The organism is Anaerospora sp. (assembly GCF_032013335.1).
Taxonomy (GTDB): Bacteria; Bacillota; Negativicutes; order Sporomusales; family DSM-15969; genus Anaerospora.
The window spans coordinates 1-85,542 of record NZ_DALZUO010000016.1 but is presented as its reverse complement, the minus strand read 5'-3'; the positions used below and the strand labels follow the sequence as shown (position 1 = coordinate 85,542).

75 protein-coding genes, 1 tRNA gene and 4 riboswitches are annotated in these 85,542 nt (G+C 46.0%); of the genes, 7 read left to right on the top strand and 69 right to left on the bottom strand.

What is annotated here, in order from left to right; translation table 11 throughout:
* Positions 1–66: 66 nt before the first annotated feature.
* Positions 67–142, bottom strand: a tRNA-Asn gene (locus tag RTR76_RS13610).
* Between the two features lie 145 nt (positions 143–287).
* Between RTR76_RS13610 and RTR76_RS13605 the strand changes: the two genes are divergently transcribed.
* A complete protein-coding gene (locus RTR76_RS13605; protein WP_312521554.1) occupies positions 288–1,400 on the top strand; it encodes an aminopeptidase in 1,113 nt (370 codons plus the stop codon).
* A 58-nt stretch (positions 1,401–1,458) separates the two neighbouring features.
* Here RTR76_RS13605 and speE read toward each other — a convergent pair whose 3' ends face one another.
* From speE to RTR76_RS13495, 22 genes are all read right to left on the bottom strand, one after another.
* Positions 1,459–2,292, bottom strand: a complete 834-nt coding sequence (gene speE / locus RTR76_RS13600) for a polyamine aminopropyltransferase (RefSeq protein ID WP_312521552.1) — start codon at positions 2,290–2,292, stop codon at positions 1,459–1,461.
* 172 nt (positions 2,293–2,464) lie between these two features.
* Positions 2,465–3,250: a short-chain-enoyl-CoA hydratase gene (locus RTR76_RS13595; protein ID WP_312521550.1), complete on the bottom strand. Its 786-nt coding sequence runs from the start codon at positions 3,248–3,250 to the stop codon at positions 2,465–2,467.
* Between the two features lie 22 nt (positions 3,251–3,272).
* On the bottom strand, positions 3,273–4,130 hold the full coding sequence (locus RTR76_RS13590) for a 3-hydroxybutyryl-CoA dehydrogenase (RefSeq protein ID WP_312521548.1): 858 nt from the start codon (positions 4,128–4,130) through the stop codon (positions 3,273–3,275).
* Between the two features lie 85 nt (positions 4,131–4,215).
* Entirely contained in the window at positions 4,216–4,911 is a 696-nt protein-coding gene (locus RTR76_RS13585) for a 3-oxoacid CoA-transferase subunit B (RefSeq protein WP_312521560.1), read from the bottom strand.
* Positions 4,912–4,939: 28 nt separating this feature from the next.
* Positions 4,940–5,656: a CoA transferase subunit A gene (locus RTR76_RS13580; RefSeq protein WP_312521546.1), complete on the bottom strand. Its 717-nt coding sequence runs from the start codon at positions 5,654–5,656 to the stop codon at positions 4,940–4,942.
* A 223-nt stretch (positions 5,657–5,879) separates the two neighbouring features.
* The gene (gene hydE / locus RTR76_RS13575) at positions 5,880–6,914 is read right to left on the bottom strand and encodes a [FeFe] hydrogenase H-cluster radical SAM maturase HydE (RefSeq protein ID WP_312521544.1); all 1,035 of its coding nucleotides are present in this window, start codon (positions 6,912–6,914) and stop codon (positions 5,880–5,882) included.
* A gap of 16 nt (positions 6,915–6,930) precedes the next feature.
* A complete protein-coding gene (gene larE / locus RTR76_RS13570; protein ID WP_312521542.1) occupies positions 6,931–7,776 on the bottom strand; it encodes an ATP-dependent sacrificial sulfur transferase LarE in 846 nt (281 codons plus the stop codon).
* Positions 7,777–7,924: 148 nt separating this feature from the next.
* Positions 7,925–9,211, bottom strand: a complete 1,287-nt coding sequence (locus tag RTR76_RS13565; RefSeq protein WP_312521541.1) for a homocysteine synthase — start codon at positions 9,209–9,211, stop codon at positions 7,925–7,927.
* Positions 9,212–9,471: 260 nt separating this feature from the next.
* Complete coding sequence (locus RTR76_RS13560; RefSeq protein WP_312521539.1) at positions 9,472–9,678, bottom strand: YezD family protein; 207 nt, start codon at positions 9,676–9,678, stop codon at positions 9,472–9,474.
* A gap of 14 nt (positions 9,679–9,692) precedes the next feature.
* On the bottom strand, positions 9,693–9,866 hold the full coding sequence (locus RTR76_RS13555; RefSeq protein ID WP_312521537.1) for a YezD family protein: 174 nt from the start codon (positions 9,864–9,866) through the stop codon (positions 9,693–9,695).
* Positions 9,867–9,948: 82 nt separating this feature from the next.
* A riboswitch (SAM riboswitch) is annotated at positions 9,949–10,049 on the bottom strand.
* A 75-nt stretch (positions 10,050–10,124) separates the two neighbouring features.
* A complete protein-coding gene (locus tag RTR76_RS13550) occupies positions 10,125–10,286 on the bottom strand; it encodes a hypothetical protein (protein WP_312521536.1) in 162 nt (53 codons plus the stop codon).
* Positions 10,287–10,340: 54 nt separating this feature from the next.
* Positions 10,341–10,808, bottom strand: coding sequence for a hypothetical protein (locus RTR76_RS13545; RefSeq protein WP_312521534.1), 468 nt, complete (start codon positions 10,806–10,808; stop codon positions 10,341–10,343).
* 104 nt (positions 10,809–10,912) lie between these two features.
* Positions 10,913–11,013: riboswitch (SAM riboswitch) on the bottom strand.
* 70 nt (positions 11,014–11,083) lie between these two features.
* On the bottom strand, positions 11,084–11,761 hold the full coding sequence (locus RTR76_RS13540) for a DUF1847 domain-containing protein (protein ID WP_312521532.1): 678 nt from the start codon (positions 11,759–11,761) through the stop codon (positions 11,084–11,086).
* Entirely contained in the window at positions 11,758–12,636 is an 879-nt protein-coding gene (locus RTR76_RS13535; protein WP_312521530.1) for an alpha/beta fold hydrolase, read from the bottom strand. Before RTR76_RS13535 ends, RTR76_RS13540 begins: the two co-directional genes overlap by 4 nt.
* Before the next feature lie 78 nt (positions 12,637–12,714).
* Positions 12,715–14,151, bottom strand: coding sequence for a 4-hydroxyphenylacetate 3-hydroxylase N-terminal domain-containing protein (locus RTR76_RS13530; RefSeq protein WP_312521529.1), 1,437 nt, complete (start codon positions 14,149–14,151; stop codon positions 12,715–12,717).
* Between the two features lie 27 nt (positions 14,152–14,178).
* Positions 14,179–15,522 carry a phenylacetate--CoA ligase gene (locus tag RTR76_RS13525; protein ID WP_312521528.1) on the bottom strand — a complete coding sequence of 448 codons (1,344 nt, stop codon included), beginning with the start codon at positions 15,520–15,522 and terminating at the stop codon, positions 14,179–14,181.
* A gap of 22 nt (positions 15,523–15,544) precedes the next feature.
* Positions 15,545–16,450: a creatininase family protein gene (locus RTR76_RS13520; RefSeq protein ID WP_312521526.1), complete on the bottom strand. Its 906-nt coding sequence runs from the start codon at positions 16,448–16,450 to the stop codon at positions 15,545–15,547.
* Positions 16,451–16,470: 20 nt separating this feature from the next.
* Positions 16,471–17,124 (bottom strand): methionine ABC transporter permease, encoded by a 654-nt coding sequence (locus RTR76_RS13515; protein WP_312521524.1) that lies wholly within the window; start codon positions 17,122–17,124, stop codon positions 16,471–16,473.
* Entirely contained in the window at positions 17,117–18,124 is a 1,008-nt protein-coding gene (locus tag RTR76_RS13510) for an ATP-binding cassette domain-containing protein (RefSeq protein WP_312521522.1), read from the bottom strand. The genes RTR76_RS13515 and RTR76_RS13510 overlap by 8 nt, the downstream gene beginning before the upstream one ends.
* Before the next feature lie 26 nt (positions 18,125–18,150).
* Positions 18,151–19,029, bottom strand: a complete 879-nt coding sequence (locus RTR76_RS13505) for a MetQ/NlpA family ABC transporter substrate-binding protein (RefSeq protein WP_312521520.1) — start codon at positions 19,027–19,029, stop codon at positions 18,151–18,153.
* Between the two features lie 150 nt (positions 19,030–19,179).
* A complete protein-coding gene (locus tag RTR76_RS13500) occupies positions 19,180–20,784 on the bottom strand; it encodes a nitrite/sulfite reductase (RefSeq protein WP_312521518.1) in 1,605 nt (534 codons plus the stop codon).
* Between the two features lie 123 nt (positions 20,785–20,907).
* Positions 20,908–22,269: an aminotransferase class V-fold PLP-dependent enzyme gene (locus tag RTR76_RS13495; RefSeq protein ID WP_312521516.1), complete on the bottom strand. Its 1,362-nt coding sequence runs from the start codon at positions 22,267–22,269 to the stop codon at positions 20,908–20,910.
* A 185-nt stretch (positions 22,270–22,454) separates the two neighbouring features.
* Here RTR76_RS13495 and RTR76_RS13490 point away from each other — a divergent pair, with 185 nt between their 5' ends.
* Positions 22,455–23,219, top strand: coding sequence for a sulfite exporter TauE/SafE family protein (locus RTR76_RS13490; RefSeq protein WP_312521514.1), 765 nt, complete (start codon positions 22,455–22,457; stop codon positions 23,217–23,219).
* A 17-nt stretch (positions 23,220–23,236) separates the two neighbouring features.
* On the opposite strand, the gene RTR76_RS13485 is transcribed toward RTR76_RS13490, so the two are convergent.
* The 5 genes from RTR76_RS13485 to RTR76_RS13465 all read right to left on the bottom strand — a co-directional run bounded on the left by RTR76_RS13485 (position 23,237) and on the right by RTR76_RS13465 (position 28,742).
* On the bottom strand, positions 23,237–23,521 hold the full coding sequence (locus RTR76_RS13485) for a DUF2325 domain-containing protein (protein ID WP_312521512.1): 285 nt from the start codon (positions 23,519–23,521) through the stop codon (positions 23,237–23,239).
* A 221-nt stretch (positions 23,522–23,742) separates the two neighbouring features.
* Positions 23,743–24,924, bottom strand: a complete 1,182-nt coding sequence (locus RTR76_RS13480) for an aminotransferase class I/II-fold pyridoxal phosphate-dependent enzyme (RefSeq protein ID WP_312521509.1) — start codon at positions 24,922–24,924, stop codon at positions 23,743–23,745.
* A 35-nt stretch (positions 24,925–24,959) separates the two neighbouring features.
* Positions 24,960–26,126, bottom strand: coding sequence for a homoserine O-acetyltransferase (locus RTR76_RS13475; RefSeq protein ID WP_312521507.1), 1,167 nt, complete (start codon positions 26,124–26,126; stop codon positions 24,960–24,962).
* Positions 26,127–26,210: 84 nt separating this feature from the next.
* Positions 26,211–26,315, bottom strand: a riboswitch (SAM riboswitch).
* Between the two features lie 178 nt (positions 26,316–26,493).
* The gene (gene cysK, locus RTR76_RS13470; RefSeq protein WP_312521505.1) at positions 26,494–27,429 is read right to left on the bottom strand and encodes a cysteine synthase A; all 936 of its coding nucleotides are present in this window, start codon (positions 27,427–27,429) and stop codon (positions 26,494–26,496) included.
* Between the two features lie 179 nt (positions 27,430–27,608).
* Entirely contained in the window at positions 27,609–28,742 is a 1,134-nt protein-coding gene (locus RTR76_RS13465) for a PLP-dependent aspartate aminotransferase family protein (RefSeq protein WP_312521503.1), read from the bottom strand.
* Positions 28,743–28,833: 91 nt separating this feature from the next.
* Positions 28,834–28,939: riboswitch (SAM riboswitch) on the bottom strand.
* A 198-nt stretch (positions 28,940–29,137) separates the two neighbouring features.
* Between RTR76_RS13465 and RTR76_RS13460 the strand changes: the two genes are divergently transcribed.
* Positions 29,138–29,260: a hypothetical protein gene (locus RTR76_RS13460; protein WP_279388485.1), complete on the top strand. Its 123-nt coding sequence runs from the start codon at positions 29,138–29,140 to the stop codon at positions 29,258–29,260.
* 373 nt (positions 29,261–29,633) lie between these two features.
* Here the strand turns inward: RTR76_RS13460 and RTR76_RS13455 are convergent, their stop codons facing one another.
* The 3 genes from RTR76_RS13455 to RTR76_RS13445 all read right to left on the bottom strand — a co-directional run bounded on the left by RTR76_RS13455 (position 29,634) and on the right by RTR76_RS13445 (position 34,427).
* Entirely contained in the window at positions 29,634–32,675 is a 3,042-nt protein-coding gene (locus RTR76_RS13455) for an efflux RND transporter permease subunit (protein WP_312521501.1), read from the bottom strand.
* A complete protein-coding gene (locus RTR76_RS13450; RefSeq protein ID WP_396145076.1) occupies positions 32,672–33,742 on the bottom strand; it encodes an efflux RND transporter periplasmic adaptor subunit in 1,071 nt (356 codons plus the stop codon). The genes RTR76_RS13455 and RTR76_RS13450 overlap by 4 nt, the downstream gene beginning before the upstream one ends.
* 103 nt (positions 33,743–33,845) lie before the next feature.
* Positions 33,846–34,427 carry a TetR/AcrR family transcriptional regulator gene (locus tag RTR76_RS13445; RefSeq protein ID WP_312521499.1) on the bottom strand — a complete coding sequence of 194 codons (582 nt, stop codon included), beginning with the start codon at positions 34,425–34,427 and terminating at the stop codon, positions 33,846–33,848.
* 265 nt (positions 34,428–34,692) lie between these two features.
* Between RTR76_RS13445 and bioB (RTR76_RS13440) the strand changes: the two genes are divergently transcribed.
* A complete protein-coding gene (bioB, locus tag RTR76_RS13440) occupies positions 34,693–35,673 on the top strand; it encodes a biotin synthase BioB (RefSeq protein WP_312521498.1) in 981 nt (326 codons plus the stop codon).
* A gap of 18 nt (positions 35,674–35,691) precedes the next feature.
* Positions 35,692–36,693, top strand: a complete 1,002-nt coding sequence (bioB, locus tag RTR76_RS13435; protein WP_312521497.1) for a biotin synthase BioB — start codon at positions 35,692–35,694, stop codon at positions 36,691–36,693.
* A gap of 111 nt (positions 36,694–36,804) precedes the next feature.
* Here the strand turns inward: bioB (RTR76_RS13435) and ilvD are convergent, their stop codons facing one another.
* The 37 genes from ilvD to RTR76_RS13250 all read right to left on the bottom strand — a co-directional run bounded on the left by ilvD (position 36,805) and on the right by RTR76_RS13250 (position 78,321).
* On the bottom strand, positions 36,805–38,457 hold the full coding sequence (gene ilvD, locus RTR76_RS13430; RefSeq protein ID WP_312521495.1) for a dihydroxy-acid dehydratase: 1,653 nt from the start codon (positions 38,455–38,457) through the stop codon (positions 36,805–36,807).
* Between the two features lie 39 nt (positions 38,458–38,496).
* Positions 38,497–39,516 carry an alcohol dehydrogenase catalytic domain-containing protein gene (locus tag RTR76_RS13425; RefSeq protein WP_312521493.1) on the bottom strand — a complete coding sequence of 340 codons (1,020 nt, stop codon included), beginning with the start codon at positions 39,514–39,516 and terminating at the stop codon, positions 38,497–38,499.
* A gap of 38 nt (positions 39,517–39,554) precedes the next feature.
* A complete protein-coding gene (locus RTR76_RS13420; protein WP_312521491.1) occupies positions 39,555–40,907 on the bottom strand; it encodes a hypothetical protein in 1,353 nt (450 codons plus the stop codon).
* Positions 40,908–40,958: 51 nt separating this feature from the next.
* The gene (locus RTR76_RS13415) at positions 40,959–42,047 is read right to left on the bottom strand and encodes a zinc-binding dehydrogenase (protein WP_312521489.1); all 1,089 of its coding nucleotides are present in this window, start codon (positions 42,045–42,047) and stop codon (positions 40,959–40,961) included.
* Between the two features lie 27 nt (positions 42,048–42,074).
* Entirely contained in the window at positions 42,075–43,067 is a 993-nt protein-coding gene (locus RTR76_RS13410; protein WP_312521487.1) for a LacI family DNA-binding transcriptional regulator, read from the bottom strand.
* Positions 43,068–43,195: 128 nt separating this feature from the next.
* Complete coding sequence (locus RTR76_RS13405; protein ID WP_312521486.1) at positions 43,196–43,747, bottom strand: UbiX family flavin prenyltransferase; 552 nt, start codon at positions 43,745–43,747, stop codon at positions 43,196–43,198.
* Between the two features lie 62 nt (positions 43,748–43,809).
* On the bottom strand, positions 43,810–45,156 hold the full coding sequence (locus RTR76_RS13400; RefSeq protein ID WP_312521484.1) for a UbiD family decarboxylase: 1,347 nt from the start codon (positions 45,154–45,156) through the stop codon (positions 43,810–43,812).
* Between the two features lie 37 nt (positions 45,157–45,193).
* Positions 45,194–46,591, bottom strand: a complete 1,398-nt coding sequence (locus tag RTR76_RS13395) for a hypothetical protein (RefSeq protein ID WP_312521482.1) — start codon at positions 46,589–46,591, stop codon at positions 45,194–45,196.
* 47 nt (positions 46,592–46,638) lie between these two features.
* Entirely contained in the window at positions 46,639–47,679 is a 1,041-nt protein-coding gene (locus tag RTR76_RS13390; protein ID WP_312521480.1) for a LacI family DNA-binding transcriptional regulator, read from the bottom strand.
* A gap of 223 nt (positions 47,680–47,902) precedes the next feature.
* Entirely contained in the window at positions 47,903–48,385 is a 483-nt protein-coding gene (locus tag RTR76_RS13385) for an L-2-amino-thiazoline-4-carboxylic acid hydrolase (RefSeq protein ID WP_312521478.1), read from the bottom strand.
* Positions 48,386–48,412: 27 nt separating this feature from the next.
* Complete coding sequence (locus tag RTR76_RS13380; protein ID WP_312521476.1) at positions 48,413–49,117, bottom strand: ABC transporter ATP-binding protein; 705 nt, start codon at positions 49,115–49,117, stop codon at positions 48,413–48,415.
* Positions 49,111–49,878, bottom strand: a complete 768-nt coding sequence (locus tag RTR76_RS13375; protein WP_312521556.1) for an ABC transporter ATP-binding protein — start codon at positions 49,876–49,878, stop codon at positions 49,111–49,113. Before RTR76_RS13375 ends, RTR76_RS13380 begins: the two co-directional genes overlap by 7 nt.
* Positions 49,865–50,851: a branched-chain amino acid ABC transporter permease gene (locus RTR76_RS13370; RefSeq protein WP_312521474.1), complete on the bottom strand. Its 987-nt coding sequence runs from the start codon at positions 50,849–50,851 to the stop codon at positions 49,865–49,867. Before RTR76_RS13370 ends, RTR76_RS13375 begins: the two co-directional genes overlap by 14 nt.
* Positions 50,852–50,858: 7 nt before the next feature.
* The gene (locus RTR76_RS13365) at positions 50,859–51,734 is read right to left on the bottom strand and encodes a branched-chain amino acid ABC transporter permease (protein ID WP_312521472.1); all 876 of its coding nucleotides are present in this window, start codon (positions 51,732–51,734) and stop codon (positions 50,859–50,861) included.
* 33 nt (positions 51,735–51,767) lie between these two features.
* Entirely contained in the window at positions 51,768–52,919 is a 1,152-nt protein-coding gene (locus RTR76_RS13360; RefSeq protein WP_312521470.1) for an ABC transporter substrate-binding protein, read from the bottom strand.
* Positions 52,920–53,073: 154 nt separating this feature from the next.
* Positions 53,074–53,505, bottom strand: coding sequence for a peptidylprolyl isomerase (locus tag RTR76_RS13355; RefSeq protein ID WP_312521468.1), 432 nt, complete (start codon positions 53,503–53,505; stop codon positions 53,074–53,076).
* A 57-nt stretch (positions 53,506–53,562) separates the two neighbouring features.
* Positions 53,563–54,324 carry a tRNA threonylcarbamoyladenosine dehydratase gene (locus RTR76_RS13350; RefSeq protein WP_312521466.1) on the bottom strand — a complete coding sequence of 254 codons (762 nt, stop codon included), beginning with the start codon at positions 54,322–54,324 and terminating at the stop codon, positions 53,563–53,565.
* 72 nt (positions 54,325–54,396) lie between these two features.
* Positions 54,397–55,029 (bottom strand): hypothetical protein, encoded by a 633-nt coding sequence (locus RTR76_RS13345; protein ID WP_312521464.1) that lies wholly within the window; start codon positions 55,027–55,029, stop codon positions 54,397–54,399.
* A 61-nt stretch (positions 55,030–55,090) separates the two neighbouring features.
* Entirely contained in the window at positions 55,091–55,462 is a 372-nt protein-coding gene (locus tag RTR76_RS13340; protein ID WP_312521462.1) for a VOC family protein, read from the bottom strand.
* A gap of 26 nt (positions 55,463–55,488) precedes the next feature.
* Entirely contained in the window at positions 55,489–56,700 is a 1,212-nt protein-coding gene (locus RTR76_RS13335; protein WP_312521460.1) for a DUF1343 domain-containing protein, read from the bottom strand.
* 1 nt (position 56,701) lies between these two features.
* Positions 56,702–57,694: a diguanylate cyclase gene (locus tag RTR76_RS13330; protein WP_312521458.1), complete on the bottom strand. Its 993-nt coding sequence runs from the start codon at positions 57,692–57,694 to the stop codon at positions 56,702–56,704.
* Positions 57,695–57,712: 18 nt separating this feature from the next.
* Positions 57,713–58,033: a hypothetical protein gene (locus tag RTR76_RS13325; protein ID WP_312521455.1), complete on the bottom strand. Its 321-nt coding sequence runs from the start codon at positions 58,031–58,033 to the stop codon at positions 57,713–57,715.
* Positions 58,011–60,695 (bottom strand): response regulator, encoded by a 2,685-nt coding sequence (locus tag RTR76_RS13320; RefSeq protein ID WP_312521453.1) that lies wholly within the window; start codon positions 60,693–60,695, stop codon positions 58,011–58,013. Before RTR76_RS13320 ends, RTR76_RS13325 begins: the two co-directional genes overlap by 23 nt.
* 82 nt (positions 60,696–60,777) lie before the next feature.
* The gene (locus RTR76_RS13315; protein WP_312521451.1) at positions 60,778–61,197 is read right to left on the bottom strand and encodes a bacteriohemerythrin; all 420 of its coding nucleotides are present in this window, start codon (positions 61,195–61,197) and stop codon (positions 60,778–60,780) included.
* Between the two features lie 145 nt (positions 61,198–61,342).
* Positions 61,343–62,932: a DHA2 family efflux MFS transporter permease subunit gene (locus RTR76_RS13310; RefSeq protein WP_312521448.1), complete on the bottom strand. Its 1,590-nt coding sequence runs from the start codon at positions 62,930–62,932 to the stop codon at positions 61,343–61,345.
* Positions 62,933–62,943: 11 nt separating this feature from the next.
* Positions 62,944–63,963, bottom strand: coding sequence for an HlyD family secretion protein (locus RTR76_RS13305; RefSeq protein ID WP_312521446.1), 1,020 nt, complete (start codon positions 63,961–63,963; stop codon positions 62,944–62,946).
* Positions 63,960–64,337: a PadR family transcriptional regulator gene (locus RTR76_RS13300; RefSeq protein WP_312521444.1), complete on the bottom strand. Its 378-nt coding sequence runs from the start codon at positions 64,335–64,337 to the stop codon at positions 63,960–63,962. Before RTR76_RS13300 ends, RTR76_RS13305 begins: the two co-directional genes overlap by 4 nt.
* A 258-nt stretch (positions 64,338–64,595) precedes the next feature.
* Entirely contained in the window at positions 64,596–66,281 is a 1,686-nt protein-coding gene (locus tag RTR76_RS13295) for an MDR family MFS transporter (RefSeq protein WP_312521442.1), read from the bottom strand.
* Between the two features lie 153 nt (positions 66,282–66,434).
* Positions 66,435–67,328, bottom strand: a complete 894-nt coding sequence (locus tag RTR76_RS13290; protein ID WP_312521440.1) for a glycine betaine ABC transporter substrate-binding protein — start codon at positions 67,326–67,328, stop codon at positions 66,435–66,437.
* 19 nt (positions 67,329–67,347) lie between these two features.
* Positions 67,348–67,986: an ABC transporter permease gene (locus tag RTR76_RS13285; protein ID WP_312521438.1), complete on the bottom strand. Its 639-nt coding sequence runs from the start codon at positions 67,984–67,986 to the stop codon at positions 67,348–67,350.
* Positions 67,980–69,128 carry an ABC transporter ATP-binding protein gene (locus tag RTR76_RS13280; RefSeq protein ID WP_312521437.1) on the bottom strand — a complete coding sequence of 383 codons (1,149 nt, stop codon included), beginning with the start codon at positions 69,126–69,128 and terminating at the stop codon, positions 67,980–67,982. The genes RTR76_RS13285 and RTR76_RS13280 overlap by 7 nt, the downstream gene beginning before the upstream one ends.
* Before the next feature lie 127 nt (positions 69,129–69,255).
* On the bottom strand, positions 69,256–70,641 hold the full coding sequence (locus tag RTR76_RS13275) for a PhoH family protein (protein WP_312521435.1): 1,386 nt from the start codon (positions 70,639–70,641) through the stop codon (positions 69,256–69,258).
* A 338-nt stretch (positions 70,642–70,979) separates the two neighbouring features.
* Complete coding sequence (locus RTR76_RS13270; RefSeq protein WP_312521433.1) at positions 70,980–71,765, bottom strand: NRDE family protein; 786 nt, start codon at positions 71,763–71,765, stop codon at positions 70,980–70,982.
* Between the two features lie 2 nt (positions 71,766–71,767).
* Positions 71,768–74,803, bottom strand: coding sequence for an SMC family ATPase (locus tag RTR76_RS13265; protein WP_312521431.1), 3,036 nt, complete (start codon positions 74,801–74,803; stop codon positions 71,768–71,770).
* Between the two features lie 13 nt (positions 74,804–74,816).
* On the bottom strand, positions 74,817–75,965 hold the full coding sequence (locus RTR76_RS13260) for an exonuclease SbcCD subunit D (RefSeq protein ID WP_312521429.1): 1,149 nt from the start codon (positions 75,963–75,965) through the stop codon (positions 74,817–74,819).
* Positions 75,966–76,474: 509 nt separating this feature from the next.
* The gene (locus RTR76_RS13255) at positions 76,475–77,914 is read right to left on the bottom strand and encodes a glucosyl-3-phosphoglycerate synthase (protein WP_312521427.1); all 1,440 of its coding nucleotides are present in this window, start codon (positions 77,912–77,914) and stop codon (positions 76,475–76,477) included.
* 167 nt (positions 77,915–78,081) lie between these two features.
* A complete protein-coding gene (locus RTR76_RS13250; protein ID WP_132076641.1) occupies positions 78,082–78,321 on the bottom strand; it encodes a hypothetical protein in 240 nt (79 codons plus the stop codon).
* 333 nt (positions 78,322–78,654) lie between these two features.
* On the opposite strand from RTR76_RS13250, the gene RTR76_RS13245 reads away from it, so the two are divergent.
* On the top strand, positions 78,655–80,859 hold the full coding sequence (locus RTR76_RS13245) for a UvrD-helicase domain-containing protein (RefSeq protein WP_312521425.1): 2,205 nt from the start codon (positions 78,655–78,657) through the stop codon (positions 80,857–80,859).
* Between the two features lie 52 nt (positions 80,860–80,911).
* Here RTR76_RS13245 and RTR76_RS13240 read toward each other — a convergent pair whose 3' ends face one another.
* Positions 80,912–81,520: a LysE family transporter gene (locus RTR76_RS13240; RefSeq protein WP_312521423.1), complete on the bottom strand. Its 609-nt coding sequence runs from the start codon at positions 81,518–81,520 to the stop codon at positions 80,912–80,914.
* Between the two features lie 322 nt (positions 81,521–81,842).
* Between RTR76_RS13240 and pyc the strand changes: the two genes are divergently transcribed.
* Positions 81,843–85,280 (top strand): pyruvate carboxylase, encoded by a 3,438-nt coding sequence (gene pyc / locus RTR76_RS13235; RefSeq protein WP_312521421.1) that lies wholly within the window; start codon positions 81,843–81,845, stop codon positions 85,278–85,280.
* Positions 85,281–85,542: the final 262 nt, after the last annotated feature.

Genomic DNA, 85,542 nt, shown 5'->3' with positions numbered 1-85,542 from the left:
TCGAACCCTTGATACCGCCGTGAAAGGGCGGTGTCTTAACCGCTTGACCAACGGGCCAGAAATGAATGGCTCCTCGAGTAGGACTCGAACCTACGACCGATCGGTTAACAGCCGATTGCTCTACCAACTGAGCTATCGAGGAACGACGACAAAATAAATTATAAAACATCTTGAGACAAAATGCAAGAGGTTTACGATAATTTTTTTATTGAGATTAAAAGGATATTTTATAGCAATGGATAATTGTAAATACTACTACGAGATAACTACCACTAGGAGGCGTTCCCATGGATCCCAGAATCAAAACACTTGCCAAGAATCTAATTACCTACTCTGTTGATCTTAAACCAGGTGAAAAAGTACTTATTGAAGTATTCGATAACGGCCACCCGCTAGCTAAAGCATTGGTGGATGAAGCCTACCGGGCAGGCGGACTCCCCTTTCTTACCATTAAAAACAACCAATTGCACCGCTCCCTGCTGCGTCAGGCTTCTGTCGAACAATTAACCTTAATCGGCCAGTGGGAAGCCGAGCGCATGAAAAATATGGATGCGTATATCGGCATTCGGGCAAGCGAGAATATCAGTGAATTATCTGATGTTCCTGCTGAAAAAATGCAAGCCTATCAGCAGTATTGGAGCAAGCCTGTTCACCTGGATATCCGTGTTCCTCATACTAAATGGTGCGTCATGCGTTATCCCAATGGAAGCATGGCTCAATTGGCAAACAGCAGCACGGATGCTTTCGAGGACTTCTTCTTTAATGTCTGCAACCTGGATTATGCCAAAATGGCAAAGGCAATGGATTCGGCTATTTCCCTATTTGAGCGTACTGATAAAGTTCGCATTATCAGCCCCGGCACAGATCTGACATTTTCCATTAAGGGCATTCCTGCCGTAAAATGCTCCGGTCTGCGCAATATTCCCGATGGCGAGGTGTATACCGCTCCTGTACGCGATTCTGTGAATGGTATGATTACCTACAATACCCCGGCAGTATATCAAGGCGTCACCTATGAAAATATTTGTTTTCAATTTGAAAACGGCAAGATAGTAAAAGCAACTGCCAATGAAACAGAAAAGCTGAACAACGTACTGGACAACGATGAAGGGGCCCGCTATATTGGCGAATTTGCGCTTGGCGTCAACCCTTACATCGATACTCCAATGAAAGACACCCTCTTTGATGAAAAAATCCGGGGCAGCCTGCATTTTACTCCCGGCAATGCCTACGATACAGCCTTTAATGGTAATAACTCGGTCATTCACTGGGATTTAGTACTCATTCAAAATCCTGAGTACGGCGGCGGCGAGATCTGGTTTGATGATCAATTAATCCGCAAAGACGGTCTTTTCGTAGTTCCCGAGCTGGAACCGCTGAATCCGGAGAACTTAAAGTAGTTTCCTTACTGTGAGCTAAAAAATACACCTTCCTGGCCTGTTGCCGGAAGGTGTATTTTTATTTCAGCATTTGTTTAATGAAGTTTGGTAAAGCAAAGCAGCTTTTTTGAATATCCCTGTTATGATAGCGGGTATTCAATTCTTCTATTGTACTTGTGTCCATCGTAAGCGGATCATGAACTTTCGATCCCATAGTGAAGCAGTGCGTACCGCTTGGATAAATAGGTATCGGTGCAAGATACAAACGGGTAATCGGGAAAAGAGATGCAATATCCTTCCAGGCCCGCTGAATTAACTCGGTATGAAGGAAGGGAGATTCCGTCTGCTGCACAAAAAGACCATCAGGCTTTAGCGCTTTTTTTACGTTTTGATAGAATTCATAGGTGAATAGACCTTCACCAGGTCCGATCGGGTCAGAACAGTCTACAATAATTACGTCATAATAACTTTCCAGTTCTGCAATATGCTTTAGTCCGTCATCAATGCGCAAATCCAGCTTGGGATGCTGATTCAGCATGGCTTCAGCAATCTCGGGCAGATACTGTTTGCTTACTTCCACAACCAAACCGTCAATCTCAACCATTACCGCTTTTTCTACTTTTGGATGCTTCACTACTTCGCGAACACTGCCGCCGTCCCCGCCGCCGATAACCAGGACCTTTTGCGGATTAGGATGAGTAAAGAGTGGTATATGGGCAATCATTTCATGATAGACAAATTCATCAAAAATAGACGTCTGGTACACACCATCCAAAACAAGCATGCGGCCAAACTGCTCTGACTCAACAACAGCAATATCTTGAAAGTTAGATTTACCTGAATAGAGCGTTTCCTTAATCCTAGTAGTCAAACCCAGATTTTTGGTTTGAAATTCTGTCATCCATAATTCCATGTCATCCCTCCTAGAATTGTTAACACTAGTATAACCAGCATCATCCACCTTGCTATGTTAAATCTTATCATATATTTTACCAGATGAGGAAAAGAAATGCTATTATATAAAAGTTCCCGCCCTAAATTAGGGCGAGAACTTAAGTTGACTATATTAAAAACGCTTTTAAGTGCTACTTTCCTTGAAAACTGGCTTTGCGCTTTTCGACAAAGGCACTCATACCTTCTTTTTGGTCAGCAGTGGCAAAGCACAAGCCGAAAACTTCAGCCTCGTATGCTACACCTGTTTCCAAATCAGTATCAAGCCCTTCATTGACAGCAGCTTTGCAAAGCTGAACAGCGATCGGCGCACGGGACATAATTTTTTCAGCCATAGTTCTGGCTGCATCCATTAATTGATCCGCAGCTGTTACCTTATTGACCAAACCAATGCGATAGGCTTCATTGGCATCAATAACATCACCGGTAAAGAGCAATTCTTTTGAACGTCCCTTGCCTACCAGGCGAGCTAAACGTTGAGTGCCGGCAAAGCCGGGAGTAATGCCAAGTGTAACTTCAGGCTGACCGAATTTGGCCTTTTCTGAAGCGATGCGGATATCGCAGGCCATAGCCAGCTCGCAGCCGCCGCCAAGAGCAAAACCATTAACTGCCGCAATTACCGGCTGAGGAAGGTTTTCAATCTTGTTGAAAACAGCCTGACCAAGTTTCCCAAAATTACGGCCTTCAATAGCAGACTTATGCTGCATTTCCGTAATATCCGCACCGGCTACAAAAGCTTTCTCACCGCTGCCGGTAAGGACTACCACTTTGATGCTGGTATCCTTGGCAATTTCATCAGCCAGCTTATCCAGTTCTTCGAGAGTAGCTTGATTTAACGCATTCAGCGCTTTCGGCCGGTTTAGTGTTACCAGGCCAATTCCTCCCTGATTCTCAAATAACAGATTAGCAAACTCACTCATACATTCCACCGCCTATTCGTTTTTATTTATTATAGTCGTAGAACCCTTTACCTGTTTTGCGTCCCAGATAACCGGCCTGAACCATTTTCTTGAGCAGCGGGCAAGGACGGTATTTGGGGTCACCATAACCATCATAAAGTACTTCCATAATATACAGCACAGTGTCGTTGCCGATCAGGTCAGACAACGCCAGTGGTCCCATCGGATGATTAAAGCCCAGCTTAGCTACGGTATCAATATCTTCGGCGCTTGCTACACCTTCCATCAAAGTGAAAACAGCTTCATTGATCATAGGAATCATGATCCGGTTGCCCACAAAGCCGGGGAAATCAGATACTTTAACAGGTGATTTGCCGAGTCCTTCTGCCAGGGCTTTTACAGCAGCAAAAGTTTCCTCACTTGTAGCAAGTCCATTGATGACTTCCACCAATTTCATAACGGGAGCAGGATTAAAGAAATGCATGCCAATGACCTTGTCAGCCCGTTTGGTTAATGCACCAATGGCGGTTACAGGCAGCGACGAGGTATTCGTAGCAAAGATAGTATGAGCCGGGCACTGCTGATCAAGCTGTTGGAAAATCGTTTTCTTAATTTCCATGTTTTCGATTGCCGCTTCAACAACCAGATCAACATCGCAGGCTGCTGCATCCAACTCAACAACGCCTTGGATACGACCCATAATAGCAGTTTTTTCTTCAGCAGCCAGCTTACCTTTTTCCACTGATTTAGTCAGGTTTTTTTCTATACCGGCAATGCCTTTTTTAACGAACTCTTCTTTAATATCACGAAGAATTACCTGAAGCCCTCCCTGAGCCATTACCTGGGCAATGCCACTGCCCATTTGTCCTGCACCAATAATAAGTGCTTTTTTAAATTCCATGTGTTTTATTCCCCTTTCTTTTCTTTTAGTATATAAAGCATGCCAGCAGGTCACAAGCAAAAGCACTTGTCCTGTCACATGTTTATTACTCTTTCGCAGCAGCTGCCTCTTGCGAAAACCCCAGCCTGTACTCTGCAAGATCATCGGCAACGGTAAAATCCGCTTCGGTCAGGATGCGGATATCCTCTACGGTAAAGCCTGCAGCGATCTCCCGGAGAACTAAGCCTGCCGGGCTGGCAGAAAAAACAGCTTTATCCGTAATAATGACATCAACTACGCCTTTGCCAGTCAGCGGCAGCAGACACTCTTTCAGTACCTTGGAGGCTCCTTTTTTATCATTATGCTGCAAGGTAGCGACTACCTTGCGGGCTCCGCCCACCAAATCCATTGCGCCGCCCATACCAGGCGAATATTTTCCGGGAGCCACCGGCATAGCCCAGTTGGCAATATTGCCTTGCTGATCCACTTCAAGAGCCCCTAAGATAGTAGTATCTACGTGACCTCCCCGAATAATGCCGAAGGACGTTGATAAATCAAAAATTGCGGCTCCCGGCTGCAGCGTAATCGGCTGACCACCGGCATTGCCATTATCAGCATCCTGCTGTCCCCGCTTTGGCGTCGGCCCAAAAAGCAGGCAGCCATTCTCAGACTGAAGAATAACATCTATCCCTGCAGGAATATAGTTGGCAACAGCCGTCGGCATGCCAAATCCTAAGTTAACCACTTCACCGTCTTTTAATTCCAAAGCAGCTCTACGAGCTATCATTTCTCTATAATCCATCATATACCCTCCTTTTTTTGGCACAAATTTACGCTAAACGGCCAGTACGCATCCACAGATCTTCATAAATCCGCTGATGCTCTTCGAAGGCATATCCCTGAATTACAGCTTTGACAAATATCCCCGGTGTTCCCACTCGGATAGGCTCAATAGCGCCAACTTCCACGATCTCATTTACTTCTGCCACGGTATAATCAGCTGCCATGGCGACAATAGGATTGCTGTTTAGTGAAACTCCGCGATATTCAACATTACCCAGCCTATCGGCACGATACCCTTTGATAAAGGCGAAATCTGCCTTAAGCGGTAATTCTAACAAATATTCTTTTCCATCAATGGTTAATTTCTGCTTGCCCTTTTCAACTAAAGTGCCCACACCGATTGGCGTCACTACCGCGCCCAGGCCAGAACCGGCAGCACGAATTTTTTCAATCCATGATCCCATCGGATAAAACTCGATTTCCAAGTCACCGCTCTTATACACTTCAAGAGCTTCCGGACAAGTTCCCGTATGAGCTGTAATCAATTTTTTCACCTGCCGGTTTTTAAACAAGGGGGCCAAATCGAAGCCTCCACCGGGATACGCATTGGTAACGGCGATAAGCGTAAGCTCTTTTGACCCTTTTTCTACCAGTTTTTCAATGCACTTGAGCGGAGATCCGATGCCGAGAAAACCACCAATCATAATGGTTGCTCCATCGTTCACCTTGGCAATCACCTTGTCCAGTTCGGTAATCTTGTTCATATTCCCCTCTCCCTTTACCTGTGATGGTGTTATCTATCTCCAAGCAGCCGCTTATTAGGCAGCTGTAAGGGGCTTTGGGTGCAAGTTCCTCACTATTCCGGGTACAATGTGGAAATTATTACCTCTTTATTGTAGCATATTATTCTATTTGTGAAAATATTAACTTTCTATATTTGCCAGATCATATAAAAAAAAGCCCTGCATTCCAGCAGGGTTACAAACACTATAAAGGACAGCATTTACCTCTAAATCCGTAGTCTTCGGAAATAGATCGCCCAATAGCCGTAATCTTGCCGGTAATACAGCCGCGGCAATGAGCAGGAGTATCATTAATACAGATTTTCCCCGGATAAAGAGCATAAAATTTGCGGTAATCCCCTTCCGTAACATTCGGCATCACAACATTAGCACCGCTTTGCAGCGCGATTACACGGCCCTGACGGTTAAGCGTCTCCATCGCTGTAGTAGCGGGGATATTAATGTCAGGCAGCAGCAGGCGGGTTATTGCCATGACCTTCAAACTCATTTCAAAGGAACCACCAGACGCCGCCGCTAAGGGAGTGTCAGGATTAGGAATAAACGGTCCAATCCCGATCATATCCGCATTTAACTGTTTAAAAAAGAGAATATCATCAGCAAGTGATTCTACCGTCTGCCCCGGTAATCCTACGAGAGAGCCTGTTCCCACCTCATAGCCAAGCGCCTTTAAATCCTGCAAACAGCGCATCCGGTTGACAAAACTCATGCCAGGATCAAGCCGCTCATAGAGGGCTCTATCTGTTGTTTCAATTCTGAGCAAATACCGGTCTGCCCCGGCTTCCTTGTACGCCGAATACTCAGAAGTGGATTTTTCACCTACACTCAAGGTGATTGCCAAATCAAGTTCTTTTATCTTACGAATAATATACTGCATTTTATCGACTGTAAAATAATCATCTTCACCCGATTGCAGAACTACTGTCCGGTAGCCGTAAGAGCGGGCTTTGCCGGCAAAATCGAGAATTTCTTCTGTTGTAAGGCGATATCTTTGCACATTGTGGTTCTCTCGCCGCAAACCACAGTAGAGACAATTCTGTTTGCAAATATTCGAGAATTCAATAAGTCCCCGCAAGTGAACAAAATTGCCCACGTATTTTTCCCGCAGCGAATCAGCCGTTTCAAAGAGCAGACTATCGCAATCCGTCGTCTGAAGCAATTGAACAATCTCTTCTTTTTCCAGACTGTGAGTAGCTGCCGCTTTATGAATAGCCTTTAGCATAAAACACCTCCGCACATCATAAGTTGCTGTTTGCCTGAGGAAGAATTTCATTCATGCTGCCCGTACGGTAACCAGTCAAATCAAGCGTAACAAACGTAAAGCCCAGTTCCTTAAAGTAAGTACTGATGGCCTGCGCCGTTTCCGGCAGTGCCAATACAGCTATATCCTGGGGAGCCACTTCAATACGGGCGATATCTCCATGATGGCGTACCCGTACCTGTCCGGTGGTAAGAGGCTTTAAGAATTCCTCCGCCTGCTCAATTTGCGCTAATTTTTCCGAGGTTATGGCTAACCCATAGGCAACCCGGGAAGAAAGACAGGCTGCGCTCAGCTTATTCCAGGTCGGCAAATTCCAGGCGGCCGACAATTCTCTGATTTCTGCTTTTGTAAGACCAACTTCCAGCAGCGGGCTGCGCACTTGACCTAGCTCACCGATTGCTTTTAAGCCCGGGCGGTAATCAGAAACATCATCGGCATTGGAGCCGTCTAAGACCCACTTAATCCCCTGGTTTTTAGCCCACTCTGCTAAAGCTCCAAAACGTGTTTTTTTACAAAAATAACAGCGTTGGTTGGTATTCTCTACAAAGTCAGGACTGTCCAGCTCACTGATAGTCAGCACAAGATGACGGATTCCAATGTGGCAGGCAGTCGCCTCGGCCTCTTTCAGCTCACTTTCCGGCAGGGTATCGGAGCAGGCCGTTATTGCTACCGCCTTATCTCCCTGTGCCCGGTAAGCTGCAGCCGCCAGAAAAGTGCTGTCCACACCTCCGGAAAAACCAATAACCGAGCTCTCTAATTCCTGTAAAAGCTGCAGCAATGCAGCAAGTTTCTTATCTAATTGTAACATGGTTGATTCCCCCATTATATGTCCGTAAAACCAATGTAGTACATTGTATTTACCATTATATTTTCGTGGTTGCCGGAGCAAATTCCTGTTACCGTCTCTTAATTTAACCAGAAAAAAGCCGGGCTGCCTCTGTCAGCAGCCCGGCTATCTGTATTTCCTATTATTACCTGGTAGCTGCGAGCGCCTGCTCCAGATCCTCAATCAAATCAGCGGCATCTTCGAGACCAAGCGACAGTCTTACCATATCGTCAGGTGCCCCTGCAGCACTGCGCTGTTCTGAAGTTAATTGAGAGTGAGTCGTACTTGCCGGATGAATGACAAGCGATTTGGCATCGCCAACATTGGCAAGCAGTGAGAAGAGCCGCAAGGAATCAATAAATTTCTTCCCGGCTGCTAAGCCGCCTTTAATGCCGAAGGTAAGGATAGCCCCTGCTCCCTCGGGTAGATATTTCTGGGCCAGCGCATAGTCCGTATGTCCAGGCAAACCAGGATAGCTAACCCACGATACCTGTTCATGTGCTTCCAGGTATTTGGCTACCGCTAACGCCGTTTCGCTATGACGCTTTAACCTGAGGTGCAGCGTCTCCAGACCCTGCAGGAACTGGAAGCTGTTGAACGGGCTTAAGCAAGCTCCTAAGTCGCGCAGTACCTGTACCCGCAGGCGGATGATATAAGCCAATGCCCCCAGTGCTTCCGTATAACGGATGCCATGATAGCTCGGATCAGGTTCGCTTAGCAGTGGGAATTTGCCGTTATTCCAGTCAAACTTACCACCATCGATGACCAAGCCGCCCATGGAGGTACCATGGCCACCAATAAATTTAGTAGCCGAGTGGACGACAATATCTGCTCCAAATTCAATCGGTCTGCACAGATAAGGTGTAGCAAACGTGCTGTCAATAATCAGCGGTATGCCATTCTCATGGGCAACTGCCGCAACTTTTTCAATATCCAGCACGTCAATCTTAGGATTGCCGATTGTTTCGGCATAAATAGCTTTTGTATTCGGAGTAATCGCTTTGCGGAAATTTTCCGGATCACTTGAGTCTACAAAATGTACCTTAATACCCAGCCGCGGCAATGTATAGGCAAACATGTTGTAAGTACCGCCATATAGACTGGCTGAACTGACGATCTCATCACCGGCCTGGGCAATATTGAATATTGCCGCGCTAATGGCTGCATGACCGGAGGCAAAGGCTAAAGCTCCCACTCCGCCCTCTAGAGCAGCAATGCGTTTCTCCAGGACATCAGTTGTCGGATTCATGATCCGCGTATATATGTTGCCAAATTCCTTTAAGCCAAACAAGTTTGCCGCATGCTCGCTGTCTCTGAAATTATAAGAGGTTGTCTGATAAATAGGTACTGCTCTCGAACCGGTTGTCGGATCAGGCTCTTGTCCTCCATGGACTGCTAAAGACGCTAAACGTAAGTTTTCTGGTAATGTCATCGTTCATTCTCCTCCCAATATTGTAACTGATAACTTTTATTTAGAGCCTTCAGTTTACTGATCGGCCTAGGGCGTGTTTTCAAACTATCAAGACGTCCACTGACGGTGCTTTTTGCACCATACTGCGTTAATTTTTTTTGAAATAAGGCCCATTATTCCTGCAAAAAATTGCCTTGCCTGGCACAAAAATCACTCGCCATTGACCATTCCGCTAGTTTGAAGACACACCCTAGGGCGTACCTTCCAACCAGGAATAAGACCTAAATTCCATCGCCAAATATACCTTCAAGACCGGTAACCCGGCTTTTATCCGTTCGTTCCACCTGAACGACTTTTCCATTTTTAACAACAAATACGACCTGACCATATTTTAATCCGCCGATTGCCTCAAGTATCATTTTCTGAAGCTCAGCGGAATTTTTGGAGTTCTTGCTAGGCGCTGCCAGCTCGGCTTTACTCTTCTCCATTCCCTGTGCCTCCTTTAAACAAGTCTTATTTTTTCGTGTTTTTCCAGTTGAATGACCCGCGAATCCTGGATAATAAGAGTAATGGTTCCATGCAGCATCCCTTTGAAGGATTTCTCTATTTTTTCCAGCACTTCATCGGAAATAACTTCCTCGCTCTTAGGGGCTGGCTTATTCGTATTCTTTGTCAAATTGCTCACTCCATTTCTAACCGGTTATCGCTTCACCACAACGAAAAACCCCTTTCCGAAGAAAGGAGTTACATACGCCTTTCTCTCATCTCTCAGGGTTATCCTGCTGGAATTAGCACCTTAAGCATTGCCGCCGGTTGCCGGGTGTCATCGGGCCAGTCCCTCGACCACTCTTGATAAGAGTTTATGCAATTTAATGAATAAATTCTACCATCCTCTTACACCTCTGTCAACACTGGATTTACATTTGCTTTCCCACTACACACTATTGCCTTCTGCTCTATCTGCAGCACCGTCATAAACGCTTTGTTCAAAGGAAATTACCTTGCCGTCCCTGATAGTAATAACTATTTGATTGTAGCCTTTTTTAGAAGCCGCTGCTCCAGTTTCTTTACCGGTTTTATCTATTTTCTGTTCCATATATACCCTCTCTTTTCCTAACAATACCGTACAAATGTCTTTCAGCTCCAAAACTTATATAAATGCAATGCCAAATTTACTCTCCAGAATACTTACCATTGATGGCAGATGAGTCGTTGGTAATAGCATTGTTATTTGATGGACCGAGCCAAACATTCGTAAAAGTGGTATCTGCTGCGAAAGGAGTTCTCCGGTAATACGGGCAGTCAATTCCGGTACTTGTGTAACCTTGCCACCACTGATGGACACAATTGAACATTGCTTTTCAATATCAAAGCAACAGCCTAGCTGCTTTAAACCAGTATAAACAACATCTATTGCTTCCTCCGGCACCGTAAACATCACTTGCTCGGAGCGAATGCTGATTAATTCTAAATTCACATTGTTACGGGCAAGCTCTTGCAGTATGTGTGAAACAGCACAAGAGCTGTTCAGCAAATTTACTTTTACATGGGCAACGCAAGAAAAACTATCAACCGTAGTTAGTAATTCGTCTGCTATTGACACGCTTTCCAATGTCAAATCCTTCACCTCCAACATGTATCGCTAAAGCACTCCAGGGTTGGAGGCATCCATAATAAAAAGCCCCCTTCCACGAGGAAAGGGGCTTTTTAATTCCGACCTTTCTCTCATCTCTCAGGATAAATCCTGCTGGAATTAGCACCACTGCATTGCTGCCGGTTGCTGGGTGTCATCGGGCCAGTCCCTCGACCACTCTAGATAAGAGTCATATTCAATTGTGACGATTTTAACATTTTTTTCGGTCACTTGTCAATGCCCTATTATTGTTCATTTCGCTATTCTTTTGTCTGCAGCAGCCGCTTATAATACGAATGTGCAGTGTATAAAGCAACTGCCGGATTGTGCCCTGTCAGCCGGTCTTTTGTAATAAGAGTGGTAACTAAAGCATCCGAGTATTTAATAAACAGCGAATCATGTCCTACACACAGTCCTACAACCACATTAAGGTCTGTTTTGTGGTAGTTTAATATGCGGGCCTGAAGAATGGGATTACACATTGCTTCATGACCGCCCGGTTTAATTTTGTGCTCTTCCAGTATGCCGATCTCCGCTTTATCCACCGAGCCTACCTTACAAATTACGCTGTAATAGGTGAGTCCTTTGGCAGTGAGAATATCCGCAAAGATTTTTGCCTCTTCAATCAACCCGGCACAGGTGGCAATACCGATCTTTTTCGCACCGATGCGATTGGCAAACTCAATAATTTCTTCTACTCGGGTTAGCTTACCATAAAAAAGTCCCTCTACCTGGGCCGAAGCTCTGGCTACTATCGCATCCTCTTCGTCCCCTTGGAGGTAGTTTTTTATTTCTTCAATATCCTCAGCAATAGGATGGCCATCATTATCCTTGGTTGTCAGGCAAAAGCCTGGGAACGCTTTGCTTCTAGTCCGGCAATTGTAAATACTGCAGTCAGTGCAGGATAAGCTCTCTACATTTTTTTCTCTCACCATCATAATCCCTCCGTTTGTTTTTCTAACCAGCCTACCAGCAGCGAAGTGAGTTCCGCATGCCTTCCGGCAAACACATGATCGGCAGGAATAATCTCCAACTGTTTTTCGCGTTTGTACCGGGAGTACAATTCCTGTGAGCCCGCTAGCGGCACAACGGCATCCTCATCACCATGCACAATGAATAGCGGCGTTTGATAAGACTGTGCTTTAACTAAAGGTTCATAGCGCTTCTCCAGCAGCTCCCTTGCAAAACGGGGACTGAGGCTAAAGCCTTTATTTAAGAAGTTGGCAATAGTTTCGCCCTGTACGGACCGCTGCCACAACTCGGGACCAAGAATGATATCGCAAAAGTTGTCAATCGGCTTCACAACCGGCGCCAGCACCAGCCGTCCGGCTATTGCCGCATCATCATAGCTAAGAGCAATAAGCCCGCCTAAACTATGTCCCAGCAGATAGACCGGCAATCCACTAAAACGTGGCTCGCCTTTTATCCAATGGAAGACATTGCCTACATCCTCCAGCCAGCCGCTAACAATCGTATCATCTGCAAACTCCCCTTCACTTTCGCCAGAACCGGAAAAATCAAAGCGAACCGTGATAATTCCCGCTGCGGCAATCGCTTTGGCAACATTGAGCATCAGTTGATTCGTACCGATTTTATCACTGGTAAAACCATGGCAGCAAACTACAATGGCCTTCTGCTTCTCCTGTTCCTCATTGATGTGAACGACTACGGACAATTTGCGATTTTGGCTGTCAACCCAGACGTGCTGTTTCATATTATCTCTTCTCTCTACCAGCCTGCACAGTGCAGGCTCATTTGTTTTATACAAAAAGGCAAAGGTTTCCGGTGGAATCCCTTTGCCTTCAGTTGTCACTGATCAGCCCTAATATCTCCAATTTCTGTTATCCTAGCATATTAGAAATTGGCAGTCAATACCTCCAGGTACAGGCGCCTAATATTCTTTGCCTGCATCCGCAATTTTTTGGGCACATTCGGCAAATTTAGTCCATGGCTCGCTTTTACGGACAACCAGTTTTGCACCTTCCGGTGAACCCCCGCCATGCATACAGCCGGGAATGCCGCCGCCAACCGTCAGCCACTCTACCAGCCGGGCTGCTTTAGCCCGTTCTTTCCCATCTATGCCTGCCGTCAGCGCCCGTACCAGCTTATCACCGTATTCTGGCGACTGAAAATCCTGATAGGCGGGAAAGCAGCCCGTTTCGGCTATTCCGCCGCTGATTTCCTGAGCAAGTACTTTTGTCTGATAAGGCAGCGTAGCCACCTGTGTTTTATTGACATGAGCCAGCAGCGGATCGGGAATCCAGACTCCGGAAGCATGCTGCTCCCCTTTAAACATGGCGCCCAGTCCGATACCATAGGTAATTTCATTATTAATTGCCATCTGGTTGAGTTTTTCCTGGAATGTTTTCTGGTTTAGCCCGTTTGCCTTAATCATGTTGATGGCGGCACCGATCATTATATCTCCCTGACCAGCCACACAGGCACCGATTGCTGCCCGGTAGATCGCCGTAAAGTAATGCAAAAATAGACCTGTGTATAAATACTCTCCACACAAGAAAATTCGTTCATTCGGAACAAAGACATTATCAAACAACAGGAATGCTTGTGTGATCCCGCCTGCCTTAGGCGAGTCCCAGCCCTCTTCCTCATCACGGCTGTCACTGGGACGGCGTGTTTCCACAATGGTAAGCCCTTGTACATCCCTGGGTATAGCAAAGGCCAGCGCTGCCGCCTTATCGGCTTCACCGTGAGCACTGCCCGGTACGCAGATAATTTCATGAGCAGCTGCAACGCCGCAAATCTGGGCTTTGCAGCCCCGGACAACAATTCCGTCGGGCTTAACTTCCACAACATGCAGATAACTATCGGCATCAGGCTGCTGGGCAACACTCAGTGCCCGGTTGCCTTTAGCATCTGTCAGCGCCCCAGCCAGTGCAAACGAATGATCTTCCACCAAGGCAAAATAATCCTTGATGCGCTGGTGATAGGGTGTGCCATATTCTTTATCAGCCTCATAGGTAACTGCCCAAAGAGCATTGAGCGCTGTCCATCCTGCGCAGGTAGCGCCTTGGCAGGTCCCTGTCCGGTGGAATTGAGCCCGTTTCATCTGACTATTGGCCAGCACGTCTTCGGCACTGGCCATCAGCGTATTCCAGCGATGGGCTTTTTGTCCCGTCAAATGGGAGGTCCTGGTAAAAATACCGGTTTCCTCCGTAAAAGCTGCGTCATACGAATGAGAAACCGATTCTACATGCAGCCTTGTTGCCGGATGCGTGGTCACATCCTCAATCAGCTTGCCCCATTTATAAATATTAGGACGCAGTTTAGCGAGACTCGCTTTATACTGGTCACCGTTTTTTAATGCCATTTTAATTCCTCATTTCTTTTGACAGTTTTAGCTCCATACCTGGGAACGATTATCCACAACCCGTTTGGCTTTATGAGTTGCTCTGGGCAGAGTGCCGGGAGCCAGAATCTCCACAGCTGCCGAAATGCCTGTCGTGGCTTTTAAATTTTTCTTTAGCCGTTCCGCCAACTCCTGAAGGTTAACACGACCTTCAGCATGCTCTGCCTGTACCGTTAATTCATCCAGATGATTGCGGCGGTTCACTACCAGCAGGTATTCGCCAGTATAATCGGCATCTTTCCTAACGATCGCTTCCACATCGCTGGGGAAGACGTTAACGCCTTTTATGATCAGCATATCATCAAGCCTGCCGTGTATGCCGTGAAGCCGTAAGGCAGTCCGGCCGCAGCTGCAGGGCTCGGTCGTGTAAGACACGATGTCTCCCGTCCTAAAACGGACCATCGGCCGGGCAGACTTTTTCAAAGTAGTGAGCACCATTTCGCCCCGTTCTCCTTCTGCCACCGGTTCTCCCGTTTTAAGGTCCAGCACCTCCAGCAGAATATGATCCTCGGCCCAATGCAAGCCATCCTTGGCCTCGCACATGCCGGCGCAAGAGCCGAAAATATCGGACAAGCCGTAGTAATCATATACATCGGCGCCCCACAGCGCTTCAATCTGTCCCCGCGTCTCCGGAATAGAGCCGCCCGGCTCACCGGCGACAAAAATCTTCCTGATAGCAAAATCAGTTGCCGGGTTAAAGCCCTGCTGTTTAGCCGTTTCTCCTAAATACCAGGCATAGGAAGGTGTCGTCCAGATGGCGGTAGCCTGAAACTGCCGGGCGATCATCAGCAGCCGGTCGGAAGGTATGGTTCCGGCATGAATCGTCAGCGCTCCTACCTTCTGAGCACCTAATACGCAGGGTCCGCCGACAAAGAGGGAAAAATTCAGCGCATGGCAGTACCGGTCTTCCGGGCGAAGCCCGCTGGAGTAAAATTGCCGGGCCTCATAATCTATCCAGTCCTCAAAGTCCTGAGCAGTAAAGGGCGAGGCGGTAGGTATCCCGGTAGAGCCGCTGGAAGTGGAAATATAAACAACGTCCCGTTCGGGTACGGCGAGCAAATCGCCAAAAGGCAGCACAGCCTCCTGCCTCTCCCTGATCAGCTTCTTTTCAATAGTAGGGAAATACTGAATATCGGTTAATGTTTTTATTTTGTCGGGATGCACCTTAGCCTGGTCAAAGCTGTGCCGGTAATAAGGTGATCCCTCATAAGCATGGCGTAAATGTTTTTTCAGCAGCACCAGCTTAAGCTCATCCCATTCCTGCCTGCTTTGTGTTTCCAATTTGGCATCCCAAAATTTTTCTGTCGAAGCGCCTGATGTTAGCTTAGCCATTAACGAATCCTCCTGTGACAACCTAGTAATTAACTGCAAACCGTTTGACTGCAGGCCGCTGTTTTACGTCCGATCCAGGAACTTCCTGCGGTGCATAGTTTTCCTCCAGATCCCGTATCAGGTCCAGGTACCGCTCCACCGCTCTGTTCAAAACCTTTTCCCCTTTTTCAGCGGTTGCACTTCTAATCTGCTCTGTTGTCCCAATACCGGCAGCACTCCGGTGCCCCGGCTCCGGTATCGGAATCATCTGGGCAATATCAAAAACCTGGAAAGTTTCCGTCTCATCCTGAGTGATAGATTTTTTCAGCAGCGATTTATCAATCAGCGGCACCAATTCCTTGCCGATACTTTTTTCCAGCTTTACAAGGTCGGGACGGACGAATAGGACATTACTGGTTTCTTCCTCACCGGAATGGTAAAAAGGAGTTGTCACTTCCCGGCGCAGCGTCTCAGCAGCCAGTTCCCAGTATGTGGCGGCGGCAATAAAGATGGATTTGTCTTCTCTGCGAAGTTCAGTAGCAACCTCCTGCGTAATTACCTGCAGATTCGGTTCCTGGCCATGACCTTGGATAATAATGATCTTGCGAAAGCCTGAAGTCCACAAACCGCGGATAATATCCTTTAAAAACGCGTGCAGCGTGCTGTGACTTACAGCAAGCGTACCCGGCACAGGATCTCCTTTGCGGTCATAATGAAAAGTTGGTGATGACCCTGCCCGTACCGGCGTCGGTACAAGCGCAGGCAGGCCGGTTTTTCTGCTTAATTCGAGCGCTATCCATTCTGCCGTATAGGTATCAGTACCCAGCGGCAGATGATTACCATGCGCCTCGGTTGTGGCAACAGGTACAATAATAATCCCCCGTTTTTCCGCCAGCTCCAGCGCATCATCCAAGGTCAGTTCTTCCCACAATACTGCATTCTCGCTCATTTTGTGATCCTCCCTTATATTTACAGACGTTCGTATTTTTTAGCTGAATAATCGCCAATGCTTTGCACCAACTGCACTAACAACACCAAAATGACAACCGTCAGCAGCATCACATCGGTCTGGTAGCGATAGTAGCCGAAACGAATGGCTAAATCCCCCACGCCGCCGCCGCCGACAATACCGGCCATTGCCGAATAGCCGATCAGGCTGACGGCAGTGATGGTCAAGCCTCTCAGCAAACCCGGCAGGCTTTCCGAAAGCAATACGTCTTTAATAATCATCCAGGGAGACGCTCCCATGGACACAGCCGCTTCAATAACCCCTTTATCCACTTCCCACAAGGAGCCTTGCACCAGCCGCGCATAAAAGGCTACCGATGCAATAGACAGCGGTACCGCTGCTGCAATCGGTCCAATTGTTGTTCCGATCAGCTTCTGCGTGAGCGGAAGAACAAGAACAAGCAGAATAACAAATGGAGTTGAGCGAACTACATTAATCGCCAGGCCGCCAATAACATTCACCAGACGATTTTCGGCAAACAGGCCTTTGTCGGTTACATATAACAGCAGTCCCAACGGTACGCCGATGATGATTGACAGTACCAGTGCTATCCCTACCATATAAAAAGTTTCACCAAAGGCTTTGATTAGATCGCTAAAAAACACATTATCCATACGCCACCTCAACATGATCCACGCGGGCTTCAATATAGCGGATTGCCTCCTCCACAACCTGATCCGCCCCGTCAATGTTTACAAGCAGAACTCCCAGCGGCAAGTCTGTGATATATTCGATCTTGCCGTGCAGGATATTGATTGCTACAGGAAACTTTTGCGCCGTATCGGAAATTACCGGCGCTTCTGCTCCTTCACCGCGGTAAACAATTTTTAGTACTTTGCCGGTAAGGTTAGCAAGCAGCCTCTCCGGTATGGCAAAATCGCTGGAATGGCGGATGAGCTGCCTGGTAAATTCGGCTTGAGGATTAGCAAATATATTGAGAACCGTATCGTTCTCTACGACATGACCCTGGCTCATTACCGCTACCCGGTCGCAGATTTTCTTGACAACCGGCATTTCATGTGTAATCAGAACCATCGTAATGCCCGTCTTTTTGTTAATATCCTTCAGCAATTCCAAAATGGAATTGGTTGTCTCTGAATCGAGGGCCGATGTCGGTTCATCACACAATAAAATTTTCGGGTCATTAGCAAGCGCCCGGGCAATACCGACACGCTGCTTTTGTCCGCCGCTCAGTTGACCGGGATATGCTGACGATTTGTCGGCAAGACCAACCAACTCAAGCAGTTTGGGAACTCTTTGCTGAATCTCCTGGTTGCTCTTGCCGGCCGCTTTTAACGTAAAAGCTACATTGTCAAAAACCGATTTGGTATGTATGAGATTGAAGTGTTGAAAAATCATTCCCATCTGGAGACGCACTGTGCGCAGCTTATCGCCGCTGTAGTCTGTTATATCCGTGCCATCGATCACCACTCGCCCAGAGGTGGGACGCTGCAGCAGGTTGATGGTGCGAAGCAGGGTACTTTTCCCTGCTCCGCTTGTGCCTACAATACCGAATATCTCGCCCTGCTCAATTTTCAGTGTTACCTGTTTCACGGCAGAGACAGTTCTGATATGCTCGCCAAAGGTAACCGAGATTGCTTGTAAGTGTATCATCGCTGCCTCCTGTTAAGCTGGTGCAATTATTTTAAGCTCCATTTTGTTTTGTACCATTCAGGTTTTTGAAAGTCTTTGAAGGGATATTTCGCATCTTCAATGGCTTTCTTAAAGTCTTCCGACTCAATTACTTCCTTAATATCTTTGACGAATTGTTTATCCAGGTCTTCGGTGCGTACAGCCACTAGATTCTTTATTGGTTCTGCAAGCTCTTCCTTGATAATGGCCGAAGACAGGGGAATGCCTGCAGCAATTGCAAAGTTACCATTCACGACCGAGAGCGTTACACTATCCAGCGAGCGGGGCAGTTGAGCAGCTTCCAAAGGAGAAACTTTCAATCCATACGGATTTTCGACGATATCTTTTTCAGAAGCTTTAGTTTGATCAATATCAGGCTTAATTGTGATTAAGCCATGCTTGGCTAACAGCTGCAATGCCCGGGCAAGGTTTGTCGGATCATTGGCAAGTGTAATTTCATCACCCGGTTTGATCAGTTTTTTTAGTTCTTCCGTATTAGCGGCCTGGATTTTACGGGAGTACACGCCAAGACCTGCGGTGGGAACATTGATGACAGGCGACAGTTTCAGCCCTTTATCTGCCGAAAATTTTTCCAAATAGGGGCGATGTTGAAACAGATTGGCATCAAGCTCCTTATTATTCAATGCCAGATTAGGCTGCACATAATCACTGAACTCTTTCAGTTCTACTGTATATCCCTTTTTCTCCAAGCCTGGTTTAATTGCGTAACGAATCATATCTCCGTAAGGACCAGGTGCAACGCCAAAAGTCAGTTTAGTCGGTGTTGTCTGCGCCTTTTGCGTTTTTTCCGAGGACCCGCAACCAGCTAAGGCGACACTAAATACGAGCAAGATTAATAAAGACATTACTTTTGCATATTGTTTCAATTCTTACACTCTCCTCAATAATTCTAAATGTAGATCTTCTTATTGCCAGTTGCTGCTTGCCCTCAACACCTCCAAGCAGATGTTCTATATAGAAAAAGGCCGGAAAACAAGTCCGCTTTAGCAGCGCTTGTTTTCCGGCCTTTAGTCTCTCTAATCAGCCATTTCATTTATATGATTCAGAACCTGCTGCAGCTGCACGATTCCCAGCCTGCGTACAAAATCCCGGAATGTTTCTGCCGGCTGCTTAGCCGTTTGAAAATGGTCCAGCAGCCCGCCAAGGACTTGCGGAACCCGTTCAGAGGGAACAGCACCTTTTAATTTGGTACCAAGTTCGCCCTCTCCTGTCAGTGAGCCGCCAAGCCAGAATTCAAACGCTTCGTTTACGTTATCGCCTTGTCTGCTGAGCACTCCCTGCAAACCGATATCTGCTATTTGCTGCTGCCCGCAGGAATTAATACAACCACTAATATGGATACTGACAGGCAATCCAGCAAGTCCCTTTTGTTTTATATAAGCCTCTATAGGGCTTACTAAATGCTTGGTACGCACTAAGCCAAGCGGACAAAACTCGGTTCCCGTACAAGAAACGATCGCAGGTAATGGTGTATTTTCAGGACCGGCAAGACGCGCAATCAGCTTTTCTGCCGTTAACTGCTGCAGCTTATCATTCGGAACATTGGCAATAACAAGATTTTGGGAGTTTACTGTGCGTAAAGTGCCGTCACCATACTTCTCAGCAAGTCCTGCCAACTCCGTTAATTCTTCAGCTGTGAGCTGTCCCGCTTCAATGGCAAGACCTACATAACTGAGGCCAGGCTGTTTCTGCTCATGGATTCCGTAATAAATTCCCTCAGCTGATCTGGCGGCCGGTTCTTCACCTTTGCCAAGCAAAGGTCCCGTAAGCGCAAGCAGTTCTGCTGTGAATTTCTCTTTTCCCCAGTCCTGAATGAGATACTTCAACCGGGCGTGGTGCCTGCTTTCCCGGTAACCAAAGTCCCGGAAAAGACTTGCCGTAGCAATGGCAACCGGCAGTACTTGCTCTTGCCTGACGAATAGATCCAGTTTGACTGCTAAAGCAGGTTTTGCCGATAAGCCTCCGCCTACCAGAACATGAAAACCGGTCTCAGCTTGCCCGTTTATTTCTTTGACGGCCGGAACAAAAGCTAAATCATTAATTTGGGCATGAATGGCATTGTCGGTGCTGCCTGTGATGGCAATTTTAAATTTGCGCGGCAGATTAGAAAATTCCCGGTTGCCTTCGAAATATTGATTCATCTTTGCAATTAAGGGGCGGGTATCTAATACTTCATTTTTATCAATTCCCGCCAGCGGACTTCCCACGATATTACGGGGACAGTCACCAGCAGCTTCTACTACGCTCAGCCCAACCGCTTTCAGACGGCTGAAGATATCTGGCAGATATTCGACCTTCAAGCCATGGAATTGCAGTGACTGCCTGGTTGTAATGGCCAGCCTGTCGCTTGTGTATTCTTGGGCGATTGCCGCCACTGTCCTGGCCTGCTCAGCTGTCAGTTCACCGCCGGGCAGCTTGACTCTAAGCATGAAAAGCCCGTCACTTTTGGGACGCTGCACATATAGGCCGTACCATTTTAGCCGATCAAAATCAGCTGCTTCAATTGCTGCGAATCCCAGCTCAGCGTATCTTTGAATATCGTGAATCACGTCCAGCCCATCTTTTTCTAATTTAATTATTTCAACGTTATTTAGTTTACTTGCATCCTGCTTCCAGTTCATTCAGACACCTCCAAAAAATAAAAAGGCCAAAGTGTCGAAACACTTTGGCCTTTGGTTTTTCCAATCAGCACAATACGTTGTATTTATTTAATCATAAAAGCTGTCTGCCGTCAAGCTAAAAGCCTAACAAAACCATAAGAAATGTGTTTGATCTGCTCCCGCGTTACGTGCTTCATTCTTATACTTATTCTTATAGTAATTTTTATTCCGCGCTACTCTTGTAAGCAAAGCAAGCATTACATCTATTTCTTCGCAGGTATTATACAAGCCAAAACTGATTCTTACTAAGCCCGGGACAAGAACATCTATGTTTTCGTGATAATAGGTTAATTCCTTGTCCGTCATTTTCAATAATTTTTCCACATACGGATGAGCACAAAACAATCCGCTTCTGGCGGCAATTCCTGCCTCCTGGGCTAGTATAGCGGCAACCACGCTATGATATAAGCCTTCGACAGTAAAGGAAATCAGACTAACCCGTTCACTGCCTTCAGCGCAGCTATACAGCTGTATTCCCGGAATGCGGCGTAGTCCTTTGATCGCATAATCTATCAGTTTCTTTTCATATTCATGGATGGCTGCACAGTTAACGGAATTTATTGTTTGAATAGCGGCAGTCATTGCCACTACCCCCATCATATTAGGCGTACCCGCTTCATACCGGTTAGGCGGATTATCCCATTCAACAAAATCATGTGATACCAGACCGACTGCTCCGCCGCCTTTATAAATCGGGCTGCCTTTATCCAAATCTTCCAACGGACCAACCAGCACGCCTGCTCCGAAGGGTGCGTACATCTTATGGCCTGAGAAAACAAGATAATCAATATGCTCTGCCGTCCTGGACGGTTTCATATCAAAGGGGGCATGGGGAACTAATTGAGCGCCGTCAACGAGAATTTTTGCCCCATACTTATGGGCCAGCTCAGCAATCTTATAAACAGGATTGATATAGCCTGTCACATTTGAAGCCCCTGTTACTGTTACCAGCTTTACCCTGCCCTGATAGTTAATCAGCTTTTCCTTTAAGTCTGCCAGTGACAATTGACCATCTTCCTTGATCCTGATATAGTCGAGTGTAAAATGTTCCCGCCAGGGTAAGTCATTGGCAAGATGCTCCATATCAGTAGATAAAACAACCTGTTTTTTTGACTCATCCCGCAATAAATAGGCAAGTATATTAATTGACTCTGTCGTGTTTTTCGTAAAAATAACTTCTTTCGTTTGGTCAGCACCGACAAACCGCTTAATTGTTGTCCTGCTTTCCTCATACAGCTCAGAGGAAAATACCGATTTATGTCCTTTTCCCCGGTGAACGGAAGCGTACCAGGGAGCGTATTCCATGATTGCCTGCATCACTGAGCAAAAAGGCGGCGTTGTAGCAGCGTTATCAAAGTTAATTGCCGTTACATATTCGCCGCTCTCTAAAGGTACCTTCGTATTTACGCCGACAACCATATCGCGAAACTGAGAATATTTTTTCATTTTTTCACCTCGGCTAGCTAAGACTACTTACCACCAGTATATTCATCTGCAGCTAAATCCGACCTCATCCAGTAAACAATTATGCAATAAAAAAGCAGATATGTGCTTCTTTCTATTGATAGCGCTAAAGTAAAAGTAGTATGATTAACATACTGTACTTATAAAATTACCTCAAGGAGGTCAACATGATAACATCCAGTCTGCTCTTTCTTGCTATGGGTTTCTCGGTCGGAGCTTTCGGTACATTAATCGGTGTCGGCGGCGGCGTCATCTTTGTTCCCATCTTCCTGCTTGCTCTGCATTGGACTCCCCAGTATGCAATCGGTACATCGCTGACAATCGTCTTTCTCAATGCGCTCTCCGGTTCCATTGCCTATATCCGGCAGAAAAAAGTGTATTATGATGCGGTCGTTCGCTTCAGCCTGGCCACCATACCAGGCGCCTTGGCAGGCGGCTATCTTGCCGAATACTTTACCGGCACCAGCTTCCGTATTGCCTTTGGACTGCTTTTAGTCTTTCTTGCACTCATCATGTTTTTTCGTTCTTCGCCTAAACAGGATACAGCAGAGTTTGACAAGGATACCTTTACCTACAACCGAACTGCCGGAGTGCTGCTCAGTGTTGCTATCGGCTTTATCTCGAGTATCTTCGGTATAGGCGGCGGCGTTATCCATGTACCGGCAATGGTTTATTTTTTAGGTTTTCCCACACATATTGCAACTGCCACGTCCCACTGCGTGCTGGCTATTTCCAGTTTTTTCGGCGTGATTTCCCATTACCTGGCTCATAATATACTGGCAGAGCCTGCCCTGCTGATCGGCTTTGGAGCTATCGTCGGTGCCCAGTTCGGCGCCCGCCTGTCGGTAAAGGTAAAATCCCGGTCTATTCTGATGCTATTAGCTTTAGCCTTATTGGGTCTGGGACTTAGGCTGATACTGGTCGAAATTTAAGCTAAATACGGTAGTCGTTAAATAGCTCCACAGCGGGATAATTCCTTGGCAAGAAAACACCAGGACCGCTTGGCGAAAACCATTGGCACACCTTGCGCCTTAGCCTGATCCTTAATGTATTTAGCGGTCATATGATTGATATAATCGGTCAACACCACAATCAGTGCTGTATTGGACGGAATATTGATCTTTTTCCGGTCGGCTACATTTCTTCCCCGGATATGTGCGATATCCGTAAAGCCATGATCATATAGATTCTTTTCAATGCCACCCAAATGATCTGCGCCGATAATCATCAACATGACTTTTTCCTCCTCTACATACTAAAGGCCGGATGCTCGCCACCAATAGCGATCATCCGGCCTCTGTTTGCTCCAGTCAGCCCTTATAAACTTCAAAAACAAAGGCTAAGACCGCCCTGATGGGCACTCTTAGCCTTTAGATATCTAATCAGCTAGCAACTCTATTTTCAAGTTTGATTTATACTATCACGAGACCTCCCAAAGGTCAAGGAGAAAACCAATTATTTTACAGTTCTTGTCAGTTTGGCGAGGCGTTCGGCAGCTGCTTCCAGTGTCTTGAATTGTTTGCAGAAGCAAAAACGAATATACCGGGTTGCTTCCGGTGTTGATTCCCGGTAAAAGCTGGAGCCCGGTACAACAGCAACACCAATATCACTGGTCAGATAACGGGCAAATTCAACATCATTATCCCAGCCGAAGTTCGAAAAGTCAGCCATAATGTAGTAAGCGCCCTGAGGCTTTATGCAGTTAAAGCCGGCCTTTTCCAGGACATCAAACAGGAAATCACGGCGAACGCGATAAAACTCAGCCAGTTCGTCATAATACTCGGGCCCAAAGCGCATTGCCTCACCTGCGGCAACCTGCAGCGGTGCAGCAGCTCCGACTGTAAGAAAATCATGTACTTTGCGTATTGCCTGGGAAATATCCGGTGGAGCTAAAACATAGCCAATCCGCCAGCCGGTAACGCTATAGGTCTTGGAAATACCGTTTACGATAATTGTTCTATCCGACATTCCCGGCAGGGTCCACATCGAAATATGCTCTGCTCCATCATACAGTATATGTTCGTAAATTTCATCCGTTATCGCTAAAACATCATGCTTTACACAAAGTCCGGCAATAAAACTCAATTCATCCCGTGAAAACACTTTTCCGGTCGGATTATTGGGTGTATTAATGATAATTGCCCGTGTTTTTTCGGAAAATAAAGCAGCAAGCTCATCATAATCAAAACTGAAGTCCGGTGCTTTTAGTTGGATGTATTTAGGCTGCGCACCGCAGAGGATAACATCGGCTCCATAATTCTCATAGAATGGTTCAAAAATAATCACCTCTTCGCCGGGATTAACGGTTGCCAGCAAGGTGGCAATCATTCCTTCTGTTGAGCCGCAGCAGACCGTCAGCTGCGTTTCAGGGTCAACAGCAAAGCCGTAGTCTTTCTCCGTTTTCCAGGCAATAGAGTCTCTGAGCCCCTTTGTTCCCCAGGTGATGGCATATTGATTTTCATCGTTATAAATCGCCTTCACAGCAGCTTCTTTAATTGCATCAGGAGCAGGAAAATCGGGGAACCCTTGCGCCAAATTAATTGCGCCGTGCTGTGCGGCAATACGTGACATTTCACGAATAACCGATTCAGTAAACTGGCTGGCCTTGTGGGAAGCAAAATTCTTTAGTCTTTGCATAATAAGTAGCACCTCAATTTCATAAGTTCAATACTTTATATCTCAGTCACCAGTCTGGCTCCTAAATAAGCCAAATCAGAGGGACGAAACAGCGAATGGTGATTAAGTAAGGCCGGTGTCGGCAGAATCGAACGTATAAAACGGTCAATCATGGGTCGTAATATAGGAAAATCAATTAAAAAACCATCATGACCATGACCGCTGTCAATCTCGTTATAGCTGGCCCGCGCTCCCGCAGCTTTTAGTTCTCTGACAAGCTGCTGCTGCTGATAAGGCGGGTAAAGGATATCAGAGCTGACACCGACCACCAGCACTTTGGCTTTGACTCTTGCCAGAGCAGCTTGATAAGAGGAGTACCCCCTGCCCAAATCATGCAAATCCAGTGCCTTTAAAAGATATAAATAGGCATTGGCATCAAAGCGCTTGACAAGGCTGTTCCCCTGGTATTCCAGATAGTTTTCAACCTCAAACTTGTCGTTGCGAAGATTACGACCAAATTTCTCTGTCATGGAATAGTCACTTTGGTAAGTTATCATCCCTAAGGCCCTGGCAATAGCAAGGCCCTCAGCCGGTCCGGCCGTACCATAATAGTTGCCTTCCTGCCAGTCTGGGTCAAGCATGACTGCTCTGCGGCCCACAATATTATAAGCAATAGCTTGAGGCGTTGTATAACCGGGAGCTGCAATTACTGCGACACCATCCATCATATCCGGGTAGGTCACAGCCCACTCCAGAGCCTGCATGCCCCCCATTGAGCCGCCGATAACCAGCACCAATTGTTCAATTCCCAGCTTATCAAGTAATCTTTTTTGGACATGCACCATATCGCGAATCGTTATTTGCGGAAAGTGTGCTCCATAAGGCTGCCCGGTTTCAGGGTTAATGGATGCCGGTCCCGTTGTTCCCTGGCAGCCGCCAAGAACATTGGAACAAACCACATAAAATACATTTGTATCAATAGGACAGCCCGGCCCTACAAGCGGTTCCCACCAGCCGATATCATCAGCCTGGTCATGCGCTGCCGGATGGCTGTCTCCTGTTAAGGCATGAACAACTAATATAACATTATCACCGGTTTGGGATAAGTGACCGTAGGTTTCGTAGGCAACCTGAATTTCAGGCAGCACGCCCCCACAGTCCAGCTGTAGAGGCTGCGCTTTATCCGCTACCGTGATGACCTTTACATGCTTACGCCTTCTCATATCTGCTCCTCTCACAGCACGAATCTCAATAAATACAACAAAACCCCTTTCCGAGGAAAGGGGTTTAAAAAACCGTGTTCTTTCCTCTCATCTGCCAGAACAACTACGTTCTGCTGGATTTAGCACCACTGCATTGCTGCCGGTTGCCGGGTGTCATCGGGCCATTCCCTCGACCACTCTCGATAAGAGTTTGCTATGTAATTATTGATTTTGATATTAGCATGTGACCGCAGTCATGTCAATAAAAATTTGGCAGCAAGCGGCGTAAGCTCAATCAACAAGAAAACCTAGATTTTTTTCAAGGACGGAAGGCTAAGCACCCTTATCGGGTGACTTAGCCTTCCGTCCTTGAAAACATTTCCTATCCTTAGTTTGTTTCGAAAAGTACAGTGGAAAGATATCTTTCACCGGTATCAGGCAGCAGCACTACAATTGTTTTCCCTTTGTTTTCCGGGCGTTTGGCAATCTCTGTTGCAGCAAAAGCAGCACCGCCGCTGGAAATTCCCACAAGAAGACCTTCCCGTTTAGCCAGATTACGCGCAGCAGTAAAAGCTTCATCATTCTTCACTTTAAAAATTTCATCAATCACGGCTGTATTGATAACCTGGGGAACAAAACCTGCTCCAATACCCTGAATTTTATGAGGGCCAGGGTTGCCGCCTGAAAGCACCGGCGAGTCGAAAGGCTCTACCGCTACAATTTTAACATTCGGGTTATAACGCTTGAGGACTTCGCCTACACCGGTAATTGTTCCGCCTGTGCCAACACCGGCAACAAAGATGTCCACCTTACCATCGGTGTCGCGCCAAATTTCTTCGGCAGTCGTTTTTCTGTGAATTTCCGGATTAGCAGGATTGTTGAACTGCTGAGGCAAATAAGAATTCGGCGTTGAAGCAGCCAATTCTTCTGCTTTGCGAATAGCGCCCTTCATCCCTTCCGCACCGGGAGTTAATACCAGCTCGGCACCAAGTGCTTTAAGCAGGTTGCGACGTTCCACGCTCATAGTATCAGGCATAGTCAGGATCAATTTGTAGCCTCTCGCAGCTGCTACAAACGCAAGAGCAATACCAGTATTACCGCTGGTCGGCTCGATAATAACAGTGTCTTTATTCACTAGTCCCTTATCTTCACCATCTTTAATCATTGCATAGCCAATCCGGTCTTTTACGCTGCTGAGAGGATTAAAATACTCCAGTTTAGCGACAAGTTTGGCTTCAAGTTTTTCCTCTTGGTTATAATTACGAACTTCCAGCAAAGGGGTGTTACCGATAAGATCCGTTAAATTTTGAGCAATGCGTGACATATAAAACCCTCCTTATTTATGACCCATTATAGTCGCCAACATATAACAAAAAGGCTAAAGGCAGCTTTATAAAGCACCCTTAGCCTTCAGTTGTCTGATCGGCCGAACGATATTGTTATTATGATCAAATATTACCACAAATACAATATAACGTCAATCCATTAAAATACATTTTTTACTTAACCGAGAGCCTGTTCCAAATCCTTAATAATATCGGCAGAATGCTCAATCCCCACTGAAAGCCGCAGTAAACAGTCCGATATTCCAAGCCGTGCACGGATATCTGCCGGTATATCGGCATGCGTCTGAGCAGCAGGGAAGGTAATCAGCGATTCTACGCCGCCCAAGCTCTCCGCAAACTGCAGCAGCTTAACCTTTGCCAATATCTGCGGCACCAGCGCCGGATCGGTTACTGTAAAAGACAACATACCGCCATAGCCGGAGGCCTGAGCCTCCTGAATTTCCCTGCCGGGATGGTTAGTTAGTCCAGGATAGTATACATGCTCGACTTTGGGATGATTGGTAAGCCACTGGGCAACCAGTCCGGCATTCTCATTATGCCGGTCCATTCTAAGCGCCAGCGTTTTCATTCCTCTGAGCAGCAGCCAGCAATCCTGAGGGCCGAGCACAGCACCGGTGGCGTTTTGAATAAACCGTATTTTTTCGGCTAATTCCGCTTCGCGTGCAACAACGATACCACATAATACATCATTGTGTCCTGATAAGTACTTTGTCCCGCTGTGAATAACGATATCAGCTCCTAATTCCAGCGGACGCTGGAAATAAGGAGTCAAAAAGGTATTATCCACAATGCAATGCAGCTTATGCTGATGGGCCAATGCCGCGATCTGCCGGATATCGGCAATCTTCATTAAAGGATTGGTAGGTGTTTCTACAAGAATAGCCTTCGTATCTTGCGTGATTGCCTGCGCGATTTCCGTCATATCACTGGAATCAACAAAGGTTGTGGTAATGCCAAAACGGGCAAATACCTTGTCCAATATACGGTATGTTCCGCCATAGCAGTCTTCAACAACGACTAAATGATCGCCGCTGCTATATATCATCAATACGCCTGACACTGCCGCCATACCGGAAGAAAATGCAAACCCGGCAATGCCGTTTTCCAGGTCGGCTACTGCTTCCTCCAGCACTTTGCGTGTCGGATTCTGGGTCCGCGAATAATCGAAGCCGGTACTTTGCCCTAACCCGGGATGACGAAAGGTTGCTGATTGATAAATAGGTGTACTGATTGCACCGGTTTTGGCATCGGTACAGAGACCAACGTGAGCTACTTTAGAACAAAATTCCATATTTTCCTCCCAAGTTTAAGGTTTAATTCTCTCCAGTCCGGCAAATAAAAAAACCCCTTCAAGGAAGGGGTTTGCAACAGCTACCACATTCCTCTCATCTTCACAGGAAAATTTTATCCTGCTGGATTTAGCACCACTGCATTGCTGCCGGTTGCCGGGTGTCATCGGGCCAGTCCCTCGACCTCTCTGGATAAGAGATTAAACGTATTTAATTTTTATAAAGCATACCATAGCTAGAAATAGCTGTCAATCATCTGTATAGAATTTTAAATACTTATTTGTAACATATTTCAATCAAACCAATAAATTCCGCTTTATTCTATCAAATTATTACAGTCATAATAATTTTGTTAGAGGGAAAAATAAATTCATCACACAAAGGAGGTGCTTACTAAATGGCAAAGAAAAATGAAAAGAATTGCAAAGACAACAACAAATGCAACGATGCCAACGTCAATTTTGCCTGCGAAATAGCTCCACAGAAAAAAGCTTGTAAATCAAACGAAAAATGTAAATAATGCAATATGTGAAGAGAGAGGCTGCCTCACCAACGATTGAGGTAGCCTCTCTCTTTGCTACTCTACTTTTGTATCAAGACAAAATAAACAGTTATGTCCTTTTGTCTTGTTCTTGTTTTCGTTCTTATCGGCCCTTCTGGAAATAGCCGTTCCGCAGGATGGCCAACCGGCAGATTACGTTAAGAAATTCGTACTGTTTGAGCGAAGCGAGTTTACGAATTTTAGTAAGCTGACGGTTGGCCAAGGTTATTGGAAGACAGGCCTAGAATTTTTGCTACTTTTGTTTCGATGACAAAAGTAGGAACTCGGGATTTCCCCATGCTACGAGGGGTCTGTCTCAAATAGGTTTTATATCTATTGGAGACAGACCTGCTTATTTCTTCACTTTAAACGCAACTGCATACATGGTAGGCAGCACAAGCAATGTCAAAATCGTTGCTCCTAATAAGCCGCCTGCAATAGCAACAGCCATAGGTCCCCAGAACGTGCTGGGAATCAACGGAATCATTCCAAGTATTGCTGCTGCTGCAGTCAGCATGATGGGACGAAAACGCAGTACGGCAGAATTGATGATTGCTTCCCAGGGAGCTTCACCTGCCTTAATATGCTGCTCAATCTGATCAATCAGAATAACCGAATTGCGGATAATCATGCCGCTCAGTGCAAGAATACCAAGTTCCGCTACAAATCCCATCGGGCGCAGAGTCAACAGCATGGAAATACTGACACCAATAATCCCCAAAGGTGCCGTAAGCAAGGTCAGCACCATAAGCGACATTTTTTGCAATTGAAACATGAGCAGGATAACAATCAATACAATCATCGCCGGAACAGGCTGCAAAAGAAACTCCATCGAGCTTTTGCTTTTTTCTAAAGAACCGCCGATATCAACGCTATAACCGGCCGGAAGACTCGCCCGCAAAGTCTTGAGTTCTTCATATACTTGCTTGGTGGCATCATTGCCGGTTACACCCGGCAGCACCTCAGCCTGCACCGTAATAGTCGGCTTTAAGTCTCGCCGCCAGATTAATCCTTCCTCTGCTTCATAGCTTATCACAGCAATTTGCTCTAGCGGCACAAATTTTCCGCTGCCGATATGAACAGGCAGGTTCTTAACAGCCGATAAATCCTTCCGGTTGTGGCTATCGAGCTGGTAAACGATATTAACCGTTTTATCCCCTTCATAAAATTCAGCAACCTTAGATCCGGAAATCTGCATCTGCAGGCTGAGAGCCAAGTTCTGACTGTCAACGCCAAGTGCTCGTGCCTTATCCTGATCTATATTCAAATGCATGACTTTATTCTTTTCATTCCAATCCCAGTTGACATGAGCCAGTTTCGGATTGTTCACCAATACATCGCTTACTTGCTGAGCTATTGATCGTACCATCTCATGATCATAGCCGGAAATGCGCAGCATAACAGGATAAGGCGACGGCGGTCCGGTCTGAATCAGCTTGACATGACCACGTACATTTTCAAATTGCTCGGCAAAAAGCTTATTAATTTTAATTTCCAAAGCTTCACGGGCTTTTAAATCTTTGGCAACAATAACAAATTGAGCATAGTTGCTTGCCGGCAGCTTCGGATCACTTGTCAGTACAAAGCGCGGCGCTCCCTGCCCGACATAATAACTATAGCTGGCAATATCACCGTCTCCGGTAATACTTTGAGCAAATTTCTGGGCCTCCTGCTCAGCAGCAATCATAGAAGACCCTTCAGGCAAGGTAAGCTCAACGATAAGCTCAGTACGGACAGAAGGCGGAAAAAACTCCTGTTTAACAAAGGACAAGAGACCGATTGATCCAATAAAACAACCTGCCGTAATGCTCAAAACCAGTTTGCGATGTTCCAGGCACCAGGTCAGTGTCCGCCTGAATAAGCGATAAAACTTGGAATCATACATATCCTGGTTTTCTGCTGCCACATGCTTCGGTCTGATCAGCTTATAACCTAACAAGGGCGTCACGAGAACAGATACAAACCACGACAGCAGCAGGGCTATCGTAACAACGGTAAAAATACTGCTGGTAAACTCGGAGGCCGACCCTTTGGAAAATCCAATAGGAATAAACCCTGCGCAAGTGATCAGCGTTCCTGTCAGCATGGGAAATGCCGTTGCCGTGTAGGCATAGCAAGCCGCATCAAATCTGCTCCAGCCCTGTTCCAGCTTTACCGTCATCATTTCAACGGCAATAATGGCATCATCGACCAGCAGTCCAAGTGCGATAATTAAAGCGCCTAAGGAAACTTTATGCAAATCGATTCCCATGATTTGCATACCGACAAAAATACCGGCGATAACCAGCGGAATACATAAGGCAACTACAATACCCGACCGGACTCCGAGACTCAGGAAACTGACAATCAGAACAATGGCAATTGCCTCCCACAGAGATTTAACAAATTCTCCAATCGAGGCTTTTACGATTTCCGGCTGATACAGCACCTGATGCAGCTCCAGACCGAGAGGCAATTCTTTTTGCAAGCCTTGCATCGTTTTATCCAGATTGTCTCCCAGGGTAAGAATATTGCCGCCTTTTTCCATAGAAATTGCAAGGCCGATTGATTGCTGCCCGTTGAAAACCATTTTGGGCTCCATCGGTTCTACGTAACTGCGGTCTACCTTGGCAATATCGCCTAAACGGAATGTGCGCTCATTTACCCTAAGCGGTAAATTTCGCAAGGTGGCAACATCGTCTACAATACCGCTAACTCTCAGGTATACATTATCTGAAGAGGTTTCAACCATACCGGAAGCGTTCATCGTATTTTGGGTTTTAACGGCATTGATGATAACATTTGGGTCAATTCCCAACTGAGCTAGTTTACTGCTCTCCATCTCAATGTAGATTCGTTCCGGCTGCACACCGATTAGATCTACTTTTTTAACATTTTTAACTCCTAATAAGGTTCTGCGGATTTGTTCCGCTCTTTCACGCATTTCTTCATAGCTGTAACCATCGGAAGTAAGGGCATAAATACAGCCAAACACGTCATCAAACCGGTCATTAAAGCTGGGACCAACAACACCCTGCGGCAGGGTGCTTTTAATATCGTTCACCATATTGCGCACTTCCAGCCAGGTAGGGCGGACGTCCTTTTCATTCACGGAATCTTTCAGCGTAACATAAATGACCGCTTTACCAGGCTGGGAATAACTTTTCAAATAATCGATTCCCGGTGTATCCTGTAATTTTTTTTCGATTTTGTCAGTTACCTGTTCCTCCACCTGCCGTGCAGTGGCGCCCGGCCAGGCAACAGAAATAAGCATCTGACGAATAACAAAGTCAGGGTCTTCCATTCGTCCTAACTGCCGGTACGAAAAAATGCCCATTACAAAGGTGAGGATGACAAAGAAATACACTATTTCTTTATGCTTTAATGCCCATTCAGTCAGATTTAGTCTGCTCATAAGCGTACCTTCTGTCCTTCCCGCAGCTTCTGCACGCCTGCAGTAACAATCACATCTCCATCCTGCAGGCCTTCGAGGACCTGAATTTGACCGTCACCAAACGCGCCTACCTTGACTGGCCGGAGTGAAACGGTTTCATTAGCAACAACCCATACTCCCGGTGTATCGCCTGTTTGATAAATAGCTGCAAGTGGAATATACACAGCCTGGCGGCTGCCGGCAGAAGCAATCGCCACATTGGCTGTCATTCCCAAGTTTACGCCTGCCGGTGGATTTTGCAAGCTGATGCGGGCCTTATAGGTTCGGGTGATTTTATCTGCCACCGGTGATATTTCCCGAACCTTACCTTCAACGATTACATCCGGTAACGCCCAAAATGTTACGCGGATCTGCTGGGCATTACGCAAGTCTTCTATACGGTTTTCTGGTATACTGATTTCAATTTCGCGCTCACCGTCTTTTACAAGCGTAAGCACGACCTGTCCAGCACTCACTACCTGTCCGGCTTCGGCATTAACAGCCGCAATTACGCCGGTGCTGTCGGCAACAAGTGCACTATATCCCAGCTGATTCGCTCCCTGCGTATATTGGGCTGCTGTTTGGCGGACGGCAGCTGCGGCAACCTCATAGGCATTCTCATATTGATCAAGCTGAGCCCGGCTGACAGCACCCTGCTCAAATAGCTTGCGGTACCGTTCCAGGTTGCTTTGGGCCAAATTCAGCTGAGACTCTGCCGAGGCCATTTGCGCTGATGTAATATTGACCGTCTGCTGAATATCCTTGGCATCAATCTCCATCAACACGTCCCCGGCATTGACCACACTGCCTAATTCAACATTACGCTTGCTGATTTTACCGCTAACCTGGAAAGCCAGCTGGGTCTCATATCTCCCGCGCACCTCTCCGGGATATCCCGAACTCTGTCCGTTCCCGTTAAGCTGCATTTTTTGTGTACGCACAAGCGGCGCCTCTTCTTTTACCGGCTCTGTTCTTGCGCAGCCTGCCAGTAATATTGCCAGTATTAACATCGAAACACCGGCATATCGCGTTAACGCTTTGCTCATCATGTTCTCCCCCTTTTCCCTTATCCTCTATTCATAAACTACTTTGTGATTTTAGTTTCCTATGCTTATGCGCTGCCGCTCTACATATCAGCAAAACGGCCGCGTCTTACTTCTTAACAATGGCATTGATGACAAAATCAATTAATACATTCGTATAATACTCTTGCCTGTCTTTTTCTTCATCAAACTCTCCGGTCCGCATGTAACTAAATGCCTGAAATAATTTAAAACCGGCATAAGCAACCACTCGTTCATCGACATCCCGGAATTTGCCCTGCTCTTTTCCTTCCCTAATGATTGCTGCAATAATAGAAATAATCTCCTGATCAATTAAAGCATGATACTTTCTGCTTAAGAAGGCAGAATACAGTGCCTCATCATTTTTCAGCAGTCTTGTGATAAAAATATCTTCCCTGAAATACCATACAGAAGTGCGGATTAATTGAATTAATTTTTCAAGAGGATCCTCTATCTCCCCCATATGGGAAAATATAATTTCCATTGCTTTATGGCATTCCCGCACAAACAAGCAGGTAACCATATCTTCTTTATCTTTAAAGTGTTCATAAATTGTCTTTTTAGAAATTTTACAATCTTTACTGATTTCATCCATGGTTGTCTTTTTAAAGCCAAATCGGTCCAATCGCTCTTTCACATTGTCGAGAATCCGATTTCTTACATCATCCACTCATTACACCTACTTACTCTTTATTCAGACCCTTGTAAACTATTATAGTGTTTTAGTTCCCTAAATTCAAGATTTAATATTATTTTGACAATCTGTCTCTAGGAAGATATTTACAAGCAAGTCAGTCTATAGTAGAATTAGTTCGTTAACCTTTATTTTTATATTAGTTAACCAAACTTATCTGCAAAAACGGATAAGTCTGTTTTTTAACATCATGGTAAACCAAATTTCTAAAATCAGTTAACCAACAAAGAGGTGCTTGGCAATGCAATTATCTGAACTCGTTTTTTTAGGCGAACGCATTCTGGCAGGACATGTTATTACATATACGGAGGCGGAGCAGCTGACCAAAGTTGCAGATGCCGATATTGTACTGTTAATGGCTTATGCTAATAAAATACGTCAGCACTATTGCGGCAGCAAAGTTGATTTGTGCGGTATTCTTAATGCCCGTTCCGGCATGTGCTCGGAGGATTGCAAATTCTGCTCTCAATCTGTTTATCATCAAACCGCATCTCCCGTTTATCCACTTCAATCAGCCGCTGCTTTAGTCAGCATGGCCAAACAGGCACAAGCTGGCGGTGCAAGGCGAATCAGCATCGTAACCAGCGGCAAAGGGATGGAAAATGATCCTGACTTTGCCGATATCCTTGTCATCCTGAAGGCAATTATCATCGAAACCGGTCTGCAGGTCTGTGCCAACCTGGGTACGCTTTCCTTCAGCCAGGCAAAGCAGCTGGCTGCTATCGGCATTAAGCGGTATGCTCATAATATTGAAACAAGTGAACGTTTTTATCCCGAGGTTTGCTCGACTCACCCTTATTCGGAGCGGATGAATACCATTGCAGCAGCCCGTGCTGCCGGGCTTGAACTGTGTACGGGAGGCATCATTGGTTTGGGTGAAGGCTGGCAGGACAGACTTGCTATGGCTTTTACCTTAAGAGAGCTAGGTGCAGAATCTGTACCGGTCAATATCTTAAACCCACTGCCCGGCACAGCCTTAGAGCATCTTTGTCCGCCACCGCCTCTGGAAATCTTAAAAACTTTTGCTTTATTCCGCTTTATTCTGCCTTCTGCAGTAATCCGGCCAGCCGGTGGACGGGAGCTGAATCTGCGCGATTTTCAGGGATCAGTAATGCTGTCAGGTGCCAATGGTCTGATTGTGGGCAATTATCTTACTTTTTCCGGCAGAGATACTGCTGCCGATCTTAGAATGGTCACTGATGCCGGGTTAATACCGGGGTAAATAAGGGAGGAATTATTCATGACAAGTTATGACTTATTATTTTCTTTAGGGAAAAAAGTGCTAGACGGTGGACAGCTTACTTTTGATGAAGCACTTTCGTTAACCACCATTGATACCTGTGATATTCCTATTCTGTTAGGTATCGCCAATAAAGTCCGTGAGAAGTTTACGGGCAATAGGGTAGACACCTGCCAAATCGTCAATGCCCGTTCCGGGAATTGCTCGGAAAACTGTAAATTCTGTGCTCAGTCTGCTCACCATGAAACGCAGATTGAAACGTATCCGCTCTTAAGTGAAGAAGCAATTCTAGGTGCTGCCCGCAAAGCCGAATCTGATCACGCTTATCGGTTTTGTGTTGTAACCGCCGGCTGTGGCATGCATGGCGATGCAGATTTCGAGCAAATTTTATCGTTCATCCGGCGGATTGGCGATGAAACCGAGTTGGAGAGATGCTGCTCTCTCGGAACATTGAATGAAGACCATGTTAATTCGTTGAAAGCCGCCGGAATTACCCGGTATCATCACAACCTGGAAACAAGTGAAAGCTATTTTCCTAATATCTGCACCACCCACACGTTCCAGGAGCGCGTTGACACCATCAGGCGGATAAAATCGGCCGGAATGGAAGTTTGCTCAGGCGGCATCATCGGCATGGGAGAAGAATGGCGCCACCGTATTGAAATGGCTTTTACCCTGCGTGAATTAAATGTTGATTCTATTCCCATTAACGTGTTAAATCCGGTTAAAGGTACTGCCCTGGAAAATCAGGAACGTCTGGACCCTATGGAAGTCTTACAGGCCTTTGCTGTTTTCCGTATGATTCTTCCCAAAAAAATTATTCGCTATGCCGGCGGGCGGGAGCAAGCCCTGGGCGAATTAGTTCCACTTGGCTTTTTGTCAGGTGTTAACGGCATGCTGATTGGCAACTACTTAACAACTTCCGGACGGGGAGCGGCAAATGATCTGGCCACCGTTACTGCGCTTGGACTCCAACCCATTCACAATGTAGAAAACGCCTAAGTAAAAAGGCTGTCGCATTAAAAAAGGAGACTGCCACGCTGCGATCAGAGTGACAGATAAGAGGGTATCGCATCCGCTTGCAAAAGCGTTTTGCGATACCCTCTTTATCATTTAAAAAATAGTTGCTCCTTCATCAGAGGAACTGGTAAGGCGTTTATAAAGGTTCAACCAGCCGCTGGATGGTTTTTCTACCGGTTTCCAATTCGCTTTGCGTTTGGCCAGTTCTTCTTCAGAAACTTTTACATCCATTTTCCGGGCAGGAATATCAATTTCAATAATGTCGCCATTTTCAATCAGTGCCAGCGCTCCGCCCTCATAGGCTTCGGGAGACACATAACCGATACCGAGTCCCCGGTTGGCTCCCGAGAATCTCCCATCTGTAATTAAGGCAACATCTTCATCAAGGTTTTTGCCGCAAACTGCTGCCAGAAAAGTTTCAAGATGAGGCATCCCCGGCGATCCTTTCGGTCCTTCATAACGGATAACAACAACATCTCCGGCCTTTATTTCATCGTTCAGCAGTGCCTGCCAGCCTTCATCCTCCGAATTATAGACCTTGGCTGGACCGACAAATTTATGAGCCTTTTCCTTTACTGCCGAGTATTTTACAACTGCTCCCCGGGAAGCCATATTACCTTTAAGTACGGCAATACCACCTTCAGGACTGATGGGGTTTGTCACGGGACGGATAACGTCGGTATCCCGATTTTCGCCGCTGTCAACGCGCTCCTTCAGCGGACCAGTTATTGTATTGGCAGTAAGGTCAAGCTTACCAGCCTTGGCCAATTCTTGTAAGACTGCCCGGACGCCTCCGGCACGATCAAAGTCTGCCATCGTATAGGTATCGTGACTCGGATAGATTGTACTGAGCACCGGAATTTCCTTGCTTATTTTATCAAAATCCTCATAGCCGATCGTGAATCCGGCCTGTTTGGCAACTGCCGGTAAGTGAAGAACAGTATTAGTAGACCCGCCAGTAGCCATCACATAGCGAATTACATTCATATAAGCCTCAAAGGGAATATTATCTTTTGGCCGCCAGTCTTTTTCAATCAATTCAACAATTACTTTTCCCGATTCTCTGGCAAGCTGCTTCCATTCTTCGCTGTTGGCTGCAACGCTGGCGTTGCCCGGTAAGGACAGCCCCAGTACTTCAGCCATGGCACACATGGTATTGGCTGTTCCCATAAAGGGACAGGCACCAGTCGTCGGACAGGCGTTGCGGACGATCCCCTTATAATCTTCGCGGGAGAGTAAGCCTGCCCGGTAGCCGGCATACCCTTGCTTGGTATGAGTTAATGTGATCATTTTTCCTTTATAACTGCCTGGCTGCATATAGCCGCCGGTAAACACAACACTGGGAAGGTTAAGCCTGTTGATTGCCATAACCATGCCGGGAACAACCTTATCACAGCTGGCAAGCAAAATCATACCGTCAAGCTGATTGCCTTCTACCATGGATTCTACTTCTGCTGAAACAAGATCACGGCTGGGCAGTGTATAGCGGTCACCGGGCGTATTGGAGCATATGCCGTCACAAATCCCGGTTACCGGGATTTCCAGCGGAAGACCCCCGGCCTGACGTATGGCTTCTTTAATATCTTCCACAACGGTTTTAAAGTGATAGTGTCCGGGATTGAGTTCATTCCAGGCATTAATAATACCTACATAGGGCTTCTTGGTATCCTCTTCTTTGACTCCCATTGCGAACAACAGGGCATTGCGATGATCAATTGCCTCTTCAGAAAATTTTTGCGTTCTCATAATCCATCCACCTCTTTATTTGTTGTAGCTTTACGATACTTAAGGCTTAAGTATAACCTTGATTGCTTTCTCATTCGGCGACAGGGCTACTTTCATTGCCTGATCTATTTCTGCAAGCGGGAAAACATGAGAAACCATTTTGGCCAAATCTATCGTATTTGTTAACCCTATTGCTGTTTCAAAATCCCAGCAATACCCCTGGGAACCTTGAACCGTAATTTCCTTCGCTACAAATAGGGACGCAGGAATTTGAATCGTGCTCTGCTCAAAAATCCCCAGCATCGTAGCCACACCGCCTTTGCACAGGCTGGACATAGCTTGCACGAACGTCTCTTCCCGGCCTACGCACTCAAAGGATTTGGCAATTCCCCGTCCGCCGGTGACCCGGTTGACAACCTCAAGTACGGACTCCTGCTGAGAATTGACAACCATTGTCGCGCCCATTGCTGCTGCAAGGTCAAGGCGGGCATCGGAAATATCGGCAACAATAATTTCCTGGGCTCCTGCCGCTTTGCAGACTGCTGCAACTAAAATACCAATAGGCCCGGCCCCAATAATCAGAACCTTGTCTCCTAGAGCAATTTTAGCCCGTTTTACAGCATGGACAGCTACTGCCAGCGGTTCAATAAGCGCTCCGGCTTCATATGGCATATCATCAGGCAGCTTATACACATAGCGCTCGTCAGCAACGAAGTAATCGGCCAAAGCCCCCTGTCCTTTGCGATAATGGTAGCTTAGATGATCGCAATAGCCATACGATCCAGTCTGACAGGGCAGACATTTTCCACAGGCGACAACCGGTTCTGCCGTCACACGCTGACCAACTTGGACCGAAGTAACCTCAGAACCGACACTGATCACTTCTCCAGCCAGTTCATGTCCAATGGTGACGGGAAGAGCTGCCGAAGGATGCTTTCCCTTATAAATGTGCAGGTCACTGCCGCAGATACAGCTCGCTTTAATTGCAATAACCACCTGGGTTTCTCCGTGGCTTGGCACATCGGTTTCTACCAATTCAGCCAATCCGGGAACTTTAACCATCGCCATTCTTGTTTTCATTGCTATCCTCCTCCTTTTAGTGAACCCGTAACTCTATCTTAAACGTGTTCATCCACATGATCACTTTCGTAGGGTGGCTTACCCTCACGCCCCTGGCGATAAATCGGCGCATACACCTGTGCATCTCGAGGTACGCAGCCCGAGCGTCCGCCATCACGCATAATAGCAGTACATTTGCTGCAGGCAAGGCAAAGCTTACTCGTATCCAAATTGCCTGTTTTCAAAATATCCTGGGCAAAATCAGGATAGGCAAAAGCTTGACGTCCAAAGCCAGCCAGCTTCATCCATTTTGCCTCAATACAGCCTGCTGCAACATAGGGCGCATATTGACGCAGCCAAGTTAAACCACTGCCCATAACAATGGCATCAGGAACTGCTGCCTGCAGTTCTCTTGCTGCATTCAATAATAGACTCACCTGTTCCAGAGGATGGGTGGGAGGCAAATAACTGCCTGCGTCATAAGGCCTGGTCACATGGGGATTATAATAGGGATTTCCGGCGCTGATATTGAATAATGCAACGCCCTTACGATTAAGAATTTTAATTAATTTAACCGGTTCTGTAAGATCCGGCTTGCGATAGTCGTTCTCATCTGTACCCCAGCCGCCCGGAACAGAATCATATGCACCTAAGCGAACAGCCAATACCAGCTTATCGCCTACTTTGCTTTTTATTTTTTCTACTATATTGCACAGCAGACGGGTACGGTTTTCAAAGCTGCCGCCATATATTCCTTCCCGGGTATGAGCCATCAGCAGCTCAGCCAGTAAATAGCCATGAGAGCTTTTAATATCTACCGCATCAAAACCAGCCTCTGCAGCCATTTCCGCAGCATGAACATAGGTATCTTCCAGTTCTTTTAGTTCCTGGTCGGTTATCATATGGTAGCCTTCTACCAGTTTGTCTTCCAAATGAGCGGCACGAGCAGCAATAACCTGCCGGGGTGAGCCATCAGGCCGGCTGTTGCGCCCTGAGTGGGTAAGCTGCAGGATAGTAAACGGCCGCTCATGTCCGGCAGTTCTTGCAGCCTGTAAAGACTCTTCAAGCATTGCCTTCAGCGAGTCCTTGGTCAATTCATTAATTTGCAGCTGCCGTGGATTGGCCCTGCCTTCATGAACAACTGCCGTGGCCTCAAACCATAACAGACCAGCTCCGCCTTGAGCAAAACGGTTGTAGCGACGTACGGTTAATTCATCAGGCTTTCCGTCGGCGGTACCGTCACAGCCTTCCATCGGCAAAATGGACAGCCGGTTAGGAATCGTTTTGCTGCCAATCGTGATGGGCTGCCTTACTATATCAACTGTAGCAGCTATGGGAATGGCCAGCCCCCTCTTTTCAATATCCTGCTGCAATTCCGCTAAGCTCTGATAATTAAACTTGGCATGCGACATGATAATCCTCTCCTTGTTTGAAAACGTTTTCATTTACATCAAAAAAATAATTTATGGTTCTAGTACAACCTTCAAACCATCCCTGCCTGCCATTGCATGAATAGCCTCTGATGCTTCTTCCAGCTTAAAGCGGTGTGTCACTATTTTTTGAAAAAGTTCGAGATTATTCAGAGTCAGCTCCAGAGCACGGGCAGTATGCTGCGCTCCGCTTACCCAAACTCCCTGGATCTTCAAATTGCGATTCACAACCTGCCGGTAAAAGTCTACTTCACATACACCTGCTGGCTGTGAAAATCCTACTGAAAGATAGGTACCTTCAACCCTCGCCAAATCAAGTCCTTCATGAACTGCCGAGCAATCACCGACTGCTTCAATAATCATATCGGCACCGCGGCCGTCTGTAACTCCAAAGACTTGTTCACGCCGCTCTTCTATTGTTGTTAAGCGCCGGTTTAGCAGCATTGTAGCACCAAACTGTCTGCACAACTCCAGCCGGTTCTCGGAACCGCCAATGACAATAATGTTTGTTACTCCTACGGCTTTGGCAAAAGCGACTGCATAAAGACCAATCGGTCCGGGACCCTGAATGAGAACAGTATCTCCATACTCCGGTGGATTGAGGCTGAAAGCATGTGCTGCCATCGAGCCTGAGCAGCTTGCTGCTACCAAGGCAGCCGGATCTACTTCTTTTGCAACTTTGATTACGTGCGTACCCGCCACCAGTATCATGTGTTGGGCATAACAGCCATTTAAAAACGGCGGTTGACTTGCCGATATGTTTATGCCAAATACCTTCCGCTGCCGGCAAAGCCACGGTTTGTTACGGGTAGTACAGAAATAACAGGTACCGCAGCTTAGTCCCCGGTGAATGACGATACGGTCACCAGGTTTTAGACTTTTGCCATTTATATCGGTTTTTGCCCCTTTCATTTCCTCAATTGTCCCAACACCCTCATGCCCTAAAATCATAGGCAGTCTGGTCCGGGCATCTTCGCCCTTCCACATGTGCACATCCGAACCGCAGACACCGGCTGCATCAATCCGGACAAGCACCTGCCCTTCTTCCAGAACGGGAATATCAAGTTCTCGTAAGACTAAGGGCTCATTAAATTGTTCAAGGCGCATGGCCTGTGTTTTCATAGGCATTCATCTCAACTTTCTATTTTGTTATTTGACGGAATTACGTATGACCACTTCTGCAGGAAAACGCTGTATTTGTGGAGTTACCGGCTGCTTAGCTTCAATCATTTCAATTAGCTGCTGGCAAGCGGCAGCGCCCATTTCATAGAGGGGCTGCGCCACAGTTGTTAAAGGTGGGTCCAAAAGCAGTGCAATATCGGCATTATCAAAGCCAATTACCGAGATATCCCCGGGAATGGAGAGCCCCAGGTCCTTTATCGCCCGCATTACGCCCAGTGCTTTATCATCGCTTGTTGCAAAAAAAGCATCAATGTCGACCCGGTTTAGCAGGATACGGGTTGCAGCCCGGTATGCCTCTATCCCGCCGTCTATTCCGTGGACAACTGCCTCATCAGGCACTTTCAAACCGGCTTCTTTTAATGCACTTCTGTAACCGGCATATCGCTCATCATATAACTTTATATCAAGTGAACCGTTTACCAGTCCAATCTTCTTCAAGCCCCTTGATAAGAGATAATTGGTAGCCTGATAAGCACCGTTATAATGATCAAGCACGACGGCATGCGATTGCTCATCCAGCTCCCGGAGCAGTAGCATCACAGGAAAACCCTCGGCCTGGAGGTCCTTAATATTATGTGAATTGATTTTGGCTGTTGTAAAAAGGAAGCCATCTATCAGCCTGCTTTTTAGTGTTTTTATATAGAATTGTTCTTTTTCGCTATCTTCATCGGTATTACATAGTACGACTGCGTAACCATGATTTCTCGCAACATCCTCTACACCTCTGATAGCTGCAGGCAAGACCAGGTTGCGCACATTAGGGATTACCAGTCCAATCGTTCGGGTTCGAATCCCCTTTAAGCTCTGGGCACTAACATTGGGACGATAGTCCAGCTCATCAATAGCTGCTAAAACTCTGGCCCGTTTTTCCTCGACAACCCGCGTTGTTCCCCCGAGAACGCGGGAAACGGTACTGGGGGAAACATTTGCTCTTTTTGCAACTTCTCTAATATCTGCCATAGTGCAGCCTCCATCGGCAAAACCTTTTGAAAACGTTTTCAATTATTTTCTATATTCGAACAGGATATTAAATCTCCTGCAAGCTTGCTTACTATTTTTTGAATTTTGCTAAAATAGCAGCATGGCTTTTATTGCCAGCGACGAAATGCATGTAGATCAATATCAATTTGATCACAGATTCGCCCTACCATCATATCCACCAGTTCTTCAAGATCTTTAGGCTGATGATAAAAACCGGGGCTTGCCGGTACTATTTTAACTCCCATTTGCGCTAAATTCAGCATCTTGGCAAGATGAATAGCATTTAGCGGTGTTTCTCTTGGCACAATTACTAATTTTCGTCCTTCTTTGAGCATGACGTCAGCTGCCCGGAGCAGCAAATTATGACTAATGCCGTTTGCAATAGCGCCAATTGAATGCATCGTGCAAGGGACGATAATCATAGCATCTGTTTTAAAGGAACCGCTCGCAATTGCAGCAGCAAGGTTGTCGTTGTCATATAAGGTATGGCAAGCATTGCGGATATCTTCAACCGTTACATCGCACTCATGCTTAAGGACCTTCCATCCCGAATCAGATACTACACAATGAATTTCCACGCTGTGTTTCCCCAACAGCTGCAGCATTCTCCATGCATAGACCGCACCACTGGCACCGGTAATTCCAACTGTCACTCGCAAGTAAAATCCTCCCTTCATAAGACAGTCTTCAGCAGCACTTATTAGTGCTGCTGAAAAGACGGCTAGTTGCCAAATATCTTATTCAGATCTATTTCGTCTAACCCCTGAGAATAGTCAATTTTTCTTGTTTTACTATTTAATGGCCTTGTTGCATCAATTGCAATCTTAGATACAATGCCATCCCGGTTCGTGGGATCAATCGGGCTGCCTTTGGCATTTTTAATGATAAAGCAATTATCCGGGCGCATATACAAATTGATGGCCCTCAACACTTCACTCTCATTAAATATATTAACATCACTGTCAACAATAACAACATGCCGGACGAAAGGATCAGTGCCAAATACGGCTGCTGCCACGTTGGCCCCCTCACCCTCTACTGTTTTTTTGATAGAGAGATAGCAGGAGTTGCGCCCAAAGCCCGATGGAGGCATATATACATCTTTAACTCCCGGCGCAGCCAGCTTGGCCTGGCTGTAGATTTGTCCCAAACGCGGCAAGGCACCGAGCTCCTGGTGTTCTGTTGTGCCCGAGCATATGTCCATATAAATCGGATTCCTGCGCATTGTCATTGCCGTCAGTTTCACAACAGGATTTAAGACCGGTCCGCCATAAAGAGATGCAAATTCACCGAAAGGTCCCTCCTGATTCCGTTCCGCTTTGTCAACATACCCTTCAAGACATATTTCCCCAAATGCAGGAACTTCCAAATCAACAGTCTGACATTTAACCAGTTCCAGTGGTTTGCCCATCAGCCCGCCCATTACATCGTACTCATCTATATCAATCCCCTGGAAGCAAAGACTGCCAATATATGCCGCCGGATGCATGCCGATCGTAATTGCCACCGGCATATGCTCATTGCGTTCACAGTATTTCCGGTATATATAGTAGGCATGACTGGTTTCAGAAAGATGAATTCCCATTTGACTTTTACCATCTAGCATTAACCGGTAAATACCGGCATTACGAATACCCGTTTCAGGATCGCGAACAGTCATTATGCCTGCTGTAATATACGGACCACTGTCAGCTGTATTATGAGTAACTACGGGGAGAGCTTGCAAATCAACCTCTTCACCTTTATATATCACCTCCTGTACAGGACCGGATGCAATCAATTCCGGTTTTATATGCTTTTTTTCTTTGGTGCGGTAGACTTCATTGAGGTCATTTTCAGTACAGTTCAGGGCAAGGGCCATTCTTTTACGAGTAGCAAGCAGATTCGTGAGTACAGGCATCTGTTGTTCGTCTACTTTCGTAAATAAAACGGCAGGCTTGCGGTTTTCTTGTTCTAATTTGTAAATCACCCGTGTTACTTCTAAATTTGCACTCACTTCACTGGTTGCTGTAAGAAGTTCACCAGGGAATTCAGATAGTTTTTGAATATAGCCGCGCAAATCTTTCATAATTAGCCTCCAATTTATACATCAGCCTAAGCGGAGCTTAGGCAAGCAAAGCAGTTACAATCACACCGGCAAACAGGCCGAGAATAACAGGCAAGAAATTTTTTCGTGAAAGATCCTGAGGATCTACATTGCATACCGATGCGGTTACCGCAAGAAATCCCCAGGGAACCAGTGTCGCTCCAACCCAGATAGCAGACATCTGAGCCATAGAAGCTAAGTAAGCAACATTGGCTCCGATCGGTTTCCCCAGAGCCATTGCAATACTGGCTCCAAGCGGAATTGCGGCAAAGCCGGCTCCATCAAAGGCCGCAAAAGCACTGCCAAGTGTAGCGAGCAAAGCCACAGTAAACTTATTGATCGGCATATGCTCCGCAATAAAGTAACCCCAGTCATAAGCCAGTCCTTGCGTTTTGTGATCTCCCAGAATTTCTTTAAGCGAATCTCCACCGAGCCAAAAAAAGCCGCCGATTACCACTACCGGACCAAAGACCTTTACGGCAAAAATCCAGCCGGTTCTTACATTATCGAGCAGTTTATCAAATGCTTTTTCTCTATAATGTCCCAAAGAACAGATTAATGCTAATACGTAGAAAGTCCCGCCCATAAGCGCCATTGCATCATTGCCTGACAGCTTCCAGGTAATCATGGCATACACATCTACAATAAATGTCAATGGTATCATAACTGCCATTGCTTTGGCAAAAGGTGATGCCTCGACACTATACGTTGCTACTGCTTCCCGGTAAGCCTGAACGTGCCCGTCATTGCCGGACTGCCTTTTTTCCAACTCAACCTTTTGCATCTTACGGGTCATAAAAAAAACACACAGCATTGTTACTCCAGAAACAGTAAGCCATATCGGCAGACTTGCTGCAAAGAGTTCGGCTGCCGGAATCTTGGTAACTTTTGCGGTAAACGATACCGTTCCCTGGCTTAGGTAGTCACTTGATAAACCCATGCCTTTGCCGACAATAGATAGGATCATGGCAGCAACCATCGGTGACATGCCTGCCACCACTGCTGCCGGTACCAGTAAGGCTCCCAGCAGGGCCGCTGTAGGCGTCGCCCGGATTACCCAGCTAAGCAGTAGCGTCACAACAGCCAGTGTCCAAAACGCCATTGTGGGATTGCGAAGAAAGCGCCGCGCAGGAGCCACAATAATGCGGTCTGTCCCCATGTCGGCCATGGTTTTTGTTAATGCCGTGATCGATGCAACAATGACAATAATATTCAGCAAATCTATCCCGGCAGCCAATATTGCTTTATAAACAACTAAAACTCCTCCCAGAAGATTCCCCTTAAGGGCGATCCCTGTCAACAACAGCCCAACAAGCGTAGGAAGCAATGCATCCCGTCTGGTTGCCAGACAGGCAAAAGTAATGATAATAAAGGCAAGATAAACCCAGTCGGCCACTGATAGTACAACATGCTGCATCTTTATTCTCTCCTTATCATTGTTACTTACTATTGCTAAGCCGCCTACTAACCTTGCCCTAATCCGGAAATATACGGAGCTGTGGAGAGGCGCTTCACAATGGGTGTTTTAAAAATCAAGCTGGCATTGTGATCGGGCTTGGAACCATCCATAATTACATCAACAGCTCTTAGTGCCATATCATAAAGAGGAACCTGAGCAGTCGTTAAAGGAGGATCGATATGCGTAGACAACGGTAAATCGCCTATACTGATAACGGAAACCTGCCCGGGAACCTGAATATTTTGTTCCTTAAGTGCTTGCAACACCCCATAGGCAATATCATCGTTAGCGCAGCAAATTCCACTGAACTCCCTATTTTCCAGTAATAAGCGCCTTGCTGCTTCATATCCGCTCTCCCAGGAAAATTGCCCATGATGCAGCAGTGACGGATCAAAAGTCAGACCATGCTTTGTAAGCGATAGTTTATAGCCCTTTACCCGTTCTGAAGCCGTATAAATCTGCTCCGGACCTCCCAGAAAAGCAATTTTGCGATGTCCCAAGTCAACCAGATAGTCGGTTATCATTTCACCTGTTGCTCGGTTGTCTATCGTAACATATGGCATTTCCAGTCCCTGTGGAGCCAAAGATACGATTCTATTACCGTGGTCATTATAGCGCTTGATTTGTTCCTGCAGCTTATCGCGATAGTCATCGGCATCCAGCCCTCCGCCGCTCAAAATGATTCCGCGCACTTTATGCTGCCACAATAAATCATGATATTGTAATTCATTAACAGGATTTCTGCCTGTATTGCAGACTATTGATAAAACACCGTAATAACTTGCTCTTTCTGTTACAGCCCTGGCAATGATTCCAAAATAGGGGTCTGAAATCTCCCGTGTTATTAAGCCAATCGTATTGCTAAAATTATTACGAAGATTTTGAGCTGTAAAATCGGGAAAATAATTCAATTCCTTTACCGCCTTCAAAACCTTCTTTTTTGTTTTCTCGGCTACAGGATAGTCTTTATTATTGATTACTCTGGAAACGGTCGTTATGGATACACCTGCTAAATTTGCAACATCTTCAATCGATACTCGTGCCATGGGACCTCACTTTCAGAAAACGATACCTATTGCCAGTATGTATATAGATGAATTTTTAATAAAGATAATACAGAAAACGTTTTCTGTTTTTCATTATAAAATCTCTCTCTGTTTGCGTCAAGACCATTTTTTGATTATTTCTCAAATTCGCAAAATACAATCTAAAAAGACTGCTAGCTTCTTTTGGCAATGAAGCTAAGCAGTCTTTTCTAAAAGCGATTTTTTATTTTTTTAGTGTTACCTGTAATTCACAATACGGTTTATTCTCTGCGATTGTTCCATTAAAGGCAAGTTCCAGTTCAGGGAAGCAGCTCACAACACCATAATCGCCACAGGAGGCCAAATTGCACAGGTGTGTGATCTGCTCCTGACTACAGCCAAGCTTCTTCCAGGCTTCGCACAGGGCACAGTGATGAAACCGATAAATTCCTTTTTCTGCCTGCACATCAATTTCTTCCATGGCAAAAGCTAGCCTCGCATTGGGAGTGGCAATTCCATCAAAAAATTCACGGGGATTGGCTGCAGTGCCAATCTTTTGGCCTTTCATCTGACCAAACTTGAAAATCGCTTTTTCCGCTATTTCATCGGGATTGCCGCCACTTGCTTTGATCTCTTCCAACAGTAGGTAAAACCAGGTAGCCCTGTCCTGAATCGCCAGTCGTATTGCATCTGTTAATTCGTCTTGATTAGAATGGATATTACACATTGTTTTTACCCCTCTCACTCATTTGATTTATTCTCCCAGATACGCTTTTCTAACAGCATCTGATTGGAGCAATTCATTGGCCTTGTCAGCATGCACAATTTTGCCGGTCTCCATAATATAGCCTCGTGCGGCAATCAGCAGCGCCATCCTGGCATTTTGTTCAATTAACAACACCGGTATTCCCTGGCGATTAATTTCAACAATTAAGCCAAAGATGGTATCTACCAATATGGGGGACAGCCCTAAAGAAGGTTCGTCAAGCAGCAGCAGCTTTGGCTTTGCCATCAGTGCCCGGCCAATCGCCAGCATCTGCTGCTCACCGCCGCTAAGCGTTCCCGCTTGTTGACCGCGCCGCTCCCAGAGCTTGGGAAACAACGTTAAAACCTGTTCCAGGGACTGCTTAATTTCCAGCTTATCGTTCCGGGTATAAGCTCCCATGTCCAGATTCTCCAGCACCGTCATATAAGGAAAGACCTGGCGGCCTTCGGGCACAAGGGAAATGCCTGACCGGACAATCTTATCAGGCGCCAGTTCGGTTATATCCTGATTATCAAATACCACCGTACCCTCAGCAGCGGGCAAAAGACCGGCTATTGTTTTTACAGCAGTAGTTTTTCCGGCACCATTGCTGCCAATAAGTGTTACGATTTCTCCTGCTTTTACTTCAAAGCTGATGCCTTTTAAAGCGTGAATATTGCCATAGTATGTATGGAGGTTGTTCACTTTTAACAAGCTGATGATGCCCCCTTACCTAAATAGGCCTCAATTACCTGCTGATTTTGCTGAATGTCACGCGGCAGGCCCTCAGCAATTTTCACGCCATGATCAAGTACGACTATTTTGTCTGATATATTCATGACCAGCTTCATATCGTGTTCTATCAACAGGATCGTCAGACCCTTGCTGTTAAGCCGATCTATGAGTTCCATCAGTTGCTTTGTTTCCTGGGGATTCATGCCTGCTGCAGGTTCATCCAGCAGCAGCAGCTTAGGCTCAGTCGCCAGTGCCCTGGCAATTTCCAGCCGACGCTGCTCACCATACGATAAATTGCCTGCCAGTTCACTGCATTTTGCGCTAAGTCCCACTAATTCCAGCAGCTCAGCCGCTTTTTCACGAATGGCCTGCTCTTCCGCACCAGCCCGATTAAACAATGCCGCCAGAAGCCCTGCTTTTGTCCGGCAATGTCTGCCGATACGGACATTATCCAGCACACTGATTTGCGTAAACAGACGAATATTTTGAAAGGTACGGGTTATTCCCATATCAGTTACCTGATGTGTCTGGCAGTTGCTTACTGTCTTGCCATCAAGCAAAATGCCGCCTGCCGTAAGCGGATAAATGCCGGTAATAACATTAAACACGGTTGTCTTACCGGCGCCATTAGGGCCAATAAGCCCTACAATCTGGCCAGCCTCAACGGTAATCTGCAAATTGTCTATAGCAGTTAAACCGCCAAAACGCTTCGTTACATTCGCTAACTCAAGCAGAGCCAACACGAACACCTCCCCGTCCTTTGGCTCGCCCTCTCCCAGAGCCGTTTTCTCTTGCTTTACCGAATAATCCCTGCGGACGAAGCAGCATAACGGCCATCATTATGAGTCCGAAAACAATGAGCCGGTACTCTGCTATATCGCGTAACAATTCGGGAATGACAGTAAGGATAACCGCCCCCAAAATCGATCCGTTAATACTCCCTAACCCGCCTAATACCGCCATGGCCAGTATGGCTATTGATTCTGTAAACGAGAAGGTATGAGGATCAATGAAGGACGTGTAATGAGCGTAAAAGCTGCCCGCTAATCCGGCAAAAAAAGCCCCCACTGCAAAGGCCAGCATTTTATAGGCGGTAACATCAATTCCCATACTTTTCGCTGCCAGCTCATCTTCCCTTATCGCGATAAGAGCTCTTCCTGTACGTGAATCAATCAGCCTTCTTATTGCGATTATCGTCACTAGCACCAAAGCCAAGATGAGATAATAATAAGCTTGATTGCTGCTTATTTCATAGGACAGTATAGTCGGTGCAGGAATACCGGGCAGTCCCATAGAGCCACGGGTGAGATCCGTCCAGTTGAGCATAATCAGGCGAATAATTTCGCCGAAGCCTAAGGTGGTAATTGCCAGATAAATCTCTTTCAGCCGCATTGTGGGAAGCCCCAGCAATAGGCCGAACAGAGCTGCCACAAAACCGCCTAACGGCATTGCCAGCCAAAAAGATACCCCCGCCTTCATCGTCAGCAAGGCAGAAGTATAAGCTCCAATCCCGTAAAAAGCTGCCCAGCCAAGGCAAAACTGGCCGGTAAAGCCGGTAACAAGATTTAAGCTTAAGGTTAATATGACAAATATGCCCGACATAATAAGAATCCGCAACACGTAATCATCTGTGATAACCAGTGGCAATAGTGCAGTCACCAGTAGTAAACCGGCAGTAATAACTTTAGGGGTTTTACTCTTTTGCATATCCATACGCTACCTACACTTTTCCCTGTGTGTCCCGGCCAAACAGCCCTGACGGCTTGATCAGCAGAACCAGAATTAAGATAATAAAGGCAATCATATCCCGGTAGCCTGATGAAATATAAGCAGCGCCCAAATTCTCCACGACTCCCAGAATAAGTCCGCCAAGGACAGCTCCGGGAACACTGGTCAGTCCGCCAAGCACAGTTGCTGTGAATGCTTTCATTCCGGCCATAAAGCCCATCATCGGATAGAATGCATTGTAGTACACGCCGATTAAAACACCGGCTGCACCACCCAGAGCCGACCCCAAGGCAAATGTTGCCGCAATAACCCGGTTGATGTTGATCCCCATTAGGCTGGCAGCATCCTTATTCTGTGCAGTAGCCCGTATTGCCTTGCCAATACGGGATTTATACAGTACAAGCTGCAAACCCGCCATCAGGGCTACCGCTACTCCAAATATCAGCAATTGAATATTAGAAACCTGGGCATTAAAAATTGGGAAAAACGCAAAAGTAAAGCTATCTTCCGGCATACTCTGCGTTCCCGCGCCCCAGCCAAGCATCGCTGCATTTTGCAGAACTACGGACAACCCCAGTGTACAGACCATCGGCGCAACGTCCGGCGCTCGCCGCAAGGTCCGAAAAGCAATTACTTCGATGATGACGCCGAGGAGCGCTGCCCCCAGCATGGCCAGGAGCAGCGAAACTACGATAGGGAAATGATAAACAGTAACAAAGACAAAGCCCAGAAAGGCTCCGACCATATATACTTCTCCATGCGCAAAATTGACCAGGCCAAGTACCCCGAAGATGAGGGCAAAACCGATAGCAATAAGGGCATAAATGCTGCCCTGCGTCAGCCCGTTAATAATTTGTTGTAATAGCATAATTACACTCCTACCTATCAGGGTACCAATTGGCTATTGTTGATAGGGAACAAACTTGCCGTCTTTAACCACTAGTTTTGTTAATGCTTTATCAACGTCACGGTTTTCATCAAAAGATGTTTTTCCTGTTACACCGGGGAAGTTTTTAATAGCCGCCAATTTATCACGCAAGGTTTTGCGGTCAGTTGCCCCACTTTTAATTGCTTCAACAATCAAGTTAGCTGCATCATAGGCCTGAGCGGCAAACATGGTTGGCGGTTTGCCATATTTGTCCTGGTAACTTTTCACGAATTCCTGTACTTCCGGACGAGGATCTGCCGGGAAGAACGAGCAGGTAAGCGCCAGTCCTTCTACGGCACTACCGCCGAGTTTCAACAATTCATCGGAAAAGAGTGAGCCTGTTCCAATCAAGGATACCTGGAAATTCGCTTTTTTCACTTGCTGTGCGATCAGCGCCGCATCGGTATACATTGTACCAAGATAAAGTATATCGGGATTCTTATCTTTAATTTTTGTAATAATAGCGCTGAAATCTTTTCCCTGCTCCGGCAGATAAGGTTCAACAGCAACAATATCGCCGCCAAGCTCCTGCGCTTTTTTCATATAATTTTCGTACGCAACTATGCCCCAGTCATTTTTAATATAAACAATTGCAATCTTTTTCTTCTTCAATCCATTAATCGTATAGTCTGCCAGCAAAGGTCCTTCTGCTGCCTGAGTAGCGATGTTGCGAAACATATATGTACCCTGCTTCGTGAAGTCCGGATGAGAGGAAGTGGGCGAAAGCTGCACCAGTCCGCCTTTTTGATAAATAGGTGCCCCCGCTAATGCGGCAGTACTGGTAAAATCTCCGATAACCGCAAGAATATTAGCGTCGGAGACAAATTTTTGGGCAATATTGGCAGCCTCTTTCGGATCAGCTTTACTGTCACCTGCTACCAGCTTAATTTTGGCCCCGTTTATTCCGCCCTGGGAATTTACTTTGTCTAAAGCCAATTCGATTGCATTTTTAAATACGTTGCCATATTCGGCATTATCACCGGTAAGCGGAGCTGTTAAGCCAATAGTCAATTCCTTGGATGCACTTTTTGAGCTGCTGTTTGTGCTGCCACAGCCAGCTGCCACCACCAACAGCAGCAATGCAAGAATAACTGCGAAACTCTTTTTTACTACCAATTTTCTCAAGATACTCTTCCCCCTTAAAAATATTAGCAAACAGAAAAAAGGCCAAAGAACGTCCTTGTTCGGACATCTTTGGCCTTCAGTGTTTCTGATCAGCTCTACCCGGTTATTTTTTATAGAGTAACATACTGCTCATTTGCTGTCAATGAACTATTTTTTACTCTTCCACAACCGTAACCTTATTCATTTTGTCGCCTTGTTTGATCTTATCGACAACATCAAGTCCTTCAATGACCTTACCAAAAACGGTATGTACGCCATCAAGGTGAGGCTGCGGCTCATACACAATAAAGAATTGGCTGCCACCTGTGTTCGGACCACGGTGAGCCATCGATAAAGAACCCCGTTCATGTTTGTGAGGATTGCCTTTTGTTTCGCAGGGAATGGTATAGCCAGGACCACCTGCACCGGTGCCGTTCGGGCAGCCACCCTGTGCCACAAATCCTTTAATTACGCGGTGAAAGGAAAGTCCGTCATAAAACTGCTCTCCAATTAATTTTTCGAAATTAGCTACCGTTTTAGGGGCCTCATTCTCAAAAAGTTCGATTACAATTTTACCGTTATCTGTTTCCATAATTGCTTTTTTCAAGTGTATCGCTCCTTATAGGTTAATCTTAACTATTATACCATAAAATAGCATTTATTACTATTTCCGGTTATAAATAATGTCCTTTACGACCTCACCGGCAATAATCAAGCCAACCACCGAAGGAACAAACGCAATGCTGCCAGGTATTTGATTGCGGGTCGTACATTTGCGGGTTGTGCCGGAAGGACATATGCAGCCGGTGGCACAGCTGGAGTCCTCTGATTCAATCGGTTTTATCGGCTCTTCCTTGGAATAGACCACTTTTAATTTTTTTACACCGCGCAGGCGCAATTCCTTGCGCATAACTTTTGCTAAAGGACAGACCGATGTCTTGAAAATATCCGCCACCTCAAAACGGGTAGCATCCAGTTTATTGCCTGCACCCATTGCACAAATAACGGGAATGTTTTTTTCTTGTGCCCGCATAACCAAATCGATTTTGGCAGTAACGGTATCGATCGCATCAACAATATAATCATAGTCATCCGCAATAAGCTCATCAGCCATATCAGGCAAATAAAACTTTTGCAACGCAGTTACCTCTGCTTTGGGGTTAATCTCTAAAATCCGGTCACGCATGACTTCCACTTTTGGCTTGCCAATCGTCTTGCGCGTCGCATGGAGCTGGCGGTTAATATTTGTCAAGCATATACAATCATCATCAATTAAAACAAATTTGCCTACTCCAGAGCGGGCAAGCCCTTCAACAACAAATGTACCTACTCCGCCAATACCAAAAACAGCCACTTTGGACTCGGATAATTTTTTTAAAGCTTCAGCGCCAATTAATAGTTCTGTTCGGGAAAATTCATGTAACATGACAGACATCCTTTATTAGTTATACTAGGACAACAAATCCTCATACAAATTTACCAAATTCGCATTCGCACGTCAACAACTACCCGTGAGGCTATCAATGAGTGTTGATATATTTTCTCGTGCCTGCGCCTCATAACGGCTTAGAAAGAATTGAGTTTGATAGATTTGCGATCGCATGAGAAACCCTTGAAGAACCTGTATACGGCCTTTTCGATAAACGTCATCGGGGACACAGGCGTACTCCTTGCGAATTGCAGTTTCATAACAGGCAAAGCTGAATGAGTCAGCTCCTAAGATACTTAAATCAATATCCTGTACCACTGCCTTATCTCCGGCTGACTTGCAGTCACCACTTCCGTGAGCAGTTGCTTGGATAAGCTGACGTACTTCGATGGCAAACGGATAACTGCCGGAAAGCTCCAGCCCATAGCAAAACCCGATGGCACTGCTTAATTCTTCATTGCAGCTTGATTCCGGTATATAAATAATATCATGCAGCCACAGAGCCATTTCTACAGCTTCCCGGTTATTGACTTCCCCGGATGCCTCATCAAGCTGTGCAAGACACTGCTGCACATGCCCCATTGTATGGTAATACCGGTTAGCCGAGCCATAACTACTCTCAATAACAGCAAACATTGCCCTTACGGTTTCCGGCTTTGCCGAAAAACCCGAAGCAAAACAGTTCCAACGCTCAGTCAGCATAATGCCTCCACCTTCTTTAGGAAACAACCCCGAAACGGAAATCCGTATTCGGGGTTGTTTTTTATCTCCGGTTAGGAATTACCTCTAACCAATATCCGTCAGGATCGGCAATAAAATAAATTCCCATTGCTTTATTCTCATAGCATATGCAGCCCATTTTGCTATGCAAGGCATGGGCACTGGCAAAGTCATCGGTAATAAAAGCCAGATGAAATTCGTTTTCGCCTAAATTATAAGGCTCTTTACGGTCCCTCAGCCAGGTAAGCTCTAATTTGTGAGGTGTCTGCTCATCCCCCAGAAACACAAGGATAAAACTTCCGTCAGCAGCCTCCTTGCGCCTTGTTTCTACAAGCTTAAGCGCCTCTTTATAAAAGGCAAGGCTCTTTTCCAGATCGAGAACATTAATATTATTGTGGTCCATGGTGAATTTCATACATAACCCTCCTAATTGTATTTATTCTAATATAAATAGTATTGCCGGGATTTTACCTGAAAATCGCGAGCCTCCTGGTCCCATCTTGTGAGCAGTTGGTCAAGCGGTTCTGTTTCCAAGCGCAACGTATCCTCACCAAGCGGTAAGTCAAACATGCGCTCCGACTGATAAGCAAACTGACCACCGCTCAAGCCCTTCATTACCTCAAGTATGGTAACTGCCGTCAGCACCGGACGATATGCGGCTTTATCCACTACATGAATTTGTACACCCCCTTGATTGATTCCGTTATGGCGTCCAAAACGGGGAGTAAAATAGGTAGGCCGAAAATAAGCGCCAGGCAGCTTTCTTTCATTCAGCCTGTCGGCAGCGGCAGCGGCATTCAGCCAGGCTGCACCAACCAGCTCAAACGGGCGGGTCGTGCCCACTCCCTCCGATATAGTAGTAGCTCCAAGCAAGCCGGTACCGGGATATACCAAGGCTGTCTCCGGTGTGGGAATGTTAGGGGAAGTCATCACCCAGGGAAGGCCTGTATCCTGCCAAAACATATTGCGCTGCCAGCCGCTGAGCTTCACCACTTGCAGATTGCATTCTATACCGAATTGCTTATTAAATAACAGCGCCAGCTCCCCTATTGTCATTCCGTGACGAATCGGGATAGGATACATACCAATGAAGCTTTCAAACCCCGGCTTAAGTACCGGACCTTCCACCGCCAGACCACCAATTGGATTCGGACGATCAAAGACAACAAACAGCTTATTCTGTTCTTTAGCGCTCTCCATAGCCAGTGCCATAGTCGACATATAGGTATAAAACCGGGTTCCTACATCTTGGATATCAAAGCATAGTACATCAATATTCTCCAGCATTTGAGCTGTCGGCTTTTTTGTGTCTCCATAAAGGCTGTAGACAGGCAGACCAGTCCGCATGTCAGTGGCAGCGGCGATATCCGCTCCTGCTTCAGCATTGCCCCGCAAACCGTGCTCAGGTGAAAATAACGCTACCAAATCTGTCTTTTCATATAATACATCAATTGTGCTCTGCAACTGAGAGTTAACCCCGGTTTGATTGGTAATTAACCCTACCCGCTTTCCTGCAAATAAATGTTGATATTGATCAATATTATCAATCCCCAGGCGGACAGGTTCAGTCTTAGCTGCTGCAAAGGTAACAGCTGGAATTAAAACTGTAAATACTGTAATGACAATAATAACGATATGTACAATTTTTCTCACTTCAATACTCCATGTTTTTAGTTGTAATTACGCGATTGCGCCCGTTCTGCTTTGCCTGATAGAGGGCTTTGTCAGCCTCTTCAATTAACTCAGTAAGTGCATCCTGCTGCAATGGCATCATTGTCATGACACCAACGCTGATGGTAACATGACCGGCAATACAAGAAGCGCTATGCGGAATTTGCTGACTGCTGATAGCCTGCCTGATATTTTCGGCAACCAAGGCAGCCCCTTTACTAGTAGTATTAGGCAATATTACGGCAAATTCCTCCCCGCCATACCGTGCTAAGAGATCCGCCGGACGGCGTATCAAAGCATCAGCAGCATATGATACCTGTTTTAGGCAGTCATCTCCAGCCTGATGTCCATAGCTGTCATTATAGGCTTTAAAAAAATCGATATCAAACAGAATCAACGATAACAAGCTGCCTTGCCGTACTGCAAGATTCCATTCTTTATTGAGCGTTTGATCAAAACTGCGGCGGTTAGCAATTCCTGTGAGTCCATCCAAAGAGGAAAGTTTTTGCAGTGTTTCATTCGCTTCTTCTAATTGCTTTAGGGCCTGTAGCAGTTCCTGCTCCCTCACCTTGCGGCAGTCAGTCTCTTCTTTCAGCTTTAATGCCGCCCTGACTCGTGCCAATAATTCGACCTTACCGAGGGGTTTAGTAATATAGTCGGTTGCTCCCACTGCAAAAGCCTGCTGTAAATTGCTTTCATCTGTACTGGCTGTCACCATAATAACGGGAACATCCTTGTAACGTTCATCACTTTTAATGCGGCTGCAAGTCTCAATCCCGTCTACATCAGGCATGACAATATCCAGCAAAATGAGGTCGACCTCAGAAGCAGGGTACTCAGGTTCAGCCAGCTTTAGTTCATTGAATGCACAATCGGCTGATGAGCAGCACAAAAAGTTACTATATCCTTGAATTTTTAAAAATTTCTTAATTAATTCCTGACTATCCACAGAGTCATCAATGACGAGAATTGTCAACGTTTCCTGCTCCTTCATTTAAACGTAAATAATATCTACTAACTCCAAATAGGTCTCCAAGTCATTGATAGCCTTGTTAATGGTTATACAGTCACTTACCTTGGCCGCATGCTCCAGCACCAGCCCTACATCGCTGATTAAGTCAAAACCATATCCGCCGCCAATTCCTTTCAGGGTATGACCAACAATACGGATATGCTCAAACTCACCTGCCGCAACAGCTGTTTTAAGACCTGCAATATCGTTAACTCTGTTTTGCAAAAAGTTCGGGATGATTTCTTCCAAATCACGGTCAATCTCAACTGGAATTCTTGTTTTAATCAGTGTCACCTCCAGCATATTCAGCTAATGTCTGCAATAAAACTGCCTTTTTTATCGGCTTGGTTAGATGATCGGTACAACCTGCAGCAAGACTCTTAGCCCGTTCTTCCTGCAAAGCATATGCGGTCAAGGCAATAATCGGCGTAGCTTTAAGCCCTTGGGCTTGTTCCCAGTTGCGAATGGTGCGAGTAGCCGTATAACCGTCCATGACAGGCATCTGCATATCCATAAAAACTAAGTCATAACGGCCTTTACTAAACTGTTCAACTGCAATCTGGCCGTTTTCAGCCATATCCATTGTGTGCGGTGTTTTTTTAAGATACGCTTCAATCAGCATCCGGTTGTCCGGTGAATCTTCAACCAAAAGAATGTGCAGTGACCGGCCGCTGTGCTCCTTAACTGCTATTGGTTCTGCTTTGTTACAGTGCTGATTGTTGCAAAGAGCCTGCCTAATAGCAGAAACAAGTTCACTCCTTTTGACCGGCTTTGTTAACTGGCAGTCAATATCCAGAATCTTGCACCGGTTCAGTTCATCACTGCGCATGCTGGAAGTAAGCAGCATGAAGACTGTTTGATTAAAGCGACTGTCAGCACGGAGACGGCTGGCAAATTCGAAGCCATCCATCTCAGGCATGCAATAATCGGATAAGATTAAATGGAAAGGGGCCTCCTCCTTAACTGCCTGTTCAAGCAGCTGCAGCCCTTCTTCGCCACCGGTTGCATCAACTACCAGAGCACCGCACTGCTGCAGGATTTCCCGTAAGATAAGCCGGTTAGTCGTATTATCGTCTACAACCAATACTTTTTTACCCTTTAGTTTAACCGGGAAGTCAAAAGCCAGCGCTGATCCCGGCGCAATTTGTGCAGGTAGAGCAAAGAAAAAGCTGCTGCCCGCTCCGATCTTGCTTTTTAGCCAGATCGCTCCCTTCATCAATTCTACCAGACGCTTGCTGATTGCCAGCCCTAAGCCGGTTCCCCCATATTTTCTGGTTGTTGAAGCATCCACCTGCGTAAAGCTGTCGAAGATAACCTCCTGCTGCTTGTCAGGAATACCAATACCAGTATCACTGACTTCGAGATACACCTTGCCATGCTGGTAACTGACCTGAACAACAATTTCCCCGCATTCAGTAAATTTAACAGCATTGCTCAATAAATTAGACAAAATTTGCCGGAACCGCACCGGATCGCCAACTATATGGGCAGGTGTTGCCGGATCAAAACGGGCCGCTAGCTCCAACTCTTTGTTATGAGCATGAAGCGCAAATATTTCACAGGTCTTTTCTACAAGCTCAATAAGATTAAATTGGACGTTATCAATCTGCAGCAAGCCAGCCTCTACTTTAGAATAATCAAGTATATCGTTAATTATGTTTAACAAATTATCACCGGCATTGCGAAATATGGCTACATAATTACGTTGTTGATCATTGAGCGGCGTCTCCCACAATAAATCAGCCATACCAATAATTGCATTCATTGGCGTACGAATCTCGTGGCTCATGGTGGCAAGAAACTGCGATTTCGCTACAGAGGCATCTAAAGCAGCATCACGAGCCTCACCCAAAGCCTGCATATGCTTGCTGAGGTTCTCAGCCATAAAAGCAAAAGCCTGCTCCAGCTCGCGTATTTCATAAGGCCCCTGTTGGCGGGAAGAAAAATGAGCCATCGTGTAATTTCCCTGGTGAATCACATGAGCCCGTTGTGTTAATTCCTCTAGAGGGCGGGTAACTCTGCGGGCAAGTTTATATATGGCAGGCAGACTGAACAACACTACGACAAGAAATCCACCTAGCACGTAGCCAATTTTAGAATAAAAGGGTAAAAAGACCTGATATTCATCAATCTCACCGACCAGTATCCAGCCAGGCGTAGCTATCTGCTTATAGCTGCCGTACACTTCCCGTCCTGCTGAGTTTCGATAACGGCCTACGCCGCCAGCCTCGGCAATATATTCTTCCCATTGTTCTAATTCTTCGACAGAACTAAAAGAAGCACCACCCCGGGGAGCGCTGGTTTCATCCGTGCTGCCACGGGTTAGCAGCTTCCCATTGCTGTCAAACAAATACAGTTCGCCTGTATCGCGGAAGTTAAATTGCTTTGTCAGCCATTCAAGCCGCTGCAAGCTCACGCTGCCAAATATAGCTCCCTGAAATTCATGATTGCTATCAAAAACAGGAGCAGAGATGATAATAATCGGTTTACCGGAAGACCGGCCGATGATGGTTCCTGTGACAAAAGAGCGACCTTCCTGTGCCGCCTTAAAATATTCCCGGTCTTTTAGATCCAGCCCGGTAGGGCCGCTAGTATCAATTGCAGTCAGGCCTTCTTTATTAATGTATACAAAAGCCTGGTAATCTTGCTGCCCTTTCAGAAAAACCTGCAGCAGACTCTCCAGATTTGCCAGATTAACATCTTTAGCCGCCGGTGAATTAGTCAGACGGTAAAGATCCAGATTGCGCTCCTGGACCCATTCTTCAACAGCTTGCTGCTGAACAGTCACTGTTGTATTCAACTGATAAAAGTTTTCACTTCTCGTTTGCTGATATTCATCGCCGATATAAAATGCCATGATGATCATACTAGGCACAAGTACAAAAGCAATAGACGCCATCATCCACTGTGCCGATAAAGACTGTCGATTAAATAAAACGCGCAAGCATTGCAGCCACCTTTTCATAAAAAACTTCCTAATCAGAAAGTTACATTCTCTGATTAGATAAAAAAAGACATTCCTTTAAGAATGTCTCTTCACTAAGTTGCTAGATAATTCCTTTAGCATTAAAAAACTCACTATACTTCTTGTCAGTCGCCAAGATATGCTTTTCAATCCAATCAACAGCAAACATAATCACGTCCATTAAAACCTTCCGCTGATTCAAATCCAAATCAGAATCTTGGATCTTTTGAATCTTGGCAACGAACGCGGCATGTTCCCATTTGTGAGCACGGCAGTCAGTCTGGTCATATCCATATTTTTCCATCAATTGTTCTTCATAACTAAAATGATATATGGTGTATTCGCTTAGTTCTTTGAAGATACGGCAAATATCATCATAATAATCCACATTGTCTTTTGAGGTAGCAATAGCATACAACTCACCGGCAAGTTCAAAGAGCTTTTTATGCTGCGCGTCAATTTCTGCAATATTGCAGCTATAATCATTTTTCCAGACAAACATGCACTTACCACCTGCTCACTTTCATTTAGTTTATAAATGAAGATACGGCATCAGCGCTTAAATTCCTGCTCTTGTCCCTTGGGTTAGATGATTCTGAAGTATTTATTTCGCCCTGCAGAGTATTTGCTCTGCAGGGCAGTCACAACTAGGAGGATACCGGAATCAACTCCGTCTCCTTATTACCGGCAGCAGTATCAGCTTGCTTATCCTGCTTGTTTTTGTTCGGATCGCGGATAAAGAGCGCTGGAATAATTCCAATAGCACACAAGACTGCCGTAATTAGGAATACATCACCAAAAGCGGCAACGGCAGCCTGTTTGGTGACCAGCCCCTGTACAACAGTAAGTGCGGCAGCCTTGGCTTCGGCAGCAGCAAAGCCCTGCTGTGCAAAGCCTCCCTGCAGCGCAGCTATCAACTGGGAGACAGGCTCTGAAGCTCCATGAATATAATTTGTGCTGACTGCAGTGTGAAAAATCTGCCTGTTATTAAGCAGTGTCCCCATAATAGCCACACCCACACTGCCCCCCACATTTTTGAAAAGATTAAAAACACCTGAACCTACGCCGATCTTATCTTTCGGCAACGTTCCCATAACGCCATTAGACAGCGGTGACATAGTAAAGGCCAAACCAGCCCCCATAACAATAAGACCGATTGCGATATGAGAGTAAGGCGTCTTATCGTCTAAGAGGCGGAAAGAGTATAAAGCCACTGTCATGACTGCCATGCCAATGGAGGCTGGAATTCTAGAACCGAAATGATCTGCCAGACGTCCACCGAACGGAGCAAGCACTACCATTGATCCCATCAGTGGCAATAAGGCCATACCGGCTTTAATTGCTGAGTACCCCTGGATATTGCGCAGATAGAAGGGCAATAGAAATAATCCGCCAAACATAGCCAGAAAAGATAAGAAACCAACAATATTGGATACAGTAAAGGTAACATTGGTAAATAACTTCAAATCGACAAGCGGATTCTCAATATGACTCTCGACATATAAAAAAGCCCCCATCGACGCAACAGTGGAAATAATTAGCCCCACAATATAAGCTGATGTCCAGCCCTCTTTCGATCCCTGATTGAGAGCCAGCAGCAGGCAGCTTAGACTGAAAACCAGCAGAAATCCCCCAATATAATCGATCTTAGCAGCTGTTTCATCGTTTTTGGACTCCTCCAGAACTCTGCTGCCTAACAGCAAGCCTAGCAAGGAGATTGGCAATATGGAGTAAAATAACAGCCGCCATTCCAGATATTCCACGATATAGCCGCCGATGGTCGGCCCTAGAGTACTGCCGGCGGCTGCAAAAGCACCCCACATGCCCAAAGCCTGACCTCGTTCACTGGGAGGAAAAGCATCCGCTACCAGTGCCATAGAATTTGGAAAAAGCAGACCGGCTCCCAGCCCCTGCAGAATACGGAACAAAATGAGAATGGTACTGTTCCAGGCCAGCCCTACTAAGAGAGTGGCAACTGTAAAGATTGCCAGACCCGTCAAGAACATCTTCTTTCTGCCAAACTGATCTCCCAGCTTTCCCATAATGGGCAATGTTGCACCATACGGCAGCATATAAGCCAATGACACCCATACAACCGAATCCATTGTAAAGCCGAAGGTTTGTATAATGTTAGGCAAAGCAATATTTATTGAACTGCTGACATACCCACTCAGCATGGTGCCAAGTGTAACGGTAAACAGCACCATATATTTATTGGCATACGCAGTTTTATCCATAACTACCTCTCTTATTTCACGTGAATAGTGATCACTGCCGACATTCCCGGTTTTAGAATATAACTCTGACTTTCTGGCACTTTTATTTTTACCGGTAATTTTTGTGTTACTTTCGTGTAATTACCTGACGTATTTTCCGTTGGCAGCAAGGCAAATTGAGAGCCGGTGGCTGCACCAACTTCACTTACCTCTCCCTTTATGGTTTTACCCGGATACGCATCAATGGTAACATCCACCGTCTGCCCGATTGTTATTTTACCGACATCACCTTCATCAATATTAGCTGCTACCCAAATATCATGAAGATTAACAATATTAAACAGCGACTGGCCGACAGTCACACCTTCACCAGCATCGACAGAACGGACAGCGACGACCCCATCTCCGGGGGCTTTAATGACAGCATTATCAAGTGCCAGTTGGGCATTTTTAAGCGCAGCGGCAGCTTGCTCCGCCTGCGCTTCTGCAACCTGCACATCTTCAATGCGAGAGCCTTCCTGTGTCATGTTTAAGGATTGATCTGCAGCCTCGTACTGGGCCTGAGCTACCTGCAGTGTTGTTTGCGCGGCATCTAACTGCTGAGCGGAAATTGCGCCTTTCTCGTACAGCATAGCCATTCTTTCATAGCCTTTACGGGCATTGTCCAAATTAGCCTCCGCTTGCGCAGAACCTGCCCCGGCTTGTGCAATCTGCTGTGGCCTGCTGCCTGCTTTTAAACCGGCAAGCTTAGCCTCTGCGGCGGCCAAATTAGCTTTAGCCTGCAAATATTGGGCTTCCAGTTCCTTGCTTTCCAGTTTAGCAATCACTTGTCCCGCCTGTACCTGGTCGCCTTCATTAACCAAAAGCTCTTCAACTCTGGCCGAAACACGTGAGCTTACAGTAACAATTGCCCCTTTCACTCTGGCATCATCAGTGGAAACCATTCCGGCTGCCCGTATCCACCACCACAGACCACCGCCAATTAACATCACGCCAAGAATTGCGCTTATCAGGATGATCTTTTTATTGTTTTTTATCTGAACTGCACTCATTGTTTCTCCTCCTGTACTCTATCAAGCAAATTGCAGCGGATCATTTTTAGTTTTTGCTCTGCTACATTCAACTTCTGATTAACTTTTTGCTGCAGCGCCGGAATACATGATTTCCCGTTAGCTGTTATGGTATATACTCTTTTATTACGCGTACTGGCATTATCCCAGTTACCGGCGATAAATCCCTTCTCTTCCATGGCACGAAGCAGCGGATATAGCACATTAGGATTGGAAGTAATCATATTGTCTGTGCGGCACCGTATTTCTTCATTAATTTTATTGCCATGAGCAGCACCTTCTTCTAATATGACCAGAATGAAAAGCGCAGTAATAACCTTTACCCATGTCTTATAATCTTCCGTCCTGTGCGGCATAGTAACGCCTCCTCATTCTTTTAAAAAAGTTATTATTTTTAATAACATTACAATTAATAATAGCACTTTCATTAGGTGAATACAAATAGAAAGGATTGCCGTATTTGGCAATCCTTTTCAGGCCGTTGATAAAGCCCCATCTGCGTTGTCAGGCCTGCGGGAGCTCGCTCGCCGTACCGGCACTGTACTGTCTTCGCTCGCTTCCTCGTCCTTCCTAGCATCTGGGACTTTCTAAACGACCTGGGAACGAGGTTTCTCTCATTTGTGCCTGGGCGGCGGTTCCTGCTGATCATCGATCAGATCCGGAATCAGCTCGGCGGCAATCTCCGTCTCCGTGGCAAAGCCTTCGGCAAACAGGGTAACTCCCGCGCGCTCGATTGTGGGCGGCTTATTCTTTTTCTCTATTCCGGCACTCCCCATCAGAAAGCTGATTGCAACCCCCACTATCGTAACAGCCATTGCCACAAAAAATACTGTCTGCAAGGAGTCAGCCAAGGTTATTTTGAGAGGAGGCAGCAAAATTTGCTGTACTTCAAGAGGTATTTGCTGAATCGTATCATGACTTAACAAGATATTAAACAAGCTCTGCGGATTAGAGTGCGCCTCAGCCAGCATGCTGCCTAATGGTCCGCTCTGCAAATCGGGCCGGCTTGCAACAAGCGGAAAAAACTCTTGTTCCATTAATGCAATTGAGCGATAGTTAAACACCACTCCTAGCAAAGTAATGCCAAGTGTACCACCAATACTGCGGAAAAACTGAGTAGCAGAAGTGGCGACTCCACGCTGACGGGGGCCAAATGCACTTTGTACGGCAATCGTTACCGTAGGCATAATAAGACCCATGCCTAACCCAATTAAAATAATATAAACAATGGCAAGTAATTGACTGGTAGCAACCGTCATCGTGCTTAACAGATAAAACCCGATTGCCATAAAGCTCATACCGGAAACAAACAGACTGCGAAAACTTACTTTCGTAACAAGCCAGCCACCAAGCGTGCTTGCACCAATCATAGCAAACATCATCGGCAGCATCGTATTGCCTGAACTAGTGGCACTCACACCAATTACACCTTGTAAAAACAGCGGTAAAAACATCAGCGAACCGAACATGCCGAGCCCCATTAAGAAGCCCACAATATTAGTTACAGTAAATGTTCTGTTTTTAAATAAATCGAGACTCAGGATCGGTTCTTCCGCCCGCTTTTCTGCCACAATAAATAGTATCCCTGTTATTGCTGCAAGCAGCAGCAGCCCGATAATCTGCCAAGACAGCCAGGGATAATCTGTTCCTCCCAGGTTCAATCCCAGCAGTAAGCTTACCGTACTGATAATTAACGTAGCGGCACCTGCGTAATCGATTACGACTTTTTCAACTAAGGCTTTCTCTCCTTTGAGGCCGGCAAAGATAGCTACAGCTGCTAAAAATCCTACAGGGAGATTAATATAAAACACCCATTGCCAGGAGCTGTTATCGACGATGTAACCGCCAATCGTCGGTCCAACCACTGAAGAAAGTCCAAAGATTCCTCCCATGAGCCCTTGCCATTTGCCTCGTTCTTCCGGAGGAAAAATATCGCCTACAATAGTCATCGACATCGGCATCATAATGCCGCCGCCAATTCCCTGCAACGCCCTATAGACAATAAGTTCCGTCATATTCGAACTTGTCCCGCACAACGCAGAACCAATCATAAAAACAGTTATACCAATTACATAAATAATCCGGCGTCCAAATAAGTCAGCCAATTTTCCTGCGATGGGGACAACGGTTGTTGACGTAAGCATGTAGGCAGTAGTTACCCATGCCATAATGCTTAATCCTCCCAGGTCGCCAATAATTCTAGGCATGGCAGTTCCCACTACCGTTTGATCAAGGGAGGCAAAAAACAAGCCTAGAAATAATCCGGTCAACAATATGTTGCGTCTTGCTTCCAACTGCATACAGGCGCCACCTTTCGTATGACCACTTGTTAAACTTTTTGAGCAAGCATACACTTCTATTTTGCCTGAGCCACTGGATATTATGCTGAGTAAATAAAACCAAGCTGCCCATAAGAGCAGCTTGGTTTCTTGTAAAATCTAACGGCTTTCCGCCTAAATAAGCCCCTCTGCCAGCAGCCATTCCTTAGCTACCACCTTAGGATCCTTTTTTTCCAGATCAACCTTCGCATTTAACTCTGACATGGCCTTATCCGTTAGTTTTCCACTCAGTAAGTTTAATGCATCCGCTATTTCCGGATGCTTCTGCAGTGTCGCTTCACGGATAACCGGAGCTGCATAATAGGGAGGAAAGAAGCGCTTATCGTCAATCAGCACTTTTAAATTAAATGCCGGGATACGCCCGTCCGTAGCAAAGGCATCAATTACATCCACTTTTCCATCTCGGCAGGCGCCATAAGTAAGACCGGGATCCATAGCACTTACGCCGACAAAATTCAAATCATATACACTTGCTATGCCTTTGTAGCCATCAGGTCGTTCCAAAAACTCATGTGTAGCGCCTAATAATAATTGAGGCGTAAATTTTGACAGATCACTGATTGACTCAATTCCCAGCTGTGCGGCCTGATCAGCCCGCATGGTGAGTGTATACGTATTATTAAAGCCAAAAGGCTTGAGCCATACTGCGTGTTTCTTTTCCTGATAAGCAGCTTTTACCTTGCTATAAGCCTCATCGGGATCTGTCACCATCGGCTGGCCTAGGATATTCATTAAAGCCGTGCCTGTATATTCGGCATAAAGATCCAAATCGCCCCTTTCAAGAGCCTGAGCCACAACATTTGTTCCACCCAGAAATGGTTTTACCTCAACTTTCAGCTCTGTCTTTGCCTCAATAAGTTCTTTCATCATATAAACCAATATATCTTGCTCAGAAAAATTCTTGCCGCCAATTATAATCGTGTTGCTCTTATTACCATTAAATACCGAACACCCCACCAAGGTTACACTCAATACCAGTATCGTAACGATCGTTATTAATTTTTTCAATTCAATCATCGCTCCTTTTTCACTGTAATCCTTTAGGCTGCATGCGTCTTTCAACATTCTTAAGCACAATATCAAAGACAATTGCCAGCAGCGCCGCCGGGAAGGCTCCAGCCAAAATCAGCTCCTGATTTGCTGTAGAAATCCCCCTGAAAATCAAATCTCCCAGTCCTCCTGCTCCAATTAAGGAAGCCAGCGTGGCAATGCCTACAAGGAGAACGGTAGCCGTTCGAATTCCGGCCATGATGATGGGTCTTGCAAGAGGAAGCTCAATCCAAAAAAGAATTTGTTTCGAGGTCATTCCCATTCCCACACCGGCTTCAATAGCTGCGCTATTTACTCCCAGTATACCTGTATAGGTATTACGCAGGATGGGTAAAAGACCATAGATAGTTAATGCAACCACGGCAGGCATAACACCAATTCCCAGAAGCGGAATCATCAAACCTAACAATGCCAAACTAGGGATTGTCTGAAATACGGCAGCTATCCCAATAATAGGTTCGGCCCACTTTGGGTACCGTGTTAAGAGTACGCCCAGCGGAATAGCAAGTAAGTTGGCCAGCAATAACGCAATAATTGTCAACATAAGGTGCTCGGCAGTAGCAATAGCAATATCTGTTGAGCGGCTATTCCAGATGTCCAGCAACATGGTCAGCATACTGCGCACCTCCCGCCGTTACTATTTTCCTCAATCCGCACCTGTCTGGCCATAATATCGACCAGGCTGGCCCGGTTGACAATTCCCAGCAGCTCTTGCCGGTCATTAATTACCGGCAAATAGGCTACCTGATGCTTACTAATTAAATGAATAGCCTCACTTAGGGATTGGGTGGCCAAAAGCACAGGTATATCTTTTCGCATCACATCTTCCAGTGTCATTTTTTCCTGCTGAAAGTGTTGTTGAATTTCCCATGCCCCTGCAACACCCAAGAATACATTATTTTTATCAACAATAATCAAGGTATCAACTTTTTGCCTGCGCATCGTATTAATTGCCTCCGCAAGCCCACGGTTAGGTTTGGCCGTCACCGGACGAATGATCACTTCCTCAATAGAGGGAAGTGATTCTAATTGACTCATTCGCTTCGTTCCAATAAATGAACTCACAAATTCATTTGCAGGATGCCGTAGGACACGCTCGGGAGTATCAAATTGAACAATTTCCCCTTGATTCATTATGCAAATTTTATCACCCATTTTGATCGCTTCATCAATATCATGTGTGACAAAAACAATTGTCTTATGTAATGCCTGCTGCAGACGCAATACTTCATCCTGCAACTGTTCCCGACTGATCGGATCAAGAGCACTAAAGGGCTCATCCATTAAAATAATTGCCGGGTCAGCAGCTAATGCCCGTATTACACCAATTCGCTGTTGCTGTCCTCCACTTAATTCGGCAGGATATCGCTGACGATACTCCTCAGGATTAAGACCAACTAATGCCAATAATTCATCTACCCTTGCCGCATAACGCATTTTGTCCCATTTGAGCATTTTGGGAACAATCGCGATGTTTTCAGCAATGGTCATGTGTGGCAATAAGCCAATATGCTGAATCACGTAACCAATATTTCTTCTTAGTTCAACTACATTATGTTCGAGCACTGCTTTCCCGTTAATAAGAATACTTCCTTCTGAGGGATCAATAAGTCGATTAATCATTTTCATAGTAGTTGTTTTTCCGGAGCCACTTGGCCCGATAAGAGCTACGAGTTCTCCTTCTCGGATGTGTAAATCCAGATTATTAACTGCCTGAAAACTGCCATACTTTTTTGAAACACCACAAAAACGTATCATTGCATACCTCCTTTTCATTACTAACAACTCATATTATATCATAAAGTTGTTAGTAATGGTAATTTTAAAAACAAAAAAGATGTCCAGCATGCAGCTGAACACCTTAAATTCACTTCTTTACTTACTATTACAGGCGAATTGCCGCCTCTGCCGCCAGCGGTGACCGTTCACATTCATCATGATGAAGTGTCACCTGATAGCACAACTTAGAGCCGCGCATTTTTTCGCTGGCATATACTAGACCATTGGAGCGGCTATCCAGATATGGATGATCGATTTGTGCCGGATCACCAATTAAAATAATTTTTGTACCTAAACCGGGGCGGGTAATTACCCCTTTAGCCTGGCGGGGAGTTGAATTTTGCATTTCATCCAGCATCATCCAGTATTTTTGCAGCGAGCGGCCACGCTGATACGCTAACGCTTCTGTTTGAATAATATGTTTGTCGAACAGCATTTGGACCGTATCTTCGATTTGTGCCAGCTCTTTTGCTTCCTGAACACTGCTGCCATTCATCAGCGTAAACAAATTGTCACGAATACCGCGCATATATGGACTGACTTTGTCAACCTCAGAGCCCGGCAGGAAGCCAATATCTTCATCCATAGGAATGTTGGGACGGCAAATCAACAGATGATTATATTCCCGTGGGCGGCAGTCCATGGTTCGATGTAGGCCAACTGCCAGCGAGTAGAAGGTTTTCGCCGTTCCAGCCGGCCCTTTGATAATGACTAAAGGAGCTTCATCTGCGCTCATCATCAGACATTCCTGCATAAAAACCTGTCCGATATTGCGTGGAGTAATCCCAAAGGGATTGCGGCTGCGATAGCGCAGCTGCACTACTTTCTCGCCATCAAAACGGCCTACGGCGGTATGGCGCTCATTATCGGTAGAACGAATCAGCAAGAACTGATTGATCTCCAGCTTTGCCGGCATAAGTATACTGCTTGTTTCATCAAAAATCTGTAGTTTCTCCGCATCAAGGTAATTACCATCATCACCGTAAAACTGATCAATTACCTTAGAAGAAGTATATACAATGGCCCTGCCTGTATATTGCTCTTCTACATTTGCCACATTGTCACCGCGGAAATCTTCAGCCTGAATTCCCAGTATTGTGGCTTTCACCCTAAGATTGGTGTCGCGGCTGACTAATACCACATTTTTCTTGCAATCCTGAAACCCCTTACATATCTGGAGTATGCGGTTATCCGGTTTTGAGCGGTCCCAATGATTGGGTATTTGGGTATCAAGATGATTTGTTTCGATTTTAACAATTCCACCTGACTCATTTAGGCTGACACCTTCCAGCAAATTGCCTTCCATAACCAAAGAATCAATAATCCGAATGGTGTGGCGGCTATTTGCCCCTCGGTCAGATGCTTCCGACTTAAACTTATCAAGTTCTTCCAGGACAACTTCCGGTACAATAACGGTATGTTCATTAAAAGCATATAGGGCATTGGGGCTATGCAGTAAAACGTTAGTGTCTAACACATAATATTTTATCACTCTTTACCACCCTTCCCAGCTTGAATTGCGCATGAGCAGCTTTTTTACTTAGTGTGCGCCAACTACTTGCAAAACAAAGATATCAATAACTGCCAATCTAGCGGGTACAGGATTCTTACTTTATTATATGCACTGATAAACTGTGGGTTCGTGATTAATTATGAAGACAAAACCAACGTCTTTTTTATTTTTTGTCAAATAAATCCTCCCACTTTAGTTATTCTTTGTGTATAACTTCTTATTATAAGAAGTTAATTCTAATAGTAATGCAAAATGAAGGGCGCTTGGTTAATTTTATGTAAAATCATCTTAAAAATTCCTAAAAAAAAGCAACTCTTTTAAAGAGCTGCTTTTTCAATAACAAATCGATAATTCTCCTTATGCCATTCTCCAGCCTTAACATCCAGCGACTTTTCTGCAAAAGTCACTTGTCCGGCATAATCAACAAGCACTACCGTTGATGCTCTTGTACCGTAGCCGGGGCTTTCAATAAAAATTGGCGATAATATTCTTTCCAGTTCCAGTGATACTCCTGTCTGGGGCAGACTGTCGTCAACAGGTCTTTCGCGATCAGTCAATATTTGCCATAGAAGCTCCTGTTCAACCTCAGGTGTACCAACCGCTTCAGAGAGTCTATCCCGCCCCCGTACTACCTTAGGCCAGGGTGTATTGAGCAAATGATTACTCAAACCGAAAACTCCTCTTCCAACCTGGCTCATGCGCCTGCTTTGATTGGAGTAATACCATAAAGAATCTGTCTGTCCGACCATACCCACCAACAGATTAAAACCGTTATAGTTTTCCGCCTGTTCATCCACAGTTTTAAGATAATCTTCCGGCTTTTGACTTCCCGACAGAAACTGACTAACCAGTTGTCCTCTTGTAACTGCATCTTTGCGGGTACTAGCCGGATCTCGATAGTTGGTTAAGGCAGCAAAACGCCCCTCTTTGGTAATGCCCAGCCAGGTACCGCCCTGCTCTTCATCACGTCCGGCCAATAGCTTCGGTTGGTCCTGCCAAAAATGGGCAGAAGAACTCGGGCGACTGTAAAATTCGTCCCGGTTAGCGGCTACAATAAGCTTATATTTGGGATGGTTATGATATGCAAATAGTATGATACACATAATTACCCTACCTTAAATTCTGCCCGGCTGCCCCGCCCGGTGAGACTGATTTCCAACCGCGCATCAATGCGTTCTTTGAGTTCCGGCACATGAGAAATAATACCGACCAGCCGTCCACCCTGCTGTAGTTCAAGCAAAGCCTTAATTGCAAAATCCAGCGTCTCCGGATCAAGCGTACCGAAGCCTTCATCAACAAAAATCGTGTCCAGGTGAATTCCTCCGGCATATGCCTGAACTACATCAGCCAGACCAAGAGCCAGCGACAGCGAGGCAAGGAATGTTTCACCGCCTGACAAGGTATTAGCCTGCCGGGCAAAGCCTGTATAGTTATCGTATACCTCCAGATCCAGTCCGGACAAGGTCCGCTTATCATCCCTGCTCATTTTGCGCTGCAGCATATACCGGTTGCGGCTCATGCTTTTTAGTCTGGCATTTGCGGCCAATGCCACTTCATCCAGCAGGGCACCTAACACAAACCGTTCAAAAGTAACCCCCGTATCTTTGCCTGAAGCAATCTCAAAGAGACTGGCCATAATCTGGTATTTGCCATGCACGCTTGCCTGTTCCTGTTCTAAATGCTGCAAATCAGCCAGCCATTTTTCCTGCTGTTTTACCAGTTCAGCCAGTTGATTACTACGCCTGATAACCACGCCGTATTGATCGTTGCTGGCTGCTAACTGTGCTTCCAGAAGTGGTACATTAGCTGCCGTTATTGCTGCGGCATTGGCCTCGGCTCTTAGGCAGCGCTCTCTGGCTGCAGCCAGACGCTGATCAAAGTCAGCAATACGCTTTTCCAGCTCCCCTATGGTGGCGGGAGTTTTGCGAGCTGCAAGATAATCTTCCAGCACAGCAAAACCAGCCTGTATCATGCGCTCACCAAACTGCTGCCTGAGCAAGGCAGCTTTTTCACTTTGACTCTTACACTGTTCTGACAGGCTATTCAGTGTTGCATTAACAGATGCTATGTTATTGCCTGCACTCTCGGCAGCCTGCTGAGCATCTGCCAGCCGCTTCTCTAACTCCTGTAATTCTTTTGCTGCAGACTGTCTTGCTTGAAGCAGATTGTGCTCACTTCTGTATTCCAGCGGCAGTGCGTTCTGCCGTTCGTTTACTATTGCTTTATCAGCCTGTTCTTTGCTAAAGGCCTGACGATATTGCTCTTCTGCTTTGCTGACCTGCACAGTCAACTGCTTTAGCTGCGCTGTTAGCTTTTCTATTTGCGCTTTCATGAGCAAGGCTTGATTAGCAGAGAGCTCGGACTTTGTATAGGCGTTTTGGGCTTCTGCAACTGCCTGTGCAAAGCGTTCAGGTGACTTAGCTGCTAATTCTTGCAATTCTTGTTCTGCAGCGGCAATGAGTTGCAGCAACGCATCAACTTCAGACTTACAGGCATGCACAGCTTGGAAAGCACTGTCTTTTTCCTGCCCCACCTTATCGCACCGCTCTTGCTGAGCCTTAATATCCGACTCATTTGGCAGATCACCTGCCGGACGGGCTTTTTCGGGATGGCTCGTCGCTCCGCATACCGGGCAGGGATGACCGTTACAAAGATCTGCCGCCAAAATTGCCGCTTGTCCTTGATGCCAAGCTTGCTGTAAATTTGTCAGCATCGTTCTGGCACCAATATATTGTTCCTGTTTCTGTTCGTATATTACGGTAAGCTTGTCCAGCCGTTCACGGCATTGCTTTTCTTTCAGGCGATTATTTTCCAGCTTATTGCGTTCATCACGTTCGCGGAGGCGTTTTTCCAGTTCTGCTTTTCGCATACCAGCCTGAGCTGCTTCTGCTTTTAACTGTTCATACTGAAGTCCCGCCTCAGCAAGGCTGCTCTCTATGCCGGACAGCTCTTTAGCAGCCTCCAGGTGCTGTTTCCTGCAACTTACAGCTGCCTGTTCACTGCTAGCGGCCTGCTTAATTGCAGCAGTGAGCGCCTCAGCCTTGTCAGCAAGACTGTCCAGATATATTTTCTTTGCAGCAGCCTCTTTGCGCTGCTGTTCCTGCTGCTCTTCCTTCTTCAGCAAGGCTAGTGCATTATCATAGGCAACTCTGGCAGAAGAGGCTTTTAAACGGTAATCTGCTGCTTTTTGTTCAACTTCCTTATATTCCGTTTCCACTAGCCTAAGATTAGTTTCCAGATCCAACAAACCGGCAGCTAATTTCGCTTTGCCTAATTCATGCCGCTTTTGTTCCACAACAGGAATCAATTGTTCCTCTTGTTTTAATTTATCCTGAGCCGCCTGCCGCTCAGTCAACCGCTCCTGATCCAGCCTGCCCTGCGTAAGTGCTGCCTGTGCCTGATCAATTTGACGTTTTGCAGCAGCGGTCTCACCTTCGGCAAGCTGATGTGCCTGGCGGTTGATTTCAACATACTGCACCAGTTCTTCCCGGTTAGCTGCCTGAGCAGAAGATAATACATATTGTATCTGACTCAGCATTTGCTGGCCTTGTTCCTTCAGTGCTCCATACTTGTCCCGCAGTTTATCTTCTATTGAGCGGTATAGTTCGGTACGAAACAGCATTTGCATAATATCCTGCCGCTCTTTTGAACCGGCCAACAGTAATTTGCGAAAATCTCCCTGTGGTAAAAGCACAACCTGCCGGAACTGATCTCCCTTAAAACCCAGCAGTTTTTCTACTTCTTCCGTTACATGCCGGTCGGCAAGCAGGGCGGTTTCTTGTCTGTTATCATCCAGCCGGTACAGGGCTGCTGAGCCATTATCTACTTTCGTCCCTTTACCGCGATCTTTCAGAACTTCTTGTCTGGGACGGCGAAGCACACGATATTGCCTTTCTCCAATGGCAAAATCAAAGATGACTTCAGTAGGCAGATCCGGCCCGGCATAATCACTGCGCATCGTCTCACCGGTGCGCTGATTGCCGCTGGTCGCCCCATACAAGGCATAGCACATGGCATCTAAAATGGTGGTTTTTCCAGCACCGGTAGGTCCGTGAATGAGAAAGAAATTACGTCCTTTCAGCTTGGCAAAGTCCACTTCCTGCCTGGCCGCATAAGGTCCAAAGGCAGTCATGGTTATCATTAAAGGCCTCATATCATTCGTCCCGTCCTTCCCGGATAAGTTCTTCCAGTACGGTTTCTAATGCCGCCGCCTGGTCTGCCGACAAAGCATTCCCGGTCATTTGTTCGGCAAAGGCAGCAAACAAATCCTTTTCCGTAAGCTTGCGGTGATCAACAGCAGCACCATTTATTTCGCCGCCACTGGCACGGTAACGGGGATCAATACTAAGTACATTAGGATAAATTGCCCGCAATTGACCTAATGCATCCAATACAGGCAGGGTATCGTGCAATTCGGCCAGTATGTAATCCTCTTTATTTTCATTTCCCTTCGGTCCTTGCAGCAAGTCCTGAAACATGCCCTTAATACACCGTACATCACGGCGGGGCTTGAGCTCTACCGTTTCTATTTGCACCGCTCCTGCCTTGTCCATTTCCACTACATAGACACCCTTCTTATGCCCAGCTTCAGCAAAAGAATACTTCATGAGTGATCCCGAATAGCGGATATTGGGTGCTCCAACTGCCTGGGGGCGATGCAAATGACCTAGCGCAGTATAATGGAAAGGCGAAAATAATGCCGAGCTCACCATGCTGCTGCCGCCCACCGACAAAGGCCGTTCTGATTCCGACGGTTCACCGCCTGTAATAAAAGCATGGGCTACTGCGACCGTACGGGCACCGTCCGGAATACTCGCTGTGGCATGTCGAATGTGACAGGCCATGGCTGCAGTATGATCATTAGCTTCTTCGGCTGCCAAATTAAGCCGCACCGTAGACGGTTCAGCATAAGTCAGCGGCACAAAATACACCGGTCCATGTTCATCAGTTAGTGTGACAGGCTGGTATGTCCCGGTCAGTGGCCCAACTACGTGCAGCCCCTGACGGGCTAATAATTTATTTCCAAAGCCGATTCGTTCCGGACTGTCATGATTTCCGGCAATCGCAATAACCGGTGTCTGACAGTCAAGCAAAATACGGCTGAGAATCTCATCAAGCAGCTCTACCGCCGCTGTTGGCGGCACCCCCCTGTCATAAATATCACCGGCAATAACAACGGCATCCGGTTTGACATCACGCACCAGATCAACAAATTGATACAGGATATGCGCCTGTTCGTCCGTTAAGTATTCACCATAAAACAACCGTCCTAAATGCCAATCAGAGGTATGAATAAAACGCAAGGTTGGGCCTCCTTTTCTAGCCTTATGCCTTTAATATGATATTTTATTATTTCGCGCTATTCCCGGCAAACCCCTGCAGGGCTTATTCAAAAGCCCCTCTGTTCCATTGATGCACTGCAGTAAACGTGTCTCAAGATATTTCTGTATAGGTCCTGACTTTTTAGTGCTTTTTCGTCAAACTTTTGGCCTTTCTGGAAATAGACGGTCCGAAGGATGGAAACTTACCGACTTACGTTAAGAAATTCGTACTGTTTGAGCGATAGCGAGTTTACGAATTTTAGTAAGCCGGCAAGTTTCCAAGGCTATTGGAAGATTAGGCCTAGCCTTTTTGGTCCGTTTGTGGCAATGACAAAAGGACAAACCGGGCTTTCCCCGCTTGCTACGAACGGGCGGTTTTCGTGCCACCATAATCCCTTGATTCTCTTTGCTTGCCCACCTTTTAAAACTTATAAATTCTGATATAAATAAAAAGGCTGGTACAACAAATGTACCAGCCTTACAACTTGTCATTATCCATTTTTCTCATCAAGGAAAGAGCGCCACTGGGTATGGAAACGTTTAAGTCCGATTTCAAAATTGCCATGCGCTGAAAAAACACGCCGCAATACATCATTGGACTGCCGCACCTTGCCGCCATGCTCCATTTGAGCCAGTACCTGCAATATTTGAAAAGACATCTCACTAAGACCAATGACATCCTTGGATTTGTGAATGACCTCTCCCAGATTGACCTGGCAAGTAGACCATAGTCCGCCAAGCTGCACAGCCTGAATCAGCATTGCAATTTCTACGCCATAGTTAACAGGAATGCTCATTTGCCGGAAAAGATCTTTGTGAATGGCGACCGTACCCGCCAGTGGCTGGATATAGCCGGAAAGTTCCGGCCTATACGTATTGATCCAAGGACGAGCCAAAATTTCCGTAACCCGGCCCCCACCCAGCTCCAAGCCCGATGCTTCTACTCGTACAGGGCGGGAAAAGTATCCTTTGCTAAACTTAATTTGCGGATAAGCGAGCATCGGACCTAATAAGCCATAGAAGAAACGGGGACGGATGCTTTCAATATCTGTATCTACCCAGGCCAGGATATCGGCATCCGATATAAAAGCACTCTTAAACATTGCCTCGCCTTTACCACGATAAGTCCCCAAATGACTGGCTACTTCCGGATGCTTATAAACCGGGATTCCGTAAGAATGTGCTATTTCGCGGGTTTTATCGACCGAATCAGAATCAATGAGCAGAACCTCATCAATAACACCGGCATCTTTGACTTCCAGGGCAGTTTCGATCACATTTCCTACTGTTCTTTCTTCATTTAAGCTTGGTAAAACTACAGCAATCTTTAGGCCCAGCTTCTTTTTGCAATTGCGAAGCACAGCAGAAAGCGCAAAATCATTCGCCTCATAGGTCCGCTCGCGAACCCAGCGGAAAATCTCATCGCCTTCATCAAATTCGATATCCTGCATTGGGCCCCGGACCATCGTGATGCTGCCTTGATAGACTTCCTTAATTTTGTTATAAAAAGGTAATATCTCAGAGTGAGCCAAAGGAGCACCGACATAGAGCATACTATATTCTTCACCAATCTGGCGAATTAGTTCATATACCGAAGACTCGCGGCGCCATACAATATTCACATTTTCAAACATCGTATGAGCCGGATTCACTACTGTCGAGATAAAGACATCTTCTAAATGCGGTATTTTCTCTTCAATATGAAAAATCTTCAAATCACGAATTCCCGATTGAGCCATGACTTCAAGCGCAGTCTGGGCGTTGATGCCCCCACGCAAAATTGCGGCTGCCGCTCCCGGTCTCCAGCCGTCCGTCAAAGCAAGAATGCCATCTTTACTAGTATCAATACTGCCTATCTCACTAAAATCTTTCAATATAATCGGCGTTGGGGAATGATTGATTAACGGCCAGTTAAGTACTTTTTCTTCCACATTACCACCTCATTGTTTCTTATTCTCTGTTTATAGGACGCTCTCCTTTAATGAAACATTTTCCCTGTCACGGGGACGGTTCCACTGACACAAAAAACTCCTGTTTTTAGCGAAAAAAAACCTGTTCCAGCGCGGAACAGGCATATTTTGTGCGAAAAAACTAAACTTCAGACTTCTCCTCTAAGATAAGCTAATTCAGCTTGATTCTCCGAGTAGTACCATTTAACTGACCTACCGATTTCACAACGGATTGCATTTATTCTCCCCTGCTCAGCCATCTTTTTCAATTTGCTGACATCAAATCCATTAAGAGAAAAGTAACTGGCTGAGACAAATCCTCGTTCTTTCATCCAATCGCGATAATGAAAAAAGTCTTCCCGGTCCACTTCCAGTCGTTTTATTGCCATCGTTGTGCTCCTCTGCTTAGGCTGTATTCAGTTGTATTTTCATTATACCATAAAAAGTTGAATAATGCTCGTTATTTTTCTGTTAAGAACAATTCCATCTCTAATAGACACACAAAATTCCCTTCCAAAAGAATTAAAGCTACATATTTTTAATATAAACGATTGTTTTTCTCCATATTTGTTGCATATCATACTGATCCCAATTAGTATGCATTCCAAATATTACCATAAAATACATTGACAACATTTCTTTTTTCCGCATATAATAAATATTCCGGACGCACCCCCGTCCAGTATTGTAATGTTTTTTATACTGAAATTTCAGGAGGTCCTATGGAACAGCATCCCGATTTTGCGGCAGAAAAGCTCCACCTTGCTACTACCATTACTGATATGAAAGCCGTCATTTCTCAACTGCAGCAGGATATCAACAACAGAGGACGGCAAATTGGTGATTCGCTTAAAGTTAGAGATGAAATTAGCGCCTATGTTCATTCGCTCATGCGCAATGACAACAGCAGTAAAATATATGATATCGAAGGGGCACTCGCCAGTCCTTACTTTGGGCGTGTCGATTTTAAGGATGACGATGCCGCTGATTTTGAAAAATTTCATATTGGCCGTGTCAAAGTAGCCCGTCTCGAAATCAACGGTACTGAAGATATTCTCGTCTTCGACTGGCGCGATCCCGTATCTACGATTTTTTATGAGTGTCACGGTGGACGAGCCAGTTATGAGGTATTAGGCCGTTATCATTACAGCGGCGACGTGAGATTAAAACGGCAATATAAAATTGAGCAGGGTGAACTAAAACAAATTGTTGATGACTATATTCTCGACCAGGTACTGAACCGGCAGGAACAAGCCCTTCTTGCAGATCCGTTGCTGAGGGAACGCCTGCTAGCCGGAGCCGGGGATAAGTTAAAAGACATCGTTGTTTCCATTCAGTCTGAGCAAAATAAGATTATCCGCGAAACCCTTCATCAAGTAATGATCATTCAGGGTGTTGCCGGTTCCGGAAAGAGTACTGTCGGGCTGCATCGCCTCTCCTATCTGTTATATAATGAAAAACTTGATCCTCAAAAATTAATTATTATTGCGCCTAACCGGATTTTTCTTGATTACATTTCCGAACTGCTGCCTGAAATTGATGCTGCTGACGTACGTCAAATGGTTTGGGATGATTTAGCTGCCGAAATTACGCAGCAAGAATGGTCCGTCCATACGGAAAACCGCTTAGAAATGCTTTTGTCCAACCAGGCTGCTAATGCACCTCACCGCACTCGATTGCTGCTTTGTACAAAATTAAAAGGCAGCCAGGCTTTCGTCACTGTGTTGGAAGCCTATTGGGAGAGAAAAATTGAACAGTTTTGCCTAAAGCTTACTCCCATCAGTCTCTTTGACGGTCAGTTGAATATTGACCGCCAACAGCAAATTGACAAGTTCATGGAAGATAACCGCGCACCTTATAACACGCGCCTCCGTGGCCTCATGCAGTACATACGGTTTAGGATACGCAACTTTCTGGAAGTGCTAGAGGCAAAACAATCTCGCTCGTCAAAAACTGATTCTGCTTTTGAACGCTTTTCCCGAGAGGGCGAAGCATTCTTAGAACGTCATTTTAAGAAATGGGAGCTTCTTGACCTCTTTACAGCTTATCAAGAGGTTTATAAAAACAAACAGTATTTCAAGGCTATGGGGTTCAAAAAAGAAGAACTGCCTATCATTACAGAATATACGCTTGCCCTGCTGCAAACAGGCCAGGTGGAACGGGAAGACCTGGCTCCCTTGTGCTACCTTAAAGGTTTGCTTGATGGCTGGCAGCATGTGACGAAATTTAATCACATTGTAGTCGATGAGGCACAGGATATGAATGCTCTTGAGTTCACGATTTTAAAAATGCTTTCTGCGAATAAATCCTTCACCATTATGGGCGATTTGTCCCAGGGCATCCATACCTACCGCAGTATTGACAGCTGGCAAACCTTATTAAAGGATGTCTTTAGCGATACACGGACGGTGTACCGTGAGATTCTATACAGCTACCGGTCTGCAAAAGAAATTGTTGACTTATTCAATAAGGTCATGCCTGCAGGCAGTTCTCGCGCACTGCCTGTTTACGAAGTAGGCCGCCCTCCCCTTATTGAAAAAGTTTCCTCTACCAATGCGACCGCTCACAGAATCATAGAAGTGTTAAACTCATACAGCGCTCTTAACTTTCGCTCTGTTGGTATCATTACCAAACTTGAGGCAGAATGCAATGCTTTATACGAGCTGCTCCAATCCCAGCCAGACGCGGCTGCACATGACATCCATCTGGTAACCGGACAGGCAGCTACTTATCGTGGTGGAATTTCTCTCTTGCCTGTTACCTTGGCTAAGGGACTGGAATTTGATGCCGTCATCATCGTAAATGCCTCAGCTGATCAATATACATCTGATACCTTTGATGCCCGCCTGTTATATGTCGCTCTGTCCAGAGCTATGCACTCACTTCATCTATTCTATCAGGGTAACCTGACGCCACTATTGCGCTAGAAACTATAAAGAGGGAGCTTACCCGTCAAAGGGCAAGCTTCCTCTTTTATTGTTACAGCAGAAGGCCAACTACACCAAGCACCATAATAACCGTCCCTGATAACCGGTTGATCCAGACGAGGCTGTTTTCATCAAAGCGGGTACGCAGGCGATTTACAGCATGGCTTAGCACCGACCACCACAGCAGTGAACCACTGAAAACACCGCATACAACAACGGCTGCCTGCCGGTAATCACGGGCTGCGCCTATTCCCATTCCTGCGAAGACAGCGGCAAAAGCCATCATTGTCATTGGATTAGTTAACGTAAGGAAAAAAGTTGATAAGCAGGCGTTCCTGCCAAAACCGTCGCCTCTTATCGTATTGCCTGGTTCATTCGGCCGGGAGCGAAATGTAAAAAAACCAAACCCTAAGAGAAACATACTCCCTAGTACCTGCAGCACGGTACGATGTTCCAAAAGAAATCCCGAGACAACCGTCACTCCGAAGGCAGCGATAAAGCTAAATATGCCATCTGCCAGAGCTGCGCCCACACCCGATAAAAAGCCAACTTTCAACCCGTAAACCAGCGTTCGCCGAATGCATAACAAACCAATAGGGCCAACAGGGGCCGCAATTGAAAAACCCAGTACAATTCCCTGGAAAAAATCAGATATAACCATCTTCTTTCCCCCTACCTGTACCTTTACTCGCACTGATACCTCGAGTAACACGGGTACGAAAAGTTAATCAAAATCAAAACCTCTGTCCATTGCAACAATACTCAAGTATACAAAATAAAGAAACGTGTTTACAATCAAACTATTTCATAATGATTTTTACACTAAACATGTATACGCGTATACGAGTATACATGTTCTCTTTCTGTTGTTTGACCTTCCATTTTATGATAATTTAGCAATTGACTGCTCTTTTTATTCTACCAGAAAGAGTTCCTTCCAGGTGTCGAATTAAGGGCAACTAAGGTCTTTTGGAGGAAAAACAATGAAAAATATTGGAACTATTTTGGTTGCTAACCGCGGGGAAATTGCTATCCGGGTTTTTCGGGCCTGCCATGAGCTGGGCATCCGCACGGTAGCCATTTATTCGAAAGAAGATAAACTCTCCCTTCACCGCTACAAGGCAGACGAGGCTTATCTAATCGGGGCAGACAAAGGTCCTATTGAAGCGTATCTTGACATTGAAGGCATTTTGGCAATTGCCCGTAAGCATGGTGTTGATGCTATTCATCCCGGCTATGGTTTCTTATCCGAAAATAGCAATTTAGCCAAACGCTGTGCCGAAGAAGGCTTTCGCTTTATCGGACCTGAGCTTGAGCACCTGATTATGTTCGGCGATAAAATCAATGCCCGCAAGCAGGCAGCACTTGCCGGTATCCCTATGATTCCCGGCAGCGACGGACCGGTGTTCAGCCTGGATGATGTTCGTGCTTTTGCTGGCGTCTACGGCTATCCTATTATTATTAAGGCTACCCTTGGGGGCGGCGGCAGAGGTATGCGTATTGTACGCAATGCTGCTTCATTAGAGGAATCATACTATCGCGCAAAATCAGAAGCAAAAGCAGCTTTCGGCAACGATGAAATTTATTTGGAAAAACTGCTGGAGAACCCCAAGCATATTGAAGTTCAGATACTCGGTGATACTTATGGCAACATTGTCCATCTTTATGAACGGGACTGTTCCGTACAACGGCGCCATCAAAAGCTGGTAGAGGTAGCCCCTAGCATTTCCCTGCCCGCTAAGCTCAGAAGTGCTATTTGCAATTCGGCTGTACAGTTAATGAAAAGCGTCGGTTATGTCAGCGCCGGGACCGTCGAATTTCTCGTCGCACCTGATAATCAATTCTATTTTATCGAAGTCAATCCCCGTATTCAGGTTGAACATACCATTACAGAAATGATCACCGGTATCGACATTGTCCAATCGCAAATCCTGATAGCCGACGGCTGTCAGTTGCACGACGAGGAAGTGGGCATTCCCAGCCAGGAAAACATACAGTGCAATGGGCATGCCATTCAATGCCGCGTTACCACAGAAGATCCAGCCAATCATTTCATGCCTGATACTGGAAAGCTGATGGCCTATCGCAGCGGCGGCGGCTTCGGCGTCCGCCTGGATGCAGGTAATGCTTTTACCGGTTCGGTCATTACCCCGTTCTACGATTCGCTGTTGGTCAAAGTCTCAACCTGGGGACTCACCCATAAAAGCGCCATTGCAAAAATGCTGCGCTGCCTGGTTGAATTCCGGATCAGAGGAATCAAAACAAATCTGCCCTTTCTGGAAAACGTAGTTAAACATGAACAATTCTTAAGCGGCACCTATGATACCTGCTTTGTTGACACCTCGCCGGAGCTATTTGTTTTCCCTGAACGGCAGGACCGGGGAACGAAATTATTAACCTATTTAGGCGATGTTACCATCAATGGCTATGAAGGGGCGGGTGCCCGGACTAAGCCGGAGTTTAAGAAGCCTCTGGTCCCCAAAACGGTACGTGGAGAGCTGCCGGCAGGTACGAAGCAGATTCTTGATGCTTCCGGGCCAGAAGGGCTAATGCGCTGGATAAAAGACCAGCCCCAAGTACTGATTACTGATACAACCTGGCGTGATGCCCACCAGTCATTGCTAGCCACTCGCGTTCGCACTCATGATATGCTGCAAATAGCCGATGCCAGCACCCGTTTGCTGCCGAATCTCTTTTCGCTGGAAATGTGGGGAGGCGCTACTTACGATGTAGCCTACCGCTTTCTGAAAGAAGATCCCTGGGAACGGCTTTCTGCCCTAAGAGAAAAATGTCCTACGGTTTTATTTCAAATGCTGCTCAGGGCCTCTAATGCGGTTGGCTATACCAATTACCCCGACAATGTGGTAAAAGAATTTGTCACTCTTTCTGCAAAGGCCGGAATTGATGTCTTCCGTATCTTCGACAGTCTGAACTGGTTGGATAACATGACAGTTGCAATAGACGCTGTCCGCGATGCAGGCAAAGTTGCCGAAGCAGCCATTTGTTATACCGGCGATATCCTGAATCCTTCCCGTACGAAATACAATCTGGACTACTACGTAAACCTGGCGAAAGAACTGGAGCAAGCGGGTGCACATATCCTGGCAATTAAGGATATGGCGGGCTTGCTCAAGCCGGAAGCGGCTTACAGGCTGGTGTCATCCTTAAAATCATCTGTATCAATTCCCATTCATCTTCATACACACGATACCAGTGGCAACGGCATCTATACGTATGCCCGGGCAATTGATGCCGGCGTGGATATTGTCGATGTCGCTCTTGCTGCCCTGGCAGGCGCTACCTCTCAGCCAAGCGGCAATTCCCTCTACTACGCCTTAGGCGGCCATTCACGCCAGCCCGACCTTGACATTCAGGGCATGAATCAGCTATCCGGTTACTGGGAGGATGTCCGTACCTACTATCAGGATGTAGACTCTGCCAACTGGTTCCCTAATCCCGAAGTATATTTGCATGAAATGCCCGGCGGTCAGTACAGCAACCTTCTTCAGCAGGCTAAAGCGCTTGGTCTGGAGCATCGCTGGGAAGAAGTAAAAGTGATGTACAGCCGCGTTAATGAGCTTTTCGGTGACATCGTAAAAGTGACTCCGTCCTCCAAGGTCGTCGGCGATATGGCCCTCTTCATGGTAGATAACCAGCTAACCGAGGATGAAGTATACGAACGGGGAGAAAGCCTCGCTTTTCCCAACTCAGTTATTGAATTCTTCCAGGGTCAGCTTGGCCAGCCTTACAAAGGCTTCCCCAAAGAATTGCAACGCATTATTCTTCGCGGCAAAAAACCACTGCGCGACCGGCCCGGCAAATTTATGGCACCTGTAAAATTCGATGAAATCCGGGAGACCTTAAACGACAGCCTCATACGCCCCATAACCGACCAAGATGTCATTTCCTACGCCTTATATCCTAAAGTTTTTTCTGACTGGACGCACTTTGTCAGAAATTATGGCGATGTATCTGTTTTGGATACGCCTAGTTTCTTCTACGGTCTCAAAACAGGCGAAGAAGTAAAGGTCGAAATCGAAACAGGCAAAACCCTCGTCATCCGGTTATTGCAAATTGGCGATGCCGGAGCAGATGGAACAAGAGTATTGAGCTTTGAACTAAACGGACTTCCCCGGGAAGTATTAATTAAAGACACTACCGTTCAGTCAACGGTAGTGGAGCGAAAAAAAGCAGATAAGGCCCATCCCGGCCACGTGGCGGCAACCCTTGCTGGTACAGTCGTGAAACTATTAGTTGCTAAAGGTGCCCGTGTAACAGCAGGCGCACCGCTTGTCGTTACGGATGCAATGAAAATGGAAACGACAATTCAAGCACCTATGGACGGCATTGTCAAAGAAATCTATGTCAAACAAGGCGATCGCATTGAGACAGGTGATTTGTTATTGGAGATAGGTAAATAAGAAAAAGACCGAGTTCCTACTTTTGTCATCGAAACAAAAGTAGCAAAAATTCTAGGCCTATCTTCCAAAAGACTTTTTTCCAGCCTCCGGTCCTTCTCTTCGTATCCCCCGGCCATTTTTGTACAGAACTACAAGCCCTATCTGTTTTGCTTTCCGCCTCTTAACCTTCTACATTCTGATATAACTAACTAAAAAACCCGCTTGTGTACTTAATCGCACAAGCGGGTTTTCTTATATTACCTGAATAAATACATCCATAATT

Excerpts from the sequence above, each read along its gene's own strand:
- RTR76_RS13605 (WP_312521554.1), top strand. The coding sequence starts at position 288 with ATGGATCCCAGAATCAAAACACTTGCCAAGAATCTAATTACCTACTCT.
- speE (WP_312521552.1), bottom strand. The coding sequence starts at position 2,292 with ATGGAATTATGGATGACAGAATTTCAAACCAAAAATCTGGGTTTGACT.
- RTR76_RS13595 (WP_312521550.1), bottom strand. The coding sequence starts at position 3,250 with ATGAGTGAGTTTGCTAATCTGTTATTTGAGAATCAGGGAGGAATTGGC.
- RTR76_RS13590 (WP_312521548.1), bottom strand. The coding sequence starts at position 4,130 with ATGGAATTTAAAAAAGCACTTATTATTGGTGCAGGACAAATGGGCAGT.
- RTR76_RS13585 (WP_312521560.1), bottom strand. The coding sequence starts at position 4,911 with ATGGATTATAGAGAAATGATAGCTCGTAGAGCTGCTTTGGAATTAAAA.
- RTR76_RS13580 (WP_312521546.1), bottom strand. The coding sequence starts at position 5,656 with ATGAACAAGATTACCGAACTGGACAAGGTGATTGCCAAGGTGAACGAT.
- hydE (WP_312521544.1), bottom strand. The coding sequence starts at position 6,914 with ATGCTAAAGGCTATTCATAAAGCGGCAGCTACTCACAGTCTGGAAAAA.
- larE (WP_312521542.1), bottom strand. The coding sequence starts at position 7,776 with ATGGGGGAATCAACCATGTTACAATTAGATAAGAAACTTGCTGCATTG.
- RTR76_RS13565 (WP_312521541.1), bottom strand. The coding sequence starts at position 9,211 with ATGACATTACCAGAAAACTTACGTTTAGCGTCTTTAGCAGTCCATGGA.
- RTR76_RS13560 (WP_312521539.1), bottom strand. The coding sequence starts at position 9,678 with ATGGAGAAGAGTAAAGCCGAGCTGGCAGCGCCTAGCAAGAACTCCAAA.
- RTR76_RS13550 (WP_312521536.1), bottom strand. The coding sequence starts at position 10,286 with ATGGAACAGAAAATAGATAAAACCGGTAAAGAAACTGGAGCAGCGGCT.
- RTR76_RS13540 (WP_312521532.1), bottom strand. The coding sequence starts at position 11,761 with ATGATGGTGAGAGAAAAAAATGTAGAGAGCTTATCCTGCACTGACTGC.
- RTR76_RS13530 (WP_312521529.1), bottom strand. The coding sequence starts at position 14,151 with ATGGCATTAAAAAACGGTGACCAGTATAAAGCGAGTCTCGCTAAACTG.
- RTR76_RS13525 (WP_312521528.1), bottom strand. The coding sequence starts at position 15,522 with ATGGCTAAGCTAACATCAGGCGCTTCGACAGAAAAATTTTGGGATGCC.
- RTR76_RS13520 (WP_312521526.1), bottom strand. The coding sequence starts at position 16,450 with ATGAGCGAGAATGCAGTATTGTGGGAAGAACTGACCTTGGATGATGCG.
- RTR76_RS13515 (WP_312521524.1), bottom strand. The coding sequence starts at position 17,124 with ATGGATAATGTGTTTTTTAGCGATCTAATCAAAGCCTTTGGTGAAACT.
- RTR76_RS13510 (WP_312521522.1), bottom strand. The coding sequence starts at position 18,124 with ATGATACACTTACAAGCAATCTCGGTTACCTTTGGCGAGCATATCAGA.
- RTR76_RS13500 (WP_312521518.1), bottom strand. The coding sequence starts at position 20,784 with ATGAACTGGAAGCAGGATGCAAGTAAACTAAATAACGTTGAAATAATT.
- RTR76_RS13495 (WP_312521516.1), bottom strand. The coding sequence starts at position 22,269 with ATGAAAAAATATTCTCAGTTTCGCGATATGGTTGTCGGCGTAAATACG.
- RTR76_RS13490 (WP_312521514.1), top strand. The coding sequence starts at position 22,455 with ATGATAACATCCAGTCTGCTCTTTCTTGCTATGGGTTTCTCGGTCGGA.
- RTR76_RS13485 (WP_312521512.1), bottom strand. The coding sequence starts at position 23,521 with ATGTTGATGATTATCGGCGCAGATCATTTGGGTGGCATTGAAAAGAAT.
- RTR76_RS13480 (WP_312521509.1), bottom strand. The coding sequence starts at position 24,924 with ATGCAAAGACTAAAGAATTTTGCTTCCCACAAGGCCAGCCAGTTTACT.
- RTR76_RS13475 (WP_312521507.1), bottom strand. The coding sequence starts at position 26,126 with ATGAGAAGGCGTAAGCATGTAAAGGTCATCACGGTAGCGGATAAAGCG.
- cysK (WP_312521505.1), bottom strand. The coding sequence starts at position 27,429 with ATGTCACGCATTGCTCAAAATTTAACGGATCTTATCGGTAACACCCCT.
- RTR76_RS13465 (WP_312521503.1), bottom strand. The coding sequence starts at position 28,742 with ATGGAATTTTGTTCTAAAGTAGCTCACGTTGGTCTCTGTACCGATGCC.
- RTR76_RS13460 (WP_279388485.1), top strand. The coding sequence starts at position 29,138 with ATGGCAAAGAAAAATGAAAAGAATTGCAAAGACAACAACAAATGCAAC.
- RTR76_RS13455 (WP_312521501.1), bottom strand. The coding sequence starts at position 32,675 with ATGAGCAGACTAAATCTGACTGAATGGGCATTAAAGCATAAAGAAATA.
- RTR76_RS13450 (WP_396145076.1), bottom strand. The coding sequence starts at position 33,742 with ATGATGAGCAAAGCGTTAACGCGATATGCCGGTGTTTCGATGTTAATA.
- bioB (WP_312521498.1), top strand. The coding sequence starts at position 34,693 with ATGCAATTATCTGAACTCGTTTTTTTAGGCGAACGCATTCTGGCAGGA.
- bioB (WP_312521497.1), top strand. The coding sequence starts at position 35,692 with ATGACAAGTTATGACTTATTATTTTCTTTAGGGAAAAAAGTGCTAGAC.
- ilvD (WP_312521495.1), bottom strand. The coding sequence starts at position 38,457 with ATGAGAACGCAAAAATTTTCTGAAGAGGCAATTGATCATCGCAATGCC.
- RTR76_RS13425 (WP_312521493.1), bottom strand. The coding sequence starts at position 39,516 with ATGAAAACAAGAATGGCGATGGTTAAAGTTCCCGGATTGGCTGAATTG.
- RTR76_RS13420 (WP_312521491.1), bottom strand. The coding sequence starts at position 40,907 with ATGTCGCATGCCAAGTTTAATTATCAGAGCTTAGCGGAATTGCAGCAG.
- RTR76_RS13415 (WP_312521489.1), bottom strand. The coding sequence starts at position 42,047 with ATGAAAACACAGGCCATGCGCCTTGAACAATTTAATGAGCCCTTAGTC.
- RTR76_RS13410 (WP_312521487.1), bottom strand. The coding sequence starts at position 43,067 with ATGGCAGATATTAGAGAAGTTGCAAAAAGAGCAAATGTTTCCCCCAGT.
- RTR76_RS13400 (WP_312521484.1), bottom strand. The coding sequence starts at position 45,156 with ATGAAAGATTTGCGCGGCTATATTCAAAAACTATCTGAATTCCCTGGT.
- RTR76_RS13395 (WP_312521482.1), bottom strand. The coding sequence starts at position 46,591 with ATGCAGCATGTTGTACTATCAGTGGCCGACTGGGTTTATCTTGCCTTT.
- RTR76_RS13390 (WP_312521480.1), bottom strand. The coding sequence starts at position 47,679 with ATGGCACGAGTATCGATTGAAGATGTTGCAAATTTAGCAGGTGTATCC.
- RTR76_RS13385 (WP_312521478.1), bottom strand. The coding sequence starts at position 48,385 with ATGTGTAATATCCATTCTAATCAAGACGAATTAACAGATGCAATACGA.
- RTR76_RS13370 (WP_312521474.1), bottom strand. The coding sequence starts at position 50,851 with ATGGATATGCAAAAGAGTAAAACCCCTAAAGTTATTACTGCCGGTTTA.
- RTR76_RS13365 (WP_312521472.1), bottom strand. The coding sequence starts at position 51,734 with ATGCTATTACAACAAATTATTAACGGGCTGACGCAGGGCAGCATTTAT.
- RTR76_RS13350 (WP_312521466.1), bottom strand. The coding sequence starts at position 54,324 with ATGTTACATGAATTTTCCCGAACAGAACTATTAATTGGCGCTGAAGCT.
- RTR76_RS13345 (WP_312521464.1), bottom strand. The coding sequence starts at position 55,029 with ATGCTGACTGAGCGTTGGAACTGTTTTGCTTCGGGTTTTTCGGCAAAG.
- RTR76_RS13340 (WP_312521462.1), bottom strand. The coding sequence starts at position 55,462 with ATGAAATTCACCATGGACCACAATAATATTAATGTTCTCGATCTGGAA.
- RTR76_RS13325 (WP_312521455.1), bottom strand. The coding sequence starts at position 58,033 with ATGCTGGAGGTGACACTGATTAAAACAAGAATTCCAGTTGAGATTGAC.
- RTR76_RS13320 (WP_312521453.1), bottom strand. The coding sequence starts at position 60,695 with ATGAAAAGGTGGCTGCAATGCTTGCGCGTTTTATTTAATCGACAGTCT.
- RTR76_RS13315 (WP_312521451.1), bottom strand. The coding sequence starts at position 61,197 with ATGTTTGTCTGGAAAAATGATTATAGCTGCAATATTGCAGAAATTGAC.
- RTR76_RS13310 (WP_312521448.1), bottom strand. The coding sequence starts at position 62,932 with ATGGATAAAACTGCGTATGCCAATAAATATATGGTGCTGTTTACCGTT.
- RTR76_RS13305 (WP_312521446.1), bottom strand. The coding sequence starts at position 63,963 with ATGAGTGCAGTTCAGATAAAAAACAATAAAAAGATCATCCTGATAAGC.
- RTR76_RS13300 (WP_312521444.1), bottom strand. The coding sequence starts at position 64,337 with ATGCCGCACAGGACGGAAGATTATAAGACATGGGTAAAGGTTATTACT.
- RTR76_RS13295 (WP_312521442.1), bottom strand. The coding sequence starts at position 66,281 with ATGCAGTTGGAAGCAAGACGCAACATATTGTTGACCGGATTATTTCTA.
- RTR76_RS13285 (WP_312521438.1), bottom strand. The coding sequence starts at position 67,986 with ATGCTGACCATGTTGCTGGACATCTGGAATAGCCGCTCAACAGATATT.
- RTR76_RS13280 (WP_312521437.1), bottom strand. The coding sequence starts at position 69,128 with ATGATACGTTTTTGTGGTGTTTCAAAAAAGTATGGCAGTTTTCAGGCA.
- RTR76_RS13270 (WP_312521433.1), bottom strand. The coding sequence starts at position 71,765 with ATGTGTATCATACTATTTGCATATCATAACCATCCCAAATATAAGCTT.
- RTR76_RS13265 (WP_312521431.1), bottom strand. The coding sequence starts at position 74,803 with ATGATAACCATGACTGCCTTTGGACCTTATGCGGCCAGGCAGGAAGTG.
- RTR76_RS13250 (WP_132076641.1), bottom strand. The coding sequence starts at position 78,321 with ATGGCAATAAAACGACTGGAAGTGGACCGGGAAGACTTTTTTCATTAT.
- RTR76_RS13245 (WP_312521425.1), top strand. The coding sequence starts at position 78,655 with ATGGAACAGCATCCCGATTTTGCGGCAGAAAAGCTCCACCTTGCTACT.
- RTR76_RS13240 (WP_312521423.1), bottom strand. The coding sequence starts at position 81,520 with ATGGTTATATCTGATTTTTTCCAGGGAATTGTACTGGGTTTTTCAATT.
- pyc (WP_312521421.1), top strand. The coding sequence starts at position 81,843 with ATGAAAAATATTGGAACTATTTTGGTTGCTAACCGCGGGGAAATTGCT.